Annotated in this window: 105 protein-coding genes and 1 riboswitch (2 of these 106 cut by a window edge); of the genes, 57 read left to right on the forward strand and 48 right to left on the reverse strand. The window is 58.7% G+C overall.

Annotated features, from left to right (window positions below; genetic code table 11):
• On the forward strand, positions 1-2,273 hold the 3' portion of the coding sequence (locus MHM86_RS01925; protein ID WP_239195171.1) for a penicillin acylase family protein. The gene continues 193 nt to the left of window position 1, outside the view; only the last 2,273 of its 2,466 coding nucleotides appear in the window; the start codon falls outside the window, past its left edge; its stop codon occupies positions 2,271-2,273.
• 138 nt (positions 2,274-2,411) lie between these two features.
• Here the strand turns inward: MHM86_RS01925 and mfd are convergent, their stop codons facing one another.
• Together mfd and MHM86_RS01935 are read right to left on the reverse strand one after the other, a co-directional pair.
• On the reverse strand, positions 2,412-5,894 hold the full coding sequence (gene mfd / locus MHM86_RS01930) for a transcription-repair coupling factor (protein ID WP_239195172.1): 3,483 nt from the start codon (positions 5,892-5,894) through the stop codon (positions 2,412-2,414).
• Complete coding sequence (locus MHM86_RS01935; RefSeq protein ID WP_239195174.1) at positions 5,887-6,450, reverse strand: component of SufBCD complex; 564 nt, start codon at positions 6,448-6,450, stop codon at positions 5,887-5,889. The genes mfd and MHM86_RS01935 overlap by 8 nt, the downstream gene beginning before the upstream one ends.
• A 182-nt stretch (positions 6,451-6,632) precedes the next feature.
• Between MHM86_RS01935 and hemB the strand changes: the two genes are divergently transcribed.
• Together hemB and MHM86_RS01945 are read left to right on the forward strand one after the other, a co-directional pair.
• Complete coding sequence (gene hemB / locus MHM86_RS01940) at positions 6,633-7,637, forward strand: porphobilinogen synthase (protein WP_239195177.1); 1,005 nt, start codon at positions 6,633-6,635, stop codon at positions 7,635-7,637.
• A gap of 195 nt (positions 7,638-7,832) precedes the next feature.
• A complete protein-coding gene (locus tag MHM86_RS01945) occupies positions 7,833-8,390 on the forward strand; it encodes a YSC84-related protein (protein WP_058317377.1) in 558 nt (185 codons plus the stop codon).
• 66 nt (positions 8,391-8,456) lie between these two features.
• On the opposite strand, the gene MHM86_RS01950 is transcribed toward MHM86_RS01945, so the two are convergent.
• Positions 8,457-8,924, reverse strand: a complete 468-nt coding sequence (locus MHM86_RS01950; protein ID WP_239195179.1) for a DNA polymerase III subunit chi — start codon at positions 8,922-8,924, stop codon at positions 8,457-8,459.
• Positions 8,925-8,930: 6 nt separating this feature from the next.
• A complete protein-coding gene (locus MHM86_RS01955; RefSeq protein WP_239195181.1) occupies positions 8,931-10,400 on the reverse strand; it encodes a leucyl aminopeptidase in 1,470 nt (489 codons plus the stop codon).
• Between the two features lie 162 nt (positions 10,401-10,562).
• On the opposite strand from MHM86_RS01955, the gene lptF reads away from it, so the two are divergent.
• Genes lptF through rsmA form a run of 6 tightly spaced genes read left to right on the forward strand, consistent with a single transcriptional unit; the run spans position 10,563 to position 18,050 of the window.
• On the forward strand, positions 10,563-11,696 hold the full coding sequence (gene lptF, locus MHM86_RS01960; RefSeq protein ID WP_239195183.1) for an LPS export ABC transporter permease LptF: 1,134 nt from the start codon (positions 10,563-10,565) through the stop codon (positions 11,694-11,696).
• Positions 11,693-12,787 (forward strand): LPS export ABC transporter permease LptG, encoded by a 1,095-nt coding sequence (gene lptG / locus MHM86_RS01965; RefSeq protein WP_239195185.1) that lies wholly within the window; start codon positions 11,693-11,695, stop codon positions 12,785-12,787. Before lptF ends, lptG begins: the two co-directional genes overlap by 4 nt.
• Positions 12,788-12,813: 26 nt before the next feature.
• Positions 12,814-14,982, forward strand: coding sequence for an LPS-assembly protein LptD (locus MHM86_RS01970; protein WP_239195187.1), 2,169 nt, complete (start codon positions 12,814-12,816; stop codon positions 14,980-14,982).
• Positions 14,983-14,985: 3 nt separating this feature from the next.
• The gene (locus MHM86_RS01975; RefSeq protein ID WP_239195189.1) at positions 14,986-16,209 is read left to right on the forward strand and encodes a peptidylprolyl isomerase; all 1,224 of its coding nucleotides are present in this window, start codon (positions 14,986-14,988) and stop codon (positions 16,207-16,209) included.
• Complete coding sequence (pdxA, locus tag MHM86_RS01980) at positions 16,206-17,186, forward strand: 4-hydroxythreonine-4-phosphate dehydrogenase PdxA (RefSeq protein WP_239195191.1); 981 nt, start codon at positions 16,206-16,208, stop codon at positions 17,184-17,186. Before MHM86_RS01975 ends, pdxA begins: the two co-directional genes overlap by 4 nt.
• Before the next feature lie 12 nt (positions 17,187-17,198).
• The gene (rsmA, locus tag MHM86_RS01985) at positions 17,199-18,050 is read left to right on the forward strand and encodes a 16S rRNA (adenine(1518)-N(6)/adenine(1519)-N(6))-dimethyltransferase RsmA (protein ID WP_239195193.1); all 852 of its coding nucleotides are present in this window, start codon (positions 17,199-17,201) and stop codon (positions 18,048-18,050) included.
• A 44-nt stretch (positions 18,051-18,094) separates the two neighbouring features.
• Here rsmA and MHM86_RS01990 read toward each other — a convergent pair whose 3' ends face one another.
• Positions 18,095-18,697 carry a TetR/AcrR family transcriptional regulator gene (locus MHM86_RS01990; protein WP_239195195.1) on the reverse strand — a complete coding sequence of 201 codons (603 nt, stop codon included), beginning with the start codon at positions 18,695-18,697 and terminating at the stop codon, positions 18,095-18,097.
• Between the two features lie 122 nt (positions 18,698-18,819).
• On the opposite strand from MHM86_RS01990, the gene speB reads away from it, so the two are divergent.
• Positions 18,820-19,782, forward strand: a complete 963-nt coding sequence (gene speB, locus MHM86_RS01995) for an agmatinase (RefSeq protein ID WP_239195197.1) — start codon at positions 18,820-18,822, stop codon at positions 19,780-19,782.
• A 73-nt stretch (positions 19,783-19,855) separates the two neighbouring features.
• Here speB and MHM86_RS02000 read toward each other — a convergent pair whose 3' ends face one another.
• From MHM86_RS02000 to prfA, 3 genes are all read right to left on the reverse strand, one after another.
• Complete coding sequence (locus MHM86_RS02000; RefSeq protein ID WP_239195199.1) at positions 19,856-20,437, reverse strand: DUF4167 domain-containing protein; 582 nt, start codon at positions 20,435-20,437, stop codon at positions 19,856-19,858.
• A 246-nt stretch (positions 20,438-20,683) separates the two neighbouring features.
• A complete protein-coding gene (gene prmC / locus MHM86_RS02005; RefSeq protein WP_239195201.1) occupies positions 20,684-21,517 on the reverse strand; it encodes a peptide chain release factor N(5)-glutamine methyltransferase in 834 nt (277 codons plus the stop codon).
• On the reverse strand, positions 21,514-22,563 hold the full coding sequence (gene prfA, locus MHM86_RS02010; RefSeq protein WP_239195202.1) for a peptide chain release factor 1: 1,050 nt from the start codon (positions 22,561-22,563) through the stop codon (positions 21,514-21,516). The genes prmC and prfA overlap by 4 nt, the downstream gene beginning before the upstream one ends.
• Positions 22,564-22,625: 62 nt before the next feature.
• Between prfA and MHM86_RS02015 the strand changes: the two genes are divergently transcribed.
• Positions 22,626-22,973 (forward strand): hypothetical protein, encoded by a 348-nt coding sequence (locus MHM86_RS02015; protein ID WP_239195203.1) that lies wholly within the window; start codon positions 22,626-22,628, stop codon positions 22,971-22,973.
• 4 nt (positions 22,974-22,977) lie between these two features.
• Here MHM86_RS02015 and MHM86_RS02020 read toward each other — a convergent pair whose 3' ends face one another.
• Both MHM86_RS02020 and MHM86_RS02025 read right to left on the reverse strand, forming a co-directional pair.
• Positions 22,978-23,367, reverse strand: a complete 390-nt coding sequence (locus MHM86_RS02020) for a DUF1499 domain-containing protein (protein WP_239195204.1) — start codon at positions 23,365-23,367, stop codon at positions 22,978-22,980.
• 111 nt (positions 23,368-23,478) lie between these two features.
• Positions 23,479-24,663, reverse strand: a complete 1,185-nt coding sequence (locus tag MHM86_RS02025; RefSeq protein ID WP_239195205.1) for a M20 aminoacylase family protein — start codon at positions 24,661-24,663, stop codon at positions 23,479-23,481.
• A gap of 165 nt (positions 24,664-24,828) precedes the next feature.
• On the opposite strand from MHM86_RS02025, the gene mazG reads away from it, so the two are divergent.
• The 6 genes from mazG (at position 24,829) to MHM86_RS02055 (ending at position 30,883) form a co-directional block, all read left to right on the forward strand.
• Positions 24,829-25,668 carry a nucleoside triphosphate pyrophosphohydrolase gene (gene mazG, locus MHM86_RS02030; RefSeq protein WP_239195206.1) on the forward strand — a complete coding sequence of 280 codons (840 nt, stop codon included), beginning with the start codon at positions 24,829-24,831 and terminating at the stop codon, positions 25,666-25,668.
• Positions 25,669-25,750: 82 nt separating this feature from the next.
• Positions 25,751-26,764, forward strand: coding sequence for a Fe(3+) ABC transporter substrate-binding protein (locus MHM86_RS02035; protein WP_239195207.1), 1,014 nt, complete (start codon positions 25,751-25,753; stop codon positions 26,762-26,764).
• A 193-nt stretch (positions 26,765-26,957) separates the two neighbouring features.
• Entirely contained in the window at positions 26,958-27,887 is a 930-nt protein-coding gene (locus MHM86_RS02040) for a LicD family protein (RefSeq protein WP_239195208.1), read from the forward strand.
• A 143-nt stretch (positions 27,888-28,030) separates the two neighbouring features.
• Positions 28,031-28,972: a nucleoside hydrolase gene (locus MHM86_RS02045; RefSeq protein ID WP_239195209.1), complete on the forward strand. Its 942-nt coding sequence runs from the start codon at positions 28,031-28,033 to the stop codon at positions 28,970-28,972.
• Complete coding sequence (locus MHM86_RS02050; RefSeq protein ID WP_239195211.1) at positions 28,969-29,415, forward strand: GNAT family N-acetyltransferase; 447 nt, start codon at positions 28,969-28,971, stop codon at positions 29,413-29,415. The genes MHM86_RS02045 and MHM86_RS02050 overlap by 4 nt, the downstream gene beginning before the upstream one ends.
• A gap of 49 nt (positions 29,416-29,464) precedes the next feature.
• Positions 29,465-30,883: a YdiU family protein gene (locus MHM86_RS02055; RefSeq protein WP_239195213.1), complete on the forward strand. Its 1,419-nt coding sequence runs from the start codon at positions 29,465-29,467 to the stop codon at positions 30,881-30,883.
• Positions 30,884-30,894: 11 nt separating this feature from the next.
• Here MHM86_RS02055 and MHM86_RS02060 read toward each other — a convergent pair whose 3' ends face one another.
• Complete coding sequence (locus MHM86_RS02060; RefSeq protein ID WP_239195215.1) at positions 30,895-31,527, reverse strand: hypothetical protein; 633 nt, start codon at positions 31,525-31,527, stop codon at positions 30,895-30,897.
• A 57-nt stretch (positions 31,528-31,584) separates the two neighbouring features.
• Here MHM86_RS02060 and MHM86_RS02065 point away from each other — a divergent pair, with 57 nt between their 5' ends.
• From MHM86_RS02065 to MHM86_RS02090, 6 genes are all read left to right on the forward strand, one after another.
• Complete coding sequence (locus tag MHM86_RS02065; protein WP_239195217.1) at positions 31,585-32,289, forward strand: endonuclease/exonuclease/phosphatase family protein; 705 nt, start codon at positions 31,585-31,587, stop codon at positions 32,287-32,289.
• 176 nt (positions 32,290-32,465) lie between these two features.
• The gene (locus MHM86_RS02070; protein ID WP_239195219.1) at positions 32,466-32,879 is read left to right on the forward strand and encodes a Fur family transcriptional regulator; all 414 of its coding nucleotides are present in this window, start codon (positions 32,466-32,468) and stop codon (positions 32,877-32,879) included.
• A 91-nt stretch (positions 32,880-32,970) separates the two neighbouring features.
• On the forward strand, positions 32,971-33,852 hold the full coding sequence (locus MHM86_RS02075) for a DMT family transporter (RefSeq protein WP_239195221.1): 882 nt from the start codon (positions 32,971-32,973) through the stop codon (positions 33,850-33,852).
• 198 nt (positions 33,853-34,050) lie between these two features.
• Positions 34,051-35,325: a phosphopyruvate hydratase gene (gene eno / locus MHM86_RS02080; protein WP_239195223.1), complete on the forward strand. Its 1,275-nt coding sequence runs from the start codon at positions 34,051-34,053 to the stop codon at positions 35,323-35,325.
• A gap of 206 nt (positions 35,326-35,531) precedes the next feature.
• The gene (locus MHM86_RS02085; RefSeq protein ID WP_239195225.1) at positions 35,532-35,978 is read left to right on the forward strand and encodes an MEKHLA domain-containing protein; all 447 of its coding nucleotides are present in this window, start codon (positions 35,532-35,534) and stop codon (positions 35,976-35,978) included.
• Between the two features lie 265 nt (positions 35,979-36,243).
• Positions 36,244-36,675: a cupin domain-containing protein gene (locus tag MHM86_RS02090; RefSeq protein WP_239195227.1), complete on the forward strand. Its 432-nt coding sequence runs from the start codon at positions 36,244-36,246 to the stop codon at positions 36,673-36,675.
• A 46-nt stretch (positions 36,676-36,721) separates the two neighbouring features.
• On the opposite strand, the gene pgi is transcribed toward MHM86_RS02090, so the two are convergent.
• Genes pgi through zwf form a run of 3 tightly spaced genes read right to left on the reverse strand, consistent with a single transcriptional unit; the run spans position 36,722 to position 40,471 of the window.
• Positions 36,722-38,320: a glucose-6-phosphate isomerase gene (gene pgi, locus MHM86_RS02095; protein WP_239195229.1), complete on the reverse strand. Its 1,599-nt coding sequence runs from the start codon at positions 38,318-38,320 to the stop codon at positions 36,722-36,724.
• A 25-nt stretch (positions 38,321-38,345) separates the two neighbouring features.
• Positions 38,346-39,023, reverse strand: coding sequence for a 6-phosphogluconolactonase (pgl, locus tag MHM86_RS02100; protein WP_370643991.1), 678 nt, complete (start codon positions 39,021-39,023; stop codon positions 38,346-38,348).
• On the reverse strand, positions 39,020-40,471 hold the full coding sequence (zwf, locus tag MHM86_RS02105) for a glucose-6-phosphate dehydrogenase (RefSeq protein ID WP_239195231.1): 1,452 nt from the start codon (positions 40,469-40,471) through the stop codon (positions 39,020-39,022). Before zwf ends, pgl begins: the two co-directional genes overlap by 4 nt.
• A 222-nt stretch (positions 40,472-40,693) precedes the next feature.
• Between zwf and MHM86_RS02110 the strand changes: the two genes are divergently transcribed.
• On the forward strand, positions 40,694-41,647 hold the full coding sequence (locus MHM86_RS02110) for a radical SAM protein (protein ID WP_239195233.1): 954 nt from the start codon (positions 40,694-40,696) through the stop codon (positions 41,645-41,647).
• 452 nt (positions 41,648-42,099) lie between these two features.
• Positions 42,100-42,348, forward strand: a complete 249-nt coding sequence (locus MHM86_RS02115; protein WP_239195235.1) for a hypothetical protein — start codon at positions 42,100-42,102, stop codon at positions 42,346-42,348.
• 84 nt (positions 42,349-42,432) lie between these two features.
• On the opposite strand, the gene MHM86_RS02120 is transcribed toward MHM86_RS02115, so the two are convergent.
• A complete protein-coding gene (locus MHM86_RS02120) occupies positions 42,433-43,548 on the reverse strand; it encodes an anhydro-N-acetylmuramic acid kinase (protein WP_239195237.1) in 1,116 nt (371 codons plus the stop codon).
• Positions 43,549-43,660: 112 nt separating this feature from the next.
• Here MHM86_RS02120 and tyrS point away from each other — a divergent pair, with 112 nt between their 5' ends.
• Complete coding sequence (gene tyrS / locus MHM86_RS02125; RefSeq protein WP_239195239.1) at positions 43,661-44,914, forward strand: tyrosine--tRNA ligase; 1,254 nt, start codon at positions 43,661-43,663, stop codon at positions 44,912-44,914.
• A 139-nt stretch (positions 44,915-45,053) separates the two neighbouring features.
• Here the strand turns inward: tyrS and MHM86_RS02130 are convergent, their stop codons facing one another.
• From MHM86_RS02130 to MHM86_RS02145, 4 genes are all read right to left on the reverse strand, one after another.
• Positions 45,054-45,560, reverse strand: a complete 507-nt coding sequence (locus MHM86_RS02130) for a GNAT family N-acetyltransferase (RefSeq protein ID WP_255723037.1) — start codon at positions 45,558-45,560, stop codon at positions 45,054-45,056.
• 106 nt (positions 45,561-45,666) lie between these two features.
• A complete protein-coding gene (locus MHM86_RS02135) occupies positions 45,667-47,316 on the reverse strand; it encodes a U32 family peptidase (RefSeq protein WP_239195243.1) in 1,650 nt (549 codons plus the stop codon).
• Between the two features lie 94 nt (positions 47,317-47,410).
• On the reverse strand, positions 47,411-48,541 hold the full coding sequence (gene aroB, locus MHM86_RS02140) for a 3-dehydroquinate synthase (RefSeq protein ID WP_239195245.1): 1,131 nt from the start codon (positions 48,539-48,541) through the stop codon (positions 47,411-47,413).
• The gene (locus MHM86_RS02145) at positions 48,538-49,086 is read right to left on the reverse strand and encodes a shikimate kinase (RefSeq protein WP_239195247.1); all 549 of its coding nucleotides are present in this window, start codon (positions 49,084-49,086) and stop codon (positions 48,538-48,540) included. Before MHM86_RS02145 ends, aroB begins: the two co-directional genes overlap by 4 nt.
• Positions 49,087-49,206: 120 nt before the next feature.
• Here MHM86_RS02145 and MHM86_RS02150 point away from each other — a divergent pair, with 120 nt between their 5' ends.
• The 5 genes from MHM86_RS02150 (at position 49,207) to MHM86_RS02170 (ending at position 53,969) form a co-directional block, all read left to right on the forward strand.
• A complete protein-coding gene (locus MHM86_RS02150; RefSeq protein WP_239195249.1) occupies positions 49,207-49,356 on the forward strand; it encodes a hypothetical protein in 150 nt (49 codons plus the stop codon).
• A gap of 49 nt (positions 49,357-49,405) precedes the next feature.
• A complete protein-coding gene (locus tag MHM86_RS02155) occupies positions 49,406-50,938 on the forward strand; it encodes a hypothetical protein (RefSeq protein WP_239195251.1) in 1,533 nt (510 codons plus the stop codon).
• Positions 50,935-51,921 (forward strand): site-specific tyrosine recombinase XerD, encoded by a 987-nt coding sequence (locus MHM86_RS02160; protein WP_239195253.1) that lies wholly within the window; start codon positions 50,935-50,937, stop codon positions 51,919-51,921. The genes MHM86_RS02155 and MHM86_RS02160 overlap by 4 nt, the downstream gene beginning before the upstream one ends.
• Positions 51,922-52,033: 112 nt before the next feature.
• Complete coding sequence (locus tag MHM86_RS02165; protein ID WP_239195255.1) at positions 52,034-53,359, forward strand: HlyC/CorC family transporter; 1,326 nt, start codon at positions 52,034-52,036, stop codon at positions 53,357-53,359.
• Positions 53,360-53,366: 7 nt separating this feature from the next.
• Positions 53,367-53,969, forward strand: coding sequence for a nucleotidyltransferase family protein (locus MHM86_RS02170; protein WP_239195257.1), 603 nt, complete (start codon positions 53,367-53,369; stop codon positions 53,967-53,969).
• A gap of 2 nt (positions 53,970-53,971) precedes the next feature.
• On the opposite strand, the gene MHM86_RS02175 is transcribed toward MHM86_RS02170, so the two are convergent.
• The 3 genes from MHM86_RS02175 to MHM86_RS02185 all read right to left on the reverse strand — a co-directional run bounded on the left by MHM86_RS02175 (position 53,972) and on the right by MHM86_RS02185 (position 60,867).
• Entirely contained in the window at positions 53,972-56,665 is a 2,694-nt protein-coding gene (locus MHM86_RS02175; protein ID WP_239195259.1) for a Hint domain-containing protein, read from the reverse strand.
• A 361-nt stretch (positions 56,666-57,026) separates the two neighbouring features.
• Complete coding sequence (locus MHM86_RS02180; RefSeq protein ID WP_239195261.1) at positions 57,027-59,285, reverse strand: Hint domain-containing protein; 2,259 nt, start codon at positions 59,283-59,285, stop codon at positions 57,027-57,029.
• A 793-nt stretch (positions 59,286-60,078) separates the two neighbouring features.
• Positions 60,079-60,867, reverse strand: a complete 789-nt coding sequence (locus tag MHM86_RS02185; RefSeq protein WP_239195263.1) for a helix-turn-helix transcriptional regulator — start codon at positions 60,865-60,867, stop codon at positions 60,079-60,081.
• Between the two features lie 330 nt (positions 60,868-61,197).
• Here MHM86_RS02185 and MHM86_RS02190 point away from each other — a divergent pair, with 330 nt between their 5' ends.
• Both MHM86_RS02190 and MHM86_RS02195 read left to right on the forward strand, forming a co-directional pair.
• Positions 61,198-64,191, forward strand: a complete 2,994-nt coding sequence (locus MHM86_RS02190; protein WP_239195265.1) for a Hint domain-containing protein — start codon at positions 61,198-61,200, stop codon at positions 64,189-64,191.
• 110 nt (positions 64,192-64,301) lie between these two features.
• Positions 64,302-65,378 (forward strand): hypothetical protein, encoded by a 1,077-nt coding sequence (locus MHM86_RS02195; protein ID WP_239195266.1) that lies wholly within the window; start codon positions 64,302-64,304, stop codon positions 65,376-65,378.
• Between the two features lie 89 nt (positions 65,379-65,467).
• Here the strand turns inward: MHM86_RS02195 and MHM86_RS02200 are convergent, their stop codons facing one another.
• The gene (locus MHM86_RS02200; RefSeq protein WP_239195267.1) at positions 65,468-65,863 is read right to left on the reverse strand and encodes a cell division protein ZapA; all 396 of its coding nucleotides are present in this window, start codon (positions 65,861-65,863) and stop codon (positions 65,468-65,470) included.
• Entirely contained in the window at positions 65,856-66,518 is a 663-nt protein-coding gene (locus MHM86_RS02205) for a hypothetical protein (protein WP_239195268.1), read from the reverse strand. The genes MHM86_RS02200 and MHM86_RS02205 overlap by 8 nt, the downstream gene beginning before the upstream one ends.
• Positions 66,519-66,717: 199 nt before the next feature.
• Between MHM86_RS02205 and tkt the strand changes: the two genes are divergently transcribed.
• Entirely contained in the window at positions 66,718-68,739 is a 2,022-nt protein-coding gene (gene tkt, locus MHM86_RS02210; RefSeq protein WP_239195269.1) for a transketolase, read from the forward strand.
• An 81-nt stretch (positions 68,740-68,820) separates the two neighbouring features.
• On the opposite strand, the gene MHM86_RS02215 is transcribed toward tkt, so the two are convergent.
• Complete coding sequence (locus tag MHM86_RS02215; protein ID WP_239195270.1) at positions 68,821-71,094, reverse strand: right-handed parallel beta-helix repeat-containing protein; 2,274 nt, start codon at positions 71,092-71,094, stop codon at positions 68,821-68,823.
• 213 nt (positions 71,095-71,307) lie between these two features.
• Positions 71,308-72,282 carry a DUF808 domain-containing protein gene (locus MHM86_RS02220; protein ID WP_239195271.1) on the reverse strand — a complete coding sequence of 325 codons (975 nt, stop codon included), beginning with the start codon at positions 72,280-72,282 and terminating at the stop codon, positions 71,308-71,310.
• Between the two features lie 231 nt (positions 72,283-72,513).
• Here MHM86_RS02220 and gap point away from each other — a divergent pair, with 231 nt between their 5' ends.
• The 12 genes from gap (at position 72,514) to MHM86_RS02280 (ending at position 81,530) form a co-directional block, all read left to right on the forward strand.
• Positions 72,514-73,527, forward strand: a complete 1,014-nt coding sequence (gene gap, locus MHM86_RS02225) for a type I glyceraldehyde-3-phosphate dehydrogenase (RefSeq protein ID WP_239195272.1) — start codon at positions 72,514-72,516, stop codon at positions 73,525-73,527.
• Between the two features lie 97 nt (positions 73,528-73,624).
• A complete protein-coding gene (locus MHM86_RS02230) occupies positions 73,625-73,768 on the forward strand; it encodes a glyceraldehyde-3-phosphate dehydrogenase (RefSeq protein WP_239195273.1) in 144 nt (47 codons plus the stop codon).
• A gap of 112 nt (positions 73,769-73,880) precedes the next feature.
• Positions 73,881-73,987: riboswitch (TPP riboswitch) on the forward strand.
• Positions 73,988-74,073: 86 nt separating this feature from the next.
• Positions 74,074-74,877 carry a bifunctional hydroxymethylpyrimidine kinase/phosphomethylpyrimidine kinase gene (thiD, locus tag MHM86_RS02235; RefSeq protein ID WP_239195274.1) on the forward strand — a complete coding sequence of 268 codons (804 nt, stop codon included), beginning with the start codon at positions 74,074-74,076 and terminating at the stop codon, positions 74,875-74,877.
• Entirely contained in the window at positions 74,874-75,848 is a 975-nt protein-coding gene (locus tag MHM86_RS02240; protein WP_239195276.1) for an FAD-dependent oxidoreductase, read from the forward strand. The genes thiD and MHM86_RS02240 overlap by 4 nt, the downstream gene beginning before the upstream one ends.
• Complete coding sequence (gene thiS, locus MHM86_RS02245; protein ID WP_239195278.1) at positions 75,832-76,026, forward strand: sulfur carrier protein ThiS; 195 nt, start codon at positions 75,832-75,834, stop codon at positions 76,024-76,026. The genes MHM86_RS02240 and thiS overlap by 17 nt, the downstream gene beginning before the upstream one ends.
• Before the next feature lie 2 nt (positions 76,027-76,028).
• Positions 76,029-76,799, forward strand: coding sequence for a thiazole synthase (locus MHM86_RS02250; protein ID WP_239195280.1), 771 nt, complete (start codon positions 76,029-76,031; stop codon positions 76,797-76,799).
• Positions 76,796-77,392 carry a thiamine phosphate synthase gene (locus MHM86_RS02255; RefSeq protein ID WP_239195282.1) on the forward strand — a complete coding sequence of 199 codons (597 nt, stop codon included), beginning with the start codon at positions 76,796-76,798 and terminating at the stop codon, positions 77,390-77,392. Before MHM86_RS02250 ends, MHM86_RS02255 begins: the two co-directional genes overlap by 4 nt.
• A complete protein-coding gene (locus MHM86_RS02260; protein WP_239195284.1) occupies positions 77,389-78,357 on the forward strand; it encodes a HesA/MoeB/ThiF family protein in 969 nt (322 codons plus the stop codon). The genes MHM86_RS02255 and MHM86_RS02260 overlap by 4 nt, the downstream gene beginning before the upstream one ends.
• A 20-nt stretch (positions 78,358-78,377) precedes the next feature.
• Positions 78,378-79,313: an ABC transporter substrate-binding protein gene (locus tag MHM86_RS02265; protein WP_239195286.1), complete on the forward strand. Its 936-nt coding sequence runs from the start codon at positions 78,378-78,380 to the stop codon at positions 79,311-79,313.
• A complete protein-coding gene (gene tenA / locus MHM86_RS02270) occupies positions 79,310-80,023 on the forward strand; it encodes a thiaminase II (protein ID WP_239195289.1) in 714 nt (237 codons plus the stop codon). The genes MHM86_RS02265 and tenA overlap by 4 nt, the downstream gene beginning before the upstream one ends.
• Positions 80,020-80,796, forward strand: a complete 777-nt coding sequence (locus MHM86_RS02275; protein ID WP_239195291.1) for an ABC transporter ATP-binding protein — start codon at positions 80,020-80,022, stop codon at positions 80,794-80,796. Before tenA ends, MHM86_RS02275 begins: the two co-directional genes overlap by 4 nt.
• Complete coding sequence (locus MHM86_RS02280; protein ID WP_239195293.1) at positions 80,793-81,530, forward strand: ABC transporter permease; 738 nt, start codon at positions 80,793-80,795, stop codon at positions 81,528-81,530. Before MHM86_RS02275 ends, MHM86_RS02280 begins: the two co-directional genes overlap by 4 nt.
• A 471-nt stretch (positions 81,531-82,001) precedes the next feature.
• Here the strand turns inward: MHM86_RS02280 and MHM86_RS02285 are convergent, their stop codons facing one another.
• From MHM86_RS02285 to MHM86_RS02305, 5 genes are read right to left on the reverse strand one after another with little or no spacing between them, the layout of a single operon-like run.
• Complete coding sequence (locus MHM86_RS02285; protein ID WP_239195295.1) at positions 82,002-82,562, reverse strand: sarcosine oxidase subunit gamma; 561 nt, start codon at positions 82,560-82,562, stop codon at positions 82,002-82,004.
• Positions 82,555-85,503 (reverse strand): sarcosine oxidase subunit alpha family protein, encoded by a 2,949-nt coding sequence (locus MHM86_RS02290; protein ID WP_239195297.1) that lies wholly within the window; start codon positions 85,501-85,503, stop codon positions 82,555-82,557. Before MHM86_RS02290 ends, MHM86_RS02285 begins: the two co-directional genes overlap by 8 nt.
• A complete protein-coding gene (locus MHM86_RS02295) occupies positions 85,500-85,799 on the reverse strand; it encodes a sarcosine oxidase subunit delta (RefSeq protein ID WP_239195299.1) in 300 nt (99 codons plus the stop codon). The genes MHM86_RS02290 and MHM86_RS02295 overlap by 4 nt, the downstream gene beginning before the upstream one ends.
• Positions 85,793-86,095 carry a hypothetical protein gene (locus tag MHM86_RS02300; protein WP_239195307.1) on the reverse strand — a complete coding sequence of 101 codons (303 nt, stop codon included), beginning with the start codon at positions 86,093-86,095 and terminating at the stop codon, positions 85,793-85,795. The genes MHM86_RS02295 and MHM86_RS02300 overlap by 7 nt, the downstream gene beginning before the upstream one ends.
• 18 nt (positions 86,096-86,113) lie before the next feature.
• The gene (locus tag MHM86_RS02305) at positions 86,114-87,364 is read right to left on the reverse strand and encodes a sarcosine oxidase subunit beta family protein (RefSeq protein WP_239195309.1); all 1,251 of its coding nucleotides are present in this window, start codon (positions 87,362-87,364) and stop codon (positions 86,114-86,116) included.
• 151 nt (positions 87,365-87,515) lie between these two features.
• Between MHM86_RS02305 and MHM86_RS02310 the strand changes: the two genes are divergently transcribed.
• Positions 87,516-88,325: a response regulator gene (locus tag MHM86_RS02310; protein WP_239195311.1), complete on the forward strand. Its 810-nt coding sequence runs from the start codon at positions 87,516-87,518 to the stop codon at positions 88,323-88,325.
• A gap of 22 nt (positions 88,326-88,347) precedes the next feature.
• Here MHM86_RS02310 and MHM86_RS02315 read toward each other — a convergent pair whose 3' ends face one another.
• Together MHM86_RS02315 and MHM86_RS02320 are read right to left on the reverse strand one after the other, a co-directional pair.
• On the reverse strand, positions 88,348-91,110 hold the full coding sequence (locus MHM86_RS02315) for an ATP-binding protein (RefSeq protein ID WP_239195313.1): 2,763 nt from the start codon (positions 91,108-91,110) through the stop codon (positions 88,348-88,350).
• Between the two features lie 11 nt (positions 91,111-91,121).
• Positions 91,122-92,030: an ABC transporter substrate-binding protein gene (locus MHM86_RS02320; protein WP_239195315.1), complete on the reverse strand. Its 909-nt coding sequence runs from the start codon at positions 92,028-92,030 to the stop codon at positions 91,122-91,124.
• Positions 92,031-92,258: 228 nt separating this feature from the next.
• On the opposite strand from MHM86_RS02320, the gene MHM86_RS02325 reads away from it, so the two are divergent.
• From MHM86_RS02325 to MHM86_RS02340, 4 genes are all read left to right on the forward strand, one after another.
• On the forward strand, positions 92,259-93,227 hold the full coding sequence (locus MHM86_RS02325) for a TAXI family TRAP transporter solute-binding subunit (protein WP_239196878.1): 969 nt from the start codon (positions 92,259-92,261) through the stop codon (positions 93,225-93,227).
• A gap of 82 nt (positions 93,228-93,309) precedes the next feature.
• Positions 93,310-95,961 carry a TRAP transporter permease gene (locus tag MHM86_RS02330; protein WP_370643994.1) on the forward strand — a complete coding sequence of 884 codons (2,652 nt, stop codon included), beginning with the start codon at positions 93,310-93,312 and terminating at the stop codon, positions 95,959-95,961.
• Positions 95,958-96,422, forward strand: a complete 465-nt coding sequence (locus tag MHM86_RS02335) for a universal stress protein (RefSeq protein ID WP_239195317.1) — start codon at positions 95,958-95,960, stop codon at positions 96,420-96,422. The genes MHM86_RS02330 and MHM86_RS02335 overlap by 4 nt, the downstream gene beginning before the upstream one ends.
• Before the next feature lie 104 nt (positions 96,423-96,526).
• Positions 96,527-97,537 carry a GlxA family transcriptional regulator gene (locus MHM86_RS02340; protein ID WP_239195319.1) on the forward strand — a complete coding sequence of 337 codons (1,011 nt, stop codon included), beginning with the start codon at positions 96,527-96,529 and terminating at the stop codon, positions 97,535-97,537.
• 72 nt (positions 97,538-97,609) lie between these two features.
• On the opposite strand, the gene MHM86_RS02345 is transcribed toward MHM86_RS02340, so the two are convergent.
• Positions 97,610-98,194, reverse strand: coding sequence for a YceI family protein (locus MHM86_RS02345; RefSeq protein WP_239195321.1), 585 nt, complete (start codon positions 98,192-98,194; stop codon positions 97,610-97,612).
• 245 nt (positions 98,195-98,439) lie between these two features.
• Entirely contained in the window at positions 98,440-98,967 is a 528-nt protein-coding gene (locus MHM86_RS02350; protein ID WP_239195323.1) for a hypothetical protein, read from the reverse strand.
• Positions 98,968-99,315: 348 nt separating this feature from the next.
• On the opposite strand from MHM86_RS02350, the gene rpsF reads away from it, so the two are divergent.
• The 3 genes from rpsF to rplI are packed head-to-tail and all read left to right on the forward strand — an operon-like array spanning position 99,316 to position 100,549.
• Entirely contained in the window at positions 99,316-99,672 is a 357-nt protein-coding gene (gene rpsF, locus MHM86_RS02355) for a 30S ribosomal protein S6 (RefSeq protein WP_239195325.1), read from the forward strand.
• A gap of 26 nt (positions 99,673-99,698) precedes the next feature.
• A complete protein-coding gene (gene rpsR / locus MHM86_RS02360; RefSeq protein ID WP_009805008.1) occupies positions 99,699-99,926 on the forward strand; it encodes a 30S ribosomal protein S18 in 228 nt (75 codons plus the stop codon).
• Positions 99,927-99,937: 11 nt separating this feature from the next.
• Positions 99,938-100,549, forward strand: coding sequence for a 50S ribosomal protein L9 (rplI, locus tag MHM86_RS02365; RefSeq protein WP_239195327.1), 612 nt, complete (start codon positions 99,938-99,940; stop codon positions 100,547-100,549).
• 288 nt (positions 100,550-100,837) lie between these two features.
• Here rplI and MHM86_RS02370 read toward each other — a convergent pair whose 3' ends face one another.
• Together MHM86_RS02370 and hisI are read right to left on the reverse strand one after the other, a co-directional pair.
• Positions 100,838-101,422: an HNH endonuclease gene (locus tag MHM86_RS02370; RefSeq protein WP_239195329.1), complete on the reverse strand. Its 585-nt coding sequence runs from the start codon at positions 101,420-101,422 to the stop codon at positions 100,838-100,840.
• 206 nt (positions 101,423-101,628) lie between these two features.
• The gene (gene hisI, locus MHM86_RS02375) at positions 101,629-101,988 is read right to left on the reverse strand and encodes a phosphoribosyl-AMP cyclohydrolase (protein WP_239195332.1); all 360 of its coding nucleotides are present in this window, start codon (positions 101,986-101,988) and stop codon (positions 101,629-101,631) included.
• 67 nt (positions 101,989-102,055) lie between these two features.
• On the opposite strand from hisI, the gene MHM86_RS02380 reads away from it, so the two are divergent.
• The gene (locus MHM86_RS02380; protein ID WP_239195334.1) at positions 102,056-102,508 is read left to right on the forward strand and encodes an iron-sulfur cluster assembly scaffold protein; all 453 of its coding nucleotides are present in this window, start codon (positions 102,056-102,058) and stop codon (positions 102,506-102,508) included.
• A 274-nt stretch (positions 102,509-102,782) separates the two neighbouring features.
• On the opposite strand, the gene MHM86_RS17005 is transcribed toward MHM86_RS02380, so the two are convergent.
• The 5 genes from MHM86_RS17005 to MHM86_RS02400 all read right to left on the reverse strand — a co-directional run bounded on the left by MHM86_RS17005 (position 102,783) and on the right by MHM86_RS02400 (position 108,635).
• Positions 102,783-102,905 carry a hypothetical protein gene (locus MHM86_RS17005; RefSeq protein ID WP_255722996.1) on the reverse strand — a complete coding sequence of 41 codons (123 nt, stop codon included), beginning with the start codon at positions 102,903-102,905 and terminating at the stop codon, positions 102,783-102,785.
• Between the two features lie 118 nt (positions 102,906-103,023).
• A complete protein-coding gene (recG, locus tag MHM86_RS02385; protein WP_239195336.1) occupies positions 103,024-105,114 on the reverse strand; it encodes an ATP-dependent DNA helicase RecG in 2,091 nt (696 codons plus the stop codon).
• Positions 105,111-107,366: an NAD-dependent DNA ligase LigA gene (gene ligA, locus MHM86_RS02390; protein ID WP_239195339.1), complete on the reverse strand. Its 2,256-nt coding sequence runs from the start codon at positions 107,364-107,366 to the stop codon at positions 105,111-105,113. The genes recG and ligA overlap by 4 nt, the downstream gene beginning before the upstream one ends.
• A gap of 148 nt (positions 107,367-107,514) precedes the next feature.
• Positions 107,515-108,243, reverse strand: coding sequence for a response regulator transcription factor CtrA (gene ctrA, locus MHM86_RS02395; protein WP_239195341.1), 729 nt, complete (start codon positions 108,241-108,243; stop codon positions 107,515-107,517).
• A gap of 113 nt (positions 108,244-108,356) precedes the next feature.
• On the reverse strand, positions 108,357-108,635 hold the full coding sequence (locus tag MHM86_RS02400; RefSeq protein WP_239195345.1) for a DUF1153 domain-containing protein: 279 nt from the start codon (positions 108,633-108,635) through the stop codon (positions 108,357-108,359).
• A gap of 238 nt (positions 108,636-108,873) precedes the next feature.
• Between MHM86_RS02400 and mnmA the strand changes: the two genes are divergently transcribed.
• The gene (mnmA, locus tag MHM86_RS02405; RefSeq protein ID WP_239195346.1) at positions 108,874-110,016 is read left to right on the forward strand and encodes a tRNA 2-thiouridine(34) synthase MnmA; all 1,143 of its coding nucleotides are present in this window, start codon (positions 108,874-108,876) and stop codon (positions 110,014-110,016) included.
• 55 nt (positions 110,017-110,071) lie between these two features.
• On the opposite strand, the gene MHM86_RS02410 is transcribed toward mnmA, so the two are convergent.
• The 3 genes from MHM86_RS02410 to MHM86_RS02420 all read right to left on the reverse strand — a co-directional run bounded on the left by MHM86_RS02410 (position 110,072) and on the right by MHM86_RS02420 (position 112,021).
• A complete protein-coding gene (locus MHM86_RS02410; protein WP_370644054.1) occupies positions 110,072-110,905 on the reverse strand; it encodes a lysophospholipid acyltransferase family protein in 834 nt (277 codons plus the stop codon).
• A gap of 2 nt (positions 110,906-110,907) precedes the next feature.
• Positions 110,908-111,681 carry a GNAT family N-acetyltransferase gene (locus MHM86_RS02415; protein ID WP_239195349.1) on the reverse strand — a complete coding sequence of 258 codons (774 nt, stop codon included), beginning with the start codon at positions 111,679-111,681 and terminating at the stop codon, positions 110,908-110,910.
• A gap of 157 nt (positions 111,682-111,838) precedes the next feature.
• The gene (locus MHM86_RS02420; RefSeq protein WP_239195351.1) at positions 111,839-112,021 is read right to left on the reverse strand and encodes a DUF3553 domain-containing protein; all 183 of its coding nucleotides are present in this window, start codon (positions 112,019-112,021) and stop codon (positions 111,839-111,841) included.
• 38 nt (positions 112,022-112,059) lie between these two features.
• On the opposite strand from MHM86_RS02420, the gene MHM86_RS02425 reads away from it, so the two are divergent.
• On the forward strand, positions 112,060-112,677 hold the full coding sequence (locus tag MHM86_RS02425; RefSeq protein WP_239195353.1) for a histidine phosphotransferase family protein: 618 nt from the start codon (positions 112,060-112,062) through the stop codon (positions 112,675-112,677).
• On the opposite strand, the gene MHM86_RS02430 is transcribed toward MHM86_RS02425, so the two are convergent.
• The 3 genes in view from MHM86_RS02430 to obgE are tightly spaced (at most 45 nt apart) and all read right to left on the reverse strand, a layout consistent with a single transcriptional unit that may run on beyond the window.
• Positions 112,674-113,936 carry a glutamate-5-semialdehyde dehydrogenase gene (locus MHM86_RS02430; RefSeq protein ID WP_239195354.1) on the reverse strand — a complete coding sequence of 421 codons (1,263 nt, stop codon included), beginning with the start codon at positions 113,934-113,936 and terminating at the stop codon, positions 112,674-112,676. The genes MHM86_RS02425 and MHM86_RS02430 overlap by 4 nt on opposite strands.
• Positions 113,937-113,981: 45 nt before the next feature.
• On the reverse strand, positions 113,982-115,088 hold the full coding sequence (gene proB, locus MHM86_RS02435; RefSeq protein ID WP_239195359.1) for a glutamate 5-kinase: 1,107 nt from the start codon (positions 115,086-115,088) through the stop codon (positions 113,982-113,984).
• Positions 115,076-115,343, reverse strand: partial view of a GTPase ObgE gene (obgE, locus tag MHM86_RS02440; protein WP_239195360.1) — the 3' portion only. 782 nt of this gene lie beyond the right edge of the window; the window shows 268 of its 1,050 coding nt (coding positions 783-1,050); the start codon falls outside the window, past its right edge; its stop codon occupies positions 115,076-115,078. Before obgE ends, proB begins: the two co-directional genes overlap by 13 nt.

The raw sequence follows: 115,343 nt of genomic DNA on the forward strand, positions 1-115,343 counted from the left end.
CCTCAGATGCGGATGTGTTCTTTGGCCTTGGCTATGCGCATGCACAGGACCGCTTGTGGCAGATGATGACCCTGCGCCGCACCGTGCAGGGCCGCCTGTCGGAGGTGTTCGGCACCCGCACAGTGACCATCGACACTGTTATGCGCAGCCTTGACCTCTATCCGCTGGCGCAGGCGGCGGTGGCGCATCAGGATGCGCGTACGCAGATGGCGCTGGAAGCCTACGCTCGCGGTGTGAATGCCCGACTAGAAGAGATCAACCAAAACGCCCTTGGCCGTGGCGCGCCAGAGATGTTCCTGTTCAAGATGCCGATTGCCCCGTGGCAGCCTGCAGACAGCGTAGCGATGATCAAGCTTATGGCCCTGCGGATGAGCACACAGGTCGACACAGAAGTGCTGCGCGCGCAAACATCGCTACTGCTGGAGGAGGCGCGCCTGTCTGATATCCTGCCCGATGCCCCCGGCGCGGGCACTGCAACCCTGCCACGCTATGCGGATCTGATGCAGGGGCAGCCCCCGCAACTGGCCGCACAGCCGGACAGTGAACGCGACCCCCTGTCGCCTTACAATGATGCGATTTTTGCTGGTGCGTCTAATGCTTGGGCTGCTTCCGGCAGCCGGTCTGCCGCTGGGGGTACGCTACTGGCCAGCGATCCGCATATGGGATTTTCAGCGCCGGGTCCGTGGTATCTGGCACGGCTGGAATTGCAAAGCGGCGGCGTGATCGGCGCCACCATTCCGGGCATTCCCGCAGTGATGCTGGGCCGGTCTGCCGATCTCGGCTGGGGGATCACCGCTGCCTATATGGACAATCAGGACCTTTATATCGAGGAACTGAACCCCGAAAACCCCGATGAGTACCGCACGCCTGACGGGTTCAAGCCGTTCCGCACCCGCACCTCGATCCTGCAAGTCGCAGACGCCAAGCCGATTACCCTGACGCTGCGCTGGACCGAAAATGGCCCGGTTCTGCCATCGCACTTTCAGAACGTTGGTGCGGTGACGCCCAAAGGCCATGTGGCGACACTCAACTGGACCGCGCTGCGCGCCGAAGATCGAAGCGCCAGCGCCGCCGTCAACCTGATGAGTGCTCATAGCGCGACAGAAGCCTTGGCCGCGGGCGCCGATATGGTTGCGCCCGCGCTCAATCTGGTGCTGGTTGACGACACGCAGATCGCGATGAAAACGCTGGGTAAGATGCCCCGCCGTCAGGCCGCCCATCAGTCCAGGGGCCGCATGCCCAGCCCCGGCTGGCGAAGGGAAAACCGCTGGCAGGGCGACAATTCGTATGCGGCCAACCCTGAATTCAGCAATCCCATCGGCGGCATTCTGGGCAATACGAACAACAAAATCGTTGATCGCCCCTTCCCCCTTCACGTCAGCTTTGACTGGGGCGACACGCAACGCATCCAACGCTGGACCCGCCTGATGCAGGGGCGTCAGGTCCACACCCGCGACAGCTTCATCGAAACACAGTTGGACACCGTCAGCCCCGCCGCGCGCACGCTGTTGCCGCTGATCGGCGCGGACCTTTGGTTCACCGGTGAAGCCGCCCCCGATGGCACGCCCGAACGCCAGCGCCAGCGCGCCCTTAGCCTGCTGGCCGACTGGAATGGGGAAATGAACGAACACCTGCCAGAGCCGCTGATCTACACCGCCTGGGTGCGTGCGCTGCAAGATAGGTTGATCCGCGATGATCTGGGGCCATTGGCCGACCGCTTCACCCATGTAGAGCCGCTGTTCATCGAACGGGTGTTTCGCGATGTGGATGGTGCAGGCACATGGTGCGACGTGATCCAATCCGCCCCGGTGGAGAGCTGTTCTGACATGGCCCGTCTGGCACTAGATGACGCACTGTTGTGGATTGATGAGGCTTACGGCCTGTCGTTGGAAAGCCTGCAATGGGGCGAGGCGCATGAAGCTCTGCATGTTCATCCTGTTCTGGGGGGCGTGCCGTTTCTGCGTCACTTTGTGAATATTCGTCAGCCCACTTCAGGCGGCGACCAGACCTTGATGCGCGGACTGTCAGCAGGCACGCCGGATCGTCCCTTTGCCAACGTGCACGGGGCGGGCTATCGCGGAGTTTATGATTTCGCAGATCCTGACAGTTCGGTTTTTGTCACCGCCACCGGCCAATCCGGCCACTTCCTGTCGCGGTATTATGATGATCTGGGTGAACTGTGGCGGCGCGGCGAATATATCCCAATGTCGCTTGACACCGGACTGGCCCGCGCGGCCGCCGTCGGGGTGACAGTGTTGCGGCCTGCGCAGTAATATCCATGGGGGCTGCCCCCGGCCCTTACGTGCCTCACCCAGGATATATTGATACGAAGAAGGCGGCCGCTGAAGATGCGCGCCGCCTTTTTAATGGTCCTCAAATATGCCCGCTATGCCCGCCGGGCATAGCTCTCATTACCCCTTCGCTTTGGCTTTCAGGCGCTTCTTTTCCTCGATCACTTTAGCGGCCAGATCGCGGGCGATAGCAAAGGCGCCTTTAATCTTGTCGCCGTCTGATTTCCAGTCACGGCGCACCACGATTTTATTGTCTTTGACCTTGGCCAGACCGTTTTGCGCCTGAATATATTCCACCAGCCCTTGGGGTGAGGCAAATTTGTCGTTGTGAAACTGGATCGTTGCGCCTTTGGGGCCGCCGTCCAATTTGGCGATACCGGCCCTTTTGCACATTTCTTTGATGCGTACGATCAGCATCAGGGTGTTCACCTCTTTCGGCAATTTGCCAAATCGGTCGATCAGTTCGGCAGCAAATCCTTCGAGTTCAACTTTGCCGGACAAGCTACTGAGGCGACGGTAAAGGCCAAGGCGCACATCCAGATCCGGCACATAGGTATCAGGGATCAGAACGGGCACGCCCAGATTGATCTGCGGCGCCCATTGGTCGTCACTGTCGTTAAGCCCCTCCAGCTCACCCGCTTTGATCTTGGCAATCGCTTCTTCCAGCATCGACTGGTAGAGTTCATAGCCCACATCACGCATCTGGCCGGACTGCTCTTCGCCCAGCAGATTCCCTGCCCCGCGAATGTCGAGGTCTTGCGAAGCCAGCGTGAACCCTGCCCCCAACGTGTCGAGTGATCCCAGAACGCGCAGACGCTTTTCTGCTGTGGCGGTCAATTTTTGGCGCGGCTTGGTGGTCAGGTAAGCATAGGCGCGGGTTTTCGAACGACCGACGCGACCACGGATCTGGTAAAGCTGCGCCAATCCGAACATATCAGCGCGGTGCACGACCATGGTGTTGGCGGTGGGAATGTCGAGGCCGCTTTCCACAATCGTAGTCGCCAGCAGCACATCATATTTGCCGTCATAAAAGGCGTTCATGCGGTCATCAAGTTCCCCCGCCGCCATCTGGCCGTGCGCGGTGACATAGCTGACCTCTGGCACCTGTGTGCGCAGAAACTCTTCAATCTCCGGCAGATCCGACAAGCGCGGCACGACGAAGAAACTCTGCCCGCCACGATAGTGTTCGCGCAGCAATGCTTCACGCACGGTGACGCCGTCAAATTCGCTAACGTATGTGCGGATCGACAGGCGGTCCACAGGCGGCGTGCCGATGATCGACAAATCACGCACACCGGACAGTGACAGTTGCAGCGTGCGCGGGATCGGCGTCGCAGTCAGGGTCAGCACATGGATGTCGCTGCGCAGCTGTTTCAGCCGTTCCTTGTGGGCGACGCCGAAATGCTGTTCCTCGTCTATGATCAACAGACCGAGGTTCTTGAACTTGATGTTCTTCGCCAAGAGCGCATGGGTGCCGACCACCACATCCACCGTGCCGCGCGACATGCCATCACGGGTTAGCGATGCTTCTTTGCCGGTCACAAATCGTGACAGCGAGCGCACCTCTAATGGGAAGCCGCGGAAGCGGTCGGCGAAGCTTTTGTAATGTTGTCGTGCCAACAGCGTTGTGGGCGCCACAATCGCCACTTGCATGCCGGACATTGCCGCGATGAAGGCGGCGCGCATCGCCACCTCGGTCTTGCCGAAACCCACATCGCCACAAATCAGGCGGTCCATCGGACGGCCCGAGGTCAAATCGCCCAGCACATCCTCAATCGCATTCAACTGATCGTCGGTTTCCTGATAAGGAAAGCGGGCGCTGAACGCCTCCCACGCGTGGTGCTGCGGTTCCAGAATGGGCGCTTTGCGCAGTTCGCGCTCTGCCGCGACGCGGATCAGACGATCTGCCATTTCGCGGATGCGTTCTTTCAGCTTGGCTTTCTTGGCCTGCCATGCGCCGCCACCCAGACGGTCCAGAAGTCCCTCATCATGGCCGTATTTTGTCAGCAGTTCGATGTTTTCGACCGGCAGGTACAGCTTGGCCGCCTCTGCGTATTCAAGAAGGATACATTCATGCGCTGCGCCTGCCGCACGCACGACCTCAAGGCCACGGTATCGGCCGATGCCATGGTCCACATGCACCACCAGGTCGCCCGGTGTCAGCGATTGCGTTTCGGTCAGGAAATTTTCAGCACGGCGTTTCTTTTGCGGTTTACGGATCAAACGGTCGCCCAACACGTCCTGTTCGGAAATCACCGTCATATCCGGCGTTTCAAACCCGTGTTCCAGAGGCCAGACCGCCAGATGCAGCCCATGTTTGCCGATACCGCGCACATCCCGCACGGACACCGCGCCGATCAGGTCCTCATCCTCCAAGAGACCTTCCAGACGTTCGCGCGCGCCTTCGGAATAGGAGGCAACCAGCACGGGACCCTTTTCCATACGGGTGCGTATGTGATCGGCCAGCGCCTCAAACAGGTTGACGTTTTCCAACTGCCGTTCCGGAGAGAAGTTGCGCCCAATGCGCCCGCCAGCATCCGCTACACCGGGGCCAGAGGCCTGTGCCAGCGGGTGCAGCTGGATCAGGCGGCGGCCAGTCACCGCGGCCTCCCAGCTTGCATCATCCAGATACATCAACGCCGGGGGGATCGGTTTATAAACACTGTCCATACGCCCCTTCTGCGTCATCGCATGACGGCGGGTTTCATACTGGTCCTCGATGCTCTCATACCGGCTGAGACGCGCGGGCGTCACCTGATCATCCATGCTGATACTGGCGTCGGGGAGGTAGTCAAACAGCATTTCCAGACGTTCATGGAAGAACGGCAGCCAGTGTTCGATGCCCTGATGCTTGCGCCCTGCGCTCACCGCCTCGTAGAGCGGATCGTCAGTACGGGCGGCCCCAAACTCGATGCGATAATTCTGGCGGAATCGGCGGATCGCGGCGTCGTCCAGAATGACCTCCGACACGGGCGCCAGTTCGATCACATCCAGTTTCTCGATCGTGCGCTGGCTGACCGGATCAAACCGGCGGGCGCCGTCCAGCACATCGCCAAACAAATCCAGACGCACCGGCCCACTGTCCCCGGGGGGGAAGATATCAATGATGCCGCCTCGCACGGCATAATCTCCCGGCTCCATCACTGTGGGCGACTGGGTGAATCCCATGCGGACAAGGAAACTGCGCAGCGCCCCCTCATCCACCTGACCGTCCACACGGGCGGTAAACGCCGCCTCACGCAGGACATCGCGCGCAGGAACCCGTTGCATCGCCGCACTGATCGTGGTCAGCAGCACAAACTGTTTCGGCGCGCCATGCACCAGCGCCGCCAATGTCGCCATACGGGCCGCGGAAATATCCGCGTTGGGGCTGACGCGGTCATAGGGCAGGCAATCCCAGCCGGGAAACAGCAGCACCGGCATGTCCGGGGCAAAAAACCGCAATGCCGCCTGCATCGCCGCCATCCGTTTGTCATCGCGGGCCACATGCACCACGGGCTGACCGGATTTGGCGATCTCTTTCAAAATCAGCTGAGCGTCATAGCCTTCGGGCGCGCCGCCCAAAGTTAGGGTATGTGGGTGCAGGGTCTTGGGGTTAGCCATCGGTGGGCTCGATCACTTCTACTTTGAACAGGTCGTTGTCGAGGTGGCGGACCAGATTAACATAGATCCCCCAGACAGAGGTGACAAAGATCGACACCATGCCAATCGCCTGAATTGTCATACGCAGACGGGTCAGCACCTTGCGCAGATCTGCGCCGCGCAGCTTCTCACCCTCAATCCGCGCAGCGGCGCGATGGGACAGGTACCCCACAAGGGTCATCGGCGTCCCCAGTAGTGCCAGAGCCTGTGCAAATTCAATATCATAGCCCCACCCAAGGATCAGCAGAGAGGACAGGATAAAGCTGGTCAGAACCGTCATCCAAGTGCCCGCAACATTGGTCACATAGAGCCGGCGGCGCACAAAACCATAGGCGATCTGTTCCAGATCCGCCTGCCCTGCCTCTGGGTCGCGGGTGGCGCGTGTCACCATGTCATAGGGCACGCCCAGAACCCAATGACTGGCTGTTGACCACATAACGGCCAGCGCGATCCAGAACCACAGGTTGGAAAAGGACCTAAGGTCCATCATTTCATTCAGATAGGTGTACCAGTTCAAATTCTCGGTCCCAAAAAGAGCTTCTGCCCTCAATACTGCGCACGCGCGGCAATTCCTACCCTTGAGGTAGAGGAAATTCCGTGCCACCCATAGGCAAACGCCGCACGCCGCCTGTTTGCGTATTCTGCGTGCTGTCAGAATGTTAGGCCCTGACGATTTGGGCCAGAAGAAAGGTTCCACTGATGTCTCTTACTGGTCTTGCCCCCTTCCCCGCTGCGCGCCATCGTCGTCTGCGCCGTTCCAGTCAGATCCGTGATCTGGTGCAGGAAAACACCCTGACAGTGAAGGATATGATCTGGCCTGTCTTTATCCGTGATGGTGAAGGCATCGAGGAGCCGGTGGCCTCAATGCCCGGCGTGATCCGTCGGTCCGTTGACAAGATCGTCGAGGCCGCGCGGGAGGGGGCAGATCTGGGTATTCCGGTGATCTGCCTGTTTCCCTACACCGACCCTGCGCTGAAAACGAAGGGCTGTGAAGAGGCATGGAACCCCGACAACCTGACCAACCGCGCCACCCGCGCGATCCGGGATGCGGGTATTGATATTGCGATCATGTCAGACGTTGCGCTGGATCCTTATAACATCGACGGCCACGATGGATTTGTCTGTGATGGCAAGATCTTAAACGACGAAACGGTTGCGGCGCTGGTGAAGCAGGCGCTGTCTCAGGCGGAGGCAGGCGTCGATATCATCGGTCCCTCGGACATGATGGACGGCCGCATCGGCGCGTTGCGTCAGGCGTTGGAGGCGGAAGGCCATCAGGATGTAACCCTGATGTCCTATTCGGCAAAATATGCCAGCGGTTTCTACGGGCCCTTCCGCGACGCGGTGGGCGCCAGCGGCAACCTGAAGGGCAATAAAAGCACCTATCAGATGAACCCGGCCAATACCGACGAGGCGCTGCGCATGATCGCCCGGGATCTGTCAGAGGGGGCGGATATGGTGATGGTCAAACCCGGCATGCCATACCTAGACATCTGTCGCCGGGTGAAGGATCAGTTTGCCGCGCCTACCTTTGCCTATCAGGTGTCCGGTGAATATGCGATGATTCAGGCCGCGGTGCAAAACGGCTGGCTCGATGGGCAGAAGGTGATGATGGAAAGCCTGATGTGCTTTAAACGCGCGGGCTGTGACGGCATCCTAACCTATTTCGCGCCAGAAGCGGCGCGCCTTCTGCAAGAGCTTTAAGTCTACCAAAGGCAGAGACTGTTAAGCGGCGCCTTGCGCATGACGCAACTGTCAACGCAAACCGCGTGACAGTGGTCTGTGTGCCTTATATACTGCTGTGTAGAAATCTGGGCGACAGACCCGAAAACAGTGGGCGCCGACGCAAATGCCGGCGCTTTGGCAAACAGGCAACGAACTATAGAGACGGGCAATCTCATGACAAACTTCACCCGACGTGGCTTTTCGCTGGCGCTTGCCGGTGCGGGCCTGACCGCTGCGTGCAGCAACGGCGTAGGCGCCAATGGCGCCCCGAAAATCGACGCGCGCGTCGATAAAACCCTGAACTACCTCTACTCGCGCTATCCCAACACCCGCGATCTGGCGGAAAAATCGAACGGTCAACTGGTCATGCCACTGATCACCGAGGCCGGGTTTGGGATTGGCGGCGGCTACGGCCGTGGCGCGCTGCGTGTGGACGGTGTAACGGTCGACTATTACTCGGCCACCAAAGGCAGCTTTGGCCTGCAGATCGGCGCACAACAGTTTGCGCATGTGCTCTTTTTCATGACCGAACAGTCGCTGATGCGCTTCCGTCATTCGTCGGGCTGGGCGGCAGGTGCGGATGTAGAATACGCACTGAACGATCAGGGCGGCAACCTGCGCGCCGACACCACCACAGCGACCTCGCCGGTTGTGGCGCTGATTTTTGGTCAGGCGGGTCTGATGGCAGGTGCGACGCTGGAAGGTGTGAAATACACCCGCATCATTCCCTGACCACTAGACGCTTGTAAAAGAAAACGCGCCTCCTTTGGGGCGCGTTTTTCGTATCAGCTTTCAGCCTTAATTGCCTGTTTCAGCTTTCTTTTCCCAGCGACCACTTTCCTCGGACCAATACTGTGCTGCACAGCCTGCGCCGGTCAGTGCCTTCCATTGATGTCGGGCGTGATCAACGGCCATTTCATCCAGACCGTCAAACAGGATACAGACACGGTCCAGGGCCTCTACCTCTTCTGCTGTAACCAGCGCGCCACCCACTGACATCAGGCAGCTGGCATCGTTGGCCTCAGCCATCACATCACATCCCAAAAGCACAGGCTGTTGATTGTCATGACCTCCCCCCGCCAGCCCATGCGGAAGGAAGCTGTCTTCTGCCCCCTTCCACAAGGCCAAATCGAGCGCTTGCATCATTCCCTCATCCTGCCCGCGCACCACAACGCGCCACCCTGCCTGTAGGGATTTCCCCAGCAGCATCGGCAAGGTTTGCGCCAGCGGAGCGCGTGTCAGGTGATAGAAATATGCAGCGCCCATAGTGGTTTAGACCTCGAACTTATCTGCAACCAGTCGGTTCAACGCCAAAACGCCCCAACCGGTGGATCCTTTGGGTGCATAGGCGGTTTCCGCCTTCACGCTGGCCACACCGGCGATGTCGAGGTGCATCCAAGGCGTGCCGTCTTTGATGAAGCGTTGCAGGAACTGCGCTGCGGTGATCGAGCCACCAGCACGGGTGCCGACGTTTTTCATATCCGCGATCGCTGATTTCAGTTGATCGTCATAGGCCTGCCCCATCGGCATACGCCATGCACCTTCGCCCTCGGCCTCAGCGGCCTTCAGGAAGCCTTTGCACAGGTCATCATCATTGGAGAAGACGCCGGCGTTTTCATGGCCCAGACCGATGATGATCGCACCTGTGAGGGTGGCCAGATCAATAACGCCTGCGGGGTTAAACCGGTCTTGGGCGTACCACAGCACATCGGCCAGAACCAAACGCCCTTCGGCGTCGGTGTTGATCACCTCGATGGTGTCGCCCTTCATGGATTTGACCACATCTCCCGGACGGGTGGCGTTACCGGACGGCATGTTTTCCACGAGGCCGACCAGCCCCACAACGTTTGCCTTGGCCTTCCGCAGCGCCAGCGACTTCATCGCGCCAGCCACAACACCGGCGCCGCCCATATCCATGGTCATATCTTCCATGCCGCCTGCGGGTTTCAGGCTGATGCCGCCAGTGTCAAAGACCACACCTTTACCGACCAGCGCCAGCGGGGCTGCATCTGCATCGCCACCTTTCCACTGCATCACCACGACCTTGGACGGGCTGTCGCTGCCCTGACCGACGCACAACAGGCTGCCCATGCCCAGTTCGGCCAGCTTGTCCTCTTCCAGCACCTCAACCTCAAGGCCCAGCGATTTCAGTTCAACCAAGCGGTTGGCAAATTCGGTGGTGGTCAGAACATTCGCCGGTTCCGAAGTCAGGTCGCGGGTAAAGAACACACCTTCGGCCATCGCAAGCAGCGGGCCTGCGGCCTTGGACGCTTCCTCAGGTTTGGTGCAGGCGATGCGGGCATCAGCGTTCACTTCGGCCTCTGCCGATTTGTGATCCGTGAAGCTGTAGGCGCGCAAGCTCAGTCCAAGCGCGATCTGTTCCACATGACGCACATTGCCCGCCGCTAGCAGCAACGCCGCTTTGCCTTTGGCACGCGCCAGCGCAACCCCTGCCTTACGTGCATCCTCCACGCTGGCACGGCGTGACAGCTTCACCACATCCAGTGCTTCAGCCGCCAGACCAACCGGATAAGCCAGAGTGATCACCTGCCCCTGTTTGGCCTTCTCAAACTGTTCTGCCTCCGCCAGTCGCGCCAGCGCGCCACGGGTCAGTTTATTCAGGCGACGGCCTGCCGGATCCAGTTTGCCCTCGTCGTCGAGGATCACGGCAACGCGCCCTTCAACGGTGGCAAAAGCGTCCAGATCGGTGGCCTCAAACGTCACGGAAATCGGTGTGGTCATGGGATGCTCTCTCACGGTGAATATAGTTGGTGTTTCACACAGACTTAGCGTTCCTCCGCCGACAATGCCAGATAGCAGTTTTCCCCGCCGTAGAGTTACAGTAGTGTCCGCCGCAAGTGATTGATGCCGTTGGGGGGCCAAGTGTCGAGATTCGACAGATATATGCTGTCGCAGCTGATGGTGCTGTTTGGCTTCTTTGCGCTGGTTCTGGTGTCGATCTATTGGATCAACTCCGCTGTTCGTCTGTTTGACCGGCTGATCGGCGATGGCCAGTCGGCGCTGGTGTTTCTGGAATTCACTGCTCTTACTCTGCCGAATGTGATCCGGCTGGTGTTACCCATGTCAGTTTTTGCCGCTGCTGTGTATGTAACCAACCGGCTCAGCAATGAATCCGAACTGGTGGTGATGCAGGCAACCGGTTTCAGCCCATGGCGCCTGGCGCGGCCGGTGGTGTACTATGGGCTGATCATTGGCCTGCTGATGTCACTGCTGACGCATATTCTGGTGCCGATAAGTGGCGGTCAGATGCGCGAACGCGAGGCTGAGATTTCGCGCAATGTGACTGCGCGGCTGTTGACGGAAGGCACGTTCCTGCATCCGGTTGAAGGCATCACCTTCTATATCCGTCAGATCGATCTAGATGGCACGCTGAACGATGTGTTCCTGTCCGATCGTCGTGATCCGACACGGGCGCTGAGCTATACCGCCCGCGAAGCCTATCTCATTCAGGACAAAGGCGCGGTGAAGCTGGTCATGGTCGATGGTCTGGCGCAGAATTACACCGCCACTGGCGAACGTCTGTTCACCACCACCTTCGACGATTTCGCCTATGACATCAGCGGTGCCCTTGGCGCCGCAGAAGACAAGCCGCCCGCCGTGCGCCATCGTCCAACATGGGATCTGTTGCCCGGCACCGGCGGAGTTGATCGCGCTGTGGCAGAAACCGGACGCAGCCGCGCCTATGTGGTGGAACAGCTGCACTTCCGCGTCAATCAGGCCTTTCTCTGCGTCGCCGCTGCGCTGATCGGGTTTTCCACGCTCCTCTTGGGACAGTTTTCGCGGTTTGGCGTCTGGCGGCAGATTGTCGGTGCGCTGGTGCTGCTGGTGGTCGTTAAACTGGTCGAAGGACTGGCGACCGATGTTGTGCGCGGGGATGCCAGCCTATGGCCAATGGTTTACGCGCCCTCGCTGGTGGGCTTCTTGATGGCTGCGGTGATCCTCCATATCGCTGCACGCCCAAAGGCGCGTCGTCGCCTCAGACAGCAGGAACAGGCAACAAAGGGGCAAAGCGCATGAAGCTGGATTTTTACTTTGCCCGCAAATTTGCCGTGCTGTTTGCCGGCATCTTTGGTGTTTTTTTCCTGTTGATGACACTGATTGATCTGGTGGAACAGATCAGTCGCTTTTCCGCGCGCGGGGTATCGTTTGCAAATATCGCTGAACTGACCCTGCTGAACGCGCCCAAAGGGCTTTATGATATCTTTCCGCTGGTGATGATCCTGACCACGATCAGCCTGTTCCTTGGGCTGGCGCGGTCGTCGGAATTGGTGGTGGCGCGCGCCAGCGGTCGTTCGGCGTTGCGCAGCCTGCTGTCACCGCTTCTGGTGGCCACTTTGATCGGGGTCATTGCGGTTGCGGTGTTTAATCCCATCGTTGCCGCCACCTCCAAGCGTTATGAAATCCTCTATGAGAGCTATTCCAGCGGCAATGCGCAGGTCTTTTCGATCAGCGGCGAAGGCCTGTGGCTGCGTCAGGGCGACGAAGACGGACAGGCCGTTATCCGCGCCAGCCGCGCCGATCCCGCCGGATCGGTGTTTTATGACGTGACCTTCCTGACCTATAGCGCGACCGGTGGCCCCATCAGCCGAATTGAGGCAGAGGCCGCAACGTTGGAACGTGGCGCATGGGTGATGCGCAACGCCAAACGCTGGACTCTGGGCGATCAAAACCCAGAATCAACCGCAGAGCAGCTGGCAGAGCTGACCCTGCCATCCAACCTCACGCAGGAACGGATTCGCGACAGTTTCGGTCAGCCCAGCACAATCTCGATCTGGGATCTGCCGTCCTATATCGGTCAGTTGGAAGAGGCTGGATTTTCCGCCCGCCGCCACGCGGTTTGGTTGCAGCGCGAACTGGCGCGACCGCTGTTTTTGGTGGCGATGGTGATGATCGCTTCGGCCTTTACCATGCGCCACAGCCGGTTCGGTCGCACCGGTCTGGCGGTTCTGGCGTCGATCATGTTGGGCTTCACGCTTTACTATATTCGTAACTTTGCCCAAATCCTTGGGGAAAATGGACAAATCAGCATCTATCTTGCCGCTTGGGCACCGCCTGTTGCGTCGGTGATGCTTGCACTTGGCCTGCTTTTGCATATGGAGGACGGATGACGCCGCGCCTTCGACATATTAAGCCTATGACATCCACTTTGCTGAAGTCCACCTGTATGGTGCTGGCCCTGGCCGCACCAATCGCAGCAGGGTTGCCGACACATAGCTTTGCCCAAACAGTCCCTGCGCCCACCGAAGAGGCAGCGGCGCAGCCCGCGACTCTTGTGGCGGACAAGCTGGAGGTGCAGGGCCGTGACCTGCTGATCGCCAGTGGTAACGTCGAGGTGTTTCATCAGGGACGCCGCCTGAAAGCCGCTGAAATTCGCTATGACCGGCGCGAGGACCGGCTGGAACTGACCGGGCCAATCACGCTTGATGATGGTGAGGGGGCGGTGATCATGGCGGATGCGGGTGCGTTGGACAACCGTCTGGAAAATGGCCTGTTGCTCGGTGCGCGAATGGTATTGGACCAGAAGGTGCAACTCGCGGCCAACCAGATCAGCCGCGTTGGCGGACGGTATACCCAGCTCTACAAGGTGGCGGCCACATCGTGCCGCGTCTGTGAAACAGGTCGTCCGCCGCTGTGGCAGATCCGCGCCAAACGCACGACGCATGACACAGAGGCGCAACAGCTCTATTTCGACCACGCGCAGCTGCGCGTTTTGGATGTACCGATCTTCTGGCTGCCGCGCCTGCGCCTGCCTGACCCGACGCTTGATCGCGCCACTGGCTTCTTGATCCCTTCACTGCGCCAGAACAGCCAATTGGGACTGGGCGTCCGCCTGCCCTATTTCATCCGTATCGGCGATCACAGCGACCTGACCGTGACGCCCTATCTCTCAAACAACACCCGCACGCTGGAACTGCGTTACCGGCAAGCGTTCCACAGCGGTGACATCGATTTTACCGGTGCTCTGTCCGACGACACGCTGGAAACGGGCGTGCGTGGCTACCTGTTTGGTGCGGGTCAGTTTGACCTGCCCAACGACTTCAAGCTGGATTTGCAGATCGAGGCCGTGACGGACGAAGCCTATCTGCTGGATTACGATTTCTCTTCCAAGGACCGGCTGCGTTCAGAGGTGGCGATCAGCCGCGTGCGGCGCGATGAATATATCAACACACGTCTGACTAGCTATCAGTCCCTGCGTGAGGGAGAGATCAATTCGCAGATCCCCTCTGTTGTCGCAGAAGGGCAATACGAAAAGGTGATCCGTCCTGCCTCCGCCATTGGCGGCCACCTGACGCTAGAGGCTCAGGTGGCTGCTTACCATCGTTATTCGGATCTGGATCAACTGGGGCGCGACGTGACTCGTGCCAATCTGTCAGCGCAATGGCGCCGTGACTGGACGCTGCCTTATGGTCTGCGGGCCAGCTATATGCTGGGCGCACGTGCAGACAGTTTCGCCGTGGCGCAGGACAGCACCACACCGGACACCCAGACGCAACTGCATCCTGAAACGCAGGCAATCCTGCGCTGGCCGTGGCAGGCACAGACCGGCCGTGGCGTGACGCATCTGCTGGAACCGCTTGCAATGATCGGCTGGACCGGTGGCCGCAACGACAACATCCCGAACGAGGACAGCACCCGCGCCGAGTTTGACGAAGGCAACCTGCTGAACCTGTCGCGGTTCAGTGGGGAAAGCCGCCGCGAGCGCGGCCAACAGGTGGGGTATGGTCTGCGCTGGGTACGGCAGTCTGCCAAGTGGTCGTCGGACCTGACCGTTGGACAGATCCACCGCAGCGCGCGCGAAGAGGATTTCTCTGTCACTTCGGGGCTGTCGGGCCGGACATCTGACCTGCTGGTTGCTGCCCACCTGCGCAGCGCCAACGGATTTGACCTCAGCGCCCGCACGCTGTTTGATAGCGATCTCAGCGCCAACAAGGCAGAGGCGCGGCTGAACTGGCAGAGCAAAGACGCGGGCCTTTCGGCCTCTTACGTCTGGTTGGGCCGCGATACTGTCGAACAGCGTGCGGATGTGATTTCCGAATGGGTGCTAGACGGACGCTACCGTTTTGCTCAACATTGGATTGCCTCTACCGAATGGCGCTATGATGTTGCGGGCGACAGTCTGGACGAAGCGAGCCTGGGCCTGAACTATCGTAACGAATGTGTGGACCTCAATCTTTCCCTCTCGCGCCGGTTTACCTCTTCGACTAATGTGGACGCGTCGACCTCGATCGATTTCACCGTGAACCTGACTGGGTTCTCCAGCGGCAAAACCGATCGCAGTTACACGCGCAGTTGCAGGAATTAACGCATGATGAATAAAACCCGTCAGACTTTGATCGCCGCCTTGACCGCTGGCGCCATGATGGGGGCCGCAGCGCCCGCTGTTGCACAGGGTTTGTTTGCACCTGTTGTGAAGGTCGACAATCAGGTTGTCACCCGATTTGAACTGCAACAGCGCATCGCCTTTTTGCGGGTATTGAACACCCCCGGCGATCTCAACGCCCTGGCCCGCCAGCAGTTGATCGAGGACCGGCTGAAAACTCAGGCCGCGCGCGCTGTTGGTTTAGAACTGCCAGAGGATGCTGTCACACAGGGCGTTGCCGAGTTTGCCGCCCGCGCCAATCTGACCTCAGCTGAGTTTCTGCGCCTTGCCGCACAGGATGGTGTGGCGAAGGAAACGGTTTTCGACTTCGTTCGCACTGGCCAGATCTGGCGCGAACTGGTGCGTGCCCGTTTCGGCCGTCGTGTGTCTGTCACGGACGATGATATCGACCGCGCAATTGCCGCACTGGGATCTGAAACCTCGCTGCAGGTGCTGCTGTCAGAGGTGATCATTCCGCTACAACAAGGCTATGAGGCCCGTATCACTGAAATTGCTGAAGGTGTGGCAAAAATAAACAGTTTCAACGGCTTCACTGAGGCTGCGCAGCGTTTCTCTGCCGCGCCAACCCGTGAAAACGGCGGCAGGCTGGAATGGCTGCCGATCTCGCAGTTGCCCGCGCCTTTGCGTCCGGTCCTTCTGGGGCTGGAACCTGGGGAAACCACCCAAGTGATCCCTATGCAGGGTGCTCTGGCGGTGTTCCAACTGCGCGCTGTGGCAGAAAGCCCCTACCGCGCACCAAAGATTGCTGCAGTAGAATACGCCACACTGACCCTGCCCGGTGGCCGCACGGACGCAAACTTGGCCGAGGCGGCGCGCATTGCCAGCGCGGTGGACAGCTGTGATGACCTCTATGGGGAAAACTACGGCAAAGACGCGTCCCTACTGTCTGTCACCAGCGCCGCGCCGGAGGATATTCCCGGCGCTCTGGCGATCGAACTGGCCAAATTGGATGCAGGCGAAACGTCGGCCAATCTATCGACCGATACAGGTGACGTACAGCTGGTGACCCTCTGCGGCCGCTCGCCCGTCCTTGGCCAAGAGGCCAGCCGCGAAGAGGTCACCAACCGCCTGCGCGCGCAGCAGTTGGAAAGCTTCGCCAACGGATATCTGGCAGAGTTGCGGTCGAACGCGCGGATCGTCTCAAAATGAGGCAGCCCATCGCGCTGACCTGTGGCGAACCTGCAGGTATCGGCCCGGAACTGGCCGTGGCCGCATGGCGCGCGCTGCGCGAGGAACTGCCGTTCTTTCTGATCGGTGATCCGTCCCATCTGCCAAAGGATGCGCCGACTGTTGATATCGCTGCGCCGAACCAGGCCATCGCCGCCATGCCCCGTGGTCTACCCGTGTTGCGTCACAATTTCGCCGCGCCTGCGGTGGCTGGTCAGCCCGATCCTGCGAATGCCCAAGGGGTGATCGACGTGATCGCCCGTGGCGTTGAATTGGTGCAGTCGGGTGAGGCTTCTGCGCTTTGCACGCTGCCGATCCATAAAAAGGCACTGCAGGACGGCGCGGATTTTGCCTATCCCGGTCACACTGAATACCTCGCCGCTTTGGCAGGTGTGGACCAGGTGGTGATGATGCTGGCCTGTGACGCATTGCGCGTGGTGCCTGCCACCATTCACATCGCCTTGTCGGAGGTGCCAAAAACGCTGACCGCCGATGGCTTGCGCCGCACGATCGAAATCACCCACGCGGGCCTTAAACGCGATTATGGTATCGCGACGCCGCGCATTGCCGTTGCCGGGCTCAACCCGCATGCAGGCGAAGGCGGCGCAATGGGGGATGAGGAATTGCGCTGGATCACCCCGCTGATTGAGCAAATGCGCACTGAGGGCTACGATCTGCGCGGCCCTGCATCTGCCGACACGATGTTTCACGCCCGTGCGCGTGCAGGCTATGATGTGGCGGTCTGCATGTACCACGACCAAGCGTTGATTCCGATCAAGACCATCGGCTTTGACGAAGGCGTCAACATCACGCTGGGCCTGCCGTTCATCCGCACGTCCCCTGATCACGGCACCGCTTTTGATATTGCAGGTCAAGGACTTGCCAATCCATCTTCAACCATTCACGCCCTGCGTCAGGCCGCCCGTATGGCCGCGGCCCGCTTGGGCGAACCGTCATAAGGACGCTATCATATGAGCGGCATCGATTCCCTGCCTCCGCTGAAACAGGTGATTGACACCCACGGCATCGCGGCAAAGAAATCGCTGGGTCAGAACTTCCTACTTGATCTGAACCTGACCTCCAAGATTGCCCGCCTTGCAGGCGAACGGGCTGGTGATCTACAGGCATGCGACGTGCTAGAGGTTGGCCCCGGCCCCGGCGGTCTGACCCGTGGCCTGTTGGCTGAAGGTGCGCGCAAAGTTCTGGCGATCGAGAAAGACAGCCGCTGTATGGCCGCGCTGGCTGAGATCAGCGAAGCCTATCCGGGTAAGCTGCAGGTGATCAACGCAGATGCGCTGGAAATCAATCCGCTGGAACATCTGACCCCACCGATCCGCATCGCCGCCAACCTGCCTTATAACGTGGGCACTGAACTGCTGGTGCGCTGGCTGACGCCAAAGGAATGGCCACCGTTCTGGACATCACTGACGTTGATGTTCCAGCGCGAAGTTGCGGAACGCATCGTCGCCCAGCCGGGCTCGAAGGCCTACGGCCGCCTTGCCATCCTCGCCCAATGGCGCACTGACGCACGCATCGTTCTGGGTCTGCCGCCAGAGGCGTTTAATCCCCCGCCGAAAGTGCATTCTGCGGTGGTGAACCTCACCGCCCTACCCGCGCCACGGTTTGAGGCGGATGCCAAAACATTGGAAATGGTGGTAGCAAAAGCGTTCAACCAACGCCGCAAAATGCTGCGCGCCGCGCTGAAGGGTCTGACGCCGGATCTGGAGGATCGGTTGATCGCGTCGGGTATCAAACCCACAGATCGCGCCGAAACCGTGGGACTGGAACAGTTCTGCGCCCTGGCCCGCAATATCCGCGCCTGATTTCAGCGCGGATTTGAGTATTTCAGGAACGTTGAAAGGCGTTTTCACCCCTGCGTGTAGAACCCGCGCACGGTTTGTTCCAACGTGCCAATCGCCATGTCTGACAAGGCGGCGCGATCCTCTGGTTCGGCGGTATTGATCATCACCAGTAGCGACAGCGCCAGTCGGAACACATAGATCACCTGCTCTGCCGTGAAGCTATAAGACGTCATTTGCGGCAAATGCGCCAGCACCGCCTCGACCACGCCAACTTCGTGACGGCCTTCTATGGCGCGGATTTCTTTACTGAGGAAATGCGCTTTGGTCAGCTCTACCGCCAGTGCGTGGGCGTCCTCATCATGGGTTTCTAGATGGCGACGAAACAGTTCCGCGACGAATGTCGCGGGGTCGATCGGGTGCTTTGCCTCCGCTACCGCTGCGAGGTTCAACGCCACCTCATCCGCCAGCCACATGTGGTAGAGCTGGTGTAAAATTTCATGTTTTTCAGGGAAATAGCGGTAGATAGTGCTGATATTACAGCCGGCTTCTGACGCTACATGATTGGTGGTGAAGTTTTCCACACCACGATCAATAAGCACACGTTGGGCCGCGGTCAGAATTTCGGCCACCTTGGCCTGAGAACGGGTCTGTTTGGGGTCACGACGCATGGCTTCTATATGACTGATCTGGTGGTCAGGGTCCAGAAAATCACGCGTCCTAAAAAGTAAGTATTTACTTGGCTATTGGAATCGCGCAGGTTGACCGTTCAGAGATATGCAAAGGACACCTCATGTCACAGTTCCCCCTTAAACCCGTTGATCAGGCTTTCCTGCGTCAAGACCTGATGGGAACCAACGTCGAAAACAGCTATTCTGGCGCACGCAGCTTTATGCGACGCAAATTCAGCCGTGATCTGACCGGTGTGGATGCTGTGGTGACGGGCATTCCCTTTGACTGCGCGGTGTCCAACCGCCCCGGAACACGGTTCGGGCCTGAAGCGATCCGTCGTGCATCGTCGCAACTGGCCTGGGGACCGATCTGGCCTTGGGGATTTGATCCGTTTGAAACACTTGCGGTTACGGATTACGGCGATTGCGCAATTGATTTTGCCCGTCCTGCATTATTTGAAGAAACCGTGCGCACCCATATGGCGCCTATTGTCGACAGCGGCGCCTTTGCCTTGGCGTTGGGGGGCGATCACTATGTCACCTACCCGCTGCTGCAGGCGCAGGCGGCGAAACATGGGCCTTTGGCGCTGGTGCATTTCGACGCTCACCGCGACGTGGAACAATCTGACGAGCGTCGTCAGGATCATGGCGAAATGTTCCGCTACGCGATTGAGGATGGGCTGATCGATCCGACCCGTTCGGTGCAGATCGGCATTCGCAGCTGCTATGAGGGCGAGGAAAGCTATGGCATGACAATCCTGCAGGCCGATCAGGTGCATGAGATGTCTGCTGCCGAGGTGGCGCAGGCGGTGAAGAACGCGGTCGGCGATGCCAAGGCCTACCTTAGTTTTGACATCGACTGTCTGGATCCTGCCTTTGCCCCCGGTACGGGCACGCCGGTTCCCGGCGGCCTCAGCAGTCATCAGGGGCTATCTATTCTGCGCAAGCTGGAAGGCATTCATCTGGTTGCGGCGGATATTGTTGAGGTGTCGCCACCTTATGACCATGCTGAAATCACCGCGTTGGTGGCCGCCACAATCGGCACCGAAATCCTGTGCCTGAAAGCGGCGGCTCAGCGGGCCTGACAGGCCGCGTTGGCAGACCAAGAAAAAGCCTCCCAAAGGGGAGGCTTTTTCGTTTTTGAACCTTAAGCGTTTATCATTCTGCCGCTTCAGAGGCGTCGGGACTGGATTTGGGCGTGTCGCCTTCACCACCCTCTGCCGGAACTGCATCCGCCTTGGGCTTGCGCGGACGGCGGGGTTTGCTGGCACGCTTCGGCTTTTCGGATTTGTTTTCCGGCGTTTCCACCAGACTGCTTTCACTGTCGCCGCCCTCTGCTTCAGCAGCGGGCGCGCCGTCCAGAAGGTCAGGCTGTTCGCCAGTGCCGACTGCGGCAGATTCGCGTTCCTGACGGGCCGCACGTTCACGGTCACGCTCTGCCTGACGTTCGCGGTTTTGCTGTTCCTGCTGTTCGCGGCGCGCATCCTGTTCTTTCTGCGCTTGGCTCAGCAGGCGCAGATAGTGTTCAGCGTGCTGCTGAAAGTTTTCGGTCGCAACGCGATCGTTTGCCAGCTGCGCATCACGGGCCAACTGGTTGTATTTGTCGATAATCTGTTGCGGCGTCCCGCGCACCTTGCCCTCTGGGCCGGAGCTGTCAAAGACCCGGTTTACAATGTTTCCAACCGACCGATTGTTGTTGCGGTTCGATTTGGACCGAGAACGGGATTTCGAAGATCTCATGTTACTGCTGTCCAGCCTTAAAATTTCAACATGTCGGGTCCGCTTCACGCCTCTTGCGCTCTTGTACCTACCGGGGTCCGACATTTGTGGCTTGGCGTCGAGGGGGAGCGTTGAAGCATCCATCTTCTCGACATCCCCTGCGTAGCGGTGAAGGCGGCGTCTGACAAGTCCCCAGTGCGAAAAATCGCCAAAAGAGATGCTTTTTTGCCAAGCGACGGGGGGGTTAACAGGCTTTGGCGGCTCATTTTAGCCGATATTGCGTCCCCGAACGACACGGTCGCGCCCATCCATATCCGGCAGGATCTGTACGTCAATCAGTCCCGCATCGGCAAAGATCTGCGCCACATCCGGCCCCTGTTTCCAGCCGATTTCCACCAGAATGCAACCACGCGCCGTCAGGTGGTGCCGCGCGCCTTTGGCAAGGATACGGTAAGGAGACAGCCCATCACCGCCTGGCGTCAGCGCAAGATGGGGGTCATGGTCCAGAACCTCTGGGCTTAATTCCGCCATCTCAGCGTCCGAGATATAAGGTGGGTTTGAAGTAATCAGATCAAACTGCCCCGTCACCCGCGCGAACCAATCCGATTGTATCAGCGTCAAACGATCCTTTAAGCCCAGTGCGTCAGCGTTCTGCATCGCCACAGACAAAGCCTCAGGGCTGATATCGCAAGCAACGCCAGCAGTTTCGGGCCATTCAGCCAGTAGGGTCAGCGGAATGCAGCCAGTGCCGGTGCCGAGATCGAGGAGACGCTGTGGCGCTGGCAGGTCCAGCGCGGCGGCAATCAGGCTCTCTGTTTCCGGTCGCGGATCCAGAACGTGATCAGTTACGATGAAGGACCGACCCCAAAACAGACGCTCACCGATGATCCTTGACACCGGTCGATGGACGACACGCTGGTTTATAACTTCCTCAAACCTTGCGGCGAGATCATCACTGACCTCCTCCGGTCCCATTAGCACCAGCTGGTCGCGGGCAACCCCCAAAACATGGGCTAGCAAGGGCCGTGCATCGCCTGCGTCAATCCCAGCATGGCGCAGGCGACGGCCAGCGGCAACCAGCAGCGCCTGAACCGTGCTCATGCGTCCATCTCTGCCAGCAAGGCGGCCTGATGATCGGCGGTCAGTGCATCAATGACCTCATCCAGATCGCCCTGCATGACCTGTTCCAGTTTGTAGAGCGTCAGGTTGATGCGGTGATCGGTCATCCGCCCTTGAGGGAAGTTATAGGTGCGAATGCGCTCGGATCGGTCGCCCGATCCAACCTGCGATTTTCGGTCGGCAGAGCGTTCGCTATCAATACGCTGTCGCTCCATATCATACAGACGCGTTTTCAGAACCTGCATCGCAATCTCTCGGTTACGGTGCTGGGATTTTTCGGAACTCGTGACCACGATGCCACTGGGCAGGTGGGTGATCCGCACGGCGGAGTCGGTGGTGTTCACGTGCTGCCCGCCGGCACCAGAGGACCGCATGGTGTCGATGCGGATGTCGTTCGCATCGATCTGAATATCCACATCCTCTGCCTCTGGCAGAACAGCCACTGTTGCGGCAGACGTGTGAATACGCCCGCCGCTTTCAGTTTCCGGCACGCGTTGCACACGGTGCACGCCGCTTTCGTATTTCAAACGGGCAAAAACGCCCTCGCCCTTCACATGGGCGGTGACCTCTTTGATGCCGCCCAGCTCTGTCTCGGACAGTTCAATCACCTTGAACGACCAGCCCCGCGCCTCTGAATAACGTTGATACATCCGCAGCAGATCACCAGCGAACAGCGCCGCCTCATCACCACCGGTGCCGGGGCGGATTTCGATCATCGCAGGGCGCGCATCCGCCGCATCCTTGGGCAATAGCGCCAGTTGCAGCGCCTCTTCGGCGGCAGGCAGGGCCGCCTTGAGCGCGGGCAGCTCTTCCTCTGCCAGCTCCTTCATATCCGGATCGTCCAACATCTGTTCTGCCTCTTCGAGGTCGGCAAGCAGCTGTTTATAAGCGACGATTTGTTCCACCACAGGACGCAACTCTGCATATTCGCGCCCTAGCGCGGCGATATCGCCGCCGCCTTCGGCCATCTGTGCCTCGATATAGCCGAAACGGCCGGTGATCTGTTCTAGTCGGTCCAGTGAAATCATAGGGCTGGTGTTTCGTATTCTGACAATTTGGTCAAGGGTGCGGGATATGATAGGATGGCGGCATGCGACAGTTTCAGGACATCATTGTGCCCTCGGGTGTTGTGGCGGTGTTGGCAACCGTGTTGATCGGGGCCGCTCCCCGCGCGGCGCTGGCACAATCAAGCCCGGTGAACGCGGTAAAATCCGGCATCGATAATTTTGGAAACATCAAAACGGTAGAGTGTTATTGCACAGACCGCATGCGTACACGGTTTGAACTGGGTCAGCGGATCTGCATGGAGGTCGATGGCCGCAGCTTTACGGCGGAATGTCAGATCTCGGTCAATGTGCCGATGTGGCGCGAAGTGGGCGAAGGATGTGAGACCTCCGCCCTGCCCCTGATGTCTGAGCCGGACAAGTCGATGAACTAAGCGCTTATTGCGCCGCGGCCAGCCATGCGGCAACGCGTTTGCCATTCACACCCAGATCAGATTTGCCAAAGCGCAGACGGGCATGGATCGCGACACCGTTTTCGCGTACCTCAACCGTGGTCAAATCAGGAAACCCCCACAGGAGGCTGCGGGTCACATAGGTGATACGGCCCTCTTGCACCGAACCAGCCAGAACCGATGTCCGCTCCCAGCCCTGCGCCACCTGATGCAGCGAGGCGAGCGACACATCCGCAATACGGATCACGCCGCCGTCGAAATCCTGATCCGCGTCGCCTTCGACCGTTGTGTGCCAGACGTCAACTGCAATAGGTGCAAGACGTACATAGACCATAAGGCCCGCGATCACCGCGAGCATAAAAATCAACCATTTCATTGCATTCCCTTTCTCGGTCGGAGCGCCCTTGCCCCCCATAAACGATTGAAAGCGTGTTAGAACAGGCGTTCCGCGGCGTCCTCAGACGATATGCCTCAGGCAGGCCGCGGCCTAAGCAGGCTGCGCAGTTTCCACCAAACGGGCAAAGAACGACGCACCGATCGGGCTGATTTCATCATTGAAGTCATATTTGCTGTTGTGGACCGCCGGGCCTTCGCCGGCGCCAAGGAACAGATAAGCGCCTGGCCGCGCTTCCAACATATACGAAAAGTCCTCGGCGCCCATGCCGCGGCTGATATCATCAATCACATTGTCCGCGCCGACCACTTCACGCGCCACATCCGCAGCAAAACTGGTGTTTTCGGCCTTGTTCACCGTAGCCGGATACCAGATTTCGTAGTCCAGCTTGGCCTCGACTCCATAGGCGGGACCTAAGCCATCACAAATCTCTTGCATCCGCTGCATCACCATCGCCTGCACCGCCTTGTCAAAGGTGCGCACGGTGCCGTTGATATAGGCGCTCTCTGGAATGATATTTTCAGCAGACCCTGTGTGAATCTGCGTGACCGAAATCACCAGATCGTTCAGCGCATAATGGTTGCGGCTGCTGATCGTCTGGATCGCCTGCACAACCCCCACGGCAGCAACCACCGGATCCTTGGTTTCATCGGGATGGGCACCGTGGCCACCAACGCCCGTAATGTTAATGTGAAAGGTGTCAACGGCGGCCATGATCGGACCAGGCGTGGTCTGAAATTCGCCAAACGTCTCGCCCGGGGCGTTGTGGATGCCATAAACCTGCTGGATCCCGAACCGGTCCATCGCTCCTTCATCTACCATGACGCCACCGCCACCGCCGTCCTCCTCTGCAGGCTGAAAGATCAGTGCAACTGTGCCGGTGAAGTTTTTGGTTTCATTCAAATATTTTGCCGCACCTAACAGCATCGTAGTATGACCGTCATGGCCGCAGGCGTGCATCTTGCCCGCCACTTTCGACGCATACGGCAGGCCTGTTTCCTCGTCCATCGGCAGGGCATCCATATCAGCACGCAATCCGATGACTGGACCATTGCCGTCATGCACAGATTCTTTGGCTCCCTTGCCACGGATCAGTGCGACAATACCAGTTTTAGCGATGCCGGTATGAATTTCGGTCACACCGAATTCCCGTAGCTTGCTTTCAACAAAGGCGGCGGTTTCAAAGCAGTCAAAGCCCAGTTCTGGGTTTTCATGCAAATGACGGCGCCATGCGGTCATCTCTTCGGCGTAGGCGGCGATGCGGTTGATCACAGGCATCTTGGCGGTTCCTTCATTAGGTGGTTAGTGATGGTCTAGCGTGGAAATGTGTGAATGCAAATGCCGCAGGATGACGGGGTTAATCGCTGGCACGCAACGCGGGCTTCCCCTCTTGGCGCACAGGCCGTAGGGTGGCCCCAACATATCAGCCAAGAGAGTGCCCAGATGACCAAGACCCGAGATGATGCGCTGATCCATTCCCCAAACGGCGGCATGCCGCGCCTGTTGGAGATTATGCGTGCACTGCGGGATCCCGACAGTGGCTGCCCGTGGGACATCGAACAGACATTCGCCACCATCGCACCTTATACGATTGAAGAAGCCTATGAAGTGGCTGACGCAATTGAGCGCAAGGAATGGGGGGAGTTGAAGGGAGAACTGGGTGATCTGTTGTTTCAATCTGTTTTCCACGCGCAGATGGCCGAAGAGGCGGGCTTGTTTACCTTTGATCAGGTGGCTGACACGATGTCGGACAAAATGGTTGCCCGCCATCCGCATGTCTTCGGCGATGAAAGTCGTGAAAAATCGGCAGATCAGCAAGTGAGTGATTGGGAAACGATCAAGGCCGCGGAGCGTGCTGGCAAAGCACAGAAGGGCGCATTGGACAGTGTTGCTGTTGGACTGCCTGCCCTGCTGCGCGCGGTGAAGCTGCAAAAACGCGCCGCGCGCGTAGGCTTTGACTGGCCCGATGCTGGCGCGGTGATCGACAAGATCGCAGAGGAAACGCAGGAGTTGGTAGAGGCCCGCGACACTCTGACCCAAGTGGAGGTGGAGGAGGAATTTGGCGATCTGCTGTTTGTTATCGCCAATCTCGCGCGTCATCTGAACGTCGAACCGGAGGCCGCGCTGCGGGCCGCAAACAACAAGTTTATCCGCCGTTTTGAAGGCGTTGAGGCGAAACTGGCTGCGCTCGGCAAACGTCCAGAGGACAGTTCTCTGGCGGAAATGGATGCTTTATGGGATGCCGTGAAGGTGGATGAGCGTTCTGCTGCCGGAAAATCCTGATATTTTAATTCAGGTATTGACGACGCGGCTGCAGTGACCCAGTTATTTCGCCAATCATAATTGCACCTTCAAAGAGGCCCTCATGCTGACCAAGAAAACCCTGTTGCCGCTGGTTCCCCTTGCCATCGCTGCCACCTCCGCTCAGGCTGAAGGTGAGGTGAACGTGTATTCCTATCGCCAGCCTGAACTGATCAAACCGCTGACCGATGCCTTCACCGAAGAAACCGGTATCAAGGTCAACGTCGCTTATCTGAAAAAAGGGATGGTCGAACGCCTGCAGGCCGAAGGTGATCGCTCGCCCGCAGATTTGGTCTTTACCGTTGATATTTCGCGCTTGGCTGCGGTTGTGAACGCCGGGGTGACCCAGCCCGTCACCTCTGACGTGTTGTCGGCAAACGTGCCCGACATCTACCACGACCCCGAAGGTCACTGGTGGGGCCTGACCACCCGCGCGCGTATCGTGTACGCATCGAAGGATCGGGTCGCCGAAGGTGAGATCACCACCTACGAAGATCTGGCCGACCCAAAGTGGAAAGGCCGCATCTGCACCCGGTCTGGCACTCATCCTTACACCATCGCGCTGGCTTCCGCCGTACTGCATCACCACGGTGAAGAAGCCGCCAAAACCTGGCTGGAAGGTGTGAAAGCCAATCTGGCGCGCAAACCGCAGGGCAACGACCGCGCACAGGTCAAGGCGATCTGGTCCGGCGAATGCGATATCTCACTGGGCAACACCTACTACATGGGCAAGATGTTGAAGGACCCCGATCAAAAGGCGTGGGCCGAAAGTGTGAAGATCACCTTCCCCACCTTTGAAAACGCAGGCACCCACGTGAATATTTCAGGCGTTGCAATGACCAAGGCGGCGCCGAACCGTGACAACGCGCTGAAGATGATGGAATTCCTTACCTCGCAAAAGGCGCAGGAAGTCTACGCCGACGCAAACTTTGAATACCCGATCGCACCCGGATCGGAGGCAAACGAACTGGTCCAAAGCTGGGGGGCATTCACCCCTGACAGCGTCAACCTGATGGATCTGGCAGCACAGCGCGCCACCGCGCTGAAGCTGGTGGAACAGGTCGATTTCGACAACTGATCCGCCTGGCGAATGTATACGCCGCGATCAACACTGTATTAAGAAACAGGCCTCGCGGGGCCTGTTTTTCGTTAAGCTCTTCTGCTTAGATGTTTAATCCCTTTGCGCCTTGCACGCGATAAAGGCTTCTGCGTAGGGTGAGGCCAACAGATTATAACGGCCAGCAGGCCAATAGGTATACGGATTATAGATTATGGCGTCGCAAGATAATGCACAGGCCGCCGCCGCGCGTGCGGACGAAATTCGGCGTGAGGCGCTGGCGCAGCTCGCCTCCCCGCAAAAAACCTACAAAGCCCGCGCTGCAGTGATTGAACTGGGCGAACTGGCCGACACCTTCCCCGAGTTGGAAAAAGACCTCCCCTTCCTTCAGGCACGCATTCTGGCCACTCTGGCACGCGGTGGCCGCGTCAGGCAGGCACAAAAACCACTCTTTCGGCTGTTTCGCGCGTCACTGGAATGCGCAAAACCTGAGGTGTATCAACAGTTCGAGAAGGTCTTGAAGTACATCTGCGACAGAGACGGTCAACTGGACGGTCTGCATTTCCACCGCAGCTTCAGTGAATTGGACCACGATACGATCTGGGCTGACATTGGCGCGGGGATTGAAAAGTTGCGGGCGCACGGCTATGAGGCGTTCTTAAACTCCGGAACCTTGTTGGGAGCCTATCGCGACAAGAAACTGATTTCCTACGATGATGATGTGGATCTGGGCCTCTGCTTTGAGGCGGACAGTGCCGAAGATGCAGCGGAGAAATGGTTTGCCTTGACGGCTGACCTGGCCGAAGCAGGACTGCTGAGTGGGGAACAGACCCGGAACCCCGCCACACGCAAACTGAAATCGGACGGCCCTTATAACATCGACCTGTTCCCTGCGTGGAACCAGAACGGGCGGTTTCACATTTACCCCTATTGCGCCGGTGATCTGGCGACCGACAGTTTCCTGCCGACCCAAATCTGCGAAACCACAGGCCTGCCCATTCCAAACCGCCCCGATGAGGTGCTGGCGCAAAACTATGGCGAGGGCTGGGCGCAGCCGGACCCGGGATTTGTGTTCCGCTGGGGGCTGGCAAACCGCCAGTTCAAGGCCTTCCGCGAGCGGTTGGAGGCCTTGGAGGCGGACTAAAATCGGCCAACCTCGGCATTCGGCTTGATTGCGCCACCGTCTGCGCGGAAAATGGCGCATTTTCCGTGACCTACTGCGACCAGCGCAGCTAGACATCCCTGTATTTTGCCGCCACTCTGCCGTTCACGCAACGGAGGCAGCAGATGGCGGCGCAGAAAATCATCATTGATACCGATCCCGGACAGGACGACGCGGTCGCTATCCTTTTGGCGCTTGCCAGCCCGGAAGAAATTGAGGTGCTGGGCATCACAGCGGTTGCGGGCAACGTGCCGCTGGCGCTGACAGAAAGCAACGCGCGCCGAATCTGCGAACTGGCCGGACGGCCTGACGTAAAGGTGTTTGCCGGCTGCGATCACCCTATGGGCCGCGTATTGGTAACCGCGGAACATGTGCATGGGGAAACCGGCCTGAACGGCCCCACGCTTCCCGATCCAACTATGCCTCTACAGGATCAGCACGGCGTTGATTTCATCATTGAAACGCTCCGCTCAGAACCCATTGGCACGGTAACACTATGCCCGCTGGGACCGCTGACCAACATCGCCACCGCGTTTGAACGCGCGCCGGACATTGTCGAGCGGGTGAAGCAGATCGTATTGATGGGGGGCGCTTACTTTGAGGTTGGCAACATCACCCCCGCAGCCGAATTTAACATTTACGTCGATCCACAAGCGGCTGATATCGTGTTTAAATCCGGTGCTAATATTGTCGTGATGCCACTGGACGTGACCCACAAAGCGCTGGTCACAACGTCGCGCAACGACGCTTTCCGCGCTGTTGGCAATCGCGTCGGCATCGCGGTGGCAGAGATGACCGATTTTTTCGAACGCTTTGATAAGGAAAAATACGGCTCCGAAGGGGCGCCGTTGCATGATCCCTGCGTCACGGCGTATCTGATCAATCCCGACCTGTTCTCCGGTCGCCATATCAACGTGTCGATCGAAACCCAATCCGAACTGACCATGGGCATGACCGTTGCCGATTGGTGGGGCGTCACCGACCGCGCGCCCAACGCGTTGTTTATGGGCGATATTGACGCTGATGGTTTCTTCACCCTGTTGCGAGATCGGATGGCCCGCTTATGACTGCGCTGCGACTGGCGCGGCCGGATGATCTGCCTAAGTTGCTGCCGCTGGTTGAGGCTTTTCATGAGCACATCGGCGCCCCAACAAAGACTGATCACTGTGAATCTGCGCTTTCCCCCCTGCTAGAAGGCAACCCGCTGGGCGTGGTCTACCTGATCGGACCGCGCATCGCGCCGATTGGTTATATCGTAATCAGCTTTGGCTGGTCCGTGGAATATGGCGGTATGATTGGCACCGTGGATCAGGTGTTTCTGCGCCCGTCCGTGCGCGGGCGCGGGATTGGTCATGAAGTGTTAAGCGAACTGCCAAAAGCGCTGGCTGATGCAGGGCTAAAGGCGATGAATGTCCAGATCCCCTTCGATGATGAAGCCGCACAACGATTTTACAGCCGCCTGCATTTCAAGCAGCGCAACGGGATTATTACTCTGACACGCGAAGGCTAAACGTCGCTTTTGCGATTGCCTTCGGGCGGACGCACGTTACCTTCGCTCCATGACACTACAGATCCCCTTTCAGAACAGCTACGGCACCCTGCCGGATCGTTTTTACACCCGCCAGACAGCAGAGCCGGTGCGCGCACCCGAGTTGCTGGCCTTTAATGAAGGCTTGGCTGCCGATCTGGGCATTACAGCAGGATTACCTGAGGAGATGGCGCAGGTGTTTGGCGGTAACAAAGTGCCGGAGGGTGCCGATCCGCTCGCGCAGATTTATGCGGGCCACCAGTTCGGCGGGTTCTCTCCGCAACTGGGGGATGGTCGTGCGCTGCTGCTGGGCGAAGTGTTGAAGACTAACGGTCAACGCGTTGATATTCAAATGAAAGGGTCGGGGCGCACGCCCTATTCCCGCAACGGCGATGGGCGCGCGTGGCTGGGTCCGGTGCTGCGGGAATATCTGCTGAGTGAGGCGTTTCATGCCCTCGGCATCCCTACAACCCGCGCGTTGGCGGCCGTCGCTACTGGCGAACGCGTGCAGCGTGAAACCGGCCTGCCCGGTGCGGTGCTCACGCGTGTGGCAAGCAGCCATATCCGCGTGGGTACTTTCCAATATTTTTACGCGCGCCGGGATCTGGAGGGGTTGCAAGCGCTGTATGACTACACCCGCGATCGCCATTATCCGCAGGCTGAAACGCCTCATGACTTGCTGCGAGCGGTGATCGCACGACAGATCAAACTGGTGGTACAATGGATGGGCGTCGGGTTCATTCATGGGGTGATGAACACCGACAACACGACCTTGTCGGGTGAAACAATCGACTTCGGCCCGGCAGCGTTTATGGATAAATTTCATCCAGTTACCGTCTATAGCTCTATCGACCATCAGGGGCGCTATTCCTATGACAATCAGGTAAACATCATCTGCTGGAACATGGCGCAACTGGCGTCCTGTCTGGTTCCCTTGATGTCCGACGGCGACGCAGCGGTTGCTGCGTTCACCGAAATCGTAAATACCATGCCCGAGCAGATCCGCACTGAGTGGTTGCGGGCGTTTGGGCAGAAAATCGGCATTGCCTCGGCCACGACTGAGGATGAACCGCTGATTGGCGACCTACTGCGCCTGATGACACAGCAAGAGGCAGATTTCACCAATACTTTCCGTGCTTTGTCAGAAGATGCGGAGATCAAGAACGTCAGCGATCCCGCCGCCTTCGCTGTCTGGCGGGCACGCTGGCGGCAACGTATCGCGGCAGAGGATGCGCCGCAGGACCTGATGTGTCGGGTGAACCCTGCTGTGATCCCACGCAATCATCGGGTGGAGCATATGATCACGGCAGCTGTTGACGGCGATATGGAGCCATTTCACCGGTTAATGCGTGTATTGTCGAAACCCTATGCCCTGGCCGTGGCAGACGCTGATCTCACCGCGCCACCACAGCCTAACGAGGTGGTTAAAGCGACCTTCTGCGGGACCTGACACTCAAGGCGTTAGTCTTTGAAACGATTACGCAAACGGCGCGGGAAAAGCCGCGGATTGTTGCGCACAAATTCCTCAATCACCGCCGCCAGACCGCGCCGGCGGTTTTGATATTTCAAATAGGCCCAACCTGCGCTTGCACCGATCAGTGCGCCCGCGGCGTCAACGATTAGATCGCCCATCGTGTCCATCAGGCCGGATTTCTGCATATTAAGGCCAAAGAGCTGATCCATGCCAAATTCGAACACTTCCCAAAACGCACCGATAGCTATTGCAAAACAGAACGCGAAAAACGCCATAGCAATGGGGGGTGCAGCATAGGCATCGCCTTGAAACATCATGAAAATCAACACGAAACCGATCAAGCCGAACCCAACTGCGCTGCTGCCGTGCATGACCACATCCCACCACCAGAAAGCTTCGTAGAAATCAAACACCTCGCCCAGAAACAGCGTCCCTCCGACAAAGGCGACAATGGCTGCGATGAAACTTGGCGGCACCTTGATATCGGCCCAGCGGGCGACAAACAGTGGCGCCAGTGACACCGCCAGCGTGCCAAAGGACACAAAAGCAACCGACCACCGCCCCGCAAGTAGCGACACTGCGCCAAAAAGCGCCAATAGCGTCCAGATCGCGCGCGCCAACAATGTTTGTTCGCTAAACAGGGTTCACTCTCCGTCGGTGATGACTATCTTGGGTCTATGACAGCTGCCTCAGTATCGCCTTTCCGCGTCGCCAGTTACAACCTGCAAAAATGCGTCGGTCTTGACCTGCGTCGCAGACCAGGCCGCAGCCTTAAGGTGATCGAGGCGCTTGGCGCCGATCTGGTTGTGCTACAAGAGGCGGACAAGCGCCTACCGCCCCGTCCTGCCGCGCTCCCTCATGGTCTGGTCGAGGCACACGGCTGGCAGGTTCTGCCGTTTGGGCAGGTGGGCGGGTCTTTGGGCTGGCATGGCAATGCCATGCTGGCACAGCCCGGTATCACTGTCTTGCACACTGATCATATTGATCTGCCGGGGTTGGAGCCGCGCGGCGCGATCTGCGCCGATCTGGACACGCGATCCGGCCCCTTGCGCGTGGTCGGCACCCATCTGGGCCTGATCCGCCGCCACCGCCTGCTGCAACTGGCAGCGATCCGTCGCCATCTGGACACGCTCGCGCCGATGCGCACGTTGATTGCGGGCGATTTCAACGAGTGGGGCAATGAGCAACCGCTTTCGGCTCAGTTGGGAAATATGCAGGTGCTGGCCACGCCCGCCAGTTATCCCGCGCCGCGCCCAATCGCGGGGCTAGATCGTTTTGCGTTATCGCCGGATCTAACAGTTGTGAGCGCAGGCGTGCATCGGCAGCGCCCTGCGCGCATCGCTTCTGACCACCTGCCGGTCTGGCTGGATCTGGTGGCGTGAAGGAGATGCGAAAGTGATGTTCGCAAGGCCTGATCTTTGCGCATTGGCCCTCTTGCACCCTGCCCCACAGCCCGCTATCAGCGCAGCCCGAATCCAGCTGTGGCCAACCACACGTCTAGCGGTTAAATAGGAACCATTGACACGCCAAGCACAAAGCAGGCGACCAGAGGACAGACATGAGCGAAACGATCATCTCACGCTGCGAAGCCATGGGCCTGCGGATGACCGATCAACGCCGTACGATTGCGGCCGTGCTGGAAACCTCTGCCGATCATCCTGACGTCGAAGAGCTATATGCCCGCGCCTCCGCCCATGATCCGCGCATTTCTATCGCAACGGTCTATCGGACGGTAAAACTGTTCGAAGAAGCAGGCATTCTGGACAAACACGAATTCGGCGACGGTCGCGCCCGCTATGAAAGTGCCGAGCGCGAACATCACGACCACCTGATTGACTTGCAAAGCGGCGAGGTTATCGAATTCTGCGACCCCGAGATCGAGGCGCTGCAGGAAAAGATCGCTGAAAAGCTGGGTTACCACCTGAAGGGACATAAGCTGGAACTTTACGGCGTGCCGATTAAGAAGGCATGAGCGGCGGGCGGGTTTACCGTGACTTCCGGTGCTTGCCCTGCAGAAGCGGGCACACTAACACAGTCTAGATCCCGCGAACAAAGGCCAGTCCATGAACAACCTGCAAAGCATCATCCTTATGGTGGTTTCGATGCTGTTTTTTGCCATCGAAGACCTGTTTTTGAAACAGCTCACCGCGGTGATGCCTGTCGGTCAGGTGATCGCACTATTGGGCGCTGGCGGTGCGTTTATGTTCGGCCTGATGGCGCGGCGCAAAGGCGAACAGCTGTTCCCCCGCGGCGCCGGTACCGCGGTTCTATATTGGCGCACCGCTGCCGAAGGATTGGGGTCTATCTTTATCGTTGGCGCGTTGGCGCTGGTGCCGCTGACCACCTTTTCCACCGTGTTTCAGGCCAGCCCGCTGGTGATCACACTGGGCGCCGCATTGTTTCTGGGCGAAACCGTGGGCTGGCGGCGCTGGTCGGCGATTGCGGTTGGTTTCCTTGGCGTGTTGTTGATCATCCGACCGGGCACCACGGCCTTTGATCCGGCCACGCTGTTGGTGTTGGGGGCGGTGGTGATGATTTCGGTGCGCGACGTGATTTCTCGGCGGTTGCCGAAGGATACGCCATCCACTGTGGTGTCGTTTCAGGGCTTCGGGTCGCTGGTGATTTCCGGCCCACTCTTGATGCTGGGCCTGGGCGACCTCCCGGTGATGGTCAGCAGCCATAACTGGGGCATCATGGCGTTAACAGTATCGGTCGGCATGGCGGGATATTATGCCATCGTGATGGCCACACGGATTGGCGATGCTTCAGCGCTCGCGCCGTTTCGCTACAGCCGGATGGTATTTTCGATGACACTGGGCATTTTGATTTTGGGAGAGAGGCCAGAAATGATGACCTATGTTGGTGCCGCACTGATCATCGGGTCCGGTTTTTACACCTATATCCGCGAACGACGTTTGTTGCGCCGTGCGGCGCCTACGGCGTAAACGCCGCTAATTTTTGATCAAACCCACATGAATCCCGCGCCCGCAACAGCGTTTGACCCGCAGGTTTCCGATCCGGCACTCTTTTTCACTCCTGTCTGGCGCAAACATCGCGCTTAGCCCTTTTCCCTTAGGGATCATCCCTCTAAAAGCCTCTGTAATACAGCCAAAACCGTCTACCGAGACAGAGGAACCTGCCCCATGAGCATCATCATCGACATTCACGCCCGCGAAATCCTTGACAGCCGGGGCAACCCCACTGTCGAAGTGGACGTGATCCTAGAAGACGGCACCATGGGCCGCGCAGCTGTGCCCTCGGGCGCGTCGACTGGTGCGCATGAAGCGGTAGAAAAGCGTGACGGTGACAAGGCACGTTACCTCGGCAAAGGTGTGCTGGAAGCCGTTGCCGCCGTAAACGGTGAAATCGCCGAAGAGCTGGTCGGCATGGATGTCACCGAACAGGTGGCCATCGACCAGGCGATGATCGATCTGGATGGCACGCCGAACAAGGCCCGTCTGGGCGCGAACGCCATCCTCGGCGTATCGCTGGCCTGCGCCAAGGCAGCGGCGGATTTCACCGCACAGCCGCTTTACCGCTACATCGGCGGCACCTCTGCCCGTGTTCTGCCGGTTCCGATGATGAACATCATCAACGGTGGTGAGCACGCCGATAACCCAATCGACATTCAGGAATTCATGATCATGCCGGTTTCGGCAGCCAACGTGAAAGAGGCGATCCGCATGGGCGCCGAAGTGTTCCACTGCCTGAAAAAAGAGCTGTCCGCCGCAGGCTACAACACCGGTATCGGTGACGAAGGTGGTTTTGCGCCCGCGCTGGAAAGCACCCGCAAAGCGCTGGATTTCGTTGGCATCGCGGTAGAGAAAGCCGGTTACAAACTGGGCGAAGACATTTTCCTGGCGCTCGATTGTGCTTCGACCGAATACTACGTCGATGGCAAGTACGAGATGAAGGGCGAAGGCGCCTCGCTGACTTCGGAAGAGAACGCGCAATATCTGGCAGATCTGTGCAACGATTACCCGATCATCTCGATCGAGGATGGCATGGCCGAAGACGACTGGGCTGGCTGGAAACTGCTGACTGACAAAATCGGCGATAAGGTGCAGCTGGTGGGTGACGACCTGTTCGTAACGAACCCCGCCCGTCTGTCCGATGGCATCGCGCAGGGCGTTGCCAACTCCATGTTGGTAAAAGTGAACCAGATCGGGTCGCTGACTGAAACGCTGAAGGCCGTCGATATGGCCCACCGCGCGCGCTACACCAACGTCATGTCGCACCGTTCCGGTGAGACCGAGGACGCGACCATCGCTGACCTCGCCGTGGCGACCAACTGTGGTCAGATCAAAACCGGCTCGTTGTCGCGTTCCGACCGTCTGGCGAAATACAACCAGCTGATCCGTATTGAAGAGCTGCTGGGTGAAACCGCCGAATACGCAGGTCGTTCGATCCTGAAGTAAGCGGTTGCTGCTGCGAGCGAATTGGAAAGGGCGGGCTGAAAACTCGCCCTTTCTTTATGAAAAGATATGATCAGAGACAGCACATTTAATTGAAGCCCGGCCCAACAGGAACTGTTGGGCCGCGCCATTCCGTCCCACAGGGCGGCGCTAGCTCATGAAACTTCAGCATTCTCTGATCATTTCTGAAACCTATAAATGAAGACACTATGCGAGCCCCCAGCCCCGAAAACGCCTTCCAATCCACTCATGCGAACTTGCTGATCACCAGCTTTCAACGCCACCTAGGTCGTCCACTGGCCCCAAACCCCGAGGCGCTCTATCACGACGACGCCGTGGTCCTCAGCCATGACGGCGCCGCTGATCCGGTGCTGACCTATGGCAACCTCACCGCGCAGCGGCTTTGGGGGATGGGCTGGGATCAGCTAACAAAACTCCCCTCGCGCCTCACAGCGGAACCTGCGCACCGGGCGCAGCGCGATGCGATGTTTGCCGAAATGCGCGCCAAAGGGTTCATCGAAAATTACAGCGGCGTACGGATCAGCGCCACAGGCCAGCGGTTTGAAATTCAAAATGCAATTATTTGGCCGCTGATCAGCGAAAATGGTACGATACGCGGTGAGGCGGCGACCTTCACCGACTGGCGCATGCTGTAGCGGCCAATCAATGCACTGTGCCAGTGTGCGGTTGTTAAAGCCGCTCTGGCGAGAGCATTACAACATTCATGCGCGCGTGTCGTCGTGCAGGTCTTCGGTCAAACTCTCGACCACGACGGCGGCGCGGGGCGAGGGGCGAGTATGAATAAGGCCCTTGGGATTGCCGCGCAGTACTGGCACTGATCAGTGCCAGCACCAACAATTGCGATCTTCTGCGCCATGTCGTACTCCTGCGTTTTAGTCCGTTGAACGCTGCAGGTTATCTATGAACGCGCAAGAACTTATCGACCATTTGCAACTGGAACCGCACCCCGAGGGTGGGCATTATCGCCAGACATGGGCAGCCGATACCGCAGGCGGCACAAGAGCGGCCGGAACCTCGATCTATTTCCTGTTGCGTGAAGGCGAATATAGCCATTGGCACCGCGTGGTCGATGCAGCGGAGATCTGGCATTTCTACGCCGGCGCGCCGCTGGTCCTGTCGATGGCCGCAACTGAGGCTGGACCGGCACAGGATCACCTGCTGGGCACGGATTTTACCGCGGGTCAGGCACCTCAGATCATCGTTCCTGTGAATCATTGGCAAGCGGCGCGCAGCACGGGTGCCTATACGTTGGTCGGCTGTACCGTGTCGCCGGGGTTCCTGTTTGATAAGTTTGTGCTGGCCGCGCCGGGGTTTGACATTCCACGCGGCTAACCTCTGCGGATCTGTGACAGTGATCTGCGCAGACTAGCTGCGCAGACTAGCTGCGCAGATAATCCAGCAACATTCGGGTGGAGGCATCCTTGCCCTCCGCCTCGGCTTCGCCGTTCAGGATTGGTTCCAGATCGCTAGCCAGCTCCTTGCCCAACTCAACGCCCCATTGGTCAAAAGAGTTGATACCCAATACCACGCCTTCGACGAACACTCGATGTTCGTAAAGCGCCAAAATTTGTCCCAGCACAAAGGGAGTGAGTTGCTCATATACCAGCATGGTCGACGGCCGGTTGCCCTCAAACACGCGATGACGGGCCAGACGATCGCGCGCCTCTTCGGGCACATCGGACCTGTTCAGGCCTGCCCTTGCACTGGCAAAGGTACGCCCGTTCATCAACGCCTCTGCCTGTGCCAGACAGTTGGCGACCAGCAGGCGGTGATGATGGGCATAGCCAACCTCATGCCCCCGTTTCGCCACCATAAATTCGCAAGGCACCACTGCAGTTCCCTGATGGATCAGTTGGAAAAACGCATGTTGACCGTTGGTCCCCGGTTCGCCCCAAACGACGGGACCGCTGGTCGTTTCCAGCGCATCCCCCTGCATGGAGACACTTTTACCGTTGCTCTCCATCTCAAGCTGCTGGAGGTAGGCTGGCAACCTTTCTAGCCGTTGCTCATAGGGGATCACCGCGCGGGTGGCATAGCCCATGCCCTGATGGTGCCATATGCCGACAAGCGCCAGCATCACGGGTAGGTTACGGTCCAGCGGCGCTTTGCGGAAATGATCATCCATCGACCGCGCTCCGGCCAGAAAGTCTGCAAAATTCTCCGCACCTATGGACAATGCCAGCGACAGGCCAATCGGTCCCCAGACCGAATAGCGCCCTCCCACCCAATCCTCAAACCCGAAGGCGCGCTCAGCGGGAATGCCAAACTCAGTGGTTGCTTCTTCATCGCTGGACAGTGCGACAAACTGATCGGTTGGCCTCTTCACCACTGTCGCCATCCAATTGCGCGCGGAACGGGCATTGGTCATCGTTTCGGACGTGGTGAAGGTTTTCGATGCCACAATCACCAGCGTGGTTTCCGGATTAAGCGGCGCCAGCGTATCCGCCAGATGCGCCCCATCAACGTTCGAGACAAAATGGCAGCACGGCCCATCGCCATAAGGCGTCAGCGCCCGCACCGCCATAAGTGGGCCAAGGTCGGATCCGCCGATGCCGATGTTGACCACATCGGTGATGCGTCCGCCCTGCCCCTGAAAATCGCCGCAACGCACTGCGCGGACAAATTCGGCCATTCGGTCGCGGGTGGCACGTACCGCTGGGACGATGTTTTCGCCGTCTAGCTTAACAACCGTGCCGTAAGCCGCGCGTAGAGCGGTGTGTAGCGCCGCGCGGCCTTCGGTTTCGTTGATACGTTCGCCTTCAAACATCGCATCGCGGCGCCCCGCAACATTCGCATCGCGCGCGGTCTCCAGCAGGAAAGCGCGGATGTTCGCGTCAATGTTGGTCTTGGAATAGTCAAACAGCAGACCATCCGCGTGAACGGAAAAATCCTGCGCCCGGCCCGGATCCAGAAAGAGATCCTTAATTTGACGCGTTTCGCTTTGCGCTACATGTGCGGCAAGCCGCTGCAAATCCATCTGATTGCGTCCTTAGTTCAATATCTTACGGCGCCCAATGGACAACCGCCTTGTCTAATATGGCGCGCACTGGAGCTTCCTCAGCTGGCAGGGTCTGGGCCCGTTCTAATGCGGCCTTTTTGTCGTCACCGGTGATGACAATATGCAAACGCAATGCGTCACGCAGCACCGGAGCAGACAGGCTAATGCGCTGTTCCGGCACACCATCTACACGCATCGGTATCAGAGTTGGCGCATGTAAATCCAGTGCCAGACGTAAATTATCGCCGCGCGGGAATAACGATGCAGTGTGCATGTCGTCACCCATCCCCAATAGAGCCACGGAAATAGGCAGTTTGGCGCGAATATCCGGCTCCTGTGCAGCGATCATTGCCTCAGCCGAAGGAGAGCCATCATAAAACGGAATAAAGTTTGCCGCCTCAGCAGGGCCTACCAACAACCGTTTCCGCAGCAATGCGGCATTAGACCGTGGATGATCTGTGGGAACCCAGCGTTCATCACTCAGCATGACGTCAACACGGTCCCACCCCAGATCCACAGCACAAAGATCATCGAAGATCGGGCCTGGCGTTGTGCCCCCCGGCACCACAAGTGTGGCACGGGGGGCATGATGCAGCGCCTCAACCAGTTCGTTGGCGATTTTATCTGCCAGATCAATCGCCAGCATGTCGCGGTCTGCATATTCCACAAAGCTCATTGTCATTCGCGGATCTCCCTCCAGCGACGTCCATCACGGTGCATCAGTGCCAGCGCATCATCGGGACCAGAACTGCCAGTATCATAGGCCAGCGGCTGATCGCCCCGTTCAGTCCAGCCTTGTATGATCGGATCGGTCCAGGCCCAGGCTGCTTCGACCTCGTCGCCGCGCATAAACAGCGTCTGGTTGCCACGGATCACATCCATGATCAGCCGCTCATAGGCATCGGCAGCGGCCTCTGAATCCGGTCCCAGCGCCTCGGAAAACGTCATGTCCAGGGGCACGTCAATCAGGCGCATACCGCCCGGTCCCGGCTCTTTGATCGTGACATCCAGATCAATGCCTTCGTTCGGTTGCAGGCGGATCGACAGGGTGTTGCGATGCCGGCCTGCGTCCTCGTCAAAGATAGAGTGCGGCGTTTCCTTGAACACGACGGCAATTTCACTTGCCCGCGCCTTCAGCCGTTTGCCAGTTCGCAAATAAAACGGCGTCGCCGCCCAACGCCAATTTGACACATGTAGCTTCATCGCGACAAAGCTTTCGGTGGTAGAAGCGCTATTTTCAACATCCTCCAAATACCCGGCACGATCACCTGCAAGCAGATATTGACCGCGCACGATATCCTGCGGCTCAACCGGATCCAAAGCGCGGATCACCTTTAACTTTTCATCGCGCACGGCGTCGGGATCAAATTTCGCTGGCGGCTCCATCGCTATCAGACACAAAAGCTGCATCAGGTGGTTTTGTACCATGTCGCGCGTGGCACCAGAACGGTCATAGTAATCGCCTCGCCCCTGCACCCCGACAGTTTCCGCTACGGTGATCTGGATGTGGTCGATGTACTGGCTGTTCCACAGCGGTTCAAACAGCATATTGCCGAACCGGATCGCCATCAGGTTCTGCACCGTTTCTTTGCCAAGATAGTGGTCGATCCGGTAGATCTGACTTTCATCGAAATGCACGGCCAGTGATTGGTTCAGCGCGCGCGCAGTTTCCAGATCACGACCGAAAGGCTTTTCCACCACGATACGGGTATCGGGATCGACCATGCCGTGCAGCTGCAACCGTTCCGCCAGCGCCCCAAACAGGCTGGGCCCAACGGAAAAGTAGAAAGCCCGCACCATATCTGGGCGCATGTGACCTGCAAGAGCGTCCCACCCCGCCTCTCCGACGGCATCGACCTGTTCGTAACTTAATCCTCTCAGGAAATCCGTCAGACATTTCTGATCCATCTCACCGTCGTGAAATTCCGCCAGCGCTTCGGCCACCAGCTGGCGGTATGCATCATCATCCAGCTCTGAACGCGCCGCGCCGATGATTTTAGACCCCTCAGGGATCTGGCCCGCAAGGAAACGGCGAAACAGCGCTGGCAGGATTTTACGTCGTGCCAGATCGCCAGTGCCGCCGAAGATCACCAGATCAAACGGATCTACCGGAATTACACGCGAAACCATATTCGTGTCCCTTATCTCAATTGCGGAAATCAGGGGGTGCCCCCTATTAACCGAAGCATATGTTAGCGCTATCAAGACCCTAGTAGCGGATCGTCGCCACCTAGTCTAGCACCCAAATCACAGCACAGACCAGCTATCACAAAACTGTCAGGAAATTATGACGCCCTTCCCTCACTGCAACGCGGCAGCTAAGGTGCTATTAATCGAACGGATGAGGACGAGATGAAGGATTCCCAACAGCTTACCGCCAATGTTGGCAAGTTCATCGACCCGCGTACCACTGCCGATGGGCAGGTGCGCGCAACGGTACCACTGTCAAACGCGGAAACCCTGTGGTTCAACACCGGCACCCTGTGCAACATTACCTGCGAAAACTGCTATATCCTGTCGTCGCCCAAAAACGACGCGCTGGTCTATCTAACCGTTGCGGAGGTTGAAGATTATCTCAACCAGTTGGAAGTGCGGAAATGGAACGTGCGCGAAATTGCCTTTACCGGCGGGGAGCCGTTCATGAACCCCGATATGCTGGCCATGACAGAGGCATCGCTGAAACGCGGCTATGAGGTGCTGATCCTCACCAACGCTATGCAGCCGATGCAGCGCAAGCGTGTCAGCGAAGGCCTGGTTGCCTTGAATGAGGCCTATCCCGGCAAGATCACCCTGCGCATCTCTCTCGATCACTGGGATATGGAGGCGCATGATGCCGAACGTGGCAAAGGCGCCTTTAATCGCTCGCTCATCGGGATGGATTTCCTGCGCGACAACGACATCCAGATGGCAGTCGCAGGCCGTGCCCTGTGGCACGAAAGCGACGCCGCCGCGCGCGCAGGCTACGCCGCAATCTTTGAGGCCCACGGTTATAACATCGACGCCCAGAACCCAGGTCAGTGCGTGCTGTTTCCAGAAATGGACATGGCGGCAGAGGTGCCTGAAATCACAGAAAGCTGCTGGGGTATTCTGAACAAAACACCTGACAGTGTAATGTGTGCCTCATCGCGCATGGTGGTGAAGCGCAAGGGCGCGGACAAGCCCGCGGTTCTTAGCTGTACCCTGCTGCCCTATGACGAACAGTTTGAAATGGGCCACACGCTGGAAGAGGCAGAGGCAGACGTTGCCCTCAACCACCCCCACTGTGCGAAGTTCTGCGTCCTTGGTGGCGCCAGCTGTTCCGCTTGATCCTGATAGGTGGGCAATATGCCCACCTACCTTGTTGTCTTTCAGGCAAAACCATCCGCCCTGCACACCCGCTTGCCGCGCAGTCGCCAGATATAGAACCCTCCCCAACTTGCAAACCTTGCGAAAACCACATCGATCACAATGATGTGTCGGCGAAAATTGGCGCCAATTTTCGCGTCCGCCTCACGGGATCGCGCAGGATATGTCATCGCACAGATCAGCGAAAATCACCGATAAAATTACACCGCGGCAATCATGTGCAGACTTATTTAGCATGAAGCTGCAAAGACTGTTTTCCAACGCAATTCGGCGTGAGCCGTTGTGACGGATCTGTGAGTTTATTTTTCTGAATTTAGCCCCAGTTTGAATAGTGTCAGCACGGCAAGCTGGCAGGACCGACAGAACAGATCACCGCCCCTGATCGCACACCAAAGACTTAGGAGAAATTAGAGATGAAACGCATTGTAACCGCCTCCGCAGCAGCCCTGATTACTTTGTCTGGTGCTGCATTTGCAGCGACTGACGTGAGCGGCTTTGAGGCCTCGCAGATCCGCCAGTACGCCCCTGAAATCAACCTGTCCCTCGTTTCCCCCGACGCTGTGAAAAGCGCGGCACAGGCGATTGATGATCTGGATGATGACGAAGCAAGCTATGCCGCGATCCAGAACGCTGTGCGTCACGAACTGAACAAAGGCCAATAACTTCGTCGCGCTAAACCGATAGGATTTGACCCTTTGAATATGCAGGCCGGCCCCTTTGGGCCGGCTTTTCAATGCGTGTCACTTTCAGCTTCGCCCGGTCGCTACGCTGACCGTGCCACCGCCGACCAGCGCTGAAACACCTGTCGTCTCTGGCCCTGATGTAGACAAGCCCCGCGCCACGCGGATCGCAAGGTAGGCAAAGGCTTGCGCTTCCAGCATATCGCCGTCCAGGCCCACATCCTCCACCGGTCGCACAGGGCAATCAATACCCGCCTGCAGCATCTGCATCATCACCGGATTATGCCGCCCGCCACCTGTCACCAACACCTGCGATGGCGGACTGGGGCAGTGATCCAGCCCCAGCATCACGGCGGTCGCAGACATGCCAGTCATCGTAGCCGCCGCATCCGCATCATCCAATTCGCGTACCAGATCCAACATGTCAGCGAAAGCATCGCGGTCCAGCGATTTGGGCGGGATTTTGGGGAAATAGACGTCATCCAAAAACAGCTCTAACGCGCCATCCACCACTTCGCCTTGCGCCGCAAGGGCACCGTTATGGTCATAGGACAGTCCGCGCCGCTCCTGCATTAAATCGTTGAGCGGCGCATTTGCCGGGCCAGTGTCAAACGCCAAGAGCGCCCCCGCCTCCTCTGGGCCCGATTTGCGCGGATCGATCCATGTGATATTGCCCACACCGCCCATATTGAGAAAGCACAAAGGCTCCGTCGCGCCGATCCATTTGGCGCAGGCAAAATGGAAAAACGGCGCCAGCGGTGCGCCCTGACCGCCAAGCTGCACATCCGCGCTGCGGAAATCCCACGCGACCGGTACGCCTAACCGATCCGCCAAAGCCGCGCCATCGCCCGCCTGATGGGTTCCTCGTCCGCCCGGATCATGGGCCAGCGTCTGGCCGTGAAACCCGATCAGCTCGGCCCCCTCAAAACCGCCCAGCACCTCTGCATGGGCACGCTCGACCAATTTTGCGACAGCCGCAACGCCATCCTCACCCGGCCAGTGGCCAAGGCCTGCACGCAAAACCGCCTGTTCTTCCGCCGAATAAGGTCGGTAGGCCGTATCACCAAACGCTTCAATCACATGACCGTCGCTGAGCAGCATCGCCGCATCCACACCGTCCAAGGATGTGCCTGACATCGCCCCCAGCGCCCAAATCGCGCCCTGATCCGTCGCTTTCTTCATGCCTGCCCCAAATCTTGCCCCACAAACACCACCTGCGGGGGCAAAACACATCTTTCCCCCCAGTTGGTTGCAGCTTATACACTGGCTGGCAAAGCTGTAAGGGACAAAAGCAATGACCTACCACCCCAAATCGGAATTCATGCGCGTCATGATGGAGCGCGGCTTCATCGCGGACTGCACCGATTATCAAGCACTGGATGACGCGCTCTGCGCTGGGGTGGTGCCCACCTATATCGGCTATGACGCTACAGCGAAATCACTGCACGTCGGTCACTTGCTGAACATCATGATGCTGCGCTGGCTGCAAAAGACCGGCCACAAACCGATCACCCTGATGGGTGGCGGCACCACCAAGGTGGGCGATCCGTCCTTCCGCGCCGATGAACGTCCGCTGCTGACGGCGGATGCGATTGACGCCAACATCGACGGCATGAAGCAGGTGTTTGCCAAATACCTCAGCTACGGCGATGGCGACACCGACGCGGTGATGCTGAACAACGCCGAATGGCTGGACAACCTCAACTACCTTGAGTTCCTGCGCGACATTGGCCGCCACTTCTCGGTCAACCGGATGCTGTCGTTTGAATCGGTGAAATCGCGTCTGGACCGTGAACAATCGCTGAGCTTCCTTGAATTCAACTACATGATCCTGCAGGCCTATGACTTCCTTGAACTGAACCGCCGCTACGGCTGCATGTTGCAGATGGGTGGGTCGGACCAATGGGGCAACATCGTGAACGGCATCGATCTGACCCGTCGCGTGTTGGAGAATGAGATTTACGGCCTCACCTCGCCGCTGCTGACCACCTCGGACGGGCGCAAAATGGGCAAATCCCAGGGCGGCGCGATCTGGCTGAACGGTGATATGCTCTCGCCCTACGAATTCTGGCAGTTCTGGCGCAACACCACCGATGCGGACGTTGGCCGCTTCCTGAAACTCTACACCGAACTGCCGGTGGACGAATGCGACCGCCTCGGCGCGCTGGAAGGTCAGGAGATTAACGACGCCAAGGTGATCCTGGCCAACGCCGTCACCACCCTGTGCCACGGGGCCGAAGCCGCTGCTGCAGCGGAGGCCACAGCGCGCGAAGTGTTTGAAAAGGGCGGCGTGGGCGACGACCTGCCAACGCTGGAACTGAGCGCCGATGAACTGGGCGACGGCATGTCCATCGTGCAGCTGATCGTGAAAACCGGGCTGGCCAAATCCGGCAAAGACGCCAAACGCCTTATCAAGGAAAACGGCGCCAAGCTGGATGATGAAAACCTGACCGACGCCGGCCTGATGGTGGACGCCGCGAAGCTGGCGCAGCCGATCAAGCTGTCCGCAGGCAAAAAACGCCACGCGCTGGTGAAACTGGCCGACTAAGCGCCGGAGAGGCTGAGAATTGAGAACGCCCGCACCTTGGCTGGTGCGGGCGTTTTTTGTTGGGTGCTGCGACAATGGTATGGCGGGCGAAGCTCGATTTCGCTGCGGCTGCGCCAATGTCCGCTGCCTGATGCATACGTTAGGAAACTCTACGTACGCGATTATATAGGTTTCGATTCATATCTTTGACAAAGCGTTGATGCTTGAAGCCATGTTTAATCAGTAATGCTTTTGAAGCAGCGTTATCGGGCTGGGCAAACGCCGTGACACTCTCGGCTTTGACATGCCGATCAGAATAGTCGAGAGCCGCTTGACATAGCTCCGTCGCATACCCGTTTCCCCAGCTTGTCGGATCAAAGTAGTATCCAAGTTCGATACCCCAGCCGGGGTCGAAAGGATCATCATACAGTCCGCCCCAGCCAATTATCTTACCTGTTGCCTTGAGACGCACTGTCCAAGGCGCGAAGCCGTCGCGCCTGCGTCGCCGTTCATGCACTGCAATACGTTTTCGGCATTCACGGATATTTGCATCGCAATGTGTGTGCCGCATTGCCGCCTGATCGCCTAGAAACTGAAAAAGTTCGGGCACTTCCGACAGTCTCGGACGACAAAGGTTTAGACGGCTTGTTTCAAGATAGTTGAGCATATTCAAGAAGAGTAGATGAGTGACACGATAAGCAGACGTTCATTTACTACGCAGCATCTGTCAATGAGTGCTGGAAGCGGCCGCTAGTAACCACCGAATACCCTCCCTACTCCGCCGCCGGCAGCTTCAGCGCCTTTGCCTCAGCGCGGCTCAACTGTGCGCCTTGCTTTCGCTTCAACAACTCCCCCCGCGCCTTTTCATACTGCGGATCTTGCCAGAACATCAGGCAGCCGTTGCAGCCGCGGCCGCAGCAGCCTTCGACGCCGACGCGGTTGGTTTTGTGGCGGCGTTCTTCGCCACCCTCACCGATGGCATCAACCAGTTTGTCGCGCGACCGCTCATAAGCTTTGGGGCGGTCGGTGCCGGACGCTTCGATCCCCTGCACCACCTTATCCAGCTTGATCCGCGCCCATTGTTCATCCGTCAGCGCGCGTTCCTTGCGCATCACGGTGTATTCGGGGAACTGGGCGCGCAGCCAATCGGTGTCCTCATGATCAAACAGCGCAAAGGGCACCCGCATGACGGTTTTGGTGGATCCGTGGATCACATCCTTCACCGCGCCGGTTTTAGCCTCTTCAAACGCATACATCCGCAACAGAACCGTTTCCCGCGCGATGGGAGAGACAAACTCCAGCACGTCGCCCGGCTCCAGCTTGTTCTTCACCTCGATCAGAAACGCGTCGTCTTCGACACCCACAACCACACCGGCATATTCCCACTGCGCGATGGCGGCGGTGTGTTCATAGCCGTGGGCGTAGTTGGTCAACCGCCCGTCGTGGAAAGCCAGCGTGTAGCCCCGGTTGCCGACAGTTTCCAGCTCCTCCATGTAAGGTTTCGGATCCCAATTTTCGGGATCGTCGTAATAGGCGTCAATCGCCATGCGATAGGCGCGGGCGACGATAGCGCAGTAGTATTCGGATTTGCCGCGCCCTTCGACCTTCAGGCAGTCAACGCCGATTTTCAGATAGTCGTCCAGCTTCGGCATGATACACAGATCGCGGGAGTTCATGATGTAGCTGCCGCGACCGTCTTCTTCGATCGGCATCAGTTCCCCCGGACGGCAGCCCTCTTCTAGCAGAAATTCAAACATATCAGCGTTTTCGGGGGTGATGTTCAGGTCTTCGACCGTGCCATCCTTCAGCCGCATCCGCACGCCGTAATTCCAGCGGCAGGAGTTGGCGCAGTTGCCCTGGTTCGCGCCGCGTTCGGCCATGAAATTGCTGAGCAGGCAGCGGCCGGAATAGGTCATGCACATGGCGCCATGCACAAACGCCTCTAGCTTCACATCGGGGCAGTGTTCGCGAATTTCGGCCAGTTCGGGATAGGACACCTCACGCGCCAGAACCACCAGCGCGGCGCCTTGATCCTTCCAGAAATCAACCGACAGCCAGGAACAGACATTTGCCTGCGTCGAGATGTGCAGCGGGATTTCCGGTGCGTGTTTTTTCACATAGGTGAACACGCCGGGATCCGCGATGATCAGCCCGTCCGGTTGCACGCGGCGGATGGTCTGGATGTATTCATCCAGTTTCGGGATGTCCTTGTTGTGGCTGAACAGGTTCAGCGTCAGATAGGCGCGTTTGCCGTGGGCGTGGCAGAACTCCACCCCCTCAATCACCTCTTCAAGCGAGAACTGCGATTTGGTGCGCAGGCTCATATCCGGCGTACCCAGATAGACAGCATCGGCGCCGTACAAAATCGCCATCTTCAACTTGCGCAGATTGCCCGCAGGCATCAACAATTCCGAACGTCGCATCCCTAGCCATCCTTGGTGATCAGCATCCAAGGGGGCCTATTGCCGCAAAACGGGACCGGAAAAAAGATGTGGTTTATATGTGCCTTTGGGCGCGTTAGCCTTTCAGCTGCAGCGCCTCGTCCAACACGTCGCGTACAACGTTTAGGTCAACGTCTTTGGTCACAAACGCCTCACCAATGCCGCGCGCCATGATAAAGTTGATACGGCCAGCAACCACCTTTTTGTCCTGCCCCATCAAGGCGATCAGTGTATCTGCGTCCGGCAGGTCGCCGGGGATGTCTTTCAGATCCGCCTTCATTCCCATCCGGCTGAGGTGTTCGCGCACACGGCTTGGCGCCTCTTGGCTGCACAAACCCAGACGGGAGGAGACCTCAAAGGCCAGCGCACAGCCGATGGCGACACCTTCGCCGTGGAGCAGACGGTCAGAATATCCTGTCGCCGCCTCCAGCGCGTGGCAGAAGGTATGGCCGAGGTTCAAGAGTGCACGGTCGCCTTGTTCGGTCTCATCCCGGGCGACGATATCGGCCTTCATCTCGACCGATCGTTTGACGGCATAGATGCGTTTGGCCATGTCACCCGCGGCTGCGTCTTCGGCGTTAGCCTCCAGCCAGTCAAAAAACGCCGCATCACCCAACAGACCGTATTTCACCACTTCGCCGTAACCGGCCAGAAAATCGCGCTTGGTCAGGGTGCCCAGAACCTCGGTATCGGCCAGAACCAGCGATGGCTGGTGAAAGGCACCGATCAGGTTTTTGCCCTGTGGTGCGTTGATGCCGGTTTTGCCACCAACCGAACTGTCCACCTGCGCCAAAAGGCTGGTCGGGATCTGCACGAACCGCACGCCACGGCGCAGGCTGGCAGCGGCAAAGCCCACCAGATCGCCGATCACCCCACCACCGAATGCGATGATGATGTCGTTACGCTCGACCTTCTCGGCCAGCAACCATTCTACGGTGCGTTCAAAATGCGGCCAACTTTTTGTGGACTCTCCGGCGGGCAAGGTCATCGACACCATGTCAATGCCTTCCGCCGCCAAACCGCTGCGCAGGGCATCCAGATGCCGCGCGGCGACGTTTTCGTCGCTGACCACGGCCACACGCGGGCGGTTCAGCAAGGAGGCGATCAGCGCGCCCGCCTCGGCCAGCAGGCCGGGACCGACCAGAACGTCATAGGCGCGATCGCCCAGCGGGACGTGAACGGTTTCCACAGCGGGGTTCAGGGTCATTTCATACACTCCAGTACATCTTGGCGGGTCACTAAGGCGTCAACCACCTTGTCGCAGGTTGTTTCAATGGAATAGCTCGGCTCGACCGGAACCTTCAGATCGGCCAATGCGTATACAGGTGCGCGGGCGGCGTAAATTTCACTCAAAGTGGCAAAGGGATCTGCGGTGCGCAGCAGCGGACGGGTGTCTTTATGTTTGACCCGATTCCACAGCAATTGCAGGTCCGCCTGCAGGCAAACAGCAACCCCTTCGGCGGCAATTGCATCGCGGTTGCGCTCGGACAGAAAGGCGCCACCACCAGTGGACAGCACACACGGTTCCTCGCCCAACAGGCGCTCAATCACTTGGCTTTCCTTCTCGCGAAAGAACGCCTCGCCATCGCGGGCAAAAATTTCGGCGATTTCCATGTTGGCAGCGGCGACAATTTCTGCGTCTGAATCACGGAAAGGTACACCAACTTTGGCAGACAACGCCTTGCCCACTGCGGTTTTTCCCGCGCCCATCATGCCCACAAGCACAACCGTTTTCTTCAGTTTCCACGCCATGTCGCCCCCGCCTTTCGGCCAACCTCTGCCGTTTTTTACTTTTGATGACTGAATGACGTGATCTTGGCGAAATTGCCAGTTATAAGTGAAAGAAAATCACAAACAGAGAGCAGCAGGACTATGGGGCGTCTGATCAAATGGCTTTTTCTTCTGGTGGTGGCTGCGGCACTAGCACTTGTGGCCTATGCCTATATAGGACCGTGGCTTGGAGCTGACTTCTCTCCGCAGCAGCAGGAAATCCGCGAAAACGTGGTGTTGGATGCAGGCTAAGACCGGGATGCGGTTTAAATTGCGGCACAGGCAGCACGATAGGAACCGGTTGCAGCGCGGTGCCTCAGCGCTTGTGTTGGGGATCTGCACGACGCTGCCTGCCATCGCTCAAGCGCCCTTGTCGGCGATCGACTGGCTGAACGATCCGGTCACCGCACCTGTTGTTGATCCGACTCACACTCTGGAACCACCAGTCAGCACCGGTGCGCTAGCGCCCAATGTCAGCGTGACCACGCTGGGTGCATCCACAGCAGAGGCGGTTGGCCTTCTGTCGTCACGCGTCACAGGCCTGCCCGCGGACCTTTGGCAGCATTCTGACGCTCAAGGGTTGAACGCACTGTTGACCAAGCAGCAGCTGACCACCCTGCCCGCCATTCAGGCCCTGTTCTACACACTCCTTCTGGCGGAAGCAGAGGCGCCCTTTGCCGCCACGGATAAGGCGTCGTTTCTAAACGGACGTCTAGATGCGCTGCTGTCTTTGGGCGCGGTCGAAGCGGTGCAGGCATTGCTGGATCGCGCAGGCACCACCACGCCGGATCGCTTTGCCCGTTGGTTTGATGCCACCTTGCTGACCGGCGATGAGGATCGCGCCTGCGAAGCGTTGCGCGATGCCCCCAACCTCAGCCCATCCTATGCTGCGCGGGTCTATTGCACCGCACGACGTGGCGATTGGACCACTGCAGCCCTGACGCTGTCGACCGGCACGGTTCTGGGTCTGATCACACCACAGGAGCGGGCGCTGCTGGATCTGTTTCTGGATCCAGAACTGTTCGAAGGCGCGCCGCTTCCTCATCCGCCAGTACGTCCCAGCCCGCTGATCTTCCGCCTGCAGGAAGCGGTGGGAGAACCACTGCCCACCGCACCGTTGCCGCGTGCCTTTGCGGTATCTGATCTGCGTGGCACTTCCGGGTGGAAGGCCCGGATTGAGGCGGCCGAGCGTTTGGCGCAAACCGGCGCGTTGGCGCCAAACCGGCTGCACGGGATTTATTCCGAACGCTTGCCAGCAGCATCCGGCGGATTGTGGGACCGTGTCGATGCCGTACAGCGGTTTGATCTGGCGCTGAAGGCCCGTGATCCTGCCGCCATCGCCACCACCCTGCCCCGCGCGGTTCAGGCCATGCGCGTTGCGCAGTTGGAGGTGGCGTTTGCCAAAATTTACGCCAAAGATCTGATGACCGTGCCGCTGACCGGCGCAGCGGCGGACCTGGCTTATCACACAGCACTCTTGTCGCCTCACTATGAGGTTGCAGCGCAGCAACTGGGTGCTGACCGGCCGCAATCGGCCTTCCTCACGGCACTGGCCAAGGGGCAACCGGCCAGCGTCCCCACCCATCATCCGGTGGAACGTAAAATCATCGAAGGGTTCAACAGCACCGCCCTGCCACCTCTGTTTGCGACCGAGATCGCAGAGCGGCGTCTGGGCGAAGTGATCCTGCAAGCCATGCGCCTTTATCAACGTGCCATTGCTGGTGAGCTGGCAGAGCTGCCCCGCGCCCTTGCCACCTTCCGAGCGCTTGGACTGGAAGATACTGCGCGACAGGCCGCTTTGCAGTTCTTGCTGTTGGAACGGGCAGGCACATGACGCAGCCGCCAAAAAACGCAGAAGCGCTGGCCGACATGTCTCGCTGGATCGCCACCTTTCTTGAGGCGCAGGCGGCAGAATTGGGCGCTGCGCAGAACACGCTGGCGGCCTATGGTCGTGACCTCAGCGATTTTCGCGATTGGCTCAACCGTGCGCGCCTCACATACGACAGCGCACAGCGCGACGATATCGAAGGTTACCTGATCGATTGCGACGCACAAGGTCTGTCGCAAGCCACCCGCGCGCGCCGCCTGTCGGCGATCAAACAACTTTACCGTTTTGCCTTTGACGAAGGTTGGCGCGACAGCAATCCAGCGATCCAGATCACTGGACCGGGGCGCAACAAACGTCTGCCCAAAACGCTCAGCCAACAGGATGTAGAGGCCCTGCTTGCCGCCGCCCGCCATCCTGACCAGACGGAGGCAACGCGCCTGCGTAACACCTGCCTGATGGAACTGCTCTACGCCACCGGCATGCGGGTCAGCGAATTGGTGTCACTGCCGGTGAATGCCTGTCGTGGCGATCCGCGTATCCTGCTGATCAAGGGCAAAGGCGACAAGGAACGGATCGTGCCGCTGTCGCCGCCCGCCCGCAGCGCATTGGCCGTGTGGTTGGCACACCGCGACGAGGCGGAGGAGATCGCGCGCATCGAAAAAGGCGCCCTTGCCAGTCCGTTTCTGTTTCCCAGCCGCGGCAAACAGGGCCACCTGACGCGCCACAGGTTCTTTCAGATGATCAAGGGTTTCTGCGCCACGGCCGGCGTCCCACCGGCCGATGTGACACCACACACGCTGCGTCATGCCTTTGCCACGCATCTACTGGCCAATGGCGCCGACTTGCGGGTGATCCAGACGCTGTTGGGCCATGCTGATCTGGCCACGACAGAGATCTATACTCATGTTCAGGAAGAACGCCTAAAGCAGCTGGTTTTGGATCATCACCCGCTGGCCAAGCCTGCACGCGACGCGGATGGCACATCCTGAAAACGGCGTGATCCCCGCCCCTTGATCCGCACACCGCTGCACCCCATAACCAGTTAAACATCTTTTGCACAGGCGCTTGCCCTCGACCGCAAGGCCGTATCTGGACCGCAATATGGACACTGACTTGATAACCGATGGCCTGACGCATGGCATAACCTTTGACACCGCCTTCTGGAGCACTGCGGGGGCTATCCTGTTCCTGCTGGTCATGTCTGGCTTCTTCTCCGGCTCTGAAACCGCGCTGACGGCAGCGTCGCGCGGCAAACTGCGCAGTCAGTCGGACAAAGGATCGCGCGGCGCGGCGCGCGCCTTGCGCATCACAGAGGATAGTGAGCGACTGATCGGATCTGTCCTCTTGGGCAACAACCTGGTCAACATCCTGGCCACCTCACTGGCGACCGCACTTTTCACGCGCCTCTTTGGCGAAAGCGGTGTGGCGCTGGCCACGCTGGTCATGACCCTCCTTGTCTTGGTCTTTGCCGAAGTGCTGCCCAAAACCTACGCCATCACCAACCCAGAGGCCGCAGCAGCCAAGGCATCGCCGATCATCGCTGTCATCATCACCGTCTTTTCCCCCATCGTCAGCGCAGTGCGCTGGTTGGTGCGCGGGGTGCTGCGGGTGTTTGGTGTGCAGACCGATCCCGACAGTCATATTCTGGCAGTGCGCGAAGAAATCGCCGGGGCGCTGCAACTGGGCCGTTCCGAAGGTGTGGTGGAAAAAGAGGACCGCGATCGGATCCTTGGCGCACTGGATCTGGGCGACCGCGCGGTGGATGAGATCATGCTGCACCGCAGTCAGATCGAAATGATCAACGCCGATGATGACCCAGAGGTCATCGTCGCCCAATGTATGGACAGCCCCCACACCCGCCTGCCCCTGTGGCGCAAGGATCCCGACAACATCATCGGTGTTGTCCACGCTAAGGAACTGCTGCGCGCCATCCACAAACGCGCCTTTGGCGCCGAGGCAGAGGGGCTGAAGGATTTCGACATCTGTTCTGTGGCCATCCCGCCCTATTTTGTACCTGACACCACAACGCTGGACGATCAGATGCGCCAGTTCCTGCGCCGTCGCGCCCATTTCGCGCTGGTGGTGGATGAATATGGCTCCCTCGAAGGCTTGATTACGCTCGAAGACATTCTTGAAGAAATCGTGGGTGAGATCACCGATGAATACGACGATGAGGACGAGCGTCAGGTCCACAAAACCAAGGACGGTCAGTTCATGGTTGAAGGTGCGATGACCATCCGCGACCTCAACCGTGCACTCGAATGGAACCTGCCGGATGAAGAGGCCAACACAATCGCCGGTCTGGTTATTCACGAGTCGCAGATGATCCCCACCGTGGGTCAGGTCTTCTCCTTCCACGGGTTCCGCTTTCGCGTGATCGAGCGCAAAGACAACCGTGTCACCCGTCTGAAAATCGGCAAGCTATGAGTGTGATGTGATCCACGGCGCGATCCTGATACTGGCCGCTGGCGCCTCCTCGCGTATGGGGCGGGACGCTTCAGGCACGCCGCGCGACAAGCTGGCAGAGGATGTGGATGGCGCACCACTGTTGACACGCACGGCTAAGGCTGCGCTGGCGACGGGTTGGGACGTCTATGCCTGTGTGCCGCATCTCGCCCATGCGCGGGTCTCGTTATTGCCGGATGAGGTGACCGCGATTCCAGTGCCCGACGCTGCAGAAGGTATGGGCGCATCGCTGAGATCTGGCATGATTTGCATTCGCCAAAGCACTGATAATGTGTTGATATTACCCGCCGACATGCCTGATCTATCGGCCACCAATCTGCGCACAATCATCGCCGCACACCGCCGTGATCAAATCACCCGCGGTGCAAGCGCCACTGGGCAGGCAGGCCATCCGGTAATTTTTCCCGCCCGCTGTTTTAACGCGCTAGTGCGGCTGCACGGCGACGAAGGCGCGCGGCGTGTGGTGAAAGGGTTTGATGGACGGGTTGAACTGGTCAAGCTACCAGAGGACCACGCGCTAACGGATCTGGACACGCCTGAGGCATGGGTCGCATGGCGGGCACAGCGCTAGGGTCAGGCGAACAGAACGGCCGCCTCATGACGGCTGAGCGTCGGACGCGCGGCACTATAACCTTTCGCTTCGACCGCCAGTTCAGGGAATAGCTTGAACAGTTCCTCCCGTTGCGGCGCATCAAGGCCTGCGAGCGTGTAATCGCCGGGCTGGAAGCTTTCACTCCATGCGCCATCGCCCAACACCAATTGGTGCTGATCAAACATCAGATGCACATAGGTGACCGGCTCCGCCTTGCCACGGCATATGCCATCCAGACAGGTCAGTTGCACTGCAGGCACCAGCACCTCTTCCTCACCGAACCAGAGGGCAGCCTTGTGATCACGCACCAACATCCGGTGTTGTGGCGACACGGTCAGGTCGCGACTGGGACGATCCATGCCAAATGCGCCTTGACGGATATGGACCGGACGCAAATCGGGCATCGCTGCGACCTCAGCGGCGGAAAGACAGCGCGATCCGATCCAGCGAATGGGCTGGAATCCCGCGTCGCGGGTCATCACCATATCGCCCACCTGCAGATCAGCGGCGCGGCGTTCGCCCTCGCGGGTCAGGATCATAGTATCGGCGGTGAAACAGGGCACGTGATGCACCGTTTCAATCTCAGAGAAGTAGAGGCGTGCGCCATTGCCCCAAGCAACCGTGCCCGCTTCGCCATCATCGGGATCATAAGTGATAGTGGCGGGACCGATGATTTTCAGGTGATCTCCTGCACTTTCGCCGTCCTCACCGCCGGTGATGGTCATCTCTACATCGGTGGCCAGTGTGTCATATTGCACCCCAAAGGTATCATCGCCCGATCCACCGAAGGCAGAATCGCCATCCCCAACGGAAAAGACGTCATTGCCGCCCTCGCCCAAAATCCAGCTGTATCCGCCGCCGCCAACTATGGTATCATCACCTTCGCCGCCATACATCAGATCATCGCCAAGCCCGCCAACCAGCAGGTCGTTGCCTTCACCGGCGCGAATTTCGTCGTTGCCTTCGCCGCCGCGCAGGGTGTCGTGGCCCAGACCGCCATAGATCGTATCAGCGCCGTCGCCAGCGTTGACCACGTCGTTACCATCGCCCGCCTCGATCCGGTCATCGTTGGGGCCTGCACCTGCCGCGTCATTGTCACCGCCATCGACCACATCACCGTCATTGTCGCCGGTGTAATCCACGTCAATCACGTCATCGCCGTCAGTGCCGCGCACCACACCATCGCTGCCGGGGATCACCACCTCCATCGCCGGTAGGCCCATCGCCTCCAGCATCGCGGATCCGGTGATCTGATCGGGGGTGATACCGGTCAGGGTGATACTTTCAGTCTTGGGGAAGACCAACATCAAACTGCCGTCAGGCGCTACCTGCAGGCGGACATCGCCAGCGTCGAGCGGATCGCCCACCTCGTCTGTCATGGCCGAGAGATCAAAGCGGTCATAGACGGTGTAGCTGCCATCGGAATTTTCCACCGGAAGGCGGAATCCCTGCACCGCATCCTGACCGCCATAATCAGCCAGCCGCACGGTGTCGTTGCCGGACCCCAAGCGCAGATTTTCCACATCTTCAAAGGTGGCGGTATAGATTCCATCGCTCAGGCTGCCCCAGCCTTCGACGTTGTGGCTGAGGTCAATCACCAGATCATCGGTGATCGCGGTGAGGTCAAGGACGTCACCAGACACCTCATCAATACCTTCCATCTCGATGGTATCATTACCGAAATCATTTTCCAGGCGAATGGTGTCATCACCGTAGCCTGACCAGATAAAGTCGTTGCCAGTGCCGCCTTCCATCCATTCGTTGCCGAAGGATCCACGCATCCAGTCATTGCCCGCACCGCCGAACATCGTGTCCGACCCGCGGTCGCCATTCATCCAGTCGTCGCCATCGCCACCGATGATATAATCGGCGCCATCATAGGCCTGAATGCTATCATCGCCGCGGCCACCATAAATGTGGTCGTCACCGATTCCTGCGCGCACGGTGTCATCACCCGCGCCGCCTAAGATGGTGTCGTTGCCCTCACCAGTGAGGATGCTGTCATTGCCATGACCGCCATAGACTACATCGTCGCCAAACCCGGCAAAGACGCTATCGTTGCCTGCACCCGCGTAGATCACATCATCATCCGAGCCGTCCGCTGCATCACCGGAATCGCGGCGGTCGCCATCGGCGTCAGGGGCTAGATCAAAGCCGATTTCATCATCGCCTGCGGTGCCATGAATCTGATATGGCTGATCTTCGCCGCCGGTATAGGCCTGCTCAGCCGCCTCGAGTGAGAAACGCCCTCCAGTGAAAATGACGCCGCGCAGATCGATGGGCATTTCACGCGCGGTCAGGTCGCTGTTCGGTGCCAGAAAGGTGCTGGTCAGCGCCGGGGCGTCGGCATCATCTGTTGTAAAACCGCTAAGGTCCAGATTGATAAAGGCGTGGGTCATACTGTGGTTTGTTGTCGAAACCGTCGCGGTACCACTGTAAGAATATTGAGGCGTGTCAGACTGGTAGTCAGCATAACTGGCGTAGACGGTTACGCCGGTCACTGTCGTCGCATCGGAGAATGTGCCGTCATCTTCGGCATCTTCTACTTGCCACACCAGAACTTGACCCGGCGCAAACACTGCAGAGCCAGCAAGAACCTCCTGATCCCCATGACCGCCGCGCAGGACGGCGTCGTTCAGTACGTCATTGCCATATGTGAAGAAGGTGCCGTTCATTGATGCACCCGCCATGCACCCTCAGACCCGCAAACGCCAAAGCACACCGCAACACAGCATGTTGCGGGGACATCCCCAACAAAACTGACGGAAGCGGTGTCAAATCGACCGGCCACGGCACTCACTAAAAACGGGTTCATTCTTACACTCTACTACGGCAACAAGGCTACTGGTTTAAGCACTGGCCCTGAATATTGACGCAATTTGTCAAAATCTGGACAGGTTCTGGGCCGTTTCGCGCAATTGCCGATTTGAGCTGTGGTCACCACAGCCCAAGTCATGTGGCGCCGTTTCTTTGGCACCACAAACAAAAACGCGACCCACCCAAAGGGGGGATCGCGTTGCATTAAATAATGAGACCTTAACGTTTAAGCGTCAGGATCTGCGCCTCGTGCTTTTTCAGCGACCGACGGGCGGCGTGGTAATTATCCAGCCCTTCTTTGCCCTTCAACTCTGGGAAGAGGGTCAGGATCTCTTCGCGCTGTTCACGGCCGATCCCCTTCAGGGTGTAATCCCCGGGGTGGAAGCTTTCGGTCCAGGCGCCATCGGACAGCACAACCTCATGCTGATCAAACATAAAGTGGATGTAGGTGGTGCCCACAACGTTCACTTTATGAATGCCGTCAAGGCCGATCAAATGCTTGGCCGATGCCAGCACTTCTGTCTCGTTAAAATAGAGAGAGACTTTCTCGTTGGTGACCAGAACGCGGTGGTTCGGGCTGACAATCATGTCGCGTTCAGGCAACCCACCGCCGAGGGAGCCACGACGGATCAGCACCGGCTGCAGCTTGGGCTGGCGCGCCAGATCAATGCCGTTCATGCGCTTGTGGCCTACCCAGCGGATTTCCTGAATACCGTTGTCGCGGGTGATAATCTTGTCACCCTCTTTCAGATCCTCAACGCGACGCTGACCTTGCGACGTGGCGATCAGACTGCCGGGGGTGAAGCAGGGCACGATATCTTCGATATTGGTGAAGGTCGCAGTGCCGGTCACGCCGCCATCGCTGTCCAGAAACTCGACCCGACCATCAAAGCCATTGCCGTCGCTGTCGGTCACCAAATCCACCAGACGGAACGGGCCCGAGCCGCTAAGATCCAGCGTGTCAAAGTCATCACCGGCAGAGCCGCCTTCAATCACGTCGCCAGCGTTGGCACCAATGATCATATCACGGTCCGCGCCGCCGCTGATACTGTCGATACCGCGACCACCTACCAGTGTGTCACCACCGTCACCACCCAGCAGGGTGTCATCACCGGTGCCGCCGTAAATCTCATCCTCATCAATCTGGCCGTCCAGCAGGTCATTGCCGGTGCCACCGAAGATGGTATCGTCATCATCCGCACCATAAACGGTGTCGTTGCCAGACCCGCCATAGATCAGATCCCGACCGTTGTCTGGGACCAGATCGCGGTCATCAGGAATGTTTACCGCGTCAGGCACATCCGGCGTCAGGCCACCATAGATCAGGTCATGACCTGATCCGCCATCAATGGTATCGGACCCCTCGCCCCCAATGATGGTGTCGCGACCACGGCCGCCTTCGATCTCATCCGCGTCGATACCGCCGTCGATCAGGTCAGCGCCATCGCCACCCAGAATGGTGTCCGCATCATCACCGGTGCGAATGGTGTCCGCGCCATCGCCGCCATCCACGAAATCGCGATCATTTTCAGGATCTTCGTCTGCAGGGTAGAGGCCAGGATACCCCAGATCCGGCAGCGCGCCGTCCAGCGCACCGGGGCCAGATACGATCAGGTCAGATCCATCCTCACCAAAGATGCTGTCTGCGCCGTCACCGCCTGTTACATCATCATTCCCCTCACCGGCATAAACGGTATCATCCCCATCACCGGCACGGATAATGTCATCCTGCGCGCCGTTTTCGGGGAAAATATTGTCAGAGGCGTCAACGAAATCGCCGTCATTGTCACCGTCATAGGACAGATCTATCAGATCATCATCCTCGGTGCCCCAGACGATGCCATCACGTTCCGATTCATTGTCGATCGTGGAATAATGCACATCGCTGACGAAAGCACGCTGCGCGCCGTCGCCGCCATTGCTGTAGTGGATTTCCAGACGCGCGACCGGACCGGCCACCTCAACCAGAGCCGAGGCCGCTTCGTCGGTGCGCGACAGGCTGTTACCAGTGCCGGTCAGGGCGTCCCCTGCCCCTGTCACCGCCCCGCCGGGCGTCAGGGTGACATCAATCCGATTGCCTTCAGCGTCATAGGCGATGACCTCAATCCCATCGACATGAGCGCCGCTGGTGCCGTAGGGATCACGGCCCATATCAATGTCATTCAGACGAAAGCTGAGGTTCTGAACACTATCGCCATAACGGCTGTCGCTCGATGAAAAATCCATCGTGACAACAGAGGTGGCGCTCGCGCCGGCCCCATCGCCACCATCCCCCAGCAGCTTCAGATGGGAGTTTGCATCAAACGGTTCTCCCTCACCCACAAACCCGTCGAGGTTCATGATGTAGGCCTCTGCCCCATCATCAATACCTTGATAGCTCACCGTCACATCGACACCACCGGTGTCCACTGTCGTAGATGTTGCAAGTGCGCTGTTAAATGCCCCCAGCAGGGACCAGTCCAGTACCAGATCCGCCATTTTCAGCTCTCTCTCAAATCTGCGCGGGACCGCTATGGCAGCTTCCGGCGCTGACCAACCTCCGAAAAGATTGGCCGCAATCAACCAAATTAAGCAACGCTATCAGGTGTATACGGGCACATCTTCACACTCCCGCAGCCAGCAGCCACAGGTGCCATCAAAGGGTGCGGCGCGGCAGATGCACCTGCCCCCTGACAGTGTCCCGCATTCATAGAATGCATCACAGTTTTCATTGGCCGCCCCCGCAGCCAGCAGACGTCGCCCCCCAGTTGGGCTCATACATACATACTTAAGTAACCGCCCCAGACAAAGGGATGGCGCCGAATTTGCCGCCAAATTTTCGTCTAACTTCGTCAAAAAAGCGCGAGCGATTGCTGACAAGGCGTGAACATTATCTCTTAGATCAGGATAATTTTGCCTATATCTTGCGTTCTAAAGTGGTCATCACCGCAGTTTAAGGGGAATAACTCAAACATTTTCCACCCAAGGCTGCTTGATTGTGCAACATATGGAAACGACGACTACCACTTTGGTCGCGTCAATTTTTTGTTCCGCCCAAGGACAAAAAAAAGGCGATTGTCGCAGATTTCAGGCCAATACGACGAAAATCAACGGGATTGTCGCCGCGACTAACCCAGCCTACTTGTGCATAGGGTCTATAAAAAACGAATCAACTGCACTGCAAAGACCCAAAGCATGCACGTTTCAATCCGTCTTTTTATCTGCAAAAAATGCAGACCTGTACATACTTCTTTGCATTCAGCGAATGTCTGATCACCTCAGCAAGGAAAGGTCAACGTGCGGCAAGTCGCCTCTCTGTCTTCAGGTATTTGCAGATATCGGCAGGCAACTCAGGACTGTCGAGCGCATAAAGCCCGCAGTCTTTCATGGCCGCGCGCAGCCCGGTGCCCGCCGCCAATGGACGCCAGACCGCAGGTGAAACAAAGACCGACTGCGCGGCATTCGACGATACGGCCATCACCTTGCCTTGCAGATCGCCGCTCACAGGCTGCGGTTCAGCGCGCAGGATCGTTTCACAAAGCGCCCCATTTGGGTTGAGGGTTTTCTCTACCACAAAAAGATGTCCGCGCGCGGCAGTCATAAGTCCGTAGTATCCAGCCTTGCGAAACCGCTTTCTATTTCGCACCGGAGTGCGCAGGATCCCACGGGTTTGCAACACGCCGCCGTCCAGCCACACCCCCATCAGGCCGCGCACGACGCTATAACCCCAAGATGGGGATATATAATGACTGTGGTAAAACCCCTGAAACTGATCCGTCCGTCGTTGATCGCTGCGAAACGCCTCAAAGATCATATCACGGGGATCGCGTCGCCGCGCCTTGTGTCGGGCAGCAAGCAATGTACGGAACTGATCTGGCGGCAAAAACAGCTCTGCTTCGGTAACTCGGAAAAATGCTGCAATCTTACCAAGGTTGTTCGCGGATGGCAGCGCCTCCCCCTTGAGATAGCGCACAAATTGAGGACGGTTGATACCGATGTCGCGGCACACCTGCGAAACGGACCGGTGTGCTGCACAACACAGGGATAGGTTTGCAGAAAAACACTGTTTCTTAATCGTCATCATACCAATTTTTACTGTCACCACACCAACTTGCGCGACAAGGCGCAACATTTATTAAAAACTTCAACGGTTTACAGCGCTGCAATGTTTATGCCAGACAGCCGAAAATTTGCCAGAAATGTAAATCGAGCGCAGACTTGAACGTATGAACACGCGCCGGATTTCACAGGCTCTGGCGAAAATGTGACATGACCTTTCCGCAAATTGGCCACATTCACAGGTATAAAACGCAGGGACTGGTTGCCGTTAACACATGGGACGCGGCCCGATTCAGGTTGAGAATTTTGAAATTTCGGACCCATGTTGGTCCACGAACTTAGGAGTGTAGCGATGTCCGGTGGTAGCGGGAGCGGAAGTGGTGGTTGGCGTGGTCGTGGTGGCTCTGGTTCCGGCAGCGGTTCCGGCGGTGGCGGCGGTGTGACACCTGGTGGTGGCTCCGGTTCTGGCAGCGGCTCCGGTTCTGGCGGTGGCAACGGTGGTGGCGGCCTGACCCCATTAGAGGTCGGCCCCGACGGCGTTGTGCGCGGCGGCGAAACCAACGAAAATATCTTCCCCGGCTTCACTGACGGTGATGGCGACCGCGTCGACAGCGGTGATGCCCGCCTGCCGACCGAAAGTGGCAACGATGACATCATCTATGCCAACGGCGGCAACGACACGGTCAACGCAAACGCTGGCAATGACTACATTGATGCCGGCACTGGTGACGATGAAGTGCATGGTGGCGAAGGCCATGATGTCATTGCCGGTAACGCCGGTGACGACGTTCTGGAGGCCGATGAAGGTGACGACACAGTCTTTGGCGGCAGCGGTGACGACCTGATCAACGCGGACATTGGCGATGACGTGATCTATGGCGACGGCAATGGCCAGCCTGCGCAGAACGGCAACCTGATCAGCAATGGTGACTTCTCTAACGGCAGGACCGGCTGGCAGGTCATTGACGGCAACAATGATGACCTCGATCCGAGCTTTACATACGGTAGTGCCAACCTGAACAGCGGCCGCGCTGCCGCAGGCGATGGAATTGAGCAGACCTTCGCCACCAACGTGGGGTCTGAACACACCGTTTCGCTGGATCTGTTTGAAAACAACAACGGGGCCGCACACCATGGTTTCCGTATCGATGTTCTGGATCAGGACGGCAACGTCATCTCTTCCGAGAGTGTCGCAGTTCAAAACGACACGGTGGAACATGTGCAGTTTACCTTCACTGCGACCACCCCGAACACCACCCTGCGGATCATTAATATCAGCGCGGCGGGTTCGCATGAAACCAGCGATGGCAAGGTCGACAACGTCTCGGTTGTGGAAACCCCCGTTGTTGCAGGCGATGACACCATCGACGGCGGTGAAGGCAACGATCTGATCTATGCAGGCGGCGGTAACGATGTTGTTTCCGGCGGTGCCCACAACGACACCATCTATGGCGGTGACGGGAATGACAGTATCAACGCAGGATCTGGCAACGACAAAGTTGATGCCGGTGACGGCAACGACACAGTTGATGGCGGTTTTGGCACCGACACTATGGATGGCGGCGACGGCATTGATACGGTGGATTATAGCACATCGTTCGGTTCTGATGGAGAATACGTTGAACTGGACCTGCAAGCAGGTACCGGTATCCTGAACGGCAACGTCAACTTGACCGAAAGCGTGACTAATTTCGAAAACGCAATCGGTTCGGGCGGCACAGATAACATTTCCGGCACCTCTGGCGCCAACAGCCTAGAAGGCCGCGGTGGCAACGATACGCTGGACGGTCGCGGTGGCGATGACATTCTGTTGTCTGGCAATGACGACGATCTGGTGATCGGCGGTCAGGGCATTGACTATCAGGATGGTGGCGCAGGCAACGACACGGTCTCTTTTGATGGTGCAAACGGAAACGGCATTTCGCATGTCCACTACAATATGTCCGCCGGCTACGCGCAACTGGTCAATTTCAACAATGTGGTCGTCGGTACCGAAACCACGATCAACTTTGAAAATGCCATCGGCTCCAGCGGCAACGATTGGTTAGTTGGTGATGATGGAGAGAACCAGTTCGAAGGCCGGGATGGCAACGACTTGGTCCAAGGCCGTGGCGGCGACGACACTATCTTGGGCGAAATCGGGAACGATGTTCTACTGGGCGACCAGGGTGATGACAGTATTGACGGTGGGGTTGGCCACGACCGCTTATCCGGCGGCGCAGATCACGACACATTGCTGGGTGGCGAAGGCAACGACACCTTACAAGGCGATGACGGCAACGATAGCATCAACGGTGGGTCTGGCGACGACAGCATGGCTGGCGGCTCTGGCAATGACACCTTCTACGGTGGCACCGGCAGCGACACCATCGAAGGCGGCAGCGGCGACGACACCTATCTGGCCGACACCAAAGTGGATGAATACATTCATGCCATCATCGACGACGAAGGCGATGGCACGGTTCAGGAATTCCGCGGTGGCACCATCGATCAGGTGGATGACGTCGAACACTATGTGGCCGATGAAACCAGCTATGACGACCGTATCACCCTGTCCACCACAGTAACCGATCGTTCCACCATCCAAGGCATCGACAGTGATGTGACCGGTGTGTTCACTCCGGCGAATGGCGACGCGCCGATCAGCTTTGGTGGCGATGGTGAGCCGCGTCTGTCCGACATTCTGGCAGATCCGTTCAACGCAGGCCGCGTGACCATTACCGGCGGCGATGAAGCGGGTAGCATCGGGAACATCTCGTTTGAAAACTTCGAGATCATCGACTTTGACATCGTCTGTTTCACCAAGGACACCCAAATCCTGACCGCCGGCGGCTATCGTCCTGTGCAGGATCTGAAGGCCGGTGATATGGTGATGACCGTCGATCAGGGTTTCCAGCCGATCAAATGGGTGGGCAACCGCACCGTGCCTGCACATGGCAAGTTCGCGCCGGTGCGCATTGAGGCGGGTGTGCTGGGCAATGACGCCCCGCTGACAGTGTCACAACAGCACCGTATGCTGCTGAGCAGTGCGCAGGCTGAACTGATGTTTGGTGAAGAAGAGGTTCTGGTGCCAGCCAAAGCGCTGATCAATGATCAGACGGTACGTCTGATGCCCGGCGAAGAGGTGACCTACTATCACGTCATGTTCGACAAGCACCAGTTGGTCTATGCAAACGGCGCCGCCTCTGAAAGCTTCTACCCCGGCGAGGCCGCGATGAATGGTGTCGAGGCCGAAGCACAGGAAGAGATTTTCTCTCTCTTCCCCGAGTTGCGCCACGAGGTGAAACCTTTCGGCGAAATGGCGCGTCCGAGCCTCAGCGTCAAAGAAGGGCAGCTACTGCAATAAGCAACGCACCAACCCCATAAACACCGGCAGGATAGCAATTCTGCCGGTGTTTCTTTAAGGTGTTTCTTTAACCCGTATGCATTGCTTCATCTTTGCAGCTATAGTTCCCTATGACCCGTACCGCGCATCACACCGCCCCCCCCCATGACGCCAAGGCCGAAGATCCAGAAACGGTCACCGAAGTGTCCGGTGTATCTGTCGATCTGGTGGTCAGTGTGGTTGAGGACACACTGGGCGAAACGGTGACCAAGGTCACCTGCCCCGGTGGCCGCGACCGCGCCATCTTCCGCGTCTATACGGACACGCAATCCGTGATCGCCTCGCGGCGTGACTACGCCAACGGCGCCAAGCGCGAAGCACGTATTCTGGAACATCTGGCCCCGCTCACCGATCATTTTCCGCAGATCCTTGCCAATCGCGATGACATTCTGGTGCAGACCGATATGGGCGATGTGACGTTGGCGCAGGACATGCGCAAAACAGACACGGCAGGTCGGATCGACCTGATGGATCGCGCGATTTCGTCGGTCTTTGGTTATCAGATGGACATTGGTCACCCTTTCCCGCAGGCAGAGGTGCCGGTACTCTTTGAACACCGTAAAGAGCTGGGGTATTTCGTAGATGGCCCGTGGCGCACCGCGGGTGTGTTTGGCGTGCGCTTACCAAACTACGATCGCAACGCTGTCGCTGCTCATTTCCTGCCCTCAAACGCATGTTTCCTCAAATGGGACAACCGCTTTGCCAATGCGGCACTGTCACCGAAGGGCGCAGTCGGATGGTTCGACTTTGAAGACAGCTGTCTGGGCGCAGGCTACGAGGATCTGGCGTGGCTGGCGGCGGATGAGTTCCCTGCCCTGTCTTTTGACAAGATCTACCCGCTGTTTGATCGCCAGATCCGTGACTATCACGGCATCGCCGGTGACATGATCCTGCGCCGGTTCCATATCATGACAACCTTGCTGATCAGCCTGCGCACCCGCCGCATCGGCCGTCACCTCAGCAAAAAAGGCAAATGGTACACGCTGGACGAGATCTATCGTTCTGACCGCGTTGGCGCACATCCCAGCATGATGCAGGCGCTGCTCAAACGCGGCAAGGCCTTTGCTGCGCTAGAACGCGAAACAAAGCCGCTGGTGGTGATGTTTGAAGATATTGAGGCCCGACTGGCCGGCGCGAAAAGCCACTAAAGCGACAATCCGTCTGCGGACCTGCTGCGGAATAAATAAGGCCCCGATAACATCAGGGCCTTTTTCATTTGTTCAGATACGAAGCAAGATCAGTTCTGAACCTTGTCGGCGATGTCGCCGGCCAGAGCTTCGGCGCGAGCGGCCAGTTCGGCCATAGTGTCATGAACGTTCTGCGGGATCACCGGCACCTCTACCCGTTCAGGTTCTGGCGCGGGGGCGGATTTCAGCGCCTCCAGTTCTTCAATCTTGGCAGCCAGCTGCGCCTCAACCTCGACCAGCTTGTCCTGCACACCGGCGGTTTTGTCGGCCAGCATCAAACCCGCCATCAACAGCATCCGTGCCTCTGGCAGGCGGCCGATCTGTTGCGACAGAACGCTTGCCTCATCATTCAGCATTTTCGCCGCCGCCTGCAGGAAGTGTTCTTCGCCCTCCTGGCAAGACACCTCAAAAGTGCGGCCGCCAATGTTAATCTGTACCTCAGGCATCGGTTGCTTCCTCTTCTTGGCCTGCGACGACTTGGCCCGTCGCCTCTGCGTCAGCCTCTTCTTGAGCGGCAACAATTTGGTCGGCATCAGCGGTCTGACCCTCAACCGGATCTGCGACTTCATCCGCACTCTGAGCTGCAAGCTCTTCTGCTGGCGCCTCGGCGCGGGTGATCAGCGGATCAAGCGCTGCGGCAATCGCGGCAGCTTCCGCTGCTTCGGCCTGACGATCAGCTTTCAGCGCGGCCAGCTCAGCGGCCAGGCCTTTGTTGACGGCAGTCCCATCGCTGATACCAGCCTCATGCGCCTCGCGCAGTTCGGTATTGCTGGCACGCAACTGATCGCAGCTTTCGCGCAGCGCCCGCAAAGCACCATCCATTTCCGCCAATGCAGATTTCAGGTCAACCTGCGCCAGCTCCGCCTCAGCATCCTTTTTGTCCAGTTTCAGACGCAGCGCCTTCAGCCGTTCTTCCAACTGCTGGTTGGCCATCTTTTCATCCCCCAGCGCCTGTTCAAGCGCGGCGGTGTCGGGACCATTGTCAGGCTCTGCCTCAGTAGCCCCTACCCCTGACGGACGCGCTACCAGCACATCCACATCCCGCGCGATCTGATCCAAAGCGGCGGAAATACGACGTTCAAATTCGCTGATATCACTCATGCGCCTTTGCCTCTTCTTCTTGTTGGGCGTCCATTTCATCCGCATTGCGAATCAAATTGGCGCCGGTTTGGCCACAGAATACTTAATAGAGGCGGAAAATGCGTCCCCCAAGCGGTTTTTGGCCTAACGCGGCGCTTGATATTCACCCACGGGCTGGTATGAGCAGCGCTAACGAAGCCCTGATCAAAGGAAGCCCCCCGTGGATATCTCTGCTCTGCGTTCTGCCCACCCGGATCACTGGTCCAAAGCCGCAGCCATCCGGACCCTCACACTGGATGCAATCCGCGCCGCCAACTCTGGCCACTCTGGCATGCCGATGGGCATGGCCGATGTTGCCACTGTTCTTTATGAAAAGCACCTGAAGTTTGACGCCAAGGCGCCAAACTGGCCCGACCGCGACCGGTTCATTCTGTCGGCTGGCCACGGTTCCATGCTGCTGTATTCGCTGCTGCACCTGACCGGCTATGAGGACATGACCCTGGAAGAGATCAAAAACTTCCGTCAGTGGGGCGCACGCACCGCAGGTCACCCCGAATTCGGTCACGCCGGTGGCATCGAAACCACCACAGGCCCGCTGGGCCAGGGCATCGCCACCGCCGTGGGTTTCGCCATGGCAGAGGAAATTCTGCGGGGCCAGTACGGCAAGAAGATCGTTGATCACCACACTTATGTGATCGCCGGCGACGGCTGCCTGATGGAAGGTATCAGCCAGGAAGCGCTGGGTCTGGCCGGCCGTCATGAGCTGTCCAAGCTGATCGTGTTCTGGGACAACAACAACATCACCATTGATGGCACCGTTGATCTGTCCTGCCGCATCGATCAGGTTCAGCGCTTCAAATCCGCCAACTGGCACGTTCAGGAAATCGACGGTCACGATCCCGAAGCGATCGACGCGGCGATTGTTGCGGCGAAAAAGGCGGGAAAACCGTCGATGATCGCCTGCAAAACGCACATCGCACTGGGCTCTGCCGCGCAAGACACCTCCAAGGGTCACGGCGCACTGACCGACGAACAGCTGATTGCTGACACAAAAGCAGCCTACGGCTGGGACCACGCCCCGTTCGAAATCCCCGCCGACATCAAATCCGCATGGGAAGCCATCGGTGCCCGCGGCGCAGAAGAGCGCGCTGCATGGGACGCACGTCTGGCGTCGATTTCCGAGCGTAAGCAGGCCGAATTTGCCCGCATTTTTGAGCGCGAAGCGCCCAAGCGTCTGGCGCCCACCATCCGGGCCCTGAAAAAACAGATGAGCGAAGACCAGCCTAAACTGGCCACCCGTGCATCATCCGAAAAAGTACTGGCCGCAGTGAACCCGGTGATGTCCGAAACCGTTGGCGGCTCTGCCGACCTGACCGGTTCCAACAACACCAAAACTGGCGATCTGGGCATTTTCGACACCGACAACCGCAAGGGTCGTTATGTCTACTGGGGCATCCGTGAACACGGTATGGCGGCTGCGATGAACGGCATGGCGCTGCATGGTGGCATCCGCCCCTACGGCGGCACCTTCATGGCCTTCACCGACTACGCGCGTCCAGCGATGCGTCTGGCCGCGCTGATGCAGATCCCGTCGGTCTTTGTCATGACCCACGATTCTATTGGTCTGGGCGAAGATGGCCCGACCCACCAGCCGGTGGAACATGTCGCCATCAGCCGCGCGACCCCGAACACCTATGTGTTCCGTCCCGCCGACACCATTGAAACCGCCGAAAGCTGGGAAATTGCACTGACCGCGCAAAAGACCCCGTCGGTTCTGTCGCTGACCCGTCAGGGCGTGCCCACTGTGCGCACCAAACACACCACCAAGAACCTGACTGCCCAAGGCGGCTATGTTCTGGCCGACAGCGAAGGCAAACGTCAGGCGATCCTGATCGCTACAGGGTCTGAGGTGGAGATTGCTCTGGCCGCCCGCGACATCCTGCAGGCCGAAGGCATCGGCACCCGCGTCGTTTCCATGCCCTGCATGGAACTGTTCGACGCACAGGACGAAGCCTACCGCAAACGCGTCTTGCCCGCTGGCCCCGTGCGTGTGGGCGTCGAAGCTGGCGTGCGCGACGGTGGCTGGGACAAATACCTGCTGGGCAACCGTGGCCGCGAAACCAAGGCGGCGTTTGTCGGCATGGAAGGCTTCGGCGCCTCTGCTCCGGCAAATGTTCTGTACGAAAAATTCGGCATCACTGCCGAAGCTGTGGCCGAAAAGGTCAAAGCTCTGCTGGGCTAAGCCCGGCGCAGAATGCCAGACCAATCAATAAAAAGGGCGCCCAGATTTGGGCGCCCTTCTTGGTTTCCAGGGGCCGCGCGATCAGAACGGCGAACCGGTGCAGTTTTCCAGTTCTGCCGTGGTCATCGCGGTGCCATTGATGGTCAGCCCCTCGCCCACAGCATTGGCCAATGCGGTGCCTGTGAACGAACCGGTGAAGGCCGCGCAGTCACCGGGGGTGTTGGTCACCGTGATCGCACCAGTCGCATCCACCACCGGACCAAAGAAGTTCACCCCAGAGTTGGCCGCGTTCTCCACCGACACGTTGGTGAAATCGACATTCACGACCGGTCCACCGTTGAACCCGAAATTGTCCCCCAAAAGGTGCACACCATGGGTGCCCACGTTAGAGATCGCGACGTTTTCGAAACTGACATTATGCACCGGGTTGAGGAAGATTCCTGCCCGCGACGCGCCGTCAATGGTGATGTTGCTAAAGGTCATATCGGGGTCAATGACCGAAGCATCAAAGCCCAGACCGTTGACAAACATAAGCCCGTTGACCCCGCCCTCAAGGGTTGCATTGTTCATGCGGGTGGTTCCGCCGGACTGAATCACCACCAGATCCATCTCACGCGCTTGGGCGCTGTTGTCGATGGTGATGTTTTCCATCTCCAGATTGTCGACCGCCACCGCCAGAATGGCTTCGCGGCGGCTGTTGGTGACCGCTACATTGCGCAGGCTGATGTCTGTTGCTGCGGTGGCAATGGTGTAGTCAAAGTTCTCCTCCGCAACCTCGGAGCCGAGGAAGAAGCCATAGGTCACATCCGTCATCGTGATGTCTTCGAACTGCGCATTGCGCAGTCCGACAGCATTCACCGCCGAATTGGGCACCGAACTGGGCGAAAAGATCGAAAATTCACACAGGCTGTTGTTTTCACAGATCGGCATGTCCGTAAAACTGGCATTGCGCAGGCTGAAGCCATCGCTGTCGCGCAGCAAAACACCGTTTTCACCGGCCCGCGCCACGGCGAGGCCATCCACCGCAACAGAGCTGCTGCCTGAAATCGACACCGCATTGCCGCCAACATCAGACACCGACAGGCCGGTCAATCGCGCGCCGGTGACCTGCGAGAACTGCACGCCGTCACCACTGGTGCCGCTGACGCCAACGCGATCGGCCCAGATATTGCTGACACCTGCGGCTTGCAACCCAACGCTGCCCCCCGACAGGCTAACGCCAGCAACACCGCTACCGTCGGCAAATTGCACCGCTACAACACCGTCCCCGACGGTCAAGGAGGCCTCTGACGCCTCATTGTGCAGCACCATTTCTGTGCCACTGACCGCACGCAGCGTCACGCCAGCGCCACCGCCCACAACTGCCTGACCAGACGCCAGGGTCACCCCGCCAGCCTCGTCAAAATCACCCGAAGCAAAGACCAGCGAGTCTGCCCCCGCATCAGTCACCGCCTGCGCCAGACCACTGTCAGACACACGGGTAAACCGGCGCAGCTCACGCCCGTTCATACTGACCGCTTCGGCGTCGCCATAAGCGCCCTGCTGGGTGGTCACGTGGCGGCGGCGAATCACATCTTGGGTCAGCGTGCCTGCCAGCGCTTGCCCCTGGGCCGCACCGGTACCCGTACCACCCCCCAGCGGGATCGACAGCGAAACATAGGCGGTGGCATCCGTATTGCCCGACACCCGTTCCCCCAGCAGGCCCGCGCGCAGATGTGCACCCGGCACCTGCGTCAAAGGCGCATCCAGCCGCACTTCTGCCCGCACAGTTGCACCGCGCAGGACGGCGCTATCATCGTGGTCAAACACATAGCCGCCCCCAAACAGCCCCATAGAACCACCACCAAGCGCGGCAAAACTGACTCGCGGGCCCAGTTCAAAATCAATGCCGCGCATTGCCAAACTGCGCCCGCCAAGGAAGCGGATGGTTCCGTCCGCTTCGCTTAAGCGGTCAAAACCACTGTTGCGCCGCGACGTCTTGCCCACCGGCAGGTAGGCATTCGCGCGGGCTTCAAAACTGTCGCTCAGCGCATCGGCCGACAGGCCCAACTGGGTAAACCGTTTGCCGTTGCGATCCTTGCTGCGCTCGGCGAAACCGCCAAGGCCCAGCACCCAATCGCCATTGACCTGGCGACGGTGCATCAGTCCAGCGCTCCAGCTTTCACTGTTATCCGTGCCGCGCTGCCAGTTCAGCTGCACCAAATTCGCGCGCCCATCTGTGACCGCAAACGGGAAGCGCAGGGCAACACCGCCCTGCCCCTCGGTGCCAAGGTTCACCTGTAGGTCCGCGGCCTGAAGGCAGGTCGCGCCCAAGAGTAAAGACAGCCCAGAGGCTGCCAATCGTAGTGTCTTCATGAGAGTATTCCGTTAAATCTGCACCCTGCTTGCAACGCTGGCGTGGGATTTACAGCTTTGTTATGACGCCGCAGCCTTGTGATGCAAGGCATAGGAGCCATGCAGAAAACGCATGGCAGGAGCGCACCCCCGCCTCACCCCGATTTGGAATTCGGGAAAACATCAGAACATCAAAATCGTCTTTCAATATTCTGAAAATACTCAAATTATCCCTTAGTGTGCTGCGGGCGAATTGCCCGAAATCAACCCGATCAGCGGGCTGATCACGCGGGTCACCAGCGGGATCAGCAACAAGCCGTAGATCAACCCCAACACGCCATCCGCCAGTGCCGTCACAGCCCACTCGACGAACCCGTGCATGTTCTCAGCCGCACCATCAGCGGCAGCGACGGCGAGGTTATGAATGTCTTTATAGGGATGTGGCATGCCCAGGTCATAAAGCCCGTGAATCATAATCGATCCGCCCACCCACAGCATCGCTGCAGTGCCGATAATCGACAAGGCGCGCATCAAGACTGGCATAAATTTCACCAACCCACGACCAAACCGCTGCACGGCGCCAAGCCCGCTGTTTTGGGCCAGATGCAGGCCGACGTCATCCATCTTTACGATCAGCGCAACCGACCCGTAGACCGCCAGCGTGATGAAAATGGCCACAACCGCCAAGGTCGCCGCCTCCATATAGACATTGCTGACCTCAATCGCGGCAAGCGAGATGGTCATAATCTCTGCTGACAGAATGAAATCGGTCTTAATCGCGCCTTTGACCTTCTGTTCCTCAAGATGCCCCGGATCTTTGACCGACATATCCTCCGCGATATGCTTATCCCCGTGGGGAAACAGGACGTGGAACACCTTTTCCGCACCTTCAAAACACAGGTAGCTGCCGCCCAGCATCAACAGGGGCGTGATCAGCCATGGGGCGAAGTTCGACAAAAGCATCGCAATGGGCAGAAGAATGATCAACTTGTTAAACAGCGATCCACGGGCGATCTTCCAGATGATCGGCAGTTCACGCGCTGGCGCAAAGCCCTGCACGTATTTCGGCGTAACCGCCGCATCATCGATGATAACACCGGCGGTTTTCGATCCCGCCTTGGCCGCGGCTGCCGCCACATCATCAACGCTGGTTGCCGCAACTTTGGCAATGGCTGCCACATCATCCAACAGGGCCAACAAACCGCTCATCACGTACCTCTTTACGTAGTGTCTGGTGTCGTCACAGAACTGCGCCGCACCTCGTTAGCGCCAACCTAACCCATTGGCTCCACAACCGAAAGAACATGATTGCGCCCACGTTAGCGCAATCGGTTCATGTTTGCGCCAACATCAATAACGGGGGCGTCGTTTTACCCTTTCCGCTGCACCAAAGCGGGCCTATAGCACGGGCAAGCTAACGCAGACAGGAGTCTTAGTGCCATGACCATCAAAGTCGGCATCAACGGATTTGGCCGCATCGGCCGTTGTACCCTCATGCACATCGCCGAAAGCGCGCGTGAGGACATCGAAGTTGTGAAAATCAACGCCACCGGCCCGCTGGACACAGCGGCGCATCTGGTGCGCTATGACTCGGTGCACGGCCGTTTTGTAAACGAAGTGACCACCGGCGAAGAGAACGGCAAGAACTGGATGGATCTGGGCCGTGGCAAGTTCGAGGTACAGTCGACCTACGACATGAACGAACTGGACTGGTCCGGTGTTGACGTGGTTCTGGAATGCACCGGTCAGTTCAACGACGGTGACAAAGCGCAAAAACACATCGAACAGGGTGCCAAATCGGTTCTGATCTCCGCCCCTGCAAAGAACGTTCAGAAAACCATCGTCATGGGGGTGAACGACAGCGAACTGGCCGCTGGTGACACCATGATCTCGAACGGCTCCTGCACCACCAACTGTCTGGCGCCGCTGGCCAAAGTGCTGCACGAAACGGTCGGCATCGAATCCGGCATCATGACCACCATCCACAGCTACACCGGCGATCAGCCGACGCTGGACCGTCGTCACAAAGATCTGTACCGCGCACGTGCTGCGGCCATGTCGATGATTCCGACCTCCACAGGTGCCGCCAAAGCACTGGGTGAGGTTCTGCCGGCGCTCAAGGGCAAACTGGATGGTTCTGCCGTGCGCGTTCCGACCCCGAACGTGTCCGCCGTTGACCTGACCTTCATCGCACAGCGCGACGTGACCGCAGAAGAGGTCAACGCCGTTGTGGCCGAAGCCGCCGCTGGCGCGCTCAAAGGTGTTCTTGGTTACGACACCGAGCAGAAGGTTTCGATCGACTTCAACCACACCGAAGAAAGCTCGATCTTTGCCCCTGATCAGACCAAAGTGACCGGCGGTCGTCTGGTGCGCGTTCTGGCGTGGTACGACAACGAATGGGGCTTCTCCTGCCGCATGGCTGATGTGGCTGTTGCGATGGGCAAGCTGCTGTAATTAAGGCAACTTGTCGCGATACGGTTGATTTGACCTTCGATCACAGGCATGAAGGGGCACGCCCCTTCACCACCGCTACCTTTACGGGATCGACCTGATGACCAACCAGATTGCCATTGCCCTGGGACTTTTGATCGTCGCCTTTATTGGCGGCGATCTTTTGTTGACGGGGGGCGATACACTGTTGTTCCTCGGCAAGAAGTTTGACGAATTCATCGAATGGCTCGCCTTCTGGCGCTGACCACGCGGCAACGTAGTGCGGACGCACCGCTCTTCTTCAAACGCCCCACAGACGCCTGATCATTTGCCAGTCCGCATCATTTGACAGTCCGCGCCGAAATTGCTACCCGAAATCTGAACCGTTGGGGTGCCTCCGTTGAGGGGCTGAGAGGCGTGAACGTGCCAACCCATCGAACCTGATCCGGGCAATTCCGGCGTAGGGAACGGTCTGTTGCGTTGACGACGTTAGCCCCTTAGTTGCAGGTGCGCATCGTCCCACCACAGATCCCCCCATCGTTCGGTGCCACCTATCAAAGGAACACCAATATGGCGCAGATTGCATTGACGATTGCCGGATCCGACAGCGGCGGCGGCGCAGGCATTCAGGCCGACCTGAAAGCGATGTCAGCACTTGGCGTTTACGGCGCCTCTGTCATCACAGCGGTCACCGCGCAAAACACCCAAGCGGTGACCGCCGTCCATGGCATCCCGCTGGATGTGGTGCGGGCGCAGATTGACGCGGTTCTGGGCGACCTTGATGTGCACGCAGTCAAAATCGGCATGCTGGCAACACCGGAGATTATCCATTGCGTCACCGACGGGCTGGTCGCCTATCAGGGGCCGGTGGTGCTGGATCCCGTCATGATTGCCAAATCCGGCGATGCGCTCTTGGCCGAAGACGCGGTCGCCACCCTGCGCAATGTGCTGTTGCCACGTGCCACCGTGCTGACGCCCAACCTGCCTGAGGCGGCCTGCCTCTTGGACACAGCGGTTGCCACCACCCGTGAAGAGATGGTGACGCAAGGCGTCGCGCTCTGCGATCTGGGCGCAGCGGCAGTGTTGATGAAAGGCGGGCACGCGACCGGTGACATCTGTCATGACCTGCTGATCGCAGATGGTGAGGTTGTGGCTGAATTCTCCGCCCCGCGCCGCCAGACGACCAACACCCACGGCACCGGCTGCACCCTATCCTCCTCCATCGCGGCTGGTCTGGCCAAAGGTTTGCCCCTGACAGAGGCTGTGTCTGAGGCACACGCCTACCTGCAGGCCGCCATTGCCGTGGCTGATGATCTGCACATTGGCATGGGGCACGGGCCGGTTCATCACTTCCACGCGGTTTGGCCTGCATGACCGTCTGGTCTGTCATAGGCGCGGGCGTTGCCGGCCTGGCCGTGGCCAGCGAGCTTGTCGAACGCGGTGCAGAGGTGCAGGTGTTTGATCCTGCGGGTCCACCCGGCCCGCATGGTTGTTCGTGGTGGGCTGGCGGCATGCTGGCACCGTGGTGCGAATTTGAAAACGCTGAGGAGCCGGTTTTGCGCCTCGGCCAGCAGGCAATTGACTGGTGGGCCGCCCGCACGCCCGTACAGCGCCATGGCACGCTGGTGGTTGCCAACCGCCGCGACCTGCCCGACTTGCGCCGGTTTGGCCGCCGCACCGAGGGGTTTCGTGAGGTCGGTGCAGAGATTGCCGATCTGGAACCAGACCTGCATGGCTTCTCCAAAGGGCTTCTCTTTGAGGATGAGGCACATCTGGACCCGCGCCGCGCACTGCAGGATCTTTATAACGCTCTGCAAGACAAAGGCGTTACCTTTCACAAGCGTCTGGCGCCCACGCAATTGCGCAACGCGATTGACTGCCGCGGCCTGCATGCCCGTGAGTTTCTGCACGACCTGCGCGGCGTCAAGGGCGAGATGCTGGTCATTCGCTGCCCCGATGTGACCCTGACGCGTCCTGTGCGCCTGTTGCATCCACGCATGCCGCTTTACATCGTTCCGCGTGGTGACGGCATCTACATGCTGGGCGCCACGATGATCGAGGCAGAGGACAGCAGCCGCATCACCGCGCGGTCTATGCTGGAACTGCTCAGCGCCGCCTACGCGCTAAACCCCGCCTTTGGTGAGGCAGAGGTGCTGGAAATCGGCGTCGATCTGCGCCCTGCTTTCCCTGACAACCTGCCCCGCATCCGGCGGCTGGGGCATACGATTTATGCCAACGGCCTTTACCGTCACGGCTACCTGCTGGCCCCCGCGCTGGCCCGCGGCGTCGCTGATCTGGCGCTTAACAACACCCATTCGGAGATGGTCGATGAAGATCGTGCTTAACGGCGAGCAGCGCGAGGTTGCCGCCACCACTTTGGCCGAACTGCTGCCAGAATGCGGCTTTTCGGGCCGTGTGGCCACCGCAGTGAACGAGGATTTCGTGCCCGCCGGATTACGCGCGGGCCACGCCCTGACAGACGGCGACCGTGTTGAGGTTGTCGCACCGATGCAGGGGGGCTGAGGATGAAACAGTTTTACGGCGTTGATCTGCCCAACCCATTGATGTTGGGCACCGCGCAATATCCCAGTCCCGCCATTCTGGAACAGGCGTTTCGTGCCAGTGGCGCAGGTGTCGCCACCGTGTCACTGCGCCGCGAGGGTGCGGGCGGTACCGGTCAGGCCTTCTGGCAGATGATTGCGGATCTGGACGTGTTGATCCTGCCCAACACCGCTGGCTGCCACACGGTGAAAGAGGCTGTGACCACTGCCCATATGGCGCAGGAGGTGTTTGGCACCAAATGGATCAAGCTGGAAGTGATCGGTCACACCGATAGCCTGCAACCGGATGTGTTCGCCTTGGTAGAGGCGGCGCGGATCCTGACAGAGGATGGTTTTGAGGTCTTTCCCTACACGACAGAGGATCTAATCGTTGCTGAACGCCTGCTGGAAGCGGGCTGTGAGGTGCTGATGCCCTGGGGCGCGCCCATTGGCTCGGGGCGTGGCCTCAACAACACCTATGGCCTGCGCGCAATGCGGGCAGAGTTTTCCGATATCCCCCTTGTGGTGGACGCAGGCATCGGCCTGCCCAGCCATGCAGCCGCTGCAATGGAAATGGGGTATGACGCTGTACTGCTCAACACGGCTGTCGCCCGCGCTGGCGATCCGGTGGCGATGGCGCAGGCAATGATGGGCGCGGTCAACGCCGGACGTATGGCCCATCAGGCAGACCCGATCGAAGCCCGCGATATGGCCGAAGCGTCAACCCCTGTGATTGGAAAGGCGTTTCTGTCATGAGCCTCGACCGTTTTTACCCAATCTTTGATCATTCCGACTGGCTGGCCCGCATGCTGCCGCTTGGCGTCAAGCTGGTTCAGCTGCGGATGAAAGATCAGCCCGACGATGTGGTCGCCCGTGAGATGGCCCTGTCGCGTGATCTGGCCCGTAAACATAACGCAATCTTGGTGATCAATGACTATTGGCAGCAGGCGATTGATCTGGGATGTGACTGGATCCATCTGGGCCAAGAGGATCTGGACGAGGCCGACCTGTCCGCGATCCGCCGTGCGGGCATCAAGCTGGGTGTTTCCACGCATGACGATGATGAATTGGAGCGTGTGCTGGCGATGCAGCCCGATTATGTCGCCCTTGGCCCCGTTTACCCCACCATCCTGAAAAAGATGAAGTGGCATCAGCAGGGCCTGCCGCGTGTCACCGAATGGAAAGCCCGCGTTGGGACCATCCCGCTGGTGGGCATTGGCGGCATGTCCGTCGAACGCGCCGCAGATGTGTTGGAGGCGGGGGCCGATATTGTATCGGCTGTGACGGATATCACGCTCAACGCAGATCCAGAGGGCCGCGTGCACCAGTGGATCGAGGCGACACGATGACCCGTTACGCCCGCCAGACCCTGCTGCCTGAGGTGGGCCTTGAAGGCCAGACGCGCCTGAAAAAGGCCACCGCGCTAATCATCGGTGCGGGCGGCCTGGCTGCACCTGCGCTGCCGCTGCTCGCAGGTGCAGGCATCGGACGGTTGATCATCGTAGACGGCGACACGGTGGCGCTGTCCAACCTGCACCGCCAGACCCTGTTCACGGAGGCAGACTGCGACCACCCCAAGGCCAAGGTTGCCGCCGCCCGCTGTCGTGCCATCAACAGCGATAGTGTGGTCGAAGCACGGGTGGAGGCGCTGACGCCCGCCACCGCGCCTGCACTGGTTGGCGATGCGGACATTGTACTGGACTGCGCTGACAGCTATGCGGTCAGCTATCTTCTGAGCGATTTGTGCCTTGCAGAAAACACCCCCCTCTTTAGCGCATCGGTGCTGGGGCTTGGCGGATATGCAGGCGGATTTTGCGCCACAGCACCATCGCTGCGCGCCCTGTTCCCCGATGCGCCCGACAGCGGCGCCAGTTGTGAAACTGCCGGTGTCTTGGGTCCAGTGGTGGGCATCATCGGTGCGATGCAGGCACAGATGGCGCTGAACCATCTGTTGGGTGTCACGCCATCGCCACTGGGACAGATGGTACAGTTCGACGCCGGCAGCCTGCGCTCTGCCAGCTTCCGGTTTGATTCCGCCCCGGAACCTGAGACGGCCTTCCGCTTCGTCGCCGCCGCTGACCTGAGCGCGCAGGACCACATCATTGAACTGCGCGAAGGCGTCCAGCCACTGCACCCCGCTGCACGTCATATGGCAGCACAGGACCTGCTGAGTGCCCCTACGCTCCAAGATATACAGCCAGACACCCGTCTGGCCCTGTGTTGTGCCACCGGCCTGCGCGCTTGGCGTGCGGCGGAAGCGATAGCCCCCCACTGGCCCGGCGAAATAGTTCTCGTCGCGGCCTCTGCCTCATGATTTCAGGAAAAGGAAACGCCATGAAACATCTTCTCACCGCTGCCGCACTGATGGCCGCCAGCCCGGCCTTTGCCGCCGATAAAATGACCGTCCTGCTGGACTGGTTCGTCAACCCCGATCACGGCCCGATCATCATCGCCGAGGAAAACGGGTATTTCGCCGAACAGGGCCTTGAGGTGGACATCGTGCCACCGGCCGATCCGTCCGCGCCGCCGCGTCTGGTTGCCGCCGGTCAGGCCGATCTGGCCGTATCCTACCAGCCGCAGCTGCACCTGCAGATCCACGAAGGCCTGCCGCTGAAACGCGTTGGCACGCTGGTTGCCACCCCGCTGAACTGCCTGCTGGTTCTGGAAGATGGCCCCATCGCCACCCCTGCGGATCTGAAGGGTAAAAAGGTCGGCTTCTCCGTCGCGGGCGTCGAAGAGGCGGTTCTGGGCGCGGTTCTGGGCAACCACGGTGTATCGGTTGATGACATTGAGATGATCAACGTAAACTTCTCCCTCTCGCCCTCGCTGATGTCCGGTCAGGTGGATGCTGTCATCGGTGCCTTCCGTAACTTCGAGCTGAACCAGATGGACATCGAAGGTGTGGCTGGCCGCTGCTTCTATATCGAAGAGGAAGGCGTGCCGTCTTATGATGAGCTGATCTATGTTGCCAACCCCGACCGTATGGATGCCGACAAGGTGGAACGCTTCCTTGCCGCCACCGAAAAAGCGACCCAGTACATCGTTAACAACCCGCAGAAAAGCTGGGAGATTTTCTCCGCCACGTCGCCCGAATTGCAGGATGAGCTGAACAAACGTGCATGGGCCGACACCCTGCCCCGCTTCGCCCTACGTCCTGCTGGTTTTGACGCTGGCCGCTACGCCCGCTTTGAAACCTTCCTGAAGGACAGCGGCATGATCGACAGCCTGAACCCGGTTGAGGCCATCACCATCGACGTGACTGCGAAATGACCGTCAATTACGGTAAAGCCTTCGCGCTGATGCGCGATCACGCTGGCAAGGCATGGGGGGATTATACCCGCCATGCCTTCGTCGAAGGTCTGCGTGATGGCACCCTGCCGCGTGAGGCGTTTCTGCATTATCTGCGTCAGGACTATGTGTTCCTCGTCCACTTCTCCCGCGCCTGGGCGCTGGCCGTGGTGAAATCGCAGACCCATGAGGAAATGCTGACCGCTGTGGGCACAGTGAACGCGCTGGTGGCTGAGGAAATGAAGCTGCACATCGGCATCTGCGAGGCGGCAGGCATCTCTCAGGAAGAGCTGTTTGCGACCAGAGAACGTGCGGAAAACCTCGCTTATACCCGCTTTGTGCTGGAGGCAGGCTATAGCGGCGATCTGCTCGACCTGTTGGCGGCATTAGCGCCTTGTGTGTTGGGTTACGGCGAAATTGGCGCGCGTCTGCTGGACGATAACAGCTCTGACAGCTACGGCGACTGGATCGCCACATATGGCGGTGCGGAGTATCAAGGCGCCTGCGAGGCGGTGGCCGAGATGCTGGAAAACGCCTTGATCCACCGGTTGGGCAATGATTACGCATCCTCCCCCCGCTGGGCCCGGCTGTGCGACACATTCCGCACCGCGACCGAGCTGGAGGTGCAGTTCTGGCAGATGGGCTTAACGCCCGACCTGACGTCCGATTCACCTGCGGACGCCTCCAAATGACCAAAGCATCCGGCATCCCCGCTGCAAAGCCAACAGCCCCCGCGGTCACGGTAACGGGCAACGCGTCAATCAATGACGCGCCGCTGTTTGCGCCGCTGACCCTCAGGCTGGATGCCGGGCGCTGGACCTGTCTGTTAGGCGGGTCAGGCGTGGGAAAGTCCACGCTGTTGCGGCTGATCTGCGGCCTTGCCACTGGCGCCGATTTTCAAGGAGAAATCAGGGCCAGTGATGCGGTCCCCGTAGCCGACCGCGTCGCCTATATGGCACAGGATGATCTGCTTCTGCCTTGGGCCAGCGTGGCGCAAAACGTCTTGCTGGGATCGCGCCTGCGCGGACAGGTGGCGGACCAGGACCGTCTGGCGCGGATCCTTGAGCGGGTTGGCCTCAGCGATCATGCCACAAAAAAACCGGATGAATTGTCCGGCGGTCAGCGCCAGCGCGTCGCCCTTGCCCGCACCCTGATGGAAGACAAACCCATCATCCTGCTGGATGAGCCGTTTTCAGCGCTCGACGCCCAGACCCGCGCCGCGATGCAGGATCTGGCGGTGGAACTGCTGGCGGATAAAACAGTGCTGATCGTCACCCATGATCCGGCAGAGGCCGCGCGTCTGGGCCAGGCCATCGTGGTGATGACCCCCGCAGGCCTACAGAATTTTCCCCACCCCGCCAGCGCCATTCCGCGCCCTATTGATGATCTGGAAACACTGGAATGTCAGGCCGCGCTGCTGCGTCATTTGCGTGAGGACACATCGCAGGAGAGGAGCACATCATGAAGGCCCTTCCCGCCCTCGCCGCCACCCTCTTTGCCCTGTGCATCTGGCAGGCCATCGTTAGCGCAACTGGGCTACCGCGGTTCATCCTGCCCGGCCCTGCGCTGGTCGCAGAAACATGGTGGCACCACCGCTGGGTGATTGCCGAACACACAATGATCACCGCGCTGGAGGTGTTGATCGGTCTGGTGATCGGATCGGCACTGGGCGTTGTCACAGCAATCCAGCTGGCCACCTCACGCATGGCGCGCGTATTGGTGCAGCCGATCCTTGTGTTCACACAGGCACTGCCTGTCTTTGCCTTAGCACCGATCCTGACCCTTTGGCTGGGCTTTGGCCTGTGGTCCAAGGTGTTTATGGCCGTGCTGATCATCTATTTCCCTGTCACCTCGGCCTTTTTTGATGGGCTGATGCGCACACCTCAGGGCTATCTGGATCTGGCGCGCACCATGCAGGCCAGTCCAGCGCGGATCCTGTGGCACATCCGCGTGCCTGCCGCGCTGCCTTCGCTGGCTTCTGGTCTGCGGCTAGCCGCAGTCTACGCCCCTATCGGTGCAGTGATCGGAGAATGGGTCGGCGCGTCACGCGGCCTTGGCTATCTGATGCTATTGGCCAACGGGCGGGCCAAGACCGATCTTATGTTTGCCGCGATGCTGACACTGGGTGTTTTTTCGGTACTGCTGCATATTACTGTGGTGCTCCTGACCCGCCGTCTGGAAAGACGTAGCAAGGTCTGAGTGTGATCCAAACGAATACTGTCCGCCCTCCATATCCCTTTTTATATCCCCCCCGACTGGGAAACAGCCGCTTCGCCTGATCAATCGCCCAGTTGCATGATCGCCAGCATCACATCTGCTGCTGCAATCGCTGCGCCATCCAAGGTGACGTTGAACAGCGCCTGCGGATCACAGCCGCCATCTTCACGCTGAGACGGATCCAGAATCGCAAAAGCCGCTGCCTGGTTTTCAGAGACATCCTAATCGACAAACCCCTCCATCTGACCGAAGCACGCACCGTACTGCCACCTCATGAGAAGAGCCGCTTTGCAGTATACTGGCGCAGATGCGAAAGCTTGATCTTGTTTTCCATCCTAGTGCGCCGGACCAGTTCAAGAGGCTCATATCCGCCAGCGACAGACCTGCCCCCATAGATAAACAGGCAGTGACGCTCACCCGTACTGCCTGTTGGACACGCGTCTTTCTTGTGGTTCACGCGATTGCGCCCGCTATCTCAACCAAGGCATGATGCAGTGACCCGGCAGAGGCACGCGGACCGATCACAATGACCCCTTCATCTGTGCGGATCAGGAAACAACCGATGTGGTGCATGCTGGTACGGGTGGCATCACCAACCGCCATCATCGCCACATCAACAGCGCAGAGCCGTTCAAACAGCGCCACAACAGTATCGCCGGTGACATCAAAACGGCACCAACCGTCGGTTTGTTCCGTGACCGACCCTGTGGCCCCGACGATAGATTTCAACGCCTCGGCCAGCAATTCACAGACAGTGAAATCTGCCTCAACCATCCATTGCTCCGGCCCGGTCCACCAGATCCGGTGGCTGGTATTGGCAACGCTGCGCCCCGCAGCGGGCAGGTCAAGGGCAAGGCCGGCTTTCACCACTTCGACAACAGCATCACCCTGCCCCTTACGCGCAGCGAGGGAGGCAAGCGCAACGTTCGGTGTCTCAGCAATGGTCAATGCGCCAATGATATCGACACGCGGCGCAGCAGCACCAAGGGCGGTGAGAGGTTTCAGGTCAGGCACGCAGACGCCCTCCTTCAGGATCAACAAAATGGGCAGAGACAACTTCGACCAGCACGTCCTGGTCTTCCAGCGGGTTCACCATGCGCAGGGTCTCCCCCATGCGATTGCCGCCATCTCTAAGGAATCCCAGCCCGACTGAGGTCTCAAGGCTGGGTGAATAGGCTGCCGAAGTGACGTAGCCCTGATCGTGTTTGGCATCAATTGGACCCGTGGCGTTCATCAGATGTGCCCCTGCCACAACCTCACCGGTGTGAACTGGTTTCAGGCCGACCAGACGCAGATCGTCTGCATCATTCAGCCCGTCACGTTCCGACAGGGTGGACCCAATGCTGTCTTTGCTCTTCGACACCATCCGCCCCATACCGAGGTTGGCAGCAGTGGTGGTTCCGTTCAGCTCTGCCGCAACCGCGTGGCCTTTTTCAATCCGCATCACACCCAGCGCTTCGGTGCCGTAGGGGGTAACGTTGAACTCTTCACCCTCCTCCATCAAGCGGCGCATCAGCGCATCGCCATAACGGGTGGGTACGGCGATTTCATAGGCAAGTTCACCCGAGAAAGAGATACGGAACAACCGTGCCCGCAGACCGCCACAGATCGTGATCTCCCCACAGGCCATGAAGGGAAAGGCCTCATTGCTGATGTCGTGACCTGCATCGACCAGTTTCCGCAACAACTTGCGGGCATTGGGGCCTGCAACCGCATATTGCGCCCACGCCTCGGTGGTGGAAATCAGCTGCACATCCATATCGGGGAACAAGCACTGCCGGGCAAATTCCATATTGCGGTAAACGGTGACCGCGTTGGCGGTCGTGGTGGTGACAACAAAATGTTTCTCTGCCAGACGGGCGGCGGTGCCGTCGTCATAGGCAATGCCATCTTCGCGCAGCATCACGCCATAGCGCACCTTGCCCACTGCCAATTTGGCGAAGCCGTTTGCATAGATCTTATTGAGAAACTCTGCCGCATCAGTGCCTTGCACGTCGATCTTGCCCAAGGTGGTCACATCACACACCCCAACGGAGGCACGGGTCGAGAGCACTTCGCGCTCGACGGTCTGACGCCAATCGGTGTCGCCTTTTTTGGGGAAATACTGAGCGCGCAGCCAATTGCCGACCTCGACAAATTGCGCGCCCTGCTCTGCCGCCCAATGGTGGCTGGGGGTCAGGCGGGTTGGGTGAAACGCCTTGCCAACAGACCGGCCCGCCAGCGTGCCCATCGCCACCGGCACATAAGGCGGGCGGAAGATGGTGGTGCCGGTTTCGGGGATCAGCTTGCCGGTCATTTCGGCCATAACGGCCAGGCCGGTGACGTTCGATGTCTTGCCCTGATCGGTGGCCATGCCCAGCGTGGTGTAGCGTTTCAAATGCTCGACCGAGCGGAAGCCCTCTTGATGCGCCAGCTTCACGTCCTTCACTGTCACGTCGTTCTGGAAATCGACCCAAGCGCGTTTAGCGCCTGCCACATGCCAGAAGGGCGACAGGGTGACAGGACCATCCTCTGCCTCCGGCAGATCGGGCGCAGCGGCCGTGATGCCCAGATCGCCGAGCGCGGCCATGGCCGCAGCAACGCCGGTTGCCAGCGCGCCATGCGTACTCATCACACCATTGGCGGCACCGGCGACCGATTGGCCCACAGGCAGATCACTGCCCGGAACAAAGGCATGGATGGCCTCATCCCAGACCGGACGGCCACGCTGGTGGCAGGTGAGGCCAAGGTTGGGGTTCCAACCGCCCGAATTTGCCACCGCTCCACATTTGATCGTGCGGGTCTGGCCGCTTGCCAGACGTACCTTTACCGCAGTGACGCCATGACAGCCCTTGGTGTTGATGATCTGCGCGCCTTTCAACACCTCGATGCCCGCCATATCCGGCGCATCCGCGCGGGTGTCAATGACCGCAGGGACGCACAATCCTTTGGCGATCAGATCCTTGGCGGTCTGGTGGCCCTCATCACTGTTGGCGAACACCACCACCTCTTGCGCAGGTGTCGCAGCCCAGCGGTTGGCGTAGGCCCGCACGGCACCTGCCATGATCACGCCCGGGCGGTCGTTGTTTTGAAAGGCAATGGGCCGTTCCAGCGCACCGGCGCAGACGATGGCGCGTTTGCAATAGACCCGCCACAAAATCTGACGCGGCTTGCCCGCCTCCGGGACCGCCAGATGGTCAGACACACGTTCTACCGCGCCATAAACACCGTGGTCATAGGCACCAAACACGGTGGTGCGTGGCATGATGCGCACAGTGTCCATCGATGCCAGCTCTGCCTGCATCGCGGCGGTCCACTCCGCCCCAGACAGCTCTCCCACACAATTGGTTTCGGCGATCAGACGCCCCCCCAGCAAGAAGTCCTCTTCGGCCAGAATGACCCGCGCGCCTGCACGCCCCGCTGTCAGCGCCGCCATGAGGCCCGCAGGGCCCGCGCCAATTACCAAGAGGTCACAGTGCAGAAACCCCTTGTCATAGACATCCGGATCATCCTCAAACGACACCGAGCCCAGCCCCGCCGCACGGCGGATCGCGGGTTCATAGAGTTTTTCCCAGAAGGCACGCGGCCACATGAAGGTCTTGTAGTAGAACCCTGCGCTCAGAAACGCAGGAAACAGATCATTCACCGCCAGGAGGTCGTATTTCAGCGACCCGATATGGTTCTGACTACGGGCAGTCAGCCCATCAAACAACTCTACCGTGGTAGCGCGTGTGTTAGGTTCCTGTCGGCCACCAGTCCGTACTTCGACCAGCGCGTTCGGCTCTTCAGACCCTGCTGTCATCACGCCACGCGGACGGTGGTATTTGAACGACCGGCCCATCAGACGCACGCCGTTGGCCATCAGGGCCGAGGCCAGCGTATCACCCACCTGCCCCTGATAGTCTTTGCCGTTAAAGCTGAAATTAACAGCCGTTTCGTGGTCGACCAGACCACCGTGAAGTCGGTTCACGCTCATTGCGCATCCCCTTCAAATCGTTTGTTATTTCGCGCCACATCGCGGGCCATTTCAACACCCAGAATCTCATGCGTCAGGGTGTTGCGAGTCACGACCAGCCACGACCGGTCGCCCTGTTCGTGAAACCACAATTCACGGTGCAGACCAGCCGGGTTGTCGCGCAGGTAAAGGTAGTCGTGAAACGCCTCCACCGCATTTTCGCCCTGCCAGTCAGGACGGTTCAGCAGGTTGGCATCGCCAAGGTACGTAAACTCGGACGCATCGCGAGGGCCAAGCAACGGGTGATTGATCAGCATAGCTGCAGCTCCTTTTGTTTACGACCAAGTGAAATGTCGCGTAGGCGTCGGGCCAATTTGGTGCACAGATCCTCACTGCTGAGGCCCACATCATAAGTGAGTGTCACCGGGGGCTTGCCACTCGTGACTTTGATCAGCCTTTCGGGGGAGCGCATTTCAGCAAAACTGATGGTGGTGTCGTCCTGCAGCACAAAAAAACCTTTGGGCGGCAGATTCAGGCTGCCCTCGGCATTATCAGTGGCGGCAAAGCCAAGGTGCCAAGGTGCGATCAGGTCATGGGTGACTGTATTAATCATAGGTTTCGGTCCCAAAGCTCAGTGCAGGTTGGGCTGTGCGCCCATGCCTTTTTCATCGATCATGCGGCCGGTGCGGAACCGGTCCAGACGATAAGCGGTTGCGGTTTCATGGGGGCGATCAGTGGCCAAAAGATGCGCCAGACACCAACCTGCAGCCGGTGTTGCCTTGAACCCGCCATAGCACCAACCACCGTTGAAATAGAGGCCGTCGATAGGGGTTTTGTCGATAAAGGGAGAGCCGTCCATCGACATATCCATAATGCCACCCCAGCTGCGCAGCAGCCGCACACGGCCAAGGGCGGGGATCAGTGAGACACCACTTTCGACCACATCCTCAACCACCGGCAGGTTGCCGCGCTGGGCGTAAGAGTTGTAGCCATCGATGTCGCCACCAAAGACCAGACCGCCCTTGTCCGACTGGCTGCAATAGAAATGGCCCGCGCCATAGGTAATCACACCGCGAATGGTCGGCTTCAACCCCTCGGAGACGAAGGCCTGCAACACATGGCTCTCAATCGGCAGCCGCATGCCCGCCAGCCCCATCACGCGGCTGGAAGAGCCAGCAACAGAGGACGCCACCTTGCCCGCGCCGATATAGCCGCGGGTGGTCTCCACCCCCAGGACCTTGCCGTTTTCAATGCGGAAACCGGTCACTTCGCAGTTCTGGATGATATCGACGCCGTGACTGTCCGCGCCACGCGCGTAGCCCCAGGCCTCCGCATCATGGCGCACGGTACCGCCGCGACGGTGCAGCAATCCGCCCTTGATCGGGAAACGGGCGTTGTCGAAATTCAGGAACGGATACATCGATCGCACGCCATCTGCATCCAGCAGTTCCGCGTCCGATCCATTTAGGATCATCGCATTGCCGCGACGACGAAACGCATCGCGCTGCCCATCGGTGTGATAAAGGTTCAGGATCCCGCGCTGGCTGACCATCGCGTTATAGTTCAGCTCCTGCTCCAGCCCTTCCCACAGCTTCATCGAAAACTCATAGAACGGTTCATTGCCGTCCAGCATGTAGTTTGACCGCACGATGGTGGTGTTCCGCCCGACGTTGCCGCCGCCGACCCAACCCTTTTCCAGAACCGCAATTCGCTTGCCGCCAAACTCTTTGGCCAGATAGTACGCCGTTGCCAACCCGTGGCCACCGCCACCGATGATAACAACATCATAGTTGGATTTCGGCGCAACATCACGCCAATGGGGCGTCCAGCCCTTGTGGCCTGTCAGGGCCTCTTTGATCACACGAAAACCGCTGTAGCGCATGGCATCCTCATTCGTTTCATCTCAAAGGTCGGGGATTTGCAGGGGCTTGCACAGGCGCATTATAGTCAGCCACTGATCCATTTCCGACAGATCGACGCTTTGTGCATTCCCCCTCTTGCGGTGGATGGGCGTTTTCCTTCAGAAAAGGGCCATGAAACACCTCAAACGCAAATTACCGCCGCTGACCTCTCTTGTCGCATTTGAAGCAGCGGCGCGGCTTGGCTCTTTCACCACTGCCGCCGAAGAGTTGAACGTCTCTCGCGAGGCGGTCAGCCGTCAGATCCGCGCGCTGGAAACCCATCTGGGGGTGAAGCTGTTTGAACGTGACGCCAACACCGCCGCGATGGGCGCGCTGGGAACACAGTTTTTTGCCACCGTGTCCCCGAACCTCTGGGCCATTGCGGCAGCAGCGCAGGAACTGACCGGTGACAGCACAGCCGCAGTAGAGGCGACAGACACCGCAGAGGCGCCGCTGGAGGCTGAAGATCTGCCAACCCTCTTGATCATCGACGACAGCGCCGAAAATATTCATCACCTGAACGGCCTTCTGCGCGATCAGTACCGGGTGATCGCCCAGACATCAGGCAAGGCCGCCCTGTCCTATCTGGCGCGCGAAAGCGTGGACCTGATCCTGCTGGACATTCAGATGCCCGACATGGACGGCTACGAGACCTGCCGCCAAATCAAGGCCACCGCCAGTCTGGCGGAGGTGCCGGTGATTTTCGTCACCAGCCTGGATGATCCCGGTGATGAAACTCAAGGCCTCAGCCTGGGGGCCTGTGATTTCATCACCCGACCTGTGGTGCCCGCAGTGCTGAAGGCGCGGATCGGCACTCATATTGACCTGCGTCGGTCGCACGCCGCCTTAGAAATGCTGCTCAGCGCTCGCGCGGATCGCCTGCAAAAAGCCGAAGAACTTCTGACGCGGCTGGCCCGCGACATCGAAGGTTTTCGAAGCTAAATAAACAACTTGGGACGCATTCCTATGTCTGCGCTTGCTTCATTGCCGATTTGATCAATCGCTTGGCGGAGGCAAACTCCAACTGCTCCAGCGCCAGGAGGATCACTGTCGCCTGCTCAGCACTCAACTCTGACTTTGGCAGTTTGCCCAGCTCGTCCAAAGCGGCCATGTCATTGGCCTGTACCAGTGCCAGAACCGATTTCAGCGACGCCTCTGACCCTGCTTCTGCCGCGGGCAGTGGCCCCTCTGCGCGGACCTCGGGCAACAGCGCTTCAATCGTGGCGATCAGATAGATGGCAGGGCGCATGCCCTCCTCCACCTCTTTGACCTGAGTGGCCAGCGCAGTGGCGCCGACTGTGGCAGCCGCCCCCTTCATCACATGCAGGATCTGTCCCAGATCCTGTGGCGCCTCATCGGGGTCCGTCAGCGCCAGATGCCAATCGGTCAGCTGTCGCTGGAACCGCGCCAGATTGCGACGATAAAGGTCTGCATTGCCGCCTGCCAAGACCAGTCCACGATCACGGTCCAGAACAGCAACCTCACTGACGGTGTCTGCGACCTCTGTTGCCTCGGCATCCGCAGCGGCGCTGGCGGCTGCCAAAATGGCGGCGCGCGGTGTTGGCAGGTTCGCCTCAAGGCAGGCTTGCAGATCATCCGGCTCAACAGGTTTTGGCAAAAAGGCGGCAAATCCTGCGGTGGCGCAGCGATCATGTTCTTCGGGTGTTGCATTGGCCGAAGTCGCCACCACCGGCACCAATGCTGCACCGTGATCCTGTTGCATTTGCGCCAGCGCGCGATGGCCGTCCATAACTGGCATATGCAGATCCATCAACACCAGATCCGGCATCTGCTGCGCCACCTGTTGCACCGCTTCTGCGCCATTGCGGGCGGAGCGCACCGCAGCGCCCATCCCCTCGATCAGCGAAACAAAGACCGACAGGTTAATGCGCGTGTCCTCAACCACCAGAATATCACGCCCTGCCAACGGAAGCGGGCGTGCAGCCTCAACCTCATGGTCCAGCGTCAGCGCCCAAAGCGCCTCGCGGAACTCACCAAAGGTGATCGGCAAATCAATTCCGACCCGCTGATCATGGGTGGCAGCCTGAAAAACAACACGTGTGGCACTGACCTGCACCTGTGGGCCCTTGCTATCATCGCGCACCGCATGCCCCAGACGCCCGGCCATCGCCGCCAACGCATCAACCGGGCCGCCGCCATCAAGGATCGACAGATCCTGTTCAGCAATTGCCACCTCATGGGGGCGGCTGGGCACGGTGAGGGCAAAGCTGAAACAGGCCCCCACGCCGGCAGTGCTGTCCACCGACAACTGCCCCCCCATCTGTTCCGCAAGACGTTGCGCAATCGACAGACCCAGACCGGTGCCACCATAGCGCCGCGTGGTCGAGGTATCGGCCTGACCGAAGGGGCGGAAGATCGCCTCTAGCTGATCGGGCGCAATACCGATACCGCAGTCACGCACGTGGAAGGTCAGCACGGTTTCCCCCGGCTCTGCCGCCGCCACGGCCTGCACCTCAAAGGAAACCCGGCCCGCATCGGTGAATTTTACCGCGTTGGAGGTGAAATTCATCAGCACCTGTCGCACGCGCACCGGATCAGCGCAAATCTGGCCCGGCAAACCCACACCGTAGTCCCAACCGAGCTGCACAGGTTTTTCCCCGATCAACGCCCGGGTCTGCATCACAATCGAATCCAGCAAATCGTCAAGTGGTAGCCAAACCTGTTCCAGTTTCATCTCGCCAGCCTCAATCTTGGACAGATCCAGCACCGCGTTGATGTTTTGCGACAGATGGGTTGCGGCGGCGCGCATATCGGACACATGGCGGCGACTGCGTTCGGTGTAGTCTTCGCGCAAGAGCACCTCTGATAACCCGATAATTGCGTTCATCGGCGTGCGCAGCTCATGACTCATATTGGCGAGGAAAATGGATTTCGCCTGCGAGGCCTCTACGGCATCATTGCGCGCATCAACCAGTTCCTGCGTCCGCGCCTCGACGATCATCTGTAGATTGTCGCGGCTGTCTTCCAGTTCATTCACTGTACGGCGGAAGGCACGGGCAAGACGCGAGATTTCATCGCGCTGACGCATGTCAAACATCCGGTGATCGCGGGCGGCCAGTTCAAACTTATCCCCTTCCCGCACACGCAGTGCAGCGGCCTGTAGACGCGCGACAGGACGGATCACCATCACCTGCACCAACAGGAAAATCGCCGTTGTCACCAAAAGCGTCTGCAAGATACTGCCCCCCAGCACAAACAGACTGCGGGCGGCCATTTCATTGCCAATGCCACGGAAGGAGTAATCGACAAACAATGCGCCGATTTCGGATCCATCACGTTGATTATGCAAGGCAAAGCGCGAGGTTTCGCCCGCCTCACCGCCGTAACCGAACCACTGGCTGACCGGATGCACCGGCGCCAGACGAGGCACCGCCACCGACAGATCATCGAGGCCGGTGCTTTCACGCAGGCTGTCAGACAGCAGCGGATCCTCAATCCGCGCACTCGTGATGATGGGGTCCTGCAACAGGCTGCGCATGATCGCCAGCGCCTCTGGTACGTCCACCTCCCAATAGGCACTTTCGATCTGGGGCAAGGTGGCCTGCACAATGCGATCGGCGTTCTCACGCGCAGTATCAATGCGCAGTGAAGCCTCCGCCCAAAGCGTCACAAGTCCCAGCAGCGCGCCAGACACAATCCCGATCAGTCCCGCCGCAATTGCAATGCGCGGGGTGATCCCCAACCTTTGAAAACGCAAACCAATCATCAGGCCGTCCCTTATTGCACCAGATGGCGCTGCACAATTTCCTGAATGCGGCCTGTTGTGTGCATCTTATCCAGCGCTTTTTGCAAACGCCGTGCCTGATAATCCCCCAAAGCATCGCGCGGGAAGGCAATATAGCGCGCCTGTTCGGTCAGGGGCGTAGGCAGAAAACGCAACTTGTCGGTGGCATTCAGTTCATTCGCAATGTGGCTGAGGGTGGCGTAACCGCCGACAATAACGTCAGAGCGCCCCAGCAGCAGTTTGCGCACATTGGTGAAGTCATCCTTAGACTCCTCCCGATGAATATCGGCGTTGGCGTCAAACCGGTCCTCATAAGTAAAACCGCCCACCACGCCCACAACCAGATCATCCAGATCGCGCAGACGTCGCACATCATTCACCGGACTGTCCTGACGGGTCATAAAAACTGTGCGGGTGCGCCGCAGCGGGCCAACCATATACCACTTCTCAAATCGTTCGGGTGTTGGGGCCAGTTGAAACAACGCCTCCAGATTGCCCATCTGAAAATCCAGCATCACGCGATTCCACGGCAGGGGTTTATGCACCAGTTCGACCCCTATAGAGGCCGCGGCCTCATCCAGAATCTTGACATCGATTCCGCTGTAGCGACCGTCGACAGTATAGTTAAACGGGGCAAATTCCTCCATCGAGCCGACATTCCAGCTTTCGGCGAAGGCACCGGCGGGTCGCACGGGGGTCCAGTTGCCTTCGGCGTGGACAGCCGTGGCGGGTATTACAGATGCAATTATGGCGCACAGGGTTGCGGCCACCATCACCTTTTGCGTGTCAGCGCGAAGTGATATCAGCGCACGCAAAACCGCACGACGGCGCGTGAAGGGCGCACTTGGATCAGGTTTTACACGGGTTTTCAGCCAGTTTTGCATTGTATCGCGGGTCTTCATCTTTATGGCGTCCTTGATCACAAAACTCTATCCGCCCCACCAAAGCCAAGGCAATCATCCGAGGTTTTTCATAGGATGACGAAAAATTTACGGTGCCAGCGGATATTTTTTGTCTCTCCCAATCCGGCTGGCTTGCCTGTTACCCCTGACGCACACCGGATGCAAACAGCACCCCCGCACCCAGAGGCAGCGGGTGCTGAGGCACACCGGATCAATCAGGAGGAAGATATGTCCAACACCAAAAAAATCACCGGTGCCCTGCTGGCCCTGTCCATGTCTGCAGGCGTTGCAGCCGCGGCTGACCAGCAGTTCGTCACCATCGGCACCGGCGGCGTAACCGGCGTTTATTACCCCACCGGCGGCGCAATCTGCCGTCTGGTCAACAAAGGCCGCAAAGAACACGGCATTCGTTGTTCGGTAGAATCGACCGGTGGTTCCGTATACAACGCCCGCACCATCCGCGCAGGCGAGCTGGACTTCGGCGTTATTCAGTCCGACGTTCAGGTGAAGTCGATCAACGGCACCGAGCAGTTCGCAGAAGACGGCCCCTACGAAGGCCTGCGCTCGCTGTTCTCGGTTCACCCCGAACCGATGCACCTGATGGCCCGCGCTGACGCTGGCATCGAAACCACCGCAGATCTGGTTGGCAAGCGCGTCAACATCGCAAACCCCGGTTCCGGCACCCGCGTTCTGGCAGAAACCCTGCTGAAGTACGAAGGCATCACCACCGATCAGTTCTCGCTGACCGCTGAACTGAAGTCCTCCGAGCAGGCCGCAGCCCTGTGCGACGGCAAAATCGACGCAACCATCTGGGCCGCTGGCCTGCCCAACGGTTCTTCGCAAGAAGCCACCTCGACCTGTGATGTGAAAATCATCCCGCTGGCGGGTGAAGGCATCGACAAACTGCTGGCCGAAAACACTGCCTACGCTGCAGCCACCATCCCCGGCGGCATGTACCCGGGCAACGCAGAAGACCTGCCGTCCTGGGGCCCGAAAGCCACCATCGTCACCTCCGCTGACGTATCGGACGAAGTTGCCTACGAAGTTGTGAAAGCTGTGTTCGAAAACTTCGACGGCTTCCGCAAACTGCACCCCGCGTTTGCAAACCTGAAAGAAACCGAAATGGTATCCGACGGTCTGACCGCCGAAATCCACCCCGGTGCTCTGAAGTACTACCAAGAGCGCGGCTGGAAATAATCCACCCCGCCCTTAAAAACAGCCCCCATCCTAACCGGGTGGGGGCATCTTGATTCTGACTTAGCCATTGAGGGGGACATCCGTGAGCCAAGCGACACCTTCATCCAACCAAACAGACCAGACAGGACAGACCGATCACAGTGATCTGACGGACGCCACCGATCTGGAAGACATCGTCGCCGAATCCGACACCGGCGCGCGGACACCGCGCAACTGGTTCTCGGCCAAGGTTTTGTGGTTTGTACCGCTGTTGTGGTCGATCTATCAGCTCTGGATTGCTTCGCCTTTGCCGTTCACGCTGGGTATTGGTGTGTGGAATGACACCCAGACCCGCGCGATCCACCTTGGCTTTGCAGTTTTTCTGGCCTTTGTGGCCTTCCCCGCGTTTCGCACCAGCCCCCGCCATCACATCCCGTTGACCACGTGGATCACCGCCATTGTGGGCGCTATTGCCTCGTCCTATCTGGCGTGGAACTACGTCGATGTGGCCGCCCGTACTGGTCTGCCGAACACGCTGGATCTGGCCATGGCCGGTATCGGAATCGTGCTGCTGATGGAAGCAGCACGTCGTTCGCTGGGCTTCCCGCTGATGGGGGTTGCGATCTTCTTCCTCGCCTATGTTTTCTTTGGCTCCTGGTCCGGATTGCCAGAGATGGTGCAGTGGAAAGGCGCGTCCTTTAACAAGGCGATGAGCCACCTGATGCTCACCACCGAAGGTGTGTTTGGCGTGGCCCTTGGCGTGTCGTCTGGCTTTGTGTTCCTGTTCGTTCTGTTCGGCGCCCTGCTGAACCAGGCGGGTGCAGGCAACTACTTCCTGCAACTGGCGTTCGCGGCCCTTGGCCACCTGCGCGGCGGCCCCGCGAAAGCAGCGGTCATCGCATCCGCAGCCACCGGCCTGATTTCCGGCTCCGCGATTGCAAACGTTGTGACCACCGGCACCTTCACCATCCCGCTGATGCGCAAGGTCGGCTTCTCGCCTGCCAAGGCTGGCGCGGTTGAAGTATCGTCGTCGATCAACGGGGTTCTGACCCCGCCGGTGATGGGCGCTGTGGCCTTCCTGATGACCGAATATGTCGGCATCTCATACGTTGAAGTGGTGAAAACCGCCATCGTGCCTGCCGCGATTTCCTACATGGCGCTGGTCTACATCGTGCACCTCGAAGCGCTGAAGATGGGCATGAAAGGCTCCAGCCGTATGCACCCGGTCAAGTTCATGCTGGGCGCGATCTTCATCGTGGCGACCTCGATCGTTATTGGTGGCGGCACGCTGTGGCTGGCCGGTCAGATCGTGACACTGGCAAACAACGTGATTGGTCCGCTGGCAACACCGGTTCTGGTGGCTGGTCTGCTGATCGCCTATGTGGCGGCGGTAAAATACGCCGCTGGCCGTCCTGATCTTGAAACCAGCATCGACTCGATGCTGCACCTGCCACCTGCCCGTACCATCCTGAAGACCGGTCTGCATTACCTGCTGCCGATCCTGCTGCTGATGTACCTGTTGATGATCGAGCGTAAATCGCCCGGCCTCTCGGCCTTCTGGTCGTCGATGTTCATGCTGCTGATCCTGCTGACGCAAGACCCTCTGAAGGCGTTCTTCCGCAAGCAAGGCAGCGTCAGTGCAGCCTTCGCACACGGCCTGTCGCAAACTGTCGAAGGCATGATCATCGGTGCCCGCAACATGGTGGGTCTCGCCGCTGCAATGGGTCTGGCCGGTATCATCGTGGGCGCTGTGACGCTGACCGGTATCGGTCAGGTGATGGCCGAATTCGTTGAATTCCTGTCCGGCGGTAACCTGCTCGCAATGCTGTTCTTCGTCGCGCTGATCTCCATCGTGCTGGGCATGGGCCTGCCGACCACGGCAAACTACATTGTTGTCAGTTCGCTGATGGCGGGGGTTGTTGTGGAACTGGGCGCGCAGAATGGTCTGATCGTACCTCTGGTGGCCGTGCACATGTTCTGTTTCTACTTTGGTATCATGGCGGATGTGACCCCGCCCGTCGGCCTGGCCAGTTTCGCCGCCGCCGCGATTTCCAAAGGCGATCCCCTGCGCACCGGCTTCCAGGCGTTCTTCTACTCGATCCGGACCGCACTGCTGCCGTTCCTGTTCATCTTCAACACCGATCTGTTGCTGATCGACGTGGGACCGTTCCAGGCAATTGTGGTCTTTGTCACCGCGCTGATTGCGATGCTGCTCTTTGCGGCAGGCACGATGGGATATTTCCAGACCCGGTCGCGTCTGTGGGAAAGTGCCGCGCTGATCTTCTGTGCGTTCGTCCTGTTTAGGCCGGACTTCTTCCTCAACCAAATCGCGGATGAGTTTGAAACACGCCCCGCGACAGAGGTTTACACCCTTGCCGCAGCAGCGCCTGAAAACAGCGCCCTGCGCGTGCGACTGACGGGTGAAAACCTCGAAGGTGACATGGTGGATGCACGCTATCTGTTGCCACTGGGCGCAGCCGGTGGCGATGGTGTCACCCGTCTGACGGACAGTGCAGGGATCGAGTTCCGCGATGAAGACGGTCAGCTGTTTGTCGACAACATGACCTTCGGTGGTCCGGCAGAACAGCTGAAGATCGACTTTGACTGGCAAGTGGTCGAGGTAGAGGTAGAGGTAGAGGCAGATCGCCCACCGCAGGAAATCTTCTACCTGCCAGCACTGCTGATCCTTGGCGCCGTTTTCGCCATCCAACGTCGTCGCAAGGCGAAAACCGACCCTGAGGAGGCCCTGGCATGAAAACGGGTATGAAAACCGACATGAATAAGGCGCCCAAAAAGCCGACTGTTTTGGCAGCGATCGACCTCACCCAACCCGACGAGCAGAAGGCGGTCCTGAAACGGGCCCGCCAGCTGGCTGATCTGGAGGGGATCCGTCTGTCGGTGGTTACCGTGCTGCCCGATTTCCGGATGAGCATGGTCAGCACCTACTTCTCCGATGATCACACCCATGAGATCGTTGAAGAAAGCCGTGTTGCCCTGCACAAATTCATCGAGGACACCATCGGCGGCGACGATAAGGTGAAACATGTGATCCGCGTCGGCAAAACCTACGAGGAGATCCTGATCACCGCCGAGGATCTGCACGCACAGATTATCGTGGTGGGCGCGCACAAGCCCAATTTCCGCGACTACCTGATCGGCCCAAACGCCGCCCAGATCGCGCGTCACGCGCCCTGTTCGGTCTACATCGTGCGCTGAACGGCGCCCCATGATTAGCAAAACACATGCCGCCTGCCCCCACGGGGCAGGCGGTCGCCGTTTCGCCCCCTACCCGCGCGCCGCATCACACCGGAGGCTTTGACATGACCCGCGACAGTGCCACCCATGTGGCCTTCCTGATCTTTCCAGATTTCCCAATGGCCTGCCTCACTTCGGCGATTGAACCGCTGCGGGCCGCCAATGAAATTTCGGGCTGTCATGCGTTTTCGTGGACCGTTCTGTCTGAGGACGGCGCGCCGGTGACGGCCAGCGCCAACGTGATTTTCCAGCCCGATCAGGCGTTAGGTGACGGGATAAAACCTGACTACCTCTTTGTTCTCTCTGGCCCCGACGCCCTGTTTCACACCCCCAGCACTGGCAACGGTCACCTACGCTACCTCGCCCGTCACGGTGTGCAGATCGGTGCCGTCAGTGGCGGGGTGTTTCCGCTGGCAGCCTCAGGTCTGATGCTGAACCGCACCTGTTCGGTCCACTGGGCCTATCGGTCGGCGTTTGAGGCGGAATATCCCGACATTCCCATGAGCGACAACGTGATCGTCATTGACCGTAACCGCCTGACGGTGTCCGGCGCAGCGGCGATGTTTGACCTGATGTTGAGCCTGATCGAAGAGGCGCTGGATCCATCCGTGATGACCGAAGTGGCCTGTTGGTTTCAGCACCCGCTGGTGCGCACCGCCGGTGTCAGCCAAAGCGTCCCAGCGTTTAAGACCGGCACAGTGACCGATGATCTGCCGCAGGCCGTGGTCAGCGCCATCGAAGTATTTTCTCAAAACCTCGAAGATCCCCTCAGCATCGCGGATGTGGCCGATCAGGTCCGCGTCTCATCGCGCAAGCTGGAACGCCAGTTCAAAGCCGCTCTCGGACAAAGCCCCTTACACTATTACCGGATGCTGCGGATGAACGCAGCACGCCAGCAGGTTCTATACACCCGCAATAGCCTGACAGAGGTGGCGCAGGCGGTGGGCTATTCCAGTTCTTCTACCCTCACACGGCATTACCGCGAGGCATTTGGCCTGTCCCCGACCGAAGAACGACAAAAAATTAGCCGCTTCAAAATGGAAAATGGCCAGCCCTTCCCACTGCGCGACAGCTGATCGCAAGGGCACAAACAAAAACCGCCCGCGCTGTCACAGCCGGGCGGTTTTCTTTTCAGGTCGGGAAAGCGATCACTCGGCTTTCGATGCCTCGACCGAGATTTTCAGCTCAACTTCGTCGCTGACGAAGGGGGCAAATTGGCCGAGGTTAAATTCGCTGCGGATCACGGTGGCGGTTGCGTCAAAACCTGCCCATTCCTTGCCCGCCATCGGGTGGGTGCCGGTCTGGTTCAGTTTGGCATCCAGCACGATCGGTTTGGTGACGCCGTTCAGGGTCAGATCGCCCGTGATCTTTGCGGTGTCGTCGCCGGTTACCTCAATCGCGGTAGAGGAGAAAGAGACCACCTCATCGCCCTTGGCGTTGAAGAAATCGGGACCCATGAAGTGATTAAAACGTGCTTCCCAGCCGGTGAACATCGACGACAGCGGCATTGACACTGAAACGGAAGAAGCAGCCGGATCTTCCTGATCGAAGGAAATGTTGCCCTCAAAACCCGAGAACAGACCGTAGGTGGTCGAATAGCCCAGGTGGTTGTAGCTGAACACGATCTGGCTGTGGCTGGCGTCCAAAACGTAATCTTGCGCCGCGGCGGTTGCGGTGGTGGCAGCAGTGGCCAGCGACAGGGCGGCAGCGGCCGCGAACAGGGTGTTTTTCATAACGAAGTCCTCTTGGATCAAACAATTCCGATTGACGTTAAAGTGCCGGAATTTACCGACAAAGCAATCCCTGTCCCCGCCACAAGCTTTGCGCACTCATGCACAGAAATCACCCTATACAACAGCTACACACGAAGAAACGCACCATCTCAAATCCCTTCATGACGAAAAGGCCACCCTGACAGGCAGCCCTTCATTCCAATTCGCGGTAAAATTCAGTCATAAAATAAGGCGTTTTTGACGCCTCAGGCTGCGGTCAGCGGATGATCAAACAGCGCCTCTGCCTGCGCAGCAGCCAGCCGCATTTCCCGCACGCCGTCTGCGTCACGGATCAACACATCTCCGTTATCGTGCAATTTTTGCTCCGCACCGTGGAGGGAAAGACGGGCAATGGTGCGTTCGCTACCATCAGCATTGATCAACATCTGGCGCAGCTCGCCGCGCGCCTGATCAAGGGCATACCCCACCACCGGCGCCGTATCACGGCCTTTGCGAAACAGGGCAAAACCGCTGCCAATGAACACACAGGTCAATGCAGCGCGGATCAGCTGTGCCTCTGCGCTTTCCATTGCTTCGGGCACCAGCCATAGACCAAAGGCCGCCAGACATAAAACCACCCCCAAAAACACCATCACGCTGCGCAACAGCACCTCGTTATCGTTGGCATCCGTCACCGTCTTCAGTGTCTGACAGTGACGCAGGGTTTGCATCGGCGACTGCCCCGGCAACGTAGGCCGCGACACTTTGAAGGTCACATTGGTGGTCATGTCCATATCTGCACATCCTTGTCCCTATAGAGATCATCGCATCGGCTGGTCCGAGTGCACTGTAATCCGGTTTCCCCTGTGCTGCAGTTTTGGTAAGGGTTGGGGCAAAATTGGGGCACGAAAGAGGTGTTACCACGACAGCCTGTGCAGCCTGCTGGGCTCGTAGGACAACAGGGCAGCAAAGCCCCAAGAAAATAAAGCCCCTGCCCCACACGCAACCACTTGCCAGATCGTCCGATCCGTCGTAAAGGGGCGGACCTTCCGTAATTTAGTTGAACCGCGCAGTCTCTCGTGGATGGGTCGCGGAAGGTCAGGCCCTCCTATGAAATGCGCTTGAAATGAACTGGAGTTCACATGCCGTCTTATGAGCATGTCTTCATCTCGCGCCAGGACCTGTCCAACGCGCAAGCTGAAAGTCTCGTCGAACATTTTGGCACCGTACTGGCGGACAACGGCGGTAAAGTCGTTGAAAGCGAATACTGGGGCGTCAAAACGATGGCCTACAAGATCAACAAAAACCGCAAGGGCCACTACGCTCTGCTGAAAACCGACGCACCTGCGGCGGCTGTTCAGGAGATGGAACGCCTGATGCGTCTGCATGACGACGTGATGCGCGTTCTGACCATCAAGGTCGACGAGCACGCCGAGGGTCCTTCGATCCAGATGCAGAAACGTGACGAACGTGGCGATCGCCGCGAACGTCGTTCGTGATCTCAGCTAGGAAAGGACGCTAAATCATGGCAGCCAAACCGTTTTTCCGCCGTCGCAAAGTTTGCCCGTTCTCGGGTGAAAACGCGCCGAAAATCGACTACAAAGACACCAAACTGCTGCAACGCTACATCAGTGAGCGTGGCAAAATCGTGCCTTCGCGTATCACCGCCGTATCGGCCAAGAAGCAGCGTGAACTGGCCCGTGCCATCAAACGCGCCCGCTTCCTCGCCCTGCTGCCCTACGCTGTTAAGTAAGGAGAAAGCACATGCAAGTTATCCTTCTTGAACGTGTGGCCAAACTGGGCCAGATGGGCGACATCGTAGACGTTAAATCCGGCTACGCACGCAACTTCCTGCTGCCGCAAGGCAAAGCACTGACCGCATCGAACGCCAACAAGGCACAGTTCGACGCACAGAAAGCACAGCTGGAAGCACGCAACCTGGAAACCAAAAAAGAAGCCGAAGCACTGGGTGAAAAGCTGGACGGCCAGCAGTTCATCGTGATTCGTCAGGCTTCCGACGGTGGTAACCTCTACGGTTCCGTCACCCCGCGTGACGCCGCAGATGTTGCAACTGAAGCTGGCTTCTCGGTTGACCGTAAGCAGATTGTTGTTCTGGACCCGATCAAATCGTTGGGCCTGCACACTGTTGCAGTCGTTCTGCACCCCGAAGTGACCGTTCACATCGACCTGAACGTAGCCCGTTCGGACGAAGAAGCGGAACTGCAAGCCTCGGGTAAATCGATCCAGGAACTGGCAGCAGAAGCAGAAGCAGAAGCAGAGTTCGAAATCGCCAACCTGTTTGACGATATCGGCGCTGCTGCATCGGACGACGACGACGCCCCCGTGGCATCGGAAGAAGCCGAAGCCGAAGAGTAATCTTCGCCGCTTGAGCATTAAGAGGGCCGTTAGAGAGATCTGGCGGCCCTTTTCTATTGAGGCTTGCCCCCCTCTCGACTGAAGACCTGTCGTCTTGAACTACCGAAAGAGAGGAAAAATCTTACAAGCTTGTTCGACACAGAAACAGTTGCCGACCTTGTTGCGCCCATTGGCGGCATAGGGCGCTATCCCTGTGGTGTACATGCCTGCCCTCCGCTGCTGCATTTTGCATATATTGGCGCATGCTAGGGCCAATTCACCGGCGGTATTTATAGCGTCGCTTGGCGCTCAGGCTTCCAGTTCGGCATCCCAGTAGAGGTAATCCATCCAGCTATCATGCAGCATATTTGGCGGGAACTTGCGCCCGATGTTGTTCAACTCACCCGCCGTAGGCTGACGCGGCACTTTGCGCAGGGACATGCCGCAGCGGCTCAGGCTTTTGGATCCTTTGCGCAGGTTACAGGGCGAACAGGCCGCCACCACATTTTCCCAACTGGTGATCCCACCGGCCGCGCGCGGCACCACATGGTCAAAGGTCAGATCCCCACGGCAACCGCAGTACTGGCAGGAAAACTCATCCCTCAAAAACAAATTAAAGCGCGTGAAGGCCACGCGCTTTCTGGGTTTTACGTAATCTTTCAGCACCACAACCGACGGAATCCGTATTCGTGTACTGGGACTGGCAACATGGGCGTCATATTCGGCCACGATATCCACCCGATCCAACCAGACCGCTTTGATCGCCTCCTGCCAGGGCCATAAAGACAGCGGATAATAGGACAACGGGCGATAATCCGCGTTCAGCACCAACGCCGGGTGTTGTTTCAACGCGCCACGTTCGCGCACAAAATCATGCCTAAAATCGCCATCCATGAGGTCGCCCCCTTCTGCCCTAAATATAGCGCAGTTTACCAAGGGAGCCATAGGATCCCCTGATCCCTGCCTTAACAACCACTATATATCCCAAGAGAAACCAAACAACCCCCATGATATAGAGCTCTTAACCCCAGTGGTGATACAAGGACGTGACAGCCGTATGACGCTTGGACATTTAGCAAAACGTGACGCCCGGGCGGGCGTCACATCATGGGCGTCATTAACTCCACGTCCTCCCCCTCGCGCACAGCAGTGTAGAAACAGCTGCGGCGATTGGTGTGACAGGCAGGGCCAGTTTGGCGCACCAACACCAATAGGCAATCGCGATCGCAATCATAGCGGAAATCCACCAGTTCCTGCACGTTGCCGGAACTTTCTCCCTTGATCCAAAAGCTCTGACGCGAACGCGACCAGTAGGTCACCTTGCCCGTGTCCAAAGTGCGGGCCACGCTTTCCGCATTCATCCACGCCATCATCAGCACCTCATGGCTGTCCGCATCCTGAGCAATTGCAGGGATCAGCCCCTTGTCGTCGTATTTGAGTGTTGCCGGGTCGAAAGCCATCTGGAAAAACCTTTTGCATCTGCGCTACAGCTTCCTATCTATGGGGAACGCAAGCAAAGGAAAAGCCATGTCCGGCGATACCGACCTGATCAAACTCTATTCTGCCCGCATTCTGGAACTGGCCGCCGATATTCCCCATATCGATCCATTGGAAAGGGCCAATGGCAGTGCCAAGCGTCGTTCGCCCCTATGCGGGTCCAGCATTGCGGTTGAGTTGCAGCTGACAGACGGTCGGATCAGCGCCTTTTCTCAGGATGTTAAGGCCTGCGCGCTGGGGCAAGCCGCAGCTTCGGTTGTGGGCGCAGCGGTGATTGGCTGTGACCGTGCCACGGTGCAGACCGCGCGTGATCAGCTGAAGGCAATGCTGCAGACGGATGCCCCCGCACCTGAAGCGCCCTTTGACGAGCTGGTGGTTCTGACACCGGCACGCGAATATAAAAACCGCCATGCGTCGATCATGCTGGCGCTGGAGGCAACGCTGGAAGCGGTCGATCAGGCGCTCGCCCGCAAAAGCGCCTAGACGGGCGCCCCAGCTCCCCAAAATAAAAAGCCGCCGCACATTCTGTCAGGAATGGCGGCGGTACAGTTGCATGATCATGCGCAGTTCCACCCCGCCCCGGGAAGAGGCTTTCCAGTTGGACCGGCGATCCGCTGGGATGCAGATCGCTGTGGGACAGGCTGATCCGACGCAGGACGTCAGGGTCAAACAGGCAGGTCAAATACGCCGCATGGGGACAGGTGGCGCAGGCCGGGGTGGCATGATCAGGCAGGCAGATTGAAATCTGGAAAACAGATCAGGTCAGCAACGGCAGATGCAACCCAATCACAAACATGGCGACCAATGCGGCGGCACCGATGGTGTCGGCCAGCAAGGTGTCAGATGAACGAACGATGGCAGCTTTGATGTCGCGGATCATGATGTGATCTCCCTTCCCTCTCTCGTGTTGCTACTTTGTTCTCACATTACCCGAGTCGAGTAAAGAACTTTTTAAGAACATTTGCGAACAAATGTTCTCATCCAACCGTCAAAAGAAGTTAACCTACTGAAATCAAACGGATCGCCTGATCCTGCTGCATCAACCACAGAAGAATACGCGCTGCCTGTCCGCGCGCACTTTCCAATGTGGGATCATCATGCAGCAACTTGCGTGCATCGCTTTGTGCCACCGCCATCAAGGGGGCCTGTGTCTCCAGATCCGCCACGCGGAATCGGGGCAGACCAGACTGCGCCGTACCGATCAGATCGCCTGCACCGCGCATTTCCAGATCAACCTCTGAAATGCGAAACCCATCCTCTGTCTCGCGCAGAGTGGTCAGGCGACGTTCGCCGGTTTCATTCAGCGGCGCCTGATAGAGCAGCAGGCAGGTCGATTCCGCCGCGCCGCGCCCCACACGCCCCCGGAGCTGGTGCAACTGCGCCAGACCGAAACTTTCGGCGCGTTCAATCATCATAATCGTGGCGTTGGGAACGTTCACACCCACCTCGATCACAGTGGTCGCGACCAGCACGCTGGTGCGGCCTGCAACAAAATCTGCCATCGCCGCATCCTTGTCCGCCGCTGCCATCTGACCATGGACCATGCCGACAACGCCGTCACCCAAAACCGCGCGCAGATGTTTGAACCGCTCCTCTGCGGCGGTCAGGTCCATGACCTCACTCTCTTCGACCAAGGGGCAGACCCAATAGGCCTGTTTGCCCTCGGCCACCGCTTTGCGCAGGTGGTTCACCACCTCTTCCATACGAGAGGTCGAGACCATGGCAGTTTTAATCGGTTTGCGCCCCGGTGGCTTCTCATCAAGGATCGACACATCCATGTCACCATATTGCGCCAATGACAGCGACCGCGGGATCGGCGTTGCAGTCATTACCAGCACATCCGCCGCCGCGCCCTTTTTGCCCAGTTCCAGCCGTTGGCGCACACCAAAGCGATGCTGTTCATCCACCACCGCCAGCCGCAGATCACTAAATTCAACATCCTTTTGAAACACAGCATGGGTGCCAACCAGAATGTGAATATCCCCCCGCGCCAATGCGGCCAGTTTTGCCGCCCGCTCCTTGCCCTTATCCCGTCCGGTCAGCAGCTCCAGCACAACGCCCGCCTCTTCGGCCAGTGGCAAAAGGCCTTCCATATGCTGACGCGCAAGAATTTCGGTCGGGGCCATCATCACCCCCTGCCCGCCGCCCTCTACGGCCGTCAAGAGCGCCATGAAGGCAACCAGCGTTTTGCCCGCCCCCACGTCACCCTGCAACAGGCGGTTCATCTTGTGCGGCTGCGCCATATCGGCCTGAATTTCGCGGATCGCGCGGGATTGCGCGCCAGTGGGTTTATAGGGCAGCGACGCCAGAACCCGCGCTTGTCGTTTACCGGTGCCACGCGTCTCCTGCCCCTGCGCGCGTTTCAACTGGCTGCGCGCCAAGGCCAGCGTCAACTGATGCGCCATCAACTCATCATAGGCCAGCCGCTGGCGTGCAGGCGACGTGGCAGCCAGATCCTCCGCCCGCGTGGGCGAATGAACGGCGGCAATGGCATCGGCCCAATCCGGCCAGCCTTCACGGTTTTTCTGTTCAGGATCAATCCATTCCGGCAGTTCGGGCACACGCTTCAATGCCGACGTCACTGCCTTACCCATCTGCTTCAAACTGACACCCGCCGTCAGCGGATAGATAGGTTCAAAGGCGGGAATGTCCCCCACCGCCTCCACTGGCAGCATGTGATCGGGGTGCACCATCTGGGCAATACCGTCGAAAAACTCGACCTTACCGGACACCACACGCTCCGACCCTTCGGGAATCTGGTCCTGCAGATAGCTGCCGCGTGCGTGGAAAAACACCAACTGGAACGAGGTCTGCGCATCCTCCACCGTGATGCGATAAGCGCCGCCGCGATTGCGCGGCGCACGGTGCTGGCCAACGGTGACCTTGACGGTGATCACCTCTGGCAGGACCGCGCCCTGCACCGTGTCGCGCAGCGTTCTATCGACGCCGCTGTGGGGCAGATTATAGATCAGATCTACCGGGCGATGCACATCCAGTGCCGCAAGGTTCTGCGCCGTTTTAGGGCCCACACCTGCCAGCGTTTCCAGATCCGCAAACAGCGGATAAAGGGATTCAGGGCGCCCCGTCATTGTGACCCGATCATTTGCAGCCACTCATCCTCGGTCAGGATGGTGACGCCCAGATCACGGGCCTTCGTCTCCTTCGATCCAGCGCCCGGACCGGCGATCAGATAATCGGTTTTCTTGCTGACCGAGCCAGCGACATTGGCCCCCAAGGCTTCGGCCTGCGACTTTGCATCCGACCGTTTCATGTTAAGCGTACCGGTGAAGACCACCGTTTTGCCGCTGACCGCACTATCCGCAGCGGGGGCGTCAGGCGCAATGATCGTGGTCAACTGTTCAACCAACCGCTCAATCGCCGCGCGTTCTGCCGCGTTGGCCAGCGCATCGGTCAGCGATAGCGCAACAGAAGCCCCGACCCCATTGAGAGATATCATCTTCTCCCACGCCATCTTCGAGTCAACCGGAACATTGCAGCGGGCGATCGCACCGTCGCGCGTGGATTTGATCACTGCGCGACGCCCCTCTTTGGCAGCGGCGATCCGCTCCGCCTCTTCGGCAAGATCGGCCTGCCGATGGGCCAGTGCGGCATCACGGGCGCGGTCAGCGGTATCAATCAAACTGCCCCAATCGCCAAAATGCAGCGCCAGATCACGGGCCACGGTTTCGCCGACGTGACGGATACCAAGCGCGAAGAGCAAACGTTCAAACGGAATGTCCCGTTTCTCTTCAATAGCGTCAAAGAGGTTATTCGCACTTTGATCGCCCCATCCATCGCGGTTCTTCAGCCGTGCCAACTGTTTTTGATCGCGCGCCTTCAAGGTGAAGATATCCGCTGGCTCTTTGATCGCCAGCACCTCATCGCTATAAAATGCTTCGATCTGCTTGGCGCCGAGGCCTTCGATATTAAACGCTTTGCGAGAGACGAAATGCTTCATTTTCTCAACGGCTTGCGCCGCACAAATCATCCCACCTGTACAATAACGAACTGAGTCACCTTCTTCGCGCACCGCAACAGATCCGCAAACCGGACATTCCTCTGGGAACGTAAAAGGTGCACTATCCTCAGAGCGTTTCGTCAGATCCACATCCGCCAGTTTCGGGATCACATCGCCTGCACGATAGACTTGCACCCAATCGCCGATGCGGAAATCGCGGCCGCCACGGATCTCTTCACCTTTGGAATTGAGGCCGCGAATGTAATCCTCATTGTGTAACGTCGCGTTTGACACCACGACGCCCCCCACGGTGACCGGCGTCAGGCGCGCAACTGGTGACAGCGCACCGGTACGCCCAACCTGAATGTCGATGCCTTCCAAATGGGTCCAGGCCAGTTCGGCCGGAAACTTGTGTGCCACAGCCCATCGTGGCGTGGTAGACCGGAAGCCCAGGCGCGCCTGCTGATCCAGATCGTTCACCTTGTAGACCACGCCATCAATGTCATAGCCCAGATCGGCGCGCTGCTGTTCAATCAACCGATAATGCGCGATCAGCTCCTCCGCCGAGCGGCACACCTGTGTCAGTGCGTTGGTCTGAAACCCAAGCGCCGCCAGCCGTTCGATCGCCCCCATCTGCATGTTCGCCAGCGGCTCTGACACCTCCCCCCACGCATAGGCAAAGAAGCGTAGAGGGCGCGCGCGGGTAATTTCGGCATTGAGCTGTCGCAGCGAACCCGCCGCCGCATTGCGCGGGTTGGCGAAAGGTTTGCCACCGCGTTCCGCCTGTCGTTCATTCAACGCGAAAAAGTCCGCGTGAGACATATAAACCTCGCCCCGCACTTCCAGAACATCGGGGGCGCCCGTCAGAACCTGCGGAACATCGGCAATTGTGCGGGCATTGGCAGTGACGTTTTCACCGGTTTCGCCATCCCCTCTGGTGGCTGCAGAGACCAGTTGCCCCTGCTCATAGCGCAGCGACAGCGACAGCCCGTCAATCTTCGGCTCGGCGGTGAAGGACAGCGCCGCGCGTTCCAGCCCCAAATCCTTGGCGTTGCGCACCACAAAGGCACTGACGTCTTCATCCTCAAAAGCATTGCCCAACGACAGCATCCGCACCGTATGACGGATCTTGCCGAAACCGTCACCTGGGGCCGCCCCCACCTTATCAGAGGGCGAATCTGCACGTTTCAGTTCGGGAAACCGCGCCTCAATCGCGGCATTGCGACGCTTTAGTGCATCATAGTCCGCATCCGATATCTGCGGCTGATCTGCACCGTGGTAGGCGTCATTTGCCGCCCCCAAAACCTTTGACAGCCGTGCCAGTTCTGTTGCGGCCTGCGCCTGATCCAAATCCTCAACGGCGATATGCTGATCGTCTGCCATCGCTTTGCCCCCATCTTGGCCTGCGCCAGAGGGGGAAAGTCCCGAAACCCTGCGCAACGTTCGCGTCCTGTTCACTTAATGTGATAGGTCGCCACCGTGCCAAGGTCCAGAGCAGAAGCGCCAGCCTTTCCCAGTTCCTTCTGCGGCCTTAAGCTCGCATCGCCATATCGGGTGGCGGCAGGTCCTGCACCAACTCTTCCCCCTCTGGGCCGCGCAGGACGTAGCCGCGCCCCCAAACGGTATCAATATAGCTTTCGCCACCGGTCGCAGCGCTGAGTTTTTTGCGCAACTTACAGATAAAAACATCAATAATCTTTAGTTCAGGCTCATCCATGCCGCCGTACAGATGATTTAGGAACATTTCTTTCGTCAAGGTCGTGCCCTTGCGCAGCGAAAGCAGTTCCAGCATCTGATATTCCTTACCGGTCAAATGCACCGGCGTGCCCCCAACATCCACCGTCTTCGCATCCAGATTAACGTTAATCTTGCCGGTGCGGATCACCGATTGCGAATGTCCTTTAGACCGGCGAATAATCGCATGAATACGGGCCACCAATTCTTCGCGGTGGAAAGGTTTGGACAGATAATCATCTGCACCGAATCCGAAGCCTTTGATTTTGCTGTCAGTATCTGTTGACCCGGACAGAATCAAAATCGGTGTTTCAACCCGCGACAGGCGTATCTGGCGCAATACCTCATGCCCGCTGAGATCGGGCAAATCCAAATCCAGTAGGATCAGATCGTAATCATATAGCCGTGCAAGATCGACCCCCTCCTCCCCGAGGTCGGTCGTGTAAATATTCAGGTTCGCATGGGTCAGCATCATTTCGATGCTTTTCGCGGTCGTGGGGTCGTCTTCTACCAATAGTATACGCATCTCTCTCTCCAACAAAGAGTAGTCGAATCGGCGTCTGGGCTTTGCGCCTAAGGGGAATTTTCAACAAAAAGGTTAATTAATTCTTATTTATACAGCCATATGAATGCGCAAATCTACAACTTCCGATAGTTTTTTAAATGCGTCGCCTTCAATGCCCCTTCGCCGTGCACTGACATTGCGCTGATCCACTCCTGAAATTCATCTTCGGACAGGTTATACCGCTTGAGCGCATCTGCCTGCGTGATCAATCCATAAAGAACCCCCCGCACCACCGCCGCCTTGCGGCTGGCAACCCAGCGTGTCGTGTCCGGCGGCGGCAGGTCTGCCAACGTCATAAAGCGCCCGTCCGGCAGTGTGACCGCACGCGGCCCATCCAGCTTTTTCAAATACATATGCGCTCTCCTTCGTGTCGGGCCGCATGACAGAGCATCGCAGAAACGCGACATCCGATCAGACGCTCAGCGGACCAGACGCCCCGAACAAACGGTACGTTGATCCGCAGCAGCCCTTGATCTCGCTGCATTGGGTTCCAAATGTGTGGGAGAGCCCTTAACAGCTGGTGAAACACCCTCTTGAGAGTGCGCACAATTTTCATATATTCTCGCGGTCTTTCGTAAGGAGTCGTCAACGATGTTGGACCAACCCACTGACGTGAATTCCCTCGGGTTCGCCAAACCGCCCTCTGAAACCCGCGTGGTCGTGGCCATGTCAGGCGGCGTGGATTCGTCGGTCGTTGCGGCACAGCTGGCTGAGGAAGGTTATGACGTTGTGGGCGTGACCCTGCAGCTTTACGATCACGGTGCAGCACTGGCCAAGAAAGGTGCCTGTTGCGCGGGCATCGATATTCACGATGCACGACGCGTGGCAGAGGAAATGAATTTCCCACACTATGTCCTTGATTATGAAAATATCTTTCAAGAAGCCGTAATCGACGAATTCGCTGACAGCTATCTGGGTGGCGCGACGCCCGTCCCCTGTATCCGCTGCAATGAACGGGTGAAATTTAAGGACCTTCTGGAAACCGCCAAAGATCTGGAAGCCGACTGCATGGCCACGGGCCACTATATCCAGCGCAAGATGGGTGAAAATGGCCCTGAACTGCACAGCGCTGAAGATGCGAACCGTGACCAAAGCTATTTCCTGTTTTCCACCACGCCCGAGCAGCTGTCTTATCTGCGCTTCCCGCTTGGCCACTTGCCGTCGAAGGATGCGACCCGTGAACTGGCCGCCAAATATGGTCTGGCCGTGGCCGACAAGCCCGACAGTCAGGATATCTGCTTTGTTCCAGACGGGAACTACGCTTCTGTCATCGAAAAACTGCGCCCTGGCGCGGCTGAGCCGGGTCAGATCGTACATGTGGACGGTCGGATCCTGGGTGAACACCACGGCGTGATCCACTACACGATCGGCCAACGCCGTGGTCTGGGCATCGGAGGCCTGTCAGAGCCGCTCTATGTGGTGAAACTGGACGTGGACAACAAGCAGGTTGTCGTCGGCCCCAAAGAGATGCTGGCAACCCGTACCATTCCTGTACGGGAGATCAACTGGCTGGGGGATGACCCATTTACCTCGCAAAAGGAATGGCACCTGAAGGTCAAGGTTCGCTCCACCCGACCGCCGCGCGATGCGATTATCCGCCCGATCTCAAAGACAGAAGCAGAGGTGGAGCTTCTGACCCCCGAAGAAGGCGTCAGCCCCGGTCAGGCCTGTGTGTTCTATGCTGACGAAGGCAGCCGGATTTTCGGCGGTGGCTGGATCTGGAAAGGTAAATAAGCCTATAAAATTTCAATAAAAAACGCCGCAGAATGCTTGCGGCGTTTTTTGTTTGTCACTGCGGTATCGCCTGACGATCTGCGGGCATGGCACCCCGCACTGACGCCTCCATCGCGGCGGCCAGCGCCTTGCGGTTGGGGTAGGCATCCACCCGCACCGGCGGATGATAAACCACCTCAACCGATCCTTGCCGACGGGCGCCAAGCACCTTCAACAGGTGACTGCCGAAATCCATATCTCCCCACCAGCCATAGTACCGCGGATCAGCCCCATCCGGTGCGCAATAGATCACGGTGACCGGCTGGATATGCAGTTCATGGCGTAGATGTTCATGAAAGAACGCTTGAAACAACGTTGTTTTAAAAGGCAAAACGATCATCGAGTCGGTCGATGTGCCCTCAGGGAAAAACAGCAGCTTATGGCCCGCCAGCAGACGATCCTCAAAGATCTTCTGCTGCAGCTTCGCATCCTTGCGATCCCGCTTGATAAACACCGTACCAGTGGCGCGTGCCAGCCACCCAATGCCGGGCCAAGCCGCCACTTCGGCTTTGGAAACGAAGTAGATCCGCTTGATTGCGTTCAGGGTGAAAATATCCAACCATGACGAATGGTTGGCAACAATCGCGCCGCGTTCCTGCATTGGGCTGCCGCGATGACTGAACTTCATACCAAGGATGCGAAACGCGTTGCGGCAGACAAACTGCGTCAAGAAGGGCGTCAGCGGGCGACGCAGGCCAAACAGCGGACGCTCTGCCAAGCGGATCAGCAGCAGCAGTGCCAACCCGCCAAAGACCAGTGTGCCCAGCACAACGCCGCGCAGCAGTGCGCGAATAACCCCGCCAAAACCCAGTGGTTCGCGCGGTGGTTCAGGTGGCTTTTCCCAAATGATGTTCACCGCACAACCTCTTTAGTATAAATGTTTTTTTGTTTTTCGTTCATGCGTGAGGTGTCCATAATCAGACAGACATCAATGGTGTTAAACCCAAGATCGACAAAAGCACCATCGCCGACGAAACCACCCAGTCGCAGGTAAGCCTTGATCAACGCCGGCACCTGCACCATCGCACGGCGACGGTCCAGATCTGCAATCGCAACGCGATTCATATCCGCGTAGTGATCCGGCTGCGCCCTTACACGTAGCTCCATCGGCGCGAGGTGGTTGTGGTACAGCATTGCCAATGGCTGCGCCAACGCCTCCAGATCAGTGCCGTGAAAACTGGCCGTGCCAAACAGGATTTCAATATCATGCTCAAAGACATAAGCCGCCAAAGCGTTCCACAGATGGAACATCGCTGCACCGCCGCGATAGTCCACATCCAGACAGGACCGGCCCAGTTCCAACAAACGACGACCAGAGCTGCGTAGCGGCGTCAGGTCATATTCATCCTCTGAATAGAACTGCCCTGCGGCTTCTGCCTGATCATCACGTAGCAGGCGGTAGACACCAACAACCTGCTCATCCAATCCACCCTCATGGGCGTGGTCAATCAGGATCAGGTGATCAAAGAACGGATCAAAACGGTCCTTTTCCAGCCGCGCTTCATGATCAACATCCGCGCCGCCTGCCCCCAGTTCCTCGACAAAAACACGATAGCGAAGGCGCTGTGCGGCGCGCAATTCCTCTGCGGTTTCGACCAGTTTTGTCGAAAACTCCGGTTTATGCATGGTGTGCAACGCTCCTCACACTGGCGACGGACGTGCTGCTGCCGCCGGTTTCGACGTGGTTTTAGGCAAGGCCGTTGAGATTAGCAACAATTCGGGCGCCAATGGAATTGGCCTATACATAAATATCGATAAAGTATTTACTACTTAGTAACGATTTTTAGGTATCAAAGACCAGCTGAAGGTGCACGCGTGTACCATCAATCACAACTTTACCGGCTTCAGGGAAATTCACAGTGACTTTGCCGCCGATATTTGACTGAACCTGGCCGATACCCCAGTCGGGCTGTGTGGGATGTTTGACCCGCATCCCCGGCTCAAGAAAAGACGTTATATCACTCATGGTGGGCTCCTTTACCCCCTATGGGAGGAGGGATAGCAGTGACTACGGACACCGATATAGCCGAGCTGATCAGCGCGCGCATCTGTCACGATCTGGTCAGCCCCATCGGCGCCTTGGGGAACGGGGTGGAACTGCTGGAACTTGGCACCGGCAAATCGAACCCTGAAATGGAGTTGTTGCGCGAAAGCATCACGTTGGTCAATGCGCGTTTGCGGGTGTTCCGGCTGGCGTTCGGGCTGCCTTATGACGACCATCTAGTGCCGGCCGCAGAATTTGCGGCACTTTTGCCGCAGGTCGGGACCAATGCACGAATTTCGCACCATCTCAGCGCACCTGACATGATCCCTCAGGCGCAGGTACAGGCTGTCGCGCTGGTGTTGATGTGTTTGGAAACCGCGCTGCCATTTGGTGGCACTGTTGAAATCGCCGCACGCGAACACCAAAGCGATGCCTCCTCGCATATACGCTGGCAGATCAATGCGAAGAGTGATCGTTTGCAATGGGATAACAGCCGGTGGTTGCCACTGCTGCACGGCGACCCGCCGGAGGTATCAGCGCGGGATGTTCAATTTGCGCTACTGCCCGGCGCACTTAAGCGCCTTCACCGCACGTTGGATTTCGAACGCGGTGAAGACTGGGTCAGGCTGGCGTTTTAGGCGCGGGTGCTTCCGTCACCGACCACCAGGTATTTGAAACTTGTGAGCTGCGACGCCCCCACCGGACCTCGGGCATGCATTTTGCCGGTAGCGATGCCGATCTCAGCCCCCATGCCAAATTCGCCACCGTCGGCAAACTGGGTGGAGGCGTTGCGCATCAGGATCGCACTGTCCAAACGCTCAAAGAACCGGTCAGCAACGGCGTCGTCCTCGGCCAGCACACAATCGGTATGGCTGGAACTGTAGCGGCGAATGTGATCAATCGCACCATCGACGTCATCGACAACCTTCGCGGCAATGATGCTGTCGAGAAACTCTTTGCCCCAATCGTCGTCATTGGCGGCCAGTGTGCCATTGATTTGCAGGCCTGCGCCTGCGTGGACCTCAACACCGGCGTCGATCAGCATACGAATCAGATCCGCGCCCAGACCGTCCACAATATCGCGGTGGATCAGCAGGCATTCGGCGGCGCCACAGATGCCGGTGCGGCGGGTTTTGGCGTTGAGTACCACATCCAGCGCCTTTTGCGGATCTGCGGAGGCATCGACATAAATGTGCACGATCCCCTCAAGATGAGCAAAGACAGGCACCCGCGCCTCGCGCTGAACCAGCCCCACCAGCCCTTTGCCACCACGGGGCACAATCACATCCACATAATCGGTCATGGTCAAGAGTTCCTGCACCGCCGCACGGTCGCGGGTCGGGATCAGCTGAATCGCCGCCTCAGGCAGCCCGGCAGCGCGCAGTCCCTCAACCAGACAGGCATGGATCAGCGAGGAAGAGTGGAAGCTTTCCGATCCCCCGCGCAGGATCACCGCATTGCCTGCCTTCAGGCACAGGGCCCCGGCATCCGCAGTTACATTCGGGCGACTCTCATAGATCACCCCGATCACACCCAAGGGCGTGCGCACACGGCGGATGTTCAAACCGGTGGGACGATCCCATTCGGCCAGCACTTCCCCCACAGGATCGTCCTGCGCGGCGACCGCACGCAATCCATCAACGATTCCCTGAATACGGCCCTCATCCAGCAGCAGCCGGTCCATCATCGCATCTGACAGGCCTTTACCACGGCCAAAGTCCAGATCCTTGGCATTGGCGGCAATGATGTCGGCGCGTTTGGCCCAGACGGTGTCTGCCGCCACCTCCAGCGCCTTCTGGCGTTGGGCGGCTGGGGCGAAACCCAGCTCTGCTGCGGCAGCTTTGGCGCGCTGGCCAAGCTCTTGCATCATTGCGGGGATGTTTTCGCTGTCAGTCATCTGTCTGTTCCGTTTTGCAAAACTAAAAGAGCGGTTCAGGCGCCGTCAAAGCGCCATATCATCACGGTGGATCAGGGCCGCCCGACCCGGATATCCCAGCAGGCCTTCTATATCCTCTGACTGGTGGCCCCGGATTTTACCTGCCTCAACTGCATCATAGCGGGTTAGACCCTGTCCCAGCTTGTGGCCCTGCGGATCCAGAATAGCGACCGGGTCACCGCGACCAAATTCACCCGCCACAGCAGAGACGCCAGCCGGCAACAGGCTTTTGCCGCGCCCCAAGGCACCGGCAGCACCGGCATCGACTACGATCTCACCCTTCGGCTTCATCGCCGCAATCCAGCGCTTGCGGGCCTGTTGCGGATCCACCTGCGCGGTGAACCACGTGGCATTGGCCCCCTGTTCCAGCGCGGTCAGCGGGCGCAGAACCGATCCTTCGGTGATCGCCATCGAACACCCTGCCTTGGTCGCGGTTTTCGCGGCCATCAGTTTGGTGATCATCCCGCCCTTGGACAGGCCAGAGACACCGTCGCCAGCCATTGCCTCAATCTCGGGGGTGATATCATCGATCACATCATAGCGCACTGCACTGGGGTCAACCTGCGGATTGGCGCTATAAAAGCCATCCACGTCAGACAGCAGGATCAACTGATCCGCCCCCACGGTGACGGCAACCTGCGCGGCCAGACGGTCGTTGTCTCCGTAACGGATTTCGTCCGTTGCGATGGTATCGTTTTCATTGACGATCGCCACAACGCCGAGGCCGACCAACTGTTCCAGCGTCGCGCGGCTGTTGAGGTAACGGCGGCGGTCGGTGCTGTCTTCTAGCGTGACCAGCACCTGCGCCGTGGTGATACCAAAGGGCGCCAGCACCTCTTCGTAGGCGCGGGCCAGTCTGATTTGACCGACGGCGGCGGCGGCTTGGGATTGTTCCAGCGCCAGCTCAGTTGCAGGCAGGTCCAAAACCCCACGCCCCAACGCGATCGAGCCGGAAGAGACAAGGATCACATCCTTGCCCTGCCCTTTGAGCCAAGCCACATCCTGTGCCAGACCCTGCACCCAATCGTGGCGCAGCTGGCCGGTTTTACGATCCACCAGCAGCGCCGAGCCGATTTTAATGACCAGACGCCTCGCCGCGCTCAGGGATGCCACGTCTCTTCCTCACCGTCTTGGGCCAGTTGTTCCTGCTTGATCCGCAGTCGGTTGTCGTCGATCTGAGCGCGCAGCGCACGCAGCACATCTTCGGTGCCTTCCTGCGACACACCGGACATCAGCATGACAGGGCCGCCCACAACAGCCTCCAGCTCTTCCTTAAGGAAGGCGCGTTCTTCGTCGTCCAGCGTATCGATCTTGTTCAGCACCGTAATGCGTGGCTTTGCGGCCAGACCACCACCGTACGCTTCCAGC

It is taken from the genome of Thalassobius sp. Cn5-15, from assembly GCF_022347685.1.
Taxonomy (GTDB): Bacteria; Pseudomonadota; Alphaproteobacteria; order Rhodobacterales; family Rhodobacteraceae; genus Thalassobius.

Bases quoted from the DNA above. Each gene is read 5' to 3' on its own strand.
- mfd (WP_239195172.1), bottom strand. From the start codon at position 5,894: ATGGCTAACCCCAAGACCCTGCACCCACATACCCTAACTTTGGGCGGC.
- hemB (WP_239195177.1), top strand. From the start codon at position 6,633: ATGTCTCTTACTGGTCTTGCCCCCTTCCCCGCTGCGCGCCATCGTCGT.
- MHM86_RS01945 (WP_058317377.1), top strand. From the start codon at position 7,833: ATGACAAACTTCACCCGACGTGGCTTTTCGCTGGCGCTTGCCGGTGCG.
- MHM86_RS01950 (WP_239195179.1), bottom strand. From the start codon at position 8,924: ATGGGCGCTGCATATTTCTATCACCTGACACGCGCTCCGCTGGCGCAA.
- MHM86_RS01955 (WP_239195181.1), bottom strand. From the start codon at position 10,400: ATGACCACACCGATTTCCGTGACGTTTGAGGCCACCGATCTGGACGCT.
- lptF (WP_239195183.1), top strand. From the start codon at position 10,563: ATGCTGTCGCAGCTGATGGTGCTGTTTGGCTTCTTTGCGCTGGTTCTG.
- lptG (WP_239195185.1), top strand. From the start codon at position 11,693: ATGAAGCTGGATTTTTACTTTGCCCGCAAATTTGCCGTGCTGTTTGCC.
- MHM86_RS01970 (WP_239195187.1), top strand. From the start codon at position 12,814: ATGACATCCACTTTGCTGAAGTCCACCTGTATGGTGCTGGCCCTGGCC.
- MHM86_RS01975 (WP_239195189.1), top strand. From the start codon at position 14,986: ATGATGAATAAAACCCGTCAGACTTTGATCGCCGCCTTGACCGCTGGC.
- pdxA (WP_239195191.1), top strand. From the start codon at position 16,206: ATGAGGCAGCCCATCGCGCTGACCTGTGGCGAACCTGCAGGTATCGGC.
- rsmA (WP_239195193.1), top strand. From the start codon at position 17,199: ATGAGCGGCATCGATTCCCTGCCTCCGCTGAAACAGGTGATTGACACC.
- MHM86_RS01990 (WP_239195195.1), bottom strand. From the start codon at position 18,697: ATGCGTCGTGACCCCAAACAGACCCGTTCTCAGGCCAAGGTGGCCGAA.
- speB (WP_239195197.1), top strand. From the start codon at position 18,820: ATGTCACAGTTCCCCCTTAAACCCGTTGATCAGGCTTTCCTGCGTCAA.
- MHM86_RS02000 (WP_239195199.1), bottom strand. From the start codon at position 20,437: ATGAGATCTTCGAAATCCCGTTCTCGGTCCAAATCGAACCGCAACAAC.
- prmC (WP_239195201.1), bottom strand. From the start codon at position 21,517: ATGAGCACGGTTCAGGCGCTGCTGGTTGCCGCTGGCCGTCGCCTGCGC.
- prfA (WP_239195202.1), bottom strand. From the start codon at position 22,563: ATGATTTCACTGGACCGACTAGAACAGATCACCGGCCGTTTCGGCTAT.
- MHM86_RS02015 (WP_239195203.1), top strand. From the start codon at position 22,626: ATGCGACAGTTTCAGGACATCATTGTGCCCTCGGGTGTTGTGGCGGTG.
- MHM86_RS02020 (WP_239195204.1), bottom strand. From the start codon at position 23,367: ATGAAATGGTTGATTTTTATGCTCGCGGTGATCGCGGGCCTTATGGTC.
- MHM86_RS02025 (WP_239195205.1), bottom strand. From the start codon at position 24,663: ATGCCTGTGATCAACCGCATCGCCGCCTACGCCGAAGAGATGACCGCA.
- mazG (WP_239195206.1), top strand. From the start codon at position 24,829: ATGACCAAGACCCGAGATGATGCGCTGATCCATTCCCCAAACGGCGGC.
- MHM86_RS02035 (WP_239195207.1), top strand. From the start codon at position 25,751: ATGCTGACCAAGAAAACCCTGTTGCCGCTGGTTCCCCTTGCCATCGCT.
- MHM86_RS02040 (WP_239195208.1), top strand. From the start codon at position 26,958: ATGGCGTCGCAAGATAATGCACAGGCCGCCGCCGCGCGTGCGGACGAA.
- MHM86_RS02045 (WP_239195209.1), top strand. From the start codon at position 28,031: ATGGCGGCGCAGAAAATCATCATTGATACCGATCCCGGACAGGACGAC.
- MHM86_RS02050 (WP_239195211.1), top strand. From the start codon at position 28,969: ATGACTGCGCTGCGACTGGCGCGGCCGGATGATCTGCCTAAGTTGCTG.
- MHM86_RS02055 (WP_239195213.1), top strand. From the start codon at position 29,465: ATGACACTACAGATCCCCTTTCAGAACAGCTACGGCACCCTGCCGGAT.
- MHM86_RS02065 (WP_239195217.1), top strand. From the start codon at position 31,585: ATGACAGCTGCCTCAGTATCGCCTTTCCGCGTCGCCAGTTACAACCTG.
- MHM86_RS02070 (WP_239195219.1), top strand. From the start codon at position 32,466: ATGAGCGAAACGATCATCTCACGCTGCGAAGCCATGGGCCTGCGGATG.
- MHM86_RS02075 (WP_239195221.1), top strand. From the start codon at position 32,971: ATGAACAACCTGCAAAGCATCATCCTTATGGTGGTTTCGATGCTGTTT.
- eno (WP_239195223.1), top strand. From the start codon at position 34,051: ATGAGCATCATCATCGACATTCACGCCCGCGAAATCCTTGACAGCCGG.
- MHM86_RS02085 (WP_239195225.1), top strand. From the start codon at position 35,532: ATGCGAGCCCCCAGCCCCGAAAACGCCTTCCAATCCACTCATGCGAAC.
- MHM86_RS02090 (WP_239195227.1), top strand. From the start codon at position 36,244: ATGAACGCGCAAGAACTTATCGACCATTTGCAACTGGAACCGCACCCC.
- pgi (WP_239195229.1), bottom strand. From the start codon at position 38,320: ATGGATTTGCAGCGGCTTGCCGCACATGTAGCGCAAAGCGAAACGCGT.
- pgl (WP_370643991.1), bottom strand. From the start codon at position 39,023: ATGACAATGAGCTTTGTGGAATATGCAGACCGCGACATGCTGGCGATT.
- zwf (WP_239195231.1), bottom strand. From the start codon at position 40,471: ATGGTTTCGCGTGTAATTCCGGTAGATCCGTTTGATCTGGTGATCTTC.
- MHM86_RS02110 (WP_239195233.1), top strand. From the start codon at position 40,694: ATGAAGGATTCCCAACAGCTTACCGCCAATGTTGGCAAGTTCATCGAC.
- MHM86_RS02115 (WP_239195235.1), top strand. From the start codon at position 42,100: ATGAAACGCATTGTAACCGCCTCCGCAGCAGCCCTGATTACTTTGTCT.
- MHM86_RS02120 (WP_239195237.1), bottom strand. From the start codon at position 43,548: ATGAAGAAAGCGACGGATCAGGGCGCGATTTGGGCGCTGGGGGCGATG.
- tyrS (WP_239195239.1), top strand. From the start codon at position 43,661: ATGACCTACCACCCCAAATCGGAATTCATGCGCGTCATGATGGAGCGC.
- MHM86_RS02130 (WP_255723037.1), bottom strand. From the start codon at position 45,560: ATGCTCAACTATCTTGAAACAAGCCGTCTAAACCTTTGTCGTCCGAGA.
- MHM86_RS02135 (WP_239195243.1), bottom strand. From the start codon at position 47,316: ATGCGACGTTCGGAATTGTTGATGCCTGCGGGCAATCTGCGCAAGTTG.
- aroB (WP_239195245.1), bottom strand. From the start codon at position 48,541: ATGACCCTGAACCCCGCTGTGGAAACCGTTCACGTCCCGCTGGGCGAT.
- MHM86_RS02145 (WP_239195247.1), bottom strand. From the start codon at position 49,086: ATGGCGTGGAAACTGAAGAAAACGGTTGTGCTTGTGGGCATGATGGGC.
- MHM86_RS02150 (WP_239195249.1), top strand. From the start codon at position 49,207: ATGGGGCGTCTGATCAAATGGCTTTTTCTTCTGGTGGTGGCTGCGGCA.
- MHM86_RS02160 (WP_239195253.1), top strand. From the start codon at position 50,935: ATGACGCAGCCGCCAAAAAACGCAGAAGCGCTGGCCGACATGTCTCGC.
- MHM86_RS02165 (WP_239195255.1), top strand. From the start codon at position 52,034: ATGGACACTGACTTGATAACCGATGGCCTGACGCATGGCATAACCTTT.
- MHM86_RS02175 (WP_239195259.1), bottom strand. From the start codon at position 56,665: ATGAACGGCACCTTCTTCACATATGGCAATGACGTACTGAACGACGCC.
- MHM86_RS02180 (WP_239195261.1), bottom strand. From the start codon at position 59,285: ATGGCGGATCTGGTACTGGACTGGTCCCTGCTGGGGGCATTTAACAGC.
- MHM86_RS02185 (WP_239195263.1), bottom strand. From the start codon at position 60,867: ATGACGATTAAGAAACAGTGTTTTTCTGCAAACCTATCCCTGTGTTGT.
- MHM86_RS02190 (WP_239195265.1), top strand. From the start codon at position 61,198: ATGTCCGGTGGTAGCGGGAGCGGAAGTGGTGGTTGGCGTGGTCGTGGT.
- MHM86_RS02195 (WP_239195266.1), top strand. From the start codon at position 64,302: ATGACCCGTACCGCGCATCACACCGCCCCCCCCCATGACGCCAAGGCC.
- MHM86_RS02200 (WP_239195267.1), bottom strand. From the start codon at position 65,863: ATGCCTGAGGTACAGATTAACATTGGCGGCCGCACTTTTGAGGTGTCT.
- MHM86_RS02205 (WP_239195268.1), bottom strand. From the start codon at position 66,518: ATGAGTGATATCAGCGAATTTGAACGTCGTATTTCCGCCGCTTTGGAT.
- MHM86_RS02215 (WP_239195270.1), bottom strand. From the start codon at position 71,094: ATGAAGACACTACGATTGGCAGCCTCTGGGCTGTCTTTACTCTTGGGC.
- MHM86_RS02220 (WP_239195271.1), bottom strand. From the start codon at position 72,282: ATGAGCGGTTTGTTGGCCCTGTTGGATGATGTGGCAGCCATTGCCAAA.
- gap (WP_239195272.1), top strand. From the start codon at position 72,514: ATGACCATCAAAGTCGGCATCAACGGATTTGGCCGCATCGGCCGTTGT.
- MHM86_RS02230 (WP_239195273.1), top strand. From the start codon at position 73,625: ATGACCAACCAGATTGCCATTGCCCTGGGACTTTTGATCGTCGCCTTT.
- thiD (WP_239195274.1), top strand. From the start codon at position 74,074: ATGGCGCAGATTGCATTGACGATTGCCGGATCCGACAGCGGCGGCGGC.
- MHM86_RS02240 (WP_239195276.1), top strand. From the start codon at position 74,874: ATGACCGTCTGGTCTGTCATAGGCGCGGGCGTTGCCGGCCTGGCCGTG.
- thiS (WP_239195278.1), top strand. From the start codon at position 75,832: ATGAAGATCGTGCTTAACGGCGAGCAGCGCGAGGTTGCCGCCACCACT.
- MHM86_RS02250 (WP_239195280.1), top strand. From the start codon at position 76,029: ATGAAACAGTTTTACGGCGTTGATCTGCCCAACCCATTGATGTTGGGC.
- MHM86_RS02255 (WP_239195282.1), top strand. From the start codon at position 76,796: ATGAGCCTCGACCGTTTTTACCCAATCTTTGATCATTCCGACTGGCTG.
- MHM86_RS02260 (WP_239195284.1), top strand. From the start codon at position 77,389: ATGACCCGTTACGCCCGCCAGACCCTGCTGCCTGAGGTGGGCCTTGAA.
- MHM86_RS02265 (WP_239195286.1), top strand. From the start codon at position 78,378: ATGAAACATCTTCTCACCGCTGCCGCACTGATGGCCGCCAGCCCGGCC.
- tenA (WP_239195289.1), top strand. From the start codon at position 79,310: ATGACCGTCAATTACGGTAAAGCCTTCGCGCTGATGCGCGATCACGCT.
- MHM86_RS02275 (WP_239195291.1), top strand. From the start codon at position 80,020: ATGACCAAAGCATCCGGCATCCCCGCTGCAAAGCCAACAGCCCCCGCG.
- MHM86_RS02280 (WP_239195293.1), top strand. From the start codon at position 80,793: ATGAAGGCCCTTCCCGCCCTCGCCGCCACCCTCTTTGCCCTGTGCATC.
- MHM86_RS02290 (WP_239195297.1), bottom strand. From the start codon at position 85,503: ATGAGCGTGAACCGACTTCACGGTGGTCTGGTCGACCACGAAACGGCT.
- MHM86_RS02295 (WP_239195299.1), bottom strand. From the start codon at position 85,799: ATGCTGATCAATCACCCGTTGCTTGGCCCTCGCGATGCGTCCGAGTTT.
- MHM86_RS02300 (WP_239195307.1), bottom strand. From the start codon at position 86,095: ATGATTAATACAGTCACCCATGACCTGATCGCACCTTGGCACCTTGGC.
- MHM86_RS02305 (WP_239195309.1), bottom strand. From the start codon at position 87,364: ATGCGCTACAGCGGTTTTCGTGTGATCAAAGAGGCCCTGACAGGCCAC.
- MHM86_RS02310 (WP_239195311.1), top strand. From the start codon at position 87,516: ATGAAACACCTCAAACGCAAATTACCGCCGCTGACCTCTCTTGTCGCA.
- MHM86_RS02315 (WP_239195313.1), bottom strand. From the start codon at position 91,110: ATGATTGGTTTGCGTTTTCAAAGGTTGGGGATCACCCCGCGCATTGCA.
- MHM86_RS02320 (WP_239195315.1), bottom strand. From the start codon at position 92,030: ATGAAGACCCGCGATACAATGCAAAACTGGCTGAAAACCCGTGTAAAA.
- MHM86_RS02325 (WP_239196878.1), top strand. From the start codon at position 92,259: ATGTCCAACACCAAAAAAATCACCGGTGCCCTGCTGGCCCTGTCCATG.
- MHM86_RS02335 (WP_239195317.1), top strand. From the start codon at position 95,958: ATGAAAACGGGTATGAAAACCGACATGAATAAGGCGCCCAAAAAGCCG.
- MHM86_RS02340 (WP_239195319.1), top strand. From the start codon at position 96,527: ATGACCCGCGACAGTGCCACCCATGTGGCCTTCCTGATCTTTCCAGAT.
- MHM86_RS02345 (WP_239195321.1), bottom strand. From the start codon at position 98,194: ATGAAAAACACCCTGTTCGCGGCCGCTGCCGCCCTGTCGCTGGCCACT.
- MHM86_RS02350 (WP_239195323.1), bottom strand. From the start codon at position 98,967: ATGGACATGACCACCAATGTGACCTTCAAAGTGTCGCGGCCTACGTTG.
- rpsF (WP_239195325.1), top strand. From the start codon at position 99,316: ATGCCGTCTTATGAGCATGTCTTCATCTCGCGCCAGGACCTGTCCAAC.
- rpsR (WP_009805008.1), top strand. From the start codon at position 99,699: ATGGCAGCCAAACCGTTTTTCCGCCGTCGCAAAGTTTGCCCGTTCTCG.
- rplI (WP_239195327.1), top strand. From the start codon at position 99,938: ATGCAAGTTATCCTTCTTGAACGTGTGGCCAAACTGGGCCAGATGGGC.
- MHM86_RS02370 (WP_239195329.1), bottom strand. From the start codon at position 101,422: ATGGATGGCGATTTTAGGCATGATTTTGTGCGCGAACGTGGCGCGTTG.
- hisI (WP_239195332.1), bottom strand. From the start codon at position 101,988: ATGGCTTTCGACCCGGCAACACTCAAATACGACGACAAGGGGCTGATC.
- MHM86_RS02380 (WP_239195334.1), top strand. From the start codon at position 102,056: ATGTCCGGCGATACCGACCTGATCAAACTCTATTCTGCCCGCATTCTG.
- MHM86_RS17005 (WP_255722996.1), bottom strand. From the start codon at position 102,905: ATGATCCGCGACATCAAAGCTGCCATCGTTCGTTCATCTGACACCTTG.
- recG (WP_239195336.1), bottom strand. From the start codon at position 105,114: ATGACGGGGCGCCCTGAATCCCTTTATCCGCTGTTTGCGGATCTGGAA.
- ligA (WP_239195339.1), bottom strand. From the start codon at position 107,366: ATGGCAGACGATCAGCATATCGCCGTTGAGGATTTGGATCAGGCGCAG.
- ctrA (WP_239195341.1), bottom strand. From the start codon at position 108,243: ATGCGTATACTATTGGTAGAAGACGACCCCACGACCGCGAAAAGCATC.
- MHM86_RS02400 (WP_239195345.1), bottom strand. From the start codon at position 108,635: ATGTATTTGAAAAAGCTGGATGGGCCGCGTGCGGTCACACTGCCGGAC.
- mnmA (WP_239195346.1), top strand. From the start codon at position 108,874: ATGTTGGACCAACCCACTGACGTGAATTCCCTCGGGTTCGCCAAACCG.
- MHM86_RS02415 (WP_239195349.1), bottom strand. From the start codon at position 111,681: ATGCATAAACCGGAGTTTTCGACAAAACTGGTCGAAACCGCAGAGGAA.
- MHM86_RS02420 (WP_239195351.1), bottom strand. From the start codon at position 112,021: ATGAGTGATATAACGTCTTTTCTTGAGCCGGGGATGCGGGTCAAACAT.
- MHM86_RS02430 (WP_239195354.1), bottom strand. From the start codon at position 113,936: ATGACTGACAGCGAAAACATCCCCGCAATGATGCAAGAGCTTGGCCAG.